Source organism: Pseudobutyrivibrio sp. MD2005 (assembly GCF_000621865.1).
Classification (GTDB): domain Bacteria; phylum Bacillota; class Clostridia; order Lachnospirales; family Lachnospiraceae; genus Pseudobutyrivibrio.
Map to the genome: position 1 here is coordinate 154,592 of NZ_KK211359.1, position 115,343 is coordinate 269,934.

Consider the following 115,343-nt stretch of genomic DNA (forward strand, 5'->3'; position numbering starts at 1 on the left):
AAAAACATTTTTCAAAATGGTTCATTCCGCAACAAGACACATGCGCGATGCATAAATTTGGCCCATAAGAAAAACTGCAATATTCGCAAAATCACGCCATGTGTATACTGGAGGCCACAGCAGGGTTGAGGGCGTCATATACGTATGCAACTGTGAATGGTAGCGATTTTTTTATATTGTTTATTTACGTCATATACGTTTATTTGGTAAAATAGCCGTAGTTTTGGTTTTGAAATGATAAACATAAATTGAAAGTGAGGCTATTTTTGTGATTAGTAGAAAAAGCTTATATAAAATGCTGGTTTTTATGCTACTTATTATATTCGTTGGAGGAATGTACATGCTCTTTTCGGGATTTATTTCCTGCAAAGCTTACGACAGCGACTATGGAGTGTACATCGGATCGAATCCAGAGGATATCGACCCGGAGTTTTTGCCTCAGACTATTGTGATAGATGCTCAATACTTTTCTGCTGATGAGATTCACAGTTTGAAAGAAGAAGGACATACCGTATATACGTATATAAATCTTGGGTCTATTGAGACTTTCAGAGACTATTACAAGCAATATGAATCATTAACACTTGGAACCTATGAAAACTGGGAAGATGAAAAGTGGGTAGATGTTTCAGATAAGAATTGGCAGAAGTTTTTCTCTGTTAAAGCAGATGAGTTATTGGCAAAAGGGGTTGATGGATTCTTTGTAGATAATTGCGATGTTTACTACAATTATCAGACTGAAGAAATCTATAATGGCGTCAGTGAGATGCTCAAAGACCTAAAAAGCAAGGATACTTATGTGCTAATAAATGGTGGAGACACATTTGTGCTTGAATACCTGGATAGAAATGGAAGCCTGGATGATGTGCTAGATGGTGTAAATCAAGAAAGTGTTTACACTTCTATAAATTGGGATGATGAGAGCTTTGGCGTTAATGATGCTGAAGAAAGAGAATATTTCACCAACTATTTAAATAGAGTCATGGCAGATGGAAAAGATGCTTATGCACTTGAATATGCTACAGATAGAAAAATAGCCGATAAAGCACTAGAATATGCCAAAGAAAAAGGCTATGGTGTGTACGTGTCAGATTCACTGGAGCTAAATTAGACTTTTCGTTGCAAAAAGCGAGAGGTTTTATTATAATTTTTGTTTAGTTAGATAAAGCGCGAGGTATAAGAATAATGAAGCACAATTTCAAAGCAATTGAGAAAAAATGGCAAGCAGCCTGGGAAAAAGATGATATCTTTAAGGCTGTTGATGGTTCAGATAAGCCTAAATTCTACGGTCTTGTAGAATTCCCATATCCATCAGGTGCTGGTATGCACGTTGGTCATATCAAGGCTTATTCTTCTGTAGAAGTAGTTTCTAGAAAGCGTAGAATGCAGGGATACAATGTATTATTCCCAATCGGATTTGATGCATTTGGTCTTCCAACAGAAAACTATGCAGTTAAGACAAATACACATCCTAGAAAAATTACTGATGACAATATCAAGAAGTTCACAACACAGCTTAAGAGTGTAGGTTTTTCTTTTGATTACAGTCGTACAATCGACACAACTCAGGAGGATTACTACAAGTGGACTCAGTGGATTTTCCTTAAGATGTTTGAGAAGGGCCTTGTTTTCAGAGATAAGACTCTTGTAAATTACTGCCCACATTGTAAGGTAGTTCTTTCAAACGAGGATTCACAGGGTGGTAAGTGTGATATCTGCGATACAGATGTTATTCAGAAGGAGAAGGACGTTTGGTACCTTCGTATCACAGAATATGCTGATAAGCTTCTTCAGGGACTTGAAGGTCTTGATTTCCCAGAGAATATCAAGCAGCAGCAGGTCAACTGGATTGGTAAGTCAAAGGGTGCTTTCGTTAACTTTACATTAGATGGAATCGAGGACAAGCTCGAGATTTATACAACTCGTCCAGATACGCTTTGTGGTGTTACATTTATGGTAATTGCTCCTGAGCATCCATATATTGATAAGTATGCAGATAAGATTTCTAACATGGACGCTATCATGGCTTACAGAGCTGAGTGCCAGAAGAAGTCTGAGTTTGAGCGTACACAGCTTGTTTCAAAAGATAAGACTGGTGTTAGGGTAGAAGGTTTTGATGCTATTAACCCAATCACAGGAAAGAAGATTCCTGTATTTATTTCAGATTACGTAATGATGGGCTATGGTACTGGCGCTATTATGGCGGTTCCTGCTCATGATCAGCGTGACTGGGACTTCGCTACAAAGTTTGGCATCGACATCATTCCTGTAATTGAGGGTGGAGATGTTACAAAAGAAGCTTACACAGGCGAAGGAAATATGATTAATTCTGAGTTCCTTAATGGTCTTAACAACAAGAAGGACTCAATCGATAGAATGATTCAGGAATTAGAGAAGCTTGGTTGTGGTAAGGCTGGTGTTCAGTTCAAGATGAAGGACTGGGCATTCAACAGACAGCGTTACTGGGGCGAGCCTATTCCAATTGTTCACTGTCCATCATGTGGTGATGTAGCAGTTCCATTTGAAGAGCTTCCACTTAAGCTTCCTGTAATGGAGAAGTTTGAGCCAGGTACAGACGGAGAGTCTCCACTTGCTAGAGTAGAAAGCTTTGTAAATTGCAAGTGCCCTAAGTGCGGCGGCGATGCAAAGCGTGAGACAGATACTATGCCTCAGTGGGCTGGTTCATCTTGGTATTTCCTTCGTTACATCGATCCACACAACGATAACGAATTTGCTGCAATGGATAAGCTCAACTACTGGATGCCAGTTGATTGGTACAACGGTGGTATGGAGCACGTTACACGTCACTTGATTTACTCACGTTTCTGGCATCACTTCCTTTATGACATTGGTGTTGTTAACACTCCAGAGCCATACAAGAAGAGAAGTGCTCAGGGTATGATCCTTGGCGAAGATGGTCAGAAGATGTCTAAGTCTCGTGGTAATGTTATTGATCCACTTGATATTGTAGATGCATATGGTGCAGATACACTTCGTACATACGTATTATTCATGGGTGACTACGGCGCAGCTGCTCCTTGGTCAGATGCTTCAGTTCGTGGATGTAAGAGATTCCTTGAGAGATTTGCAGGTCTGACTGATATTGTTTCAGAAGAAGCTAATAGCGAATCTATCGAGACTGGTATCCACAAGACAATCAAGAAGGTTACAGAAGATATCGAAGCTATGAAGTTCAACACAGCGATTGCTGCAATGATGGGACTTCTTAACGATATTATCTCAGAAGGACATATTACAAAGGATAATCTTGTTATTCTTGTTAAGCTTCTTAGCCCATTTGCTCCACATCTTACAGAAGAGATGTATGCTGAGCTTGGTGGTGAAGGATATTGTTCACTTGCCGCTTGGCCAGAATTTGACCCAGCTAAGATTGTAGAATCTACAATCGAAATTGCTGTTCAGGTAAATGGAAAGCTTAAGGCTACAATCAAGATTCCTAACGGCTGCGAGAAGGATGAAGCTCTCGCAACAGCTAAGGCTGACGAAGCTGTTATCAAGGCTCTTGATGGCAAGAACCTCGTAAAAGAAATTTACGTACCAAACAAGATTGTTAACTTGGTTGTAAAATAAAGAAAAGGTTTATTAAGCCTGCCTGTTTGGCAGGCTTATTCTATAGGATTTAAAAAGAAAAGGAGAATAAGATGAGCAAAATTCAAATGACAACACCACTTGTAGAGATGGACGGAGATGAGATGACTCGTATCCTCTGGCAGATGATAAAGGATGAGCTTTTGCTTCCATTTATCGATTTGAAGACAGAGTATTACGATCTTGGTCTTGAGCACAGAAACGAAACAGATGACAAAGTTACTGTTGAATCTGCTGAGGCTACAAAGAAGTATGGTGTAGCTGTAAAGTGCGCAACAATCACACCAAATGCTGCTCGTATGACTGAGTACAACCTTAAGGAAATGTGGAAGAGCCCAAATGGTACAATCAGAGCTATTCTTGACGGTACAGTGTTCCGTGCGCCTATCGTTGTAAAGGGGATTGAGCCAAATGTTAAATCTTGGAAGAAGCCTATTACAATTGCACGTCATGCATATGGTGATGTATATAAGAATTCTGAAATGAGAATTCCTGGCGCAGGTAAGGTTGAGCTTGTATACACAGCAGAAGATGGCACAGAAGAGCGTGCTCTTGTTCATACATTTAATGGCCCTGGCGTTGTTCAGGGACAGCACAACATCGATGCTTCTATTGAGAGTTTTGCTCATAGCTGCTTTAAGTTTGCTTTAGATACAAAGCAGGATTTATGGTTCGCTACAAAGGATACAATCTCAAAGAAGTATGATCATAGATTCAAAGATATCTTCCAGGAAATCTTTGATAAGGAATACAAGGATGCTTTTGATAAAGCAGGTATCGAATATTTCTACACACTCATTGATGATGCTGTGGCTCGTGTTATGAAGTCAGAAGGCGGATTTATCTGGGCATGCAAGAATTATGATGGTGATGTTATGTCTGATATGATTTCATCAGCTTTTGGTTCACTTGCAATGATGACATCTGTACTTGTTAGCCCTGCTGGCTACTATGAGTACGAAGCAGCTCACGGAACAGTTCAGCGTCATTATTACAAACACTTAAATGGTGAAGAGACATCTACAAACTCTGTAGCTACAATCTTTGCTTGGACTGGAGCGCTTAGAAAGCGTGGCGAGTTAGATAACATTCCTGAGCTTTCAACTTTCGCAGACAAGCTTGAGCAGGCTTGTATCAAGACAATCGAAGATGGAAAAATGACAAAGGATTTAGCACTTATCACATCTATTGAAAATCCTACAGTCCTTAATTCTCGTGATTTCATCATCGAAATCCGTAAGACTCTCGAGTCTTTATAGAATTGTCAGACAACTATATCTAGTGGTCAAGTGTATTGACATACACTATATAGTCTTTTATAATAGTCTCATGCGTAGTCGTATGAGACTATTTTTATGTACGTAGAAGATTAAATTTAGATACAAGTATCTAATATTTTATATGAGCCTGTAGGTAACAAGCTATTTGTACTCTCAAGCGAGGCGTGTTGCCGAGCGGAGAGTATGAATGCTTGTTACCGTAACAGGCGGATTAAAAGGGAGAGAAAAACTTGGAGATGAATGTTAAGCTTCAGGCGTTTGAGGGTCCTCTGGATTTGCTTCTTCACCTGATAGACAAAAATAAAGTTGATATTTACGATATTCCTATTGTTGAGATTACAGATCAGTATATGGAATATGTTAGGGCTATGGATAATAGCGACTTGGATGTTATGTCTGAGTTTTTATTGATGGCTACTACACTTCTAGATATCAAGAGCCGCATGCTTCTTCCAAGAGAGGAAAAGGAAGAGGAAGGTGAGGATGAGGAAGATCCACGTGCAGAACTTGTTCAGCAGTTGCTGGAATACAAGATGTACAAGACTATTTCTTATCAGCTTAGAGATAGACAGATGGATGCAAGCCTTGTATTCTATAAGGAGCCTTCCATTCCAGATGAAGTTTTGAAGTATGAGCAGCCTGTAGATTTAGAGGAGCTTATGAGCGATTTAACACTTAATAAGCTTAACGATATTTTTAATCAGGTGCTTAAGAGACAGGATAATAGAAGGGATCCAATTCGTTCTACTTTTGGCAAGATTAAAAAAGAAGAAGTTTCCCTTGAGCAAAAGATGGAATGGACTATCGCATTTGCGAAGTTACATAATACATTTAGTTTTAGAACACTGCTTGAAGCAGCACATTCAAAGACAGAGGTTATCGTTACTTTCCTTTGTATTTTAGAGATGATGAAGGCTGGACAAATCAATATCACACAGGAAGATACATTCACTGATATTATTATTGAATCAAAGATTGCAGCCTAAAATAAGAGGACGTTATGAAACAAAAAGAGATAAAGACTATAGTTGAGGGCATACTTTTTGCTATGGGTGGAACTGTCGAGCCATCTAAGATTGCAAAGGCCCTTGAAATTGATGATAAAGAAGTTGTTGAAGCAATCGTATCCTTGAAAGAGGATTATGAAAAACAAAAAAGAGGTATTACAATTACTGAGCTTGAGGGCTCATATCAGATGTGCACTAGCCCTGATATTTACGAATACCTTATCAGAATTGCAAAGCAGCCTAAGAAGTATGTACTTACAGATGTTCTTCTTGAGACATTGTCTATTATTGCTTACAAGCAGCCAATCACTAAATCTGAAATAGAAAAGATTCGTGGGGTTTCTAGTGATTTTGCTGTTTCAAAGCTTGTTGAATATGGTCTTTGCACAGAACTTGGTCGTCTTGATGCGCCAGGTCGTCCAATGCTTTTTGGTACCACAGAAGAGTTCTTACGTTCATTTGGCGTAAGCTCTATTGAGGAGCTTCCAGAACTATCTCAAACTCAAATCGAAGAGTTTAAAATGGAGGCAGAAAACGAAGCAAATAATGTGGAAGTTACTGTTTAATTTAATAAGGATTTCAATAGCCAATTCGTGATACGAATTGGCTATTTTTGCAAGTAAAATACTAACCAATGTTTGTCTCAGAAAATTGTGATAATTTTTTAACATAATCACATTGAAATGGGGTGTCAAAATGTTTATCATTATACTTGCGAGAAATTTTGAAACAATTTATATAAATGGAGGTATAAGATGGGTAATGATTTAAATCAGGCTCAGGCTAGAATTAATGCATTGCTTGACGAGAATAGCTTTGTAGAGCTACAGTCTTTAGTCACAAGTAGAAGCACTGATTTTAACCTTGACGCAAAGAAAGAACCATCCGACGGAGTAATTATTGGACATGGTCTCGTAGACGGAACTTTGGTTTTTGTGTTCAGCCAGAATGCTGATGTTTTGGGTGGAACAATCGGCGAAATGCACGCTAAGAAAATCCTTTCAGTTTACGACATGGCTCTTAAGGTTGGAGCTCCAGTCATTGGATTTATTGATTGTGGTGGTGTTAGACTTCAGGAGTCTTTTGATGCGCTCGAGGCACTTGGCTCAGTTATCGAAAGAGCTGCAGATGTTAAAGGGGTTATTCCACAGCTTATGTGTGTTGCAGGACAGTGCGGCGGCGGACTTTCAGTTCTCCCAGCTCTTGCAGATTTCACATTTATGGTTGATGGAGCTTCATTGTTTATTAATTCACCTGATGCTATTACTGGCAATAGCGCAGATAAGTGCGATACATCATCAGCTGAGTTCCAGTTTAATGAGGCAGGAACAGTTGATGTTCATGGTTCATTAGATGAAGTTGTATCATCTATGAGACAGGTTATCTCTATGATTCCAAATGATATCGTAGAGGCTTCTGATGATCTTAACAGAGCAGCAGAAGGATTAGAGGACAAGCTTTCTGATGCGGCTGCAGTTGCTACAGAGCTTGCAGACAACAGACAGTTCATCGAGCTTAAGGCTGGTTTTGCTAAGGAAATGGTTACAGGTCTTATGAAGCTTGATGGTGTTACAATTGGTGTTGTTGGTAACAGAGAGGTAGATGGAGAAGCAATTCTTTCAGCTGCTGGATGTGAGAAGGCTGCAGATTTTGTTGACCTTTGTGATATGTATGAGATTCCAGTGCTTTCTATTACAAACGTTGCGGCATTCAAGACATGCACATGCCAGGAAAGACGTCTTCCTAGAGCTCTTTCTCAGATGGCACAGAGATTCGTTGATGCTAGCGTACCAAAGCTTAATCTTATTACAAAGCAGGGCTATGGCACGCCATACGTTCTTATGAATTCTAAGTCACTTGGTGCTGATTTAGTATATGCATTTGATTCTACAGCAGTTGGCGCTATGGAAGCTTCTAAGGCAGCTAAGATTTTAGCTGATAATGGAACAGATGCTGCTTCAATCGAGAAGAGCTATGCTGAGCTTCAGGACAGCGCTCTTACAGCAGCAGCACATGGTCATATCGATAGAATCGTTTCTATGGCTGATGCTAGAAAATATATTATTGCAGGATTTGAAATGTTCTTTTAGAGCAGGAAGGTGACAATATGAAGAAAAAATTATCATTACTTTTATGCACCTTAGTACTTGCTCTTGGTGTTACATCTTGCGGTAAGGTTTCAGATGATGATGAAATCGCAGGACGTACAGTTAAAGAATACCGTGCCGAAATCACAAGCTACATGGAAGCGTACGGCGATGTATTAGCTGGTGATAGTACTGAGCTTAAGACACAGTTGTCTGCAGAGCTTGCTGCATATTATCAAACAACTTTAGATGAATATGCAAAAGCTCAGGGAATGACAACAGATCAGCTTGTGGCTATGTTTGCAGATCAGTATTTAGCTAATGCTGGAACAATTGTGTTCCCTGAAGATAGCACAGTACTTTCTGATTTTACAGAAGAGTTCAAAAGTGTAGTTGATGAGGCTGGTGAGTATAAAGGTGTAGGAGAATGTAAGGTTGAAAAGTCTGGTAAGACAGTTACTTCAACACTTATAGGAGATTTCTCAAAGAGAGATCTTAAGATGACATTTGTTTATTCAACACTTGATACATCAGTGCCTACAGCAATGAATATTGAGCCTGTTTACACATTAGGCGAGACAATGCAGAAGGCAGCACTTAATACAGTAATGGGAATACTTATTGTATTCTGTATGTTGATTATTATGTCCGGCGTTATTAAGTGCTTTGAGATTATTCCTAAGCTTCAGAATAAAGCTAAGGATAAGGCTGAGAAGGCTGAGGCTGCATCTGTTGCAACAGTAGCTCCTCAGGTAACAGCTACAAAAGAAACAGATGATTTACAGTTAGTTGCAGTTATAGCTGCTGCAATTGCTGCAAGTACGGGGGCTTCTACAGATTCGTTTGTAGTTCGTTCTATCAAGAAAAGACATTAATTTTTAGGAGGAATACCATGAAAAACTATACAATTACTGTTAACGGAACAGTTTATGATGTTACTGTAGAAGATAAAGGAGGTTCTGGCGTATCTCCAGTTACTCCAGCAGCTGCTCCTAAGGCAGCAGCTCCAGCACCAGCAGCAACAGGTTCTGCAGGTGGCGTTAAGATCGAAGCAGGTGCTGCAGGAAAGGTTGTAAAGATTGCAGCAAGTGCAGGCACAGCAGTTAAGAAGGGTGATCCAGTAGTAGTACTTGAGGTTATGAAGATGGAAACACCTGTTGTTGCACCACAGGATGGTACTGTTGCATCTATCAACTGCAACGAAGGTCAGCAGGTTGATGCTGGCGCATTACTTGCAACTATGAACTAATAGGAGGAATTCACATGAGTTACGTTGGAGAGACATTGTTGAACCTCGCTCATCAGACTGCATTTTTCAATCTGACTTGGGGTAACTATGTCATGATAGCGGTTGCCTGTGTTTTCCTTTTCCTTGCAATTAAAAAGGGATACGAGCCATTACTTCTTTTGCCTATCGCATTTGGTATGTTGCTTGTTAACATTTATCCTGACATTATTGCATCGCCTGAGGAAACATCTAACGGTGTAGGCGGCTTGCTTTATTATTTCTACACTCTTGATGAGTGGTCAATTCTTCCTTCGCTTATTTTCATGGGCGTTGGAGCAATGACAGATTTCGGTCCACTTATTGCTAATCCAATAAGCTTTTGGCTTGGTGCGGCAGCACAGATTGGTATCTTTACAGCTTACCTTCTTGCAATCCTTTTAGGATTCTCAGATCAGGCAGCTGCTGCAGTATCAATTATCGGTGGTGCAGATGGACCTACATCTATTTTCTTAGCTGGTAAGTTAGGACAGTCGGCACTTATGGGACCAATTGCCGTTGCGGCATACTCATATATGTCACTTGTACCTATCATTCAGCCACCTATCATGAAGGCTCTTACTACAAAGGAAGAGCGTGCGATTAAGATGGCACAGCTTAGACCTGTATCAAAGCTTGAGAAGATTCTCTTCCCAATCGTTGTTACAATTATCGTTTGTTTGATTTTACCTACAACAGCTCCACTTGTTGGTATGCTTATGCTTGGTAACCTCTTTAAGGAGTCAGGCGTTGTTAATCAGCTTACAGAGACTGCATCAAATGCACTTATGTATATCGTAGTTATTTTACTTGGTACATCAGTTGGTGCATCTACATCTGCTGAAGCATTCCTTAACGCAGCAACACTTAAGATTGTAGTTCTTGGTCTTGTTGCATTCGTATTTGGTACAGCTGCAGGCGTTCTTTTCGGTAAAATTCTTTGCCATGCTACACACGGCAAGATTAATCCACTTATTGGTTCGGCTGGTGTATCTGCCGTTCCTATGGCTGCTCGTGTATCTCAGAAGGTTGGTGCAGAAGAAGACCCTACAAACTTCTTACTTATGCACGCTATGGGACCAAACGTTGCAGGTGTTATTGGTACAGCTGTAGCGGCCGGCGTATTTATGGCTATTTTTGGAGTCTAAGATACGTTTAAACTTTAATTATTAGGAGGAAAATATAATGGCAGATATTAGTCCAAAGCCAGTTAAGATTACAGAGACCGTGCTCCGTGATGCACATCAGTCTCTTATAGCAACACGTATGCCAACCTCTATGATGCTTCCTATCATCGATAAGATGGATCAGGTTGGATATAACGCAGTAGAATGCTGGGGCGGTGCTACATTCGATGCTTGCCTTAGATTCTTAAAGGAAGATCCATGGGAAAGACTTCGTAAGCTTCGTGATGGCTTCAAGAACACAAAGCTTCAGATGCTTTTCAGAGGTCAGAACATCTTAGGATACAGCCAGTATCCAGATGATGTTGTTGAATATTTCGTACAGAAGTCAATTGCAAATGGTATCGATATCATTCGTATTTTTGACTGTCTTAACGATATCAGAAACCTTGAGACTGCTGTTAAGGCTACTAACAAGGAAAACGGTCACGCACAGGTTGCGCTTTCATACACACTTGGCGAGGCTTACACACTTGATTATTGGAAGGATATTGCAAAGCGTATCGAAGATATGGGTGCTAACTCAATCTGTATCAAAGATATGGCTGGTTTGCTTGTTCCAGCTAAGGCTTACGAGCTTGTTTCAGCATTAAAGGAATCTACATCACTTCCTATCGAAATGCATACACACTACACATCAGGTGTAGCTTCAATGACATATATGAAGGCTGTTGAGGCTGGCGCAGATATCATCGACTGTGCTATGTCACCATTCGCACTTGGAACATCACAGCCTGCAACAGAAGTTATGGCAGCTGCATTTGATGGCACACCATATGCAACAGGATTTGATCAGGAGCTTCTTTCTGAAATCGCTGATTACTTCCGTCCATACAGAGAAGAGTGCATCGAGAGTGGACTTATGTCTACAAAGGTTCTTGGTGTTAACATCAATACTCTTCGTTATCAGGTACCAGGCGGTATGCTTTCTAACCTTATCAGCCAGTTAAAGGAGCAGGGTAAGGAAGATAAGCTTCGTGAGGTTCTTGAGGAAGTACCTCGTGTTCGTAAGGACCTTGGTGAGCCACCACTTGTTACACCTTCATCACAGATTGTTGGTACACAGGCTGTATTTAACGTACTTATGGGTGAGAGATACAAGGTTGCTACAGAGCAGACAAAAGATATCTTACTTGGTAAGTATGGTCAGACAGTTAAGCCTTTCAATCCAGAGGTTGTAGATAAGGTTCTTGGTGCTGATAAGGATAAGGCTATTACATGCCGTCCAGCAGACTTAATCGAGCCAGGACTTCAGAAGTTCGAGGAAGAGTGTGCTAGATGGAAGCAGCAGGATGAGGATGTGTTATCATACGCATTATTCCCAAAGGTTGCTACAGAGTTCTTCGAGTATCGTGAGGCTCAGCAGACAAAGGTTGATCCTGCAAAAGCTGATAAGGAAAACAAGGCTTATCCAGTATAATTAACGCAAATTTTAAAGGCGATGCAAGATTTCTTGCATTGCCTTTTTTTATATAATATAATTAAATCCCTATTAATTTTTTATGAGGTATTTTATGGCTACAACCACAGATTTAATTTCAAAGATAAATGAGAAATACGGCAAGATGTCTAAAGGACAAAAGCTTTTGGCAAATTACATCATAGATAATTATGATAAAGCGGTTTTCTTAACTGCTGCTAAGCTTGGAGATATTCTTGGTGTGTCCGAATCTACAGTTGTTAGATTTGCTTCTTTTATCGGATATAAGGGATATCCTGAGTTTCAGCAGGCTCTTGAGGAGATGGTAAGAACAAAGCTTAACACTTCTGATAGAATCGAAATCACAAATGGTGGTATCGAGCAAAATGGTGTGCTTCGTACCGTATTGTCTTCTGATGCTCTCAAAATCAAAAACACAATGGAAACTATCGATGAGGCTGCATTTGAAAATGCCGTTGAAGCTATCGATAGTGCAAGAAGAATATATATAGTAGGAATTCGTACATGTTCGCCACTTGCGTCATTTTTATCATTCTATCTTAATATGATATATGACAATGTGGTCAATCTGCAGACCAGCTCAACTTCAGAGCTATTTGAGCAGATGATTCATATTAATGAGCAAGATTGCATTATTGGAATATCTTTCCCAAGATATTCTATGCGTACCCTCAAGGCACTTGAGTTTGCCAATAATCGAAGGGCCAATGTTATTACAATCACAGACTCAATTCATTCACCTATGAATCTATATAGCTCATGCAATCTTATTGCTGAAAGCGATATGCATTCTGTTGTAGATTCACTGGTTGCGCCTTTGTCTGTTATTAATGCTCTTATTGTGGAGCTTTGTAATAGAAATCAATCTACAGTTGCTAACAACCTTGAGATGGTTGAAAATGTTTGGAATAATTATCAGTTCTATGAGAACGACGAAATAGATTTGGTGGATGATTCTATTAAAATGAATTATTCAGGAGATATGTAATATGAGTAAGGTTATAGTAGTTGGCGGCGGTGCTGCTGGAATGATGGCGGCATATGGTGCTGGCTTATGTGGACATTCAGTCACACTGTTAGAAAAAAATGAAAAGCTTGGAAAGAAGATATATATTACCGGAAAGGGCAGATGTAATTTTACAAATGCTTGCTCGGAAGAAGATTTTCTTAAGAATGTTGTAAGCAACCCAAAGTTTTTGTTTAGCGCAATTTATACTTTCAATTCTGATGCGATGATTGATTTTATTGAGGCCCATGGCACAGAAACAAAGGTAGAAAGAGGCAACCGCGCATTCCCTGCATCGGATCATGCTTCGGATATCACTAAGGCTCTGAAAAAAGCTCTTGATGAAGTAAATGTTGATGTTCGTCTTAACACTGAAGTGAAATGTGTTTTATTTGCTGATGATCAAGCTGTTGGAGTAGAAATCGAAGGTGGCAAAGAGCTTAATTCAGATCATGTAATAATATGTACAGGCGGCTTATCTTATGCGACCACTGGCTCCACAGGAGATGGATTGAAGTGGGCTAAACAGATGGGACTTAATGTTACAAAGACTCGCCCAGCATTGGTGCCACTTAATGTAAAGGAAGCATATGTTCCAAAGATGCAGGGGCTTGCTCTAAAAAATGTTAAGCTTAGTATCAATTATGGCGGCAAAAAACTTTATGATGAGTTTGGTGAGATGCTGTTCACTCATTTTGGGGTCTCAGGGCCTCTTGTATTGTCTGCAAGCTCAATAATAGGAAGCTTTTTGGAAAAGACTGGTACGCTTGATGCTACAATCGATTTAAAACCAGCCTTATCTTACGACGAATTAGATGCTCGCATTCTTAGAGATTTCAATGACAATATGAACAAACGCTTAAGTTCTGTACTGCGCGGACTTTTACCATCATCAATGGTACCTGTATTTATAGAGATTATGGATTTTGATGATGATAGACAGATAAATTCAGTTACAAAAGAAGAAAGAGCTGAGCTTATTAAGCTTTTAAAAGCCTTCCCGTTCACGATTTCAGGTCTTCGTGAGTATAAGGAGGCAATCGTTACGCAAGGTGGAGTTTCTGTGAAAAATATTGACCCATCTACAATGAAATGTAAAAATATAAATGGATTATCTTTTGCTGGTGAGGTTCTTGATTTGGATGCCTTCACTGGAGGATTTAATTTGCAAATCGCCTGGGCTACAGGTTACCTAGCCGGGTTATCAATATAAGATTTTGGAGGATATATTATTATGGCAATGAATGTTGCAATCGACGGACCTGCAGGTGCAGGAAAATCTACAATAGCAAAGGCTGTTGCAGCAAAGAAAGGATATGTATATGTAGATACAGGTGCTATGTATAGAGCTATGGCCCTTTATTTTATTAGAGCAGGCATTTCTTCAGATGATGAGAAGAGTATTTCAGATTCTGTTGATGATATCGTAGTATCTATTAAATATGAGAATGGTGCTCAGCATGTAATCCTTAATGATGAAGATGTTACTGGTCTTATCAGAACAGAGGAAGTAGGCAACATGGCAAGTGCCACATCTGTATATTCTGCAGTTCGTACAAAGCTTGTTGCATTACAGCAGGAGCTTGCAAAGACAACAGATGTCATTATGGATGGCAGAGATATCGGTACAGTGGTTCTCCCTAATGCTGATGTAAAGGTATTCCTTACAGCATCTGTAGAATGTCGTGCCAAGAGACGTTTTGACGAGCTCAAGGCAAAGGGTGAAAATCCTGATTTTGACAAGATTGCAAAAGATATCGAAGAGAGAGATTATAGAGATTCTCATAGAGAAATCAGCCCACTTAAGCAGGCTGAGGATGCAACTTTGGTAGACAGTTCAGATATGACAATCGATGAAGTTGTTAATGCAATTATTAGTTTATGTGATAAATAAAGGGTGGTTGTATGGAAGTTATCTTAGCTGAATCAGCAGGTTTTTGCTTTGGAGTGCAAAGAGCGGTTGATGTTGTAAACAAACAAATTGAAGAGGGCGACGGTTTTCTTTATACATACGGGCCTATCATTCACAATGAAGAAGTTGTTAAGGGTTTTGAAAGCCATGGCGTTCAGGTTATGGATGAAAATCGTATAGACGAATATGCACCAGGTACTGTAATCATTAGGTCACATGGAATTACTAAGGCTGTTGAGGATAAGCTTAACGCTCTAGGGCATAATGTGATTGATGCCACCTGTCCATTTGTAAAGAAAATCCATAGAGCTGTGGATGAACATTCTAAAAATGGAGAGTACATAGTAATAATAGGAAATCCTAATCATCCTGAGGTTCGCGGTATTGTTGGCTGGATTAATGGAGATAATTACCAGGTAATTTCAGACGAGGAGAATGCCAAGGATTTCTCAGTAAACTCAGATACGACAATTTGTATTGTGTCACAAACTACTTTTAACCATAATAAATTTCAAGAATTAGTTGAAATTATAAAGCAAAAAGGTTATCATATTATTGTTTTGAATACAATATGCGATGCGACTAATAAAAGACAGGTAGAGGCAGCGGAAATTGCCTCAAAAGTCGATGCAATGTTAGTAATTGGAAGTAAAAATTCTTCTAATACGCAGAAGTTGTATGAAATATGCAAAACAAAATGCAACAATACTTACTATATACAGACGGCTGATGACTGTAAGCCATCTGACCTTAGTTCCATTGAAAGTGTAGGTATTACCGCAGGGGCATCCACCCCAAACAATATTATTGAGGAGGTTCAAAAGAAATGTCAGAAATGAGTTTTGAACAAATGTTGGAGGAATCATTTAAAACTATACACAATGGAGAGGTAGTAGACGGTACTGTTATTAGCGTTAAGCCAGATGAAATCGTTTTAAATATCGGTTACAAGTCAGATGGTATCATTACACGTTCAGAGTACACAAATGAATCTAACATAGATCTTACTACTGTTGTTAAAGTCGGCGATCCTCTTTCAGCTATCGTAATTAAGGTTAATGATGGCGAGGGTCAGGTTCTTCTTTCTTACAAGAGACTTGCTCAGGAAAAGGGCAATGAAAGACTTGCAGAAGCTTTTGAGAACGGTGAAGTTCTTACAGCTACTGTTGATAAGGTACTTAAGGGTGGCCTTACAGTAGTTGTTGATGAGGCTAGAGTATTTATTCCAGCTTCATTCGTATCAGATGTATACGAAAAGGATCTTGGTAAGTACCAGGGTCAGGAAATCAGCTTTGTTATCACTGAGTTTGATCCAAAGCGTCGCAGAATTATTGGTAACAGAAAGACACTTCTTGTTGCTGATAGAGCAAAGGCTCAGGAAGAGCTTATGGCTAAGATTGCTGTTGGCCAGGAGTTTGAAGGAACAGTTAAGAATGTTAAGGATTTCGGTGCATTCATCGATTTAGGTGGTGCTGATGGACTTCTTCACATCTCTGAAATGAGCTGGGGCCGTGTTGAGAATCCTACAAAGACTCTTAACGTTGGTGACAAGATTAAGGTATTCGTTAAGGAAATTAAGGATGGCAAGATTGCACTTTCATGCAAGTTTGATGATGCTAATCCTTGGAATGGTGCAGCTGATAAGTATGCAGTTGGTACAGTAGTTACAGGTAAGGTAGTTCGTATGAAAGACTTCGGTGCTTTCGTAGAGCTTGCTCCTGGTATCGATGCACTTCTTCACGTTTCACAGATCTCTAAGGATCGTATCGAGAAGCCTTCAGATGTTCTTACAATTGGTCAGGACGTTGAGGCTAAGGTTGTTGAGTTCAACGATGCAGATAAGAAGATTAGCCTTTCAATTAAGGCACTTCTTGAGCCAGAGACATCTGATGATGCTGATGTAGCTGATGTAAACATCGAAGAAGTAGCAGCTGAACAGGAATAGTTCCATAAGATTTTTCATAGCCCATGGCATTTGCTGTGGGCTTTTTCTTTTTAATTCTTAGATTAGTAACAATAAATACACATTTGATTAGTATAATGTAGCCATTCAGAGAAACTGTGGATTATTTTCTAAGGATAGGAGTAGAGTATATGGACAATTACGATGCTTTTAAGAAAGAAGTTTATGATTTAACGAAAATTGATTTGAGTTCTTATAAAGAAAAACAGATGCGCAGAAGAATCGATTCTTTGGTTACAAAGCATAAATGCAAAGAGTATCATGAGTACGTTATGCTTTTAAAGCAGGATAAAGAAGTATTTGAAGAATTTGTAAACTTCCTTACTATCAATGTGTCTGAGTTCTATCGTAATCCAGAACAGTGGGATTTGATGACCAAAGAGTTTATTCCTGAGCTTATGAAGCACTCTGGTCAGAATCTTAAGATTTGGAGCGCTGCGTGCTCTACAGGAGATGAGCCATATTCACTTGTAATGGCACTTTCTCAGCATCTTCCTATGAATAAGATAAAGATTTATGCTACTGATATAGATAAGCAGGTTATAGCTACAGCTAAAGTGGGTCTTTACAATGCAAAGAGTATTGCAAACGTGCCTGCTGACCTTAAGAAGAAATTCTTTACTCCTGTTGGTAATTCATTCCAAATCAGTGAAGAAGTAAAAAGATGTGTAGAATTTAAAGAACACAATCTTTTGAGAGATCCATATCCTTCAAACTATGACATGATTGTATGTAGAAATGTGCTTATCTACTTTACTGATGAAGCTAAGGATGAGGTGTATGCTAAGTTTAACAAGTCCTTGAGGACTGGAGGTGTGCTCTTTATAGGATCTACAGAGCAGGTCATCAACTACAAAGACTTAGGATACAAGCGCCGCTACTCATTCTACTACGAGAAAGTATAGTGGCTAGCCTAAGATAACGAGCTATCTAGCTACATTCACAAGCCTTCAGATACTCCGCTCAGCAACACGCTTCGCTTGAGTATCCAAAGAGCTTGTGAATTGCTAGATAGCATTTTTGTTGTGAGGGGCCAATAATAGTGCATAGATAGCGGCTAGCATCCATACGCTTGAGAGAATTAAGAGCTTGATACTTGCTAGATAGCATTTAGTGCTTCAGCATGTATCGACATACTTTGACGAGTAGTGTAGGGGTGAGGTCGGCGATATCTACGTAGGCTTCTTTGGAGTCGTAGGATGGCTTGAAGAGGCGTGTAGATGTGCCTATATCGATTTTTTCTGGAAGGGCAAGGAATTGTCCTTCTTTTTTTACTTTGCAGTCGGCGCGCTTGGCTGGGCGACGACTGTTTTTGTCCATGCTTTCGCCTAATGATTTTGGAATTATAATGTCTTCGTTTATGAGATAGTAATAGTTCTTGTAATCTGGCAGGAAAGTATAAAGTGGGCCTTCAAACAGATTCAGAGTAACGTATATACGGTTCTGCTTTATAATATATAATCCGTATTCACGTTGTTTGCTAATCTGGTTTGGCAAGTCTATATCAATTTCAATTTCAAATCGAAGCTTATCGCCTGATATTTCGTGACTTACATATCGTAAATCCGTAGTGAGAAGCTCTGGGTAAGATAGGATATCAGTGATATAAATCATTCCTTTGACGTCTTCATAGTTGTGAAGTAGGATAAGTTCTTTGGCACTATTATCGTCTGTTAAGGAATAATGTTGATATACCGGGATAAGCTCGCCGCCGTTGTATTTGTCGTCTCTATGAAGACCTAAGAATTCTTCGATTGTCTTTTGTTTATAGTTAGGCAAATCAAGAAGACATCTAGCCTTGGTAGTTCTAAGGTACATGTCTGTATGGCATTTTGATTTGATTGCAGTGTTAAACTTGTATTTTCGACATCTTTCAACAATAAAAGACTCATCAAAGCGTGTAGAATTAAAGCCTAAAAGCTTATTGAAGTTTGACATTACTTTTTCAAATTCTTCAATGATTTCCAATTCTTCTGATTCGTTTTTTGCTAAAAGTTGAGTTATTGTAACAGTATTTCCTTTTCTTGTTGCATATCCAATAAGATATATAAAGGATTTTCTAGGCGAAAGACCTGTGCACTCTATATCGAAAAATAGTGTGGTCTCATCAAAATAAATATCGTAAACACGATTTACTTTTTCTAATTGATAACTGTTATTTATAATTTCCATAATTCTTTTCTCTCTATATAAACCTATTGTTAAATTATACACAAACTTTGCTGATTTGGTACTAAAAAATGTACAAAATAAATGATAAATTTTATCTCTTGCTTGATGCAAAATGATACAATATTAATATAAAAACAAACGTAGCCAAAGTATATGGGCGTAGAAAGAGGGGTAGAGCTAATGAGCCTAAGAACATTTAAAGGTGGCGTTCATCCTTATGATGGCAAAGAGCTTTCTAAAGAAAAGCCAACAAAAGAGTTGAAGCCACAGGGCGAAATGGTCTTTCCTTTATCTCAACACATCGGTGCACCAGCACAGGCTTGTGTTGCAGTAGGAGACACGGTGCTCAGAGGACAGAAGATTGCGGATGCAGGTGGATTTGTTTCTGCACCTATTTTTTCTAGTGTTTCGGGTACAGTTAAGGCTATTGAACCTAGACGCGTAGCTACTGGCGACATGGTAAACTCTATCATTATTACAAATGATGGCAGCTTTATCGAAACAGGCTTTGAAAAATGTGATGATTACACTAGTCTTTCAAATGAGGAAATCATCAAAAAAATTCAGGATGCGGGAGTAGTTGGTATGGGAGGTGCCGGTTTCCCTACTCATGTTAAGCTTTCTCCAAAGAATCCTGAAAATATCGAATTCATCATCGCTAACTGTGCAGAGTGTGAGCCATATCTTACATCTGATTATCGCAGCATGGTAGAAGAGCCAGAAAAGCTTATTACTGGTATGAAAATTATCTTACAGCTTTTTCCAAAGGCAAAAGGTCTTCTCGGAATCGAAGATAATAAGAGCGATGTTATCGTTTCACTTCAGAAATTGGTTGAAAAAGAACCTAGAATCGAAGTAGTTCCACTTCTTACAAAGTATCCACAGGGTGGTGAGCGACAGCTTATCAAGGCATGCACAGACAGGGAAATCAATTCTAAGATGCTTCCTGCTGATGCCGGCTGTATCGTAGATAATGTTGCCACTATCAATGCAATCTATACAGCTGTTGTTGAGGGTAAGCCTGTTATGGATCGAATCTTTACTCTCACTGGTGATGCTGTTATGGAACCACGCAATTATCGTATATGCATAGGTACAAGCTGCAAGGAGATTCTTGAAGCGGCAGGTGGATTTATCAAAGAGCCAGCTAAGATTATTTCAGGTGGTCCAATGATGGGATTTGCAGTTATGGATGTTGATATTCCTACTACAAAGACATCGGGAGCACTCCTTTGCTTGACAGAGGATGAAGTTTCAAAATATGAAACAACAGCCTGCATTAATTGCGGACGTTGCGTAGATGCTTGTCCAGAAAATCTTATACCTTCTAGACTTTCTAAATTCTCAGATCATGGAGATAAAGAACAGTTCGAAAAATGGTATGGTCTTGAGTGTATTGAGTGCGGTAGCTGCAGCTTTGCATGCCCAGCTAGAAAGCCTCTGGCACAGTCTATCAAGACTATGAAAAAACAAGTACTTGCAGACAAGAGAAAAAAGTAGAAAGGATGGGGTAGAAAGTGAGTAATTTATTAAATGTTTCTTCATCTCCACATGTTAGAGGGAAGGACGATACAAGCCGAATCATGCTTTACGTCATTCTTGCTCTTATGCCAACAACCATCTTTGGTATTTTTAATTTTGGGCTGAGAGCATTACTGCTTGTGGCTGTATGTATTATCGCTTGTGTTTTATCTGAATTTTTATTCGAAAAAGCAGTTGGCAAGAAGAGCACAATCGGAGATTTTAGTGCTGTTGTAACAGGTCTTTTGTTGGCATTAAATCTTCCTCATACATTACCTGTATGGCAGGCAGTGCTTGGTTCTATCTTTGCTATAGTTGTTGTAAAGATGCTGTTTGGAGGTCTAGGCCAGAACTTCATGAATCCAGCTCTTGGCGGTAGAGTTTTTCTTATTATATCTTTTGCCGCTACAATGACTAATTTTGAGTTTGATGGGGTTGCTGGTGCTACACCACTTGCCCTTCTTAAAAATGGTGAGACAGTAAATACACTTGATATGCTTATTGGTAGATGTGGAGGTACAATCGGTGAGACTAGTGCACTTTGCATTTTACTAGGTGCTATCATTCTAATTTTACTTGGTGTTATTGATTTACTAATCCCAGGTGTTTACATTGTTTCGTTCTCAGCGTTCATCCTTTTGTTTGGTGGACATGGATTTGATACTACTTATCTTGTTGCACACCTTTGTGGTGGTGGATTAATGCTTGGAGCATTCTTCATGGCAACAGATTATGTAACATCACCAATCACTCCTGCCGGAAAGGTAGTGTTTGGTATTTGCCTTGGTGTTCTTACCGGTGTATTTCGTATTTTCGGTAACAGCGCAGAAGGCGTTAGCTATGCAATTATCTTTAGTAATCTTTTGGTACCTCTCATTGAGAAGGTCACTGTTCCAAGAGCATTTGGAGTAGTTAGAGAGAAAAAGGTTAAGGAGGTGAAGGCTAATGAATAAATTAGTTAAAGACGCACTTATCCTTACTTGTATTACGGTTATTGCAGGTTTCGCCCTTGGCCTTGTTTATGAAATCACAAAGGCTCCTATCGCAAAAGCAGAGGATGAAGCATTACAGAAGGCATATCAGACAGTATTTGCAGATGCCAAATCATTTGCAGATATAGATGGTTTTGATTCTGCAGCTGCAACAGCTGTTGTGCAGGAGGCTGGCTACAAGGATGATACAATCGATAATTGTGTTCAGGCTCTTGATGCATCTGGTAATCCTTTGGGATATGTAATCACAGTTACAACATCTGCAGGTTATGGCGGCAATATTACATTTTCACTTGGTATCACAAATGAAGGTGTAATCAATGGATATTCAATCACTAGCATTTCTGAGACAGCTGGTCTTGGTATGAAAGCTAGAGATACTGGAGATGGAACTTTTTCATCACAGTTTTTGAATAGAACAGCAGAAATCTTTACAGTCACAAAGACTGGCGCAAAGAATTCATCTGAAGTAGATGCAATTTCAGCTGCTACTATCACTTCAAAGGCTGTTACAGGAGGCGTAAATGCAGGCGTCACCTACTTTAATTCTTTAGTAGGAGGTGCACAAAATGAATAAGAACTTAGAGAGAGTATATAACGGACTTTGGAAAGAAAATCCTACCTTTGTATTGATGCTTGGTATGTGTCCTACACTTGCTGTTACTACATCAGCCATCAATGGTATTGGTATGGGACTTTCAACTACAGTGGTTCTGGTGTTATCTAACATGATGATTTCAGCCCTTAGAAATCTTATTCCTGATAGAGTTCGAATGCCAGCTTTCATTGTTGTTGTTGCATCATTCGTTACAATAGTACAGTTTTTGATGCAGGGCTTTTTGCCATCACTTTATGAATCACTTGGAATCTATATTCCACTTATCGTAGTTAACTGTATTATCTTAGGACGTGCAGAAAGCTACGCATCTAAGAATCCTGTTATACCATCTATGTTTGATGGTATTGGTATGGGACTTGGATTTACAGTAGGCCTTACTCTTATTGGTATTGTTCGTGAAATCCTTGGCAATGGTTCAGTGTTTGACGTAGCAATTACACCACTTAATAATTATCACATTACATTATTTGGACTTGCTCCTGGTGCGTTCTTTGTACTTGGCTGTCTCGTTGCAGTGATGAATGTGGTACGTCGCAAGATGGAAGAGAAGGGCAAGCCACTTCCAGCTGTTCAGGGTTGCTTAGGTGGCGATTGCTCAGGATGTACTTTATCATCTGCTTGTACTGGTAAGTCTATGGTTCATCAGGTAGAGGAAATCCCTCCTGTAGATCCAAAAGATGTTGCAAAGCCAGGGCTTGCTGCATCGGAAGTTAGACATACTGCAAATGCAAAAAATACAGAGGATGTTGAAAAATCTGGTTCAGATTCATCTTACGCAGATGACAACATAGCAGGAAAGGAGGAGAAATAATGAGTTACGTTACAGGTCTTATACTTTTATTAGTAGCATCAGCAATCGTAAATAACGTTGTTCTTTCTCAGTTCCTTGGACTATGTCCTTTCCTTGGAGTTTCTAAAAGAGTAGAGACTGCTGCCGGAATGGGTGGTGCTGTTATCTTCGTAATTACGATAGCATCTTTTGTTACATCTATTATTTATAAGTTCATACTTGCTCCTACAGGATTTGAATATATGCAGACAATCGTGTTTATTCTCGTTATTGCTGCACTTGTTCAATTTGTAGAAATGTTCCTTAAGAAGAGCGTACCATCGTTGTATCAGTCGTTAGGTGTTTACCTTCCACTTATTACTACAAACTGTGCGGTTCTTGGAACAGCAATTAATAATGTTACTAACAATTATGATATCTTGGAATCTGTTATCAATGGTTTTGGCGTTGCAGTTGGTTTTACAATTGCTATCGTTATTATGGCTGGTATCAGAGAGAAGATTGAGTACAATGATATCCCTGAGACATTCAAGGGCTCAGCTATCGTCCTTATTACAGCAGGACTTATGGCTATGGCATTCTTAGGATTCTCAGGTGTAATTTAAGGAGGTGCGCGAATGAGTATAACAGGAATTTTACTGGCAGCTGTTATCGTTGGCGCTACCGGTTGTATCATCGGATTTTTCCTTTGCTTTTCAGCAGAGAAATTTAAAGTAGAGGTTGATCCAAAAGAAGAGGCTGTACTTGGAGTTTTACCTGGTAATAACTGTGGTGGCTGCGGCTACGCAGGATGTTCTGGTCTTGCTGCTGCAATTGCAAAGGGCGAGGCGCCTGTAAATCAGTGTCCAGTTGGTGGTGCACCTGTTGCAGCCAAGATTTCCGAAATTATGGGAGTTGAGGCAGAAGCTGGTGTTCGCAAAGTTGCATTTGTTATGTGTCATGGTACATGTGAAAATGCTAAGCAGCTATATGACTACACAGGCGTAGAAGATTGTACTGCAATGGCATTTGTGCCAGGCGGTGGCCCTAAGGCTTGCTCATATGGATGTATGGGATTTGGCTCTTGCGTAAAGGCGTGTCCTTTCGATGCTATTCATATTGTAGATGGAGTAGCAGTAGTAGATAAGGAGGCTTGTAAAGCCTGTGGCAAATGTGTAGCTACTTGTCCAAATCATCTTATCGAACTTATTCCTTATGACTTCGGTCATGCAGTTCGTTGCCACAACAATGATAAAGGTAAAGATGTTATGTCGGTATGTAAGGTGGGCTGTATTGGATGTCACAAATGCGAAAAGGTTTGTGAAAGTGATGCTATCCATGTGGACGGATTCTTTGCTCACATTGATCAAGAGAAGTGTACAAGCTGCGGTAAATGCGCTGAGGCTTGCCCTCGTCATATCATTTTGTAATTATTTTTCAGAAATCTGAAAAAATTTTAAAAATACCCTTGACTTTGAAAGGGAACCATAGTATTATAATTTTCGTCGCAAGCGACAGAAAAGAATATGGTTCCTTGGTCAAGCGGTTAAGACGTCGCCCTCTCACGGCGAAAACAGCGGTTCGATTCCGCTAGGAACTGCTAAAAGCACTCGATTATCGGGTGCTTTTTTATTGCATAATATCAAAAATCCAGAGCGAAATGCTCTGGATTTTTTTAAAGATTAGCGAGATTAAATTTTCTTGTGTATTCATTTGGATATAGCTGATTAGTTTTAGATGTAAGGATTGCATTATAAATATTACTTGAAAAAATATCCTGTTTATCGATGATTTCTGTAGGCTTGGTAATAAGAGGAACTGATGATTTCTCTTTAATTTCACCAAGTAATCTGGCGCCGTTTTTACTAAAACCTAACATTCGTATATACGATATATAATCTACAGCTTTTGCTTTTTCAAAATCTTCGGTGGTTATATCTAAAAGGATGTGAGATAGCACTCGGCTAACCCGTGATCTATTAATGTTTTTTGTTTTGATTAGATCACAAAAGCTATTAAAGTCTACATATTCACTCAAGTTATTTCTGATTCTATCTGCAAGGTCAGCACTACAGTCTAAATACCTTTCATAATCATTAATTGAAAGTAGCTTATAATGGAGCATTTGAGACACATCATCTGCATCAATATATGTTGCGTTTGAATATACGGGGGCTGCATCGGTTGGAATTGAAGATATTTTTTCTCCCTTTCTTAGAGCTGCCCTTATAGCTGTAGCAGAGCTAATTTCACCAGTTAGATTCTCATCATTATAATCATTTCCCTGTCTTTTTATTATTGCAATATCTAATGGGAGATTATTCTCATAGATATAACGACAGTATTCAAGCCCTAAGATATTGTTAGGATTGCTAATAATATCTGATGGGATGTGCTTTGAAAGTGCGTCAGCCCGGGCTTCTGCAAAGGAGATGCCATTTGACTTAGCTTCATTAATTTCGGAATCTAGTTCACCTGATTTTTCCAGTTCCACTAGCTTTTTGGCTGAGGATTTAAATAGCTTAGCATCATCGGTTTCAGCACCAAATAGTATCGTATTTACGATACCTGTACTGGCTAAAAGCTGTACACCGGCTGATGCAAATTCTCTGGCTGAAGAAGTTGCAAAAATAGTAGGGATTTCAAGTATGATATCAGCACCACATCTTAGAGCTGCTTCAGCCCTGGTATATTTATCAAAACAGGCGATTTCACCTCGTTGAGTAAAGCTTCCGGACATAGCGACTACGACAGCATCAGCTCCAAGAACATCTTTTGCATAATCTATTTGTAGCTTATGTCCATTATGAAAAGGATTGTATTCTGCAACAATTCCAACAATCATCTTAATTCTCCTAAAGTATGTTTGCGCTTATAAGATTTTTCCGATAAGACTAACAATATAATACACGTATTTTTAGATTTGCTCAAATTAAATTGTGAAAAAGTCTAAATATTCTTGAAATAGTGTGACAACTTAAATTATAATGAGCATAATGGGGAGGATGCAAGAATGAAGAGGTAGCAAATGATATATTTGATATGTTTTTGTATTGCATTGCTTTTGCTTTTAGTTGTATTGGGAAATGGGAAAATTAATAACAATAATATTATTCTAATGTGTATTATTGTTGCTGTAAGTAATGGTGGCTATTTTGCCCTTGCAATTTCTAGTAATTTGCAGGAAGCCATATTAGCTAATACTATTAGCTATGTTCTTGGAATTTTTTCGCCAATTATAATACTATTTACGATATGTGATGTTTGTCGAGTACAAGTATCATCTTATTTGAATGCATTTCTTTTATTTCTACAATCTGTTTTGTACCTCAGCATTTGTACTGTTGGTCACAATGATTTCTTCTATAAAACAGTTGAGTTTCACACAACAGATAAATTTTCATATCTAACCAAGACTTATGGTATAGGGCATACTTTATACTTGATTTCTCTTTTGATTTATACATTGGCAGGAATGGCTGTTGCAATCGTATCACTTAGTAGAAAAACAATTGTCAGTAGAATTAATGTAGATATCATCCTGTTTGTTTATGTACTATCGGTTGGTGTATATCTTGTGGAGAGGTTTTTGAAACTAAGGATAGAGTTAATGCCTATCTTTTCTACGGCTACTATTGGAATCATGCTGATTCCTTTGATTAAAGTCTATTCATATTCTGTGTACAACAATCAGGTTTTCTTTGAGTCTGAGATGAAGAGCAAGGCTTGCTTTATTATTAAGAAAAATCTCAAATATATGGGATGTAACGAGCATGCTGTTTATCTGTTTCCGGAGCTTAAAAATTGGGAGCTTGAGAAAAAGATTCCAAGCAATGGAGGTCGATTTAATACATTTTTAAGGCAGCCATTGAATAATTATATTAAGGCTGAGGATTATGCTTCTCCTGTTATATCTACCTACAATTATAAAGGAGAAAAGTTTCAGTATGAGATTGGTCCGTTGTTACACAGGAATAATACGCTAAAGGGGTTTTATATTCAGGTGCAAAAAATATCAGATGTAAGTGTTGAGCTAAAATAGAAAAGGTGTTTTTATGAAGGGGAAAGTCGCATCTATTTTGATGTACACAATTGAAAATATAGTTAGAATAGCTGTGGTTTTTGTGCTGGCTCTGACACTTGTAATTATGATGATTGCAATTTTTGATGATAGTACTGAGTCAGAGGCAAATATTGGCAGGTTTAATACCTATACACTTGATAAGGGGTGGACTCTGCAAACAAATGGGGATAGTAAAGTTGTTGATTTGCCTTTAACAATTGATGGTGTAGATGAAACGCTTATAACTAACACTTTACCAGATGATTTAACAAATGGTATGAGTTTGATGTTTAGGGCCTCTTTTGAAGGTGTAAAGATTTATATTGATGGGAAACTAAGAGAGGAATACACATCAGAATCTTTAGATGGCATTGGCTATAATATTCCCAGCGCTTATATCGTAGTTGATATGGATAAGGCTGACGCGGGTAAGGAAATAGCTATTGATATTGAATTTAAAGAATCCAACAGTATTAGCGAAGTAAAGCTTAGCTATGGAAATAATGTCTGGTTCGATATTATTAAAGATGATATTATTGTTAACTTTTCAGCGGTATTTACCTTAGTTCTTGGTGTGGCTTTGTATTTTGCTGCTGTAACAATTTCTTTAATTATTTCGGATGGTTCTTTTAAAGCTGATGCTCCAAGACTTCTGGGATTATTGATGGTGGATATTGCCCTTTGGATAATATCAGAATCGAAGCTTAGACAGTTTGTATTTAAAAGAGCTTCCATGTCGATTATGTTTTCGTATATTTTGGTGGAGTTGATTTGTGTTCTTTCATGCATGTATTTTGATGAGGTTCAGCATCGCATTCACCATAAATCCTATCTAGTGCTTGAATCTGTGTCACTTGCTCAATTGTTTGCCTGCATAATAATGCACACCACAGGTGGACCTGAATTCCGTGACACACTTGTTTTTGCGCTGATTGTAAGTGGCATCTGTGCGTTAGTAACTGTGATAAATATTATTATCGATATTAAAAATGGGGCATTTGTAAAATATTCGATTATTATGGCGGGAATGATTTTCTTTATTGTTCTTGCTGTTTGTGAGCTTATTGGATTTATCACGAATCAATTTCATGTTTTCGGAGTTGAGATGGGCGTTGCATTACTAATTCTTACGGCCTGCACTGTTATCCAGAATATTCATGATGAAGTTTCTAATTTTAAGCAGCGTGAAGAAAACAACACAGCTATGACTATCAATACAATCCTCACCATTGCAAGTACTATTGATGCAAAGGATGGATATACTGGTGGTCATTCACAAAGAGTTGGACAATATGCTGAGCGATTAGCCAGAGAAATGGCTGCGGATTACGATTTTACAGAAGAAGATATTCGAAGAATTCGTTATATCGGCCTTGTGCATGATATTGGAAAAATTGGTGTGCCAGATAATGTTTTAAATAAAGCTGGCAAGCTTACTGATGAAGAATTTGATGCTATGAAACAACATACTGTCATCGGCTACGAAATAATGAAATCTATGGGAAATAGCATCGAAGGATTGTTAGGAGGAATAAGGCATCATCATGAACGATTTGACGGAAGCGGTTATCCTGACCATTTGGCAGATGCTGAAATACCTCTTGAGGCAAGGATTATTGCAATTGCTGATTCTTACGATGCTATGACTACCAACCGAGTTTACCGTCGAAGGCTTACTGATGAGCAGGTTAAAGAGGAGCTAATAAAAGGAGCTGGCACACAATTTGACCCTGCGTTAGTTGAAATTTTTATTGGACTGTTGGATGAGAAGATTTTTGAGCCTCCTGTACCTTCAGAAATACCAGAAATGTCCCATTAGATGGTGGTATCTTTTTAAAATTGTGATATACTTTAAAAGTTGAATAATGATTTAAAGAAAGAAATATAAATTTAGGAGGAAATTACAAATATGAAGATTTTAGTTATCAACTGTGGTAGCTCATCACTTAAGTATCAGGTTATTGATTCTGAGAGTGAGCAGGTACTCTGCAAAGGTCTTTGCGAGAGAATTGGTATTGATGGTCGTATCGTATATCAGAAGGCTGGCCTTGATAAGGAAATCACTGATATTGCAATGCCTACACACAAAGAGGCTGTTGCTGCTGTAATCAATGCTATTACAAATGACAAGACAGGCGCTATCGCATCCCTTGATGAAATCGATGCTGTAGGTCACAGAGTCGTACACGGTGGTGAGAAGTTTGCTGCTTCAGCACTTATCACAGATGAGATGATTAAGGTAGTTGAGGAGTGTAACGATCTTGCACCTCTTCACAACCCAGCTAATATCATTGGTATTAATGCTTGTCGTGAGCTTATGCCAGGTAAGCCTCAGGTTGGTGTTTTTGATACAGCTTTCCATCAGACAATGCCTAAGGAAGCTTACATGTATGCAGTTCCTTACAAGTACTATGAGCAGTACGGCGTTCGTCGTTATGGTTTCCACGGAACAAGCCACAGCTATGTATCAAAGCGTGTTGCTGAGATGGATGGATGTGATCTTAAGAATTCAAAGATTATCGTTTGCCACATCGGTAACGGAGCTAGCTGCTGTGCAGTTTTAAATGGTGAGTCTGTTGATACTTCAATGGGTCTTTCTCCACTTGAAGGTCTTGTTATGGGTACACGTTCAGGTGATATCGATCCTTCTGCTGTTGAGTTCATGGCTAAGAAGGAAGGTCTTGATTTCGCAGGCGTTATGAATGTACTTAACAAGGAGTCTGGAGCACTTGGTATTTCAGGTATTTCTTCAGATTTCCGTGACCTTATTGCAGCTTCAGCAGAAGGCAATGAGAGAGCAAAGCTTGCTATGGATATGATTGCTTACCGTATCGCTAAGTATGTTGGCGCTTACGCAGCTGCTATGAACGGTGTAGATATCATCTGCTTCACAGCTGGACTTGGAGAGAACAATGCAGGTCTTAGAAAGGCTGTTTGTGATCACCTTGGATTCATGGGCGTTGAGCTTGATGATGCTAGAAACGATGTAGCAGGAGAGGAAAGACTTGTTTCTTCTGACTCTTCAAAGGTTAAGGTATATGTTGTACCTACAAACGAAGAAGTTATGATTGCTAGAGATACAGCTGAAATCGTAGCTGGCAAATAATTTAAAATATAGTGTTAAAAATTAAAGAAAATGTTTGACAACTATATTTATGCTATGTATAATTGACAAAGTGTGGATAGGAGATATTTATGAAGATTTCTATTAAGGATGTTACTTCATTAGCTGATCAAAATAAGAAGTTCGCAGGTTCATGCGATATTAAAGATTTTTCTTATCTTGGCAGTGAGTTTTCTATCAATCACATAGAGCCATTTGAAGTAGTTTTATCTATGATTGGAAATGGCAAGCTTCATATCACATTCAACACTGAATGTACAATCTCAGGTGCTTGTGATAGATGCTTGACAGAAGTTACTTTCAAGGTTCCTGTTTCTGTTGATGAAACCATTCAGGTTTCTGATGGAGAAGTGGTTCCTGATGAGGAACTTGGTCCTTACTCATTTATTGATGGCGAGGACATTATTGTAGATGAGCTAATTTTAAACGAGATCTTAGTGAATTTCCCGGCAAAGATATTGTGCCAGGATGACTGCAAGGGCATTTGCCCAGTTTGCGGAAAGAATCGTAACATTGAAGCTTGCGGCTGCGATGATACAGTTTTAGATCCTAGAATGGCACAATTTTTAGATGTCTTTAATAGCTTTAAGGAGGTGAAATAGCATGTCTATTTGTCCAAAGAACAAATCTTCTAAGGGAAGAAGAGATAAAAGAAGAGCAAATTGGAAGATGAGCAACCCTACTCTTGTTAAGTGCAGCAAGTGCGGCGAGCTTATGGTTCCACACAGAGTTTGCAAGAACTGTGGTTCATACAACAAAAAAGAAATCATTACAGTTGACTAATTAGTTTGATTTCTAAATCCTCTCGTTTGTAAAAGCGGGAGGATTTTTTATTTGTATTTTTTTTGTAATTAAAGTATACTTTTTAGGGTATATGTATGAAAGGAATTGTTATGAGTGATAATATAATTGTTGCTTTAGATGCAATGGGCGGAGACAACGCGCCTACTGAAATGGTTAAGGGCGCAGTTGATGCAGTTAGTGCAAATAAAAATATTAAGGTAATCCTTGTAGGTAAGGAAGATGTCATCAAAGATGAGCTTAAGGCTTATCCATCTTACCCACAGGAACAGATTTCAATAAAGAATGCTACAGAGGTTATCGAGACAGCGGAGCATCCAGTTGCAGCCATTAAAAAGAAAAAGGATTCTTCTATGGTTGTTGGTCTTCATCTTGTTAAGGATGATGAGGCAGATGCATTTGTTTCAGCTGGTAATTCAGGAGCGCTTCTTACAGGTGGTCTTGGTATTGTAGGTCGTATCAGAGGTATCGAGCGTGCACCATTTGGTACACTTTTTCCAGTTAAGACTGGCGTTTCAATCCTTGTAGATACAGGAGCTAATGTAGATTGCAGAGCTAGCCATTTAGTTCAGTTCGCAAAAATGGGAAGCATCTACATGGAAAAGGTTGTAGGAATTAAGAATCCTCGTGTCGCTTTAGTTAATGTTGGCGCTGAAGAGGAAAAGGGTAATGCTTTAGTTAAAGAGACAATGCCTCTTCTTAAGGAATGCAAAGATATCAATTTTATCGGAAGTATCGAAGCTAGAAACATTCCTAACGGTGATGCGGATGTTATTGTCTGCGATGGTTTTGTTGGAAATGTAATCATAAAATTATACGAAGGTTTGGCAGGCACTCTTATTTCTGTAATTAAGGGTGGCTTAATGAGTACTCTTCGTTCAAAGATTGGTGCTGCTTTAGCACTTCCTGCTTTAAAGAGTACACTTAAGACATTTGACGCTACTCAGTACGGCGGAGCTCCTCTTTTAGGTTTAAAGGGGCTTGTTGTTAAGACTCACGGTAGCGCAAAAGCTGTCGAAGTTAAGAACACTATCTTCCAGTGTGTAACTTTCAAAGAGCAGCAGATTAACGAGCTTATTCGAGATAATATTGTAATAGAGAAGAAAAAGGAGGACTAAAAATGGAATTCGATTTATTAAAAGAAATCATTGCAGAGGTACTTAATGTAGACGCTGCAGAAATTACTACTGAGACAACATTTGTTGATGATTTAGGTGCAGATTCTCTTGATGTATTCCAGATTATCATGGGTGTTGAGGAAAAGCTTAACATCGAAGTTGATACAGAAGCAGCAGAGAAGCTTTCAACTGTTGGTGATGCTGTAGAGCTTATCAAAAAGACAGTTGCAAATAACTAATTGCATACTTGAAAGCATCCAGCTTTTACTGGGTGCTTTCTTAAACTTTAGAAGGATGTAACTCATTCTTAATGAAATGGAGAGATACTATTGAACAACGATTTAAAAGAGTTTCAAAAGATTATCGGTTATGAGTTTAGAGACGAAAGCTTACTAAAGCAGGCACTTACACATAGTTCATATGCTAATGAACATCACATGCCTAAGCTTAGTGACAATGAGAGGCTAGAATTTTTAGGTGATGCTGTGCTTGAAATTGTTTCTAGTGAGTTTTTGTATCTAAATTATTCTGATTTAAATGAAGGAAAGCTATCTAGGCTTAGAGCTAGTATTGTATGCGAGCCTACACTTGCTTTTATCTGTAAAGAAATTAATCTAGGAGATTTTGTGCTGCTTTCAAAAGGAGAAGATATGACTGGTGGACGCGAAAGAAAGTCCATTCTTTCAGATGCTTTCGAGGCAACAATCGGAGCTATTTTCCTTGATGGTGGCATGGAACCTGCCTCAAAATACATTCATCGCTTTGTATTAAATGATATTGAACACAAGCAGTTGTTCCATGATAGCAAGACTAGGCTTCAAGAAGTGGTTCAGGCTAATTATAAGGAGCCTCTTACCTACAATCTTATTTCTGAGTCAGGACCAGATCATGCTAAGGAATTTAAAGTAGAAGCTGTAGTTGGTGAAAGAGTCTTAGGAACTGGTGTAGGACGCACTAAAAAGGCAGCTGAGCAGGAAGCTGCCTACGAAGGTCTCATGCGTCTCCACAAGGAAGATTCGATAAAAATAATTTAGGGAGAAATAGATGTATCTTAAGAGTATTGAGTTATATGGATTTAAGTCATTTGCTCATAAAATGAAGTTTGAATTTCATAACGGAATTACAGGTATCGTAGGTCCAAATGGTTCCGGAAAGAGTAATGTAGCTGACGCTGTACGTTGGGTACTTGGAGAACAGTCTGCAAAGCAACTCCGTGGAGCTTCAATGCAGGATGTAATCTTCGCAGGTACAGAGGCAAGAAAGCCACTTTCATATGCTTATGTAGCACTTACAATGGATAATTCCGATCATGTGCTTCCAGTTGATTACGAGGAAGTAACAATAGCCAGACGTGTTTATCGTTCAGGCGAGAGCGAATATCTTTTAAATGGTACACCTTGCCGTTTGAAAGATGTATCAGAGCTTTTCTATGATACTGGTGTCGGTAAGGAAGGGTATTCTATTATCGGACAGGGTCAGATTGAAAAGATTTTGTCTGGTAAGCCAGAAGATAGACGTGAGCTTTTTGATGAAGCTGTTGGTATTGTTAAGTTTAAAAAGAGAAAAGCTGCATCTGTTAAGAAACTTGAAAGTGAAAGAGAGAATCTCGTTCGTGTAAATGATATTTTGTCTGAGCAGGAACGTCGTATCGGACCACTTGAAAAGCAGTCTGAAGACGCAAAACAATATTTAAAATATAAAGAAGAGCTTAAAAGAATAGATGTCAACTCATTTATGCTTGAAGTTGATAGACTTCAGGGCAATTTAGATGAGGTCGAAAAGAACTCTAACATTGCTAAATCTCAATTAGAAGAAAGCAAGCATTCTCAGGAAGAAATTAGAGAAAAATATGACTCTTTGGAGCAGGAGATTTCTGCTCTTGATGAGCAAATCGAGACTTTGAAGAAGAATCAGTCTGATTCAACTCTTTTAAAAGGAAAGCTTGAAAATGAAATTGCTCTTTTAGAAGAGCAGATACGTTCTGCGAATGCAACAGATGAAAGCTTGTCATCTCGTATTGCAGAAATCGAGGCTGATAAAGCTGATAAGGAAAAACAGCTTGCTGATTTCACAAAAGAGAAAGAAAACCTTGATAAGACATTAGAGGAGGCTGTAGAACGCCTTACATCTGTTAAGGATAATTATTCAGAGCTTCAATCATTAATTAATACAAATAACGAAAAGATTGAACAGGATAATAAGGCTATTATGGAATTGCTCAACAACAGAGCTTCCATAAAGTCTAAGGAGCAGCGTCTTGAGACAATGCTTGAGCAGACTAATATTCGTAAGGCAAAGCTTACACAGCGTCTTCTTGAGAGAAAGACTCGTGAGGAAGATTTAGATGTAGCTGTTACAAAGGCTGAAGAAGAATTTAAAGCTGCCCAGGGACTTCTCTTAGAGCTGCAGGATAAGGACAAAGAGTTCTCTGAAAAGGCTGTTGAATGGAAGAATAAGGCAAAGGAAAATTCTACAAGCTTACAGGCTAAAAAGGATGAATTTGCCCGTGTTCAGACACGTTTAGAGTCTATCAAAAATATTGCAGAGCGCTATGAGGGTTACGGAAATTCTACCCGTAAAATCATGGAGCAAAAAGGCAAAATCGAAGGTATCGAAGGTGTTGTTTCTGATATCATCCATGTTGAGAAAAAATATGAGATGGCTATCGAGACAGCTCTTGGCGGAAATATCCAAAATATCGTTACAAAGGATGAAGCCAGTGCTAAAAAGCTTATCAGCTACTTAAAGGAAAATAAGCTTGGACGTGCCACATTCCTTCCACTTACATCTGTAGATGGCCGTGGTAATTTCAAAAAGACAGAAGTTCTTAATGAAAAAGGTGTACTTGGTCTTGCGTCAGAGCTTATTACTTGTGATAGCAAGTTTGATGGTGTTGTAGCTTACTTGCTTGGTCGAGTAGTTGTTACTGATCATATCGATTCGGCTATAGCTCTTGCAAAGAAAAATAATTACAGCATTCACATCGTTACAATTGATGGTGAGTATTTGGCTCCCGGTGGTTCTATGGCCGGTGGTCATTTCAAGAATAAATCAAATCTTCTTGGAAGAAATAGAGAAATCGAAGAGCTTGAGTCAAAGCTTGATGTTATCTCGAAGGAGATGGATGAGCTAAATGCTAGAGCTACTGAAATAGAAACTGCTACAGCACTTCTTGAATCAGATAGAGAAGATAATACAAACAAGTTAAATGAAGCGGCAATCGCTCTTAACACTGCAAAGCTTGGTCTTGATAGAGCTAATGAGCAGAAAAAAGAAAGTCTTACTGCTTACGAAGGTCTTTCTAAAGAGAGCGAAGAATTAGAGGCTCAGCTTTCTGAAATTGCTTCTGGAAGAAAAGAAATTGAGTTTGAAAAGCAGGAATCTGAAAATAGAGAGGCGGAACTCAAGGCCGAGATTAAAAAGCTTTCTGATGAAGTGGACGAAAAGACATACATGGAGACATCTGTTAACAGAACTATGTCTGAGGTTCAGATTGAAGAAGCTAATGCAAGACAGAAGGTTGAATTCGTTCAACAAAACTTAGACCGTGTTATTTCTGAAATTGAAAAATGCGATAATGATATTGCATCAATAAAAGAAAATGCAAAGTCTACAAAAGAAGAAACAGAGATTAAGAAAAAGCGTATCGAAGAAATCAAGGAGACAATATCTGCTTCTGATGAATCTTTCGGTCAGCTTGAATCAGAAATAAAAGAAGCTGTTGCTAAGAGAGAAGAGATGAATAATTCTCACAAGAATTTCTTCGAGCAACGTCAGGAAATTTCTGATAGAATTTCTGAACTTGATAAGGAAATCTATCGTTTGGATTCACAGAAGGAAAAGATTTCTGATGCAATTTCAAGTCAGAATAACTACATGTGGAATGAGTACGAGTTGACTTACCACAGCGCTGAAGAGCTCAAGGATCCTGAGTACAATGATTTAGATCAGATGAAGAAGGATGCCAGCAAAATCAAGAATGCTATCCGTGCAATGGGTAACGTTAATGTTAACGCTATTGAGGAATATAAGGAACTTTCTGAAAGATACAACTTCCTTAAGGGGCAGCATGATGATTTGGTTGAGGCAGAGGCTTCACTTGTTAGAATTATTGATGAGCTTGATGAAGGTATGCGTAAGCAGTTCGCAGAAGGCTTTAAGGATATTCAATCTCAGTTTGATAAATCATTTAAGGAGCTGTTCGGTGGTGGTCATGGTACTTTAGAGCTTGTTAATGAGGAAGACTTGCTTGAGACAGGTATTATTATCAATGCTCAGCCACCAGGAAAGAAGCTTATCAATATGATGCAAATGTCCGGTGGAGAGAAGTCACTTACAGCTATTGCATTGCTCTTTGCAATTCAAAACCTTAAGCCATCTCCATTCTGTCTTCTTGACGAGATTGAGGCGGCCCTTGATGATGCAAACGTAGATAGATTTGCTAACTACTTACATAAGCTTACAAAGAATACGCAGTTTATTGTTATCACACACCGTCGTGGTACTATGAATGCTGCAGATAGATTATTTGGTATTACTATGCAGGAGAAGGGTGTATCAGCTCTTGTTTCTGTAAATCTTATTGAATCGCAATTGGATGATTAACGTATGGCAGAGAAAATTCCATTTTGGCAGCGCCTTATTAAGGGCCTGACCAAGACAAGAGACAATTTCATTAAATCCATGGATTACATATTCAATGGATTTTCCAACATCGATGATGATTTTTATGAGGAGCTTGAAGAAGTTCTTATCATGGGCGATATTGGAGTGCGCACTACTGAGACAATTCTTGATGATCTTAGAGATGCGGTTAAAAAAGAGCACATAAAAGAGCCTGCTGAATGCAAAGAGTTTCTTATCAACGAAATCAAGGAGCAGATGTCCTTAGGGCCTGCTGCCTTTGATTTTGAAAATAAGACATCTGTAGTGCTGGTAATTGGTGTTAATGGCGTTGGAAAGACCACTACTATAGGAAAGCTTGCTGGAAAGCTTAAAGCAAATGGTAAGAAGGTCATGGTGGCCGGTGCCGATACTTTTAGAGCTGCTGCATCTGATCAGCTTAAAGAATGGGCAGATAGAGCAAAGGTTGATTTTGTTGGAGGTCCAGAGGGTTCTGATCCTGCATCTGTTGTGTACGATGCTGTGCATGCAGCGAAAGCAAGAGGCGTTGATGTACTTTTAGTTGATACAGCTGGCCGCTTGCACAATAAAAAGAATCTTATGAATGAGTTGTCTAAGATTAATAACACCATCTCGAAGGAATTTCCAGAGGCTTACAGGGAAACACTTATTGTTCTTGATGGAACAACAGGTCAAAATGCCCTTGTTCAAGCTAAAGAATTTTCTGATGTTACAGATATTTCTGGTATAGTTTTAACAAAATTAGATGGAACTGCAAAAGGAGGTATTGCAATTGCAATACAATCTGAGTTAAAATTGCCAGTAAAATACATAGGTGTTGGTGAAACAATAGACGACTTAGAGAAATTCAACGCAGATGAGTTTGTAGATGCTTTATTCTACGCTGAAGCCTAAGCCTGAGCCAGAAGAGGGAGACTAATTATGCTTACATTAGACAAATTTGAAGAGGCTTCAAAGATCGTCACAGAGGTGACACACGAGACAAAACTTGTTTACAGCGATTACTTCAGCGAGAAGTGCCACAACATGGTATATCTTAAGCCTGAAAACATGCAGCTTACAGGTGCATACAAGCTTAGAGGAGCTTATTACAAAATCAGCACACTTTCTGATGAAGAAAGAGCTAAAGGGCTTATTACAGCATCAGCTGGTAATCATGCACAGGGCGTTGCTTACGCTGCAAGCAAATACGGTGTTAAGGCTACAATCGTTATGCCTACCACAACACCACTTATCAAAGTAAATCGCACAAAGAGCTATGGCGCAGAAGTTGTACTTTACGGAGATGTATATGATGAGGCATGCGAGTATGCATATAAATTAGCAGATGAGCATGGATATACATTTATTCATCCTTTCGATGATTTAGCTGTTGCTACAGGTCAAGGTACAATTGCAATGGAAATCATTAAAGAGCTTCCACTTGTAGAATATATTCTTGTCCCAATCGGAGGAGGTGGACTTGCAACTGGTGTATCTACACTTGCAAAGCTTCTCAATCCAAAGATTAAAGTAATTGGTGTTGAGCCTAGTGGAGCAGCTTCACTTCAGGCATCATTTAATAAGGGCGAGGTTACAACACTTCCTAGTGTTAATACTATTGCTGATGGTACTGCTGTTAAGACACCAGGTTCAAATATCTTCCCTTATTTACAAGAAAATATCGATGAGATTATTACAGTAGATGACGATGAGCTTATTGTAGCCTTCCTTGATATGGTTGAGAATCATAAGATGGTTGTTGAAAATTCAGGCCTTCTTACAGTTGCAGCTCTTAACCATCTTGGATTTAAGGATAAGCGAGTAGTATCAGTTCTTTCTGGTGGTAACATGGATGTTATAACAATGTCTTCAGTAGTTCAGCAGGGACTTATCTTCAGAGATAGAATCTTTACAGTTTCTGTTCTTCTGCCAGATAAGCCAGGAATGCTTGCTAAGGTTTCGCAGCTTATCGCTGATCAGCAGGGTAACGTTGTTAAGCTTGAGCACAACCAGTTTGTTACAACAAATCGTTCAGCAGCTGTTGAGCTTCGTATTACACTTGAAGCATTTGGAACAGAACATAAAGAACAAATCTTCAAGGCTTTAGATGAAGGCGGCTATAGACCAAAAATCGTTAGAACAAGCTTATAAATATAATAAAAGAGGTGTAAAGTAAAAATGCTTGACACCTCTTTTTTATTATAGTATATTATATGAGGTCGATAGAGGAGAGCAATGGAAGATAAGATTAAATCGGGATATTTATACGACTTCTATGGTGAGTTGTTAACTGAACATCAGCGTAGCGTTTACGAAATGAGTATCAATGAGGATTTATCCTTATCAGAGATTGCGGATTCACTTTCTATCTCTAGACAGGCAGTACACGATATATTAAAGAGATGCGATAAGCTTTTATCTGATTATGAAAATAGATTGCATCTCGTTGATAAGTTTATGAATATTAAAGAGGATGTACTTCGTATTAACGAATTAACTGCTGGTGATTCATCAGATGATACCTTGGCAGAAATATCCCGCATATCACAATTGATTTTAGAGGAATTATAATATATGGCATTTGATTCTCTTTCAGAGAAGCTTCAAGGAGTATTTAAGAATCTCCGTAGCAAGGGTAGACTTACCGAGGCAGATGTTAAGGCTGCTTTAAAGGAAGTTAAGATGGCCCTTCTTGAGGCTGATGTTAATTTTAAGGTTGTAAAACAGTTTACAAACACTGTTACAGAGCGCGCCATTGGTTCAGATGTAATGAATGGTCTTAACCCTGGACAGATGGTTATCAAGATTGTTAACGAAGAGCTTGTTAATCTTATGGGCTCAGATGTTACAGATATTACTTACGGTACTGGCGGAGCCATCACCACTATCATGATGGTTGGTCTTCAGGGTGCTGGTAAGACAACTACCACAGCAAAGCTTGCTGGAAAGGTTAAGCAGCGTGGTAAGAAACCACTTTTGGTTGCCTGCGATATTTATCGTCCAGCCGCTATTGAGCAGTTGCAGATAAATGGTAAAAAGCAGCAGGTTGAGGTTTTCTCCTTAGGTGATAAGGAAAAGCCAGTGAAGATTGCTAAGGAAGCAATGGACTATGCTAAGAAGAACGGCTTTGATGTGGTCATATTCGATACAGCTGGTCGTCTTCATATAGATGAGGATATGATGGATGAGCTTGCCTCTATCAAGAAAAATATCGATATCCTCAATACTATCTTAGTTGTTGATGCCATGACAGGTCAGGATGCAGTTAATGTTTCGCAGACATTTGATGAAAAAATCGGCATTGACGGAGTTATCATCACAAAGCTTGATGGTGACACAAGAGGTGGTGCAGCACTTTCAATTAAGGCTGTTACCGGTAAGCCTATTTTATTCGCTGGTATGGGAGAAAAGCTTTCAGATTTAGAGCAGTTCCATCCAGACAGAATGGCAAGCCGAATCCTTGGAATGGGTGATGTACTTTCACTTATTGAAAAGGCCGAGGCAGAAATCGATAAGGATGCAGCCATTGCACTTTCTAAGAAAGTAAAAAAGGCTTCTTTCGATTTCAACGATTACCTTACTTCTATGGCACAGATGAAAAAGCTTGGCGGATTAACATCAATCCTTGGAATGATGCCAGGTATCAATGCCAGCCAGATGGCACAGATAGAAGGAGCAGTCGATGATAAAAAGCTTGCGCATACTGAAGCAATCATCCTTTCGATGACACCTGCTGAGCGCGAGAATCCAAAATTACTAAATCCTAGCAGAAAGCACAGAATTGCGGCTGGAGCTGGTTTAGATATAGCAGAGGTTAATCGCTTCATCAAACAGTTTGAGCAATCAAAGAAAATGATGAAGCAGATGCCAAATATGATGGGCAAGGGCAGACGCGGAATGCGTTTCCCATTTTAGCCAAAGACCATTTAGTTTTATTTATTATTTAGGAGGAATTTAAAATGGCAGTAAAGATTAGATTAAAGAGAATGGGTCAGAAGAAGAGACCAATCTACAGAATCGTAGTAGCAGATGCAAGAGCACCTCGTGATGGAAGAAACATCGATGAGATCGGAACATACGATCCTAACCAGGAGCCAGCTGAGGTAACAGTAGATGCTGAGGCAGCTAAGAAGTGGATTGCTAACGGTGCAAAGCCAACTGAGACAGTTGCAAGACTTTTCAAGCAGGCAGGTGTTCAGTAATCTAACTCGAAAGGAAAAGGATAGTGATGAAAGAATTAGTTGAAGTAATTGCTAAGTCACTTGTAGACAATCCTGATGAGGTTGTAGTTTCTGAGAGAGAAGACGCAAAATCAATCGTTGTTGAGCTTCGCGTAGCTCCTTCAGATATGGGTAAGGTTATCGGCAAACAGGGCAGAATCGCTAAGGCAATTCGTGCCGTTGTTAAGGCCGCAGCCTCAAAGATTGACAAGAAGGTTATAGTTGACATTATTGACGTTGATTAATAATTAAGGAGTCTGTTTAACAGGCTCCTTTTTTTACTTTATAGGAAATTACTCTGTAAGTGATAGAAAAAAAATCCTTTCAATGATAAAATAAGTCTTACTGAAAATTAACAAAGGTAATTATAAGGAGTTTAAATTTGGAAGATTTATATCAAGTAGGTGCAATTACACAGACTCATGGAATTAAGGGTGAAGTTAAAGTATTTCCTTTAACTGATGATATCTCTCGTTTTAAGAACATGAAGAATCTACTTTTAGACGCAGGCAAGGAAGGTTACATTAATCTTGAGGTAGAAAATGCTCGCCCTCAGAAGAATCTTGTTATACTTAAGTTTAAGGGTATTGATAATATTAACGATATTGAAAAATACAAGGGACACGGTCTTTATGTTACAAAAGAAAATCGTGTAGAGCTTAAAGAGGATGAGTATTTCATAGCTGATTTAATTGGAGTATCAGTCTATTTAGATAATGATGAGAACTCTGTTTTCGGAGAGATTACAGATGTGCTTCAGACTGGAGCTAATGATGTATACGAAATCACTCTTTTAGATGGCAGAAGTGTTCTTGTTCCTGCTATCAAAGACTGCGTAAAGTCAGTTGATATGGAAAATAATAAAATGATTATTCATCTTCTTGATGGATTATTAGGAGAGTAGCTATGAAATTTTATATACTTACTCTATTTCCGGAGATGATTGAAGGAGTTCTCAATACAAGTATTTTAGGGCGCGCTAAGAATGCGGGATGCATTTCTTTTGAGGCTATTAATATCCGCGATTACACACTTGATAAACACAAGAAAGTTGATGATTATCCATATGGTGGTGGCGCTGGCATGGTTATGCAGGCTCAGCCTATATATGACGCATATCAGGCTGTATGTGAAAAAGCGGGACATCACGTAAAGTGTATTTATCTAACTCCACAGGGGCAGCTATTTACTCAGCCGGCGGCAAAATCCCTTGCCTTAGAAGAAGATATTTGCTTGTTGTGCGGTCATTATGAGGGTATTGATGAGAGAGTTCTTGAAGAAATCGTAGATGAATATTATTCAATAGGCGATTATGTGCTTACAGGTGGTGAATTGCCATCTCTTGTAATGATTGATGCAATTTCCCGTATGGTTCCTGGAGTACTTACCAATTCTGAATCTGGAGAGGATGAATCATTGGAAAACAACTTACTGGAATATCCTCAGTACTCAAGGCCAGAGACATGGAATGGCAAGCAGGTTCCAACGATTCTTTTATCGGGAAATCACAAAAAAGTAGATGAATGGCGCCATGAAAAATCAATTGAGCGAACTAAAGAACGCAGACCAGATTTATATGCTAAATTTCTTGAAAATGAATGTTGAAATTAGAATATAATCATGATATTATTAATGAGTTGCTAAAGAAGAGATGGTCCTCTGTTATTCAATAGGGAATATCAAGAACGTCGCAGGTTTAGGAGGAATTAAAATGAACGCAAACGAGATTATTAGAAACATTGAAGCTGCAGAGCTTAAGTCAGAAGTTGCTGAGTTTCAGGTAGGTGACACAGTTAAGGTTTACGGCCGTATCGTTGAGGGTAACCGTACACGTACTCAGGTATTTGAGGGTACAGTTATTAAGAGACAGGGCGGCAGCAACCGTGAGACATTCACAGTTCGTAAGTCATCAAACGGTGTTGGCGTAGAAAAGACATGGCCACTTCACAGCCCTAACGTTGAGAAGATCGAAGTTGTTAGAAAGGGTAAAGTTCGTAGAGCTAAACTCTTCTACCTCAGAGAGCTCACAGGTAAGAAGGCTAAGGTTAAAGAGAGAATCTAATCTCGAAAGTTCGAACACTCGCTTTGCTGCGAGTGTTCTTTATTTTTATGGCAAAGTGCGGTATATTTATACTAAAGATTAAAGGGAATAATTATGTTTAATTCAATAAATAGATTTTTTAGTAGATTATTTCGCAAGAGAAATGATGGACTCAATTTTAATAGACGTCGTAAGAAGGTAGATTTCGGTAAGATTAGATATATTTTGGTGTTTGTGCTAGAGCTTATGGCTGTTATTGCATTGGCATACGGAGTGGTAATCGCCTTTGGAAAACAGGTAGAATGTTCCAATTCATCTATGGAGCCAACCTATAAAACATCCGATAAATTACTTGTAAACACTATTACATATAAGCTGTCCAGCCCTGAGAATGGTGATATTATAGCTTTCAAGCCTAAATCTAATGTAAATGCAAGCTATAGTGTAAAGCGCGTTATCGCTGTTCCAGGAGACACAATCTATATTAATAATGGGCGTATTTATCTTAATGATGAGCTATACAAGGAAAATCTTGATGTTGAGCGTATTGAAAATGCGGGAATAGCTGCTACGCCAATTACTTTACTTGACGATCAATATTTTGTTTTAGGAGATAATCGTAATTCATCCGAGGATTCCAGATTCGAGAGTGTTGGTTTTGTTTCAAGCGAAGATATTTTAGGAAAAATATGGATGAAATATCCGTTTTAGATATTTGAGAGGTGATTATGGAGTTTCAATGGTATCCAGGGCATATGACGAAAGCAAAGCGTCAGATGCAGGAGGACATAAAACTTATTGATTTAGTAATAGAGGTTATTGATGCTAGATGTCCTATTTCTAGCAGAAATCCTGATATTAATGGACTTGCCAATGGCAAGCTTAGACTTGTTCTTCTTAATAAGTCTGATTTAGCTGATAAGGCAACTAATAAAAAATGGATTGAGTATTTTAAGAGCCAAGGATTTTATTGCGTAGAGCTTGATTCTAGAGATAGAAAGAACATGAAGGGGGTTCAAAGTACCCTTGATGAGGTTTGCGCAGCAAAGTTCGAAAAAGATAGAAAGCGTGGAATTAAGAATCGTCCTGTTAGAGCGATGGTTGTAGGTATTCCTAATGTTGGCAAATCTACATTTATTAATTCATTTGCTGGACGTGCTGTAGCAAAGACTGGTAACAAGCCAGGTGTTACAAAGGGCAAACAATGGATTAAACTTAACAAATCTGTAGAACTTCTTGATACACCAGGTATTCTCTGGCCTAAGTTTGAAGACAACACAGTTGGTTTACACCTTGCATTTATAGGTTCAATAAATGATGCAATTATCGAAACAAGGGAGCTTGCTTTAGAGCTTGTTGATTTCCTTAAGGATAATTACAGTGGAGTACTAAACAGCAGATATGAAGTAAGTGAGGATTCTGTTAATCACGAGATTATCACTGAAATTGCTGTTAAGAGAAACTTTGTTAAAAAAGGTTCAGAGCCTGATTTCGACAAAGCTTGTAATGTTTTGATAGATGAGTTTAGAAGCGGAAGTCTTGGAAATATTTCACTTGAAAGGCCATAGGACATGAAGGTAATAGACTTTAACGAAGAGGAAAAAATTAAAAGAGATATCGAAAGAGCAAGCCGAAACATGAATAATGTTGAAGATTTGTCTAATTTCGATTCAAAAACAAAAAAGAAAGCCAAGATGGTTGAAGAGGATGATAATCCTGAAAAAGAATCTCTTGGCAAAGAAGTAATAAGCGTAATAATCAATGTTATAATATGTTTTTTTATTGTATTTTTGATTACTCATTTTATAGGACAGAGAACTGTTGTTAGTGGTTCTTCAATGGAAGATACACTTTCAGATGGAGACAATCTTATCGTTGATAAAATCAGCTATAGATTTCACGACCCAGAACGTTTTGATGTAGTTGTATTTCCTTATAAATACGAGGAAGACACTTATTATATCAAGCGTATCATAGGGCTTCCAGGGGAAGTTGTTAAGATAGACAGCGCAGGTACCATCTACATTAATGGAGAGATTTTGCCTGAAAACTACGGCACAGAGGAAATACTTAATGCAGGTCTTGCCAATAGCGAGATTTTACTTGGAGCTGGTGAATATTTTGTTTTAGGTGACAACCGAAATAATAGTACTGATTCAAGATTCGAATCAGTGGGAAATATAAAAGGCGAAGATATTGTTGGTAAAGCCTGGCTTAGAATCTATCCATTTAATGAATTTGAACTTGTAGATAACATTGAATAATATGAGCGAGAAAAAGATTTCAGAAATCCAAAAAGAATATAAAGAGACTGATATTTTAGAGCTGCCTGATTTTATTGAAGAGTACATGAATGATGGCAGACCAGGCGTTTCAAAGATTATAGGCGTAGCTCAAAAACGTATGGAAAAATTACGTGTTGAGCAGGCTAGAATTGAAAAGCTTAAAGAATTCGAGAATAAATATTGGGATGAATATCAATACATTGGTGGTATTGATGAGGTGGGCAGAGGCCCTCTTGCAGGACCTGTTGTTACAGCTTGTGTTGTCCTTCCTAAGGATTGCAGCATTCTTTATATTAATGATTCTAAAAAGCTTTCAGCTGCTAAAAGAGATGAGCTTTATGAGATAATCATGAAGGAAGCTGTATCTGTAGGAATAGGTGTAGTTTCTGAGGCTAGAATTGACGAGATTAACATCTTACAGGCTACCTATGAAGCTATGAGACAGGCTATTAAAGAATCTTCAGTAGAGCCTCAGCTGCTTTTAAATGATGCAGTTACTATTCCAGAGGTTAAAATACCTCAGGTTCCTATTATTAAAGGTGATGCAAAATCCATCAGCATTGGTGCAGCAAGCATCATTGCAAAGGTTACTAGGGATAGAATGATGGTTGAATATGACAGTATTTATCCAGAATACCATTTTGCATCCAATAAGGGCTATGGCAGTGCAGAGCATATTGAGGCTTTGAAAAAATATGGTCCATGTCCAATACATAGAAGATCTTTCATTGGCAACTTTGTGTGATTGGTTAAATAGGTGAACTATGAACATTAACACAGGATTGAATTCTTATAATACTAATTTTGTTAATAATACTGTAAACAGTGCCAAAATGAGTCAGAGTCAATCCCTTACTGGGTCTGTCACCGATTCATTAAAAGAGGGCGAAGTATTTGAAGGCTCTGTAAATTCTATTGAGAATGGCAAAGTGACTATCGGTCTTGCTAATGGGCAGACTATGACTGCCAGATTAGATGCGGGAGTTAGTATTACACCTGGTCAATCCATTTTCTTTGAGGTAAAGAGTAATGATGGCAATCTTGTTCAGATTAGGCCTGTTTCCCTTAATGCGTTAGATGCTAATCCAACTTTGCTTAAAGCTCTTGATATGGCTAATCTTGCGGCTACAGAGCGTACAATCAACATGGTTAATTCGATGATGCAAAATTCAATGAGCGTTAGCCCTGAGAATCTTGCTGCTATGAATCGCGCAATGATTAATAATCCGGATGTTGATATTCAGACACTTGTTACAATGACAAAGCATGGTATGGAACTGACACCTGACAATGTGAATATGTTTCAAAACTATGCTAGCGATAAAGCTATTCTTACTGATAATTTCGATACTATTTCTGAAATGCTGCCTGAACTTATGGCATCAGACGAGCTTTCCTCAACAGATGTAATCAGCATAAACAACGCTATAAAAGAGATTTTTGTGTCAGGACAACCTGCCACTATGGAAGGTGTGCCTGTAGAAGGCGCAAATACTGCTGCACAGCAGGCTGTAACTGAAACAGTGGAGGAAAACTTTAATGTAGCGCCTCAAGCTGCTGTAGAGGCAAATGAACCGTCTGCGCAGGCGCAGAGAATAGGCCAAGAAGCACCTATATTAGAAGGTGAAGCTTTAATTGTTAAAGATGGTGATGCTACAGCTGTACCAAAGGAAAATTTGACACAGCTTGACGGCTTAGCAGAAAATATAAGTATGCCTTCGGCAGCTTCTACACAAGTAACGCCAGAAACTACGGGGCCTCAGAATATTGCACCATCTGCAGAGGCTACAGGGGCTGATGTAGCATTATTAGAAGTTGTGGATTCTGAAAATGGTGCCCATTTAATAAACAGCCTTAGTACAGAAAAGCAGATTGATTCGTTTAATGTGGTATTAAACAATCTTCCGGATTTTCCAAAGGACAATCTGGAAATCTTTTCAGAGGATGGAAGCCTCAGGGCTGATGCTGATGTGAAGCAGGTATTTAGAGAAATTACAGAATACTTAAATAATCATCCTGATATTCCAAAGGAGACGCTGAATGATATTGTACGGGAGCCACTGTACAAAAACCTTTTGAAGAATATAATAACAAGCAGCTTTGCAATGGAGCCTAAGGATGTGACAAAGCCGGGAGAAATTTCAAAGCTTTATGAGCGTGTGCTAAAGCAGACAGAGGCATTAGAAAGACTGGTTTCAAGTTTTAACAATAAGGCAGCTGATGCTATTAAGAATCAGACAAATGAGATTAAGCAGAATGTTAATTTTATGAATTCTGCTAATGAGATGTATAATTTTGTTCAGATTCCCCTTAAGATGTATAATCAGAATACAGACAGTATGCTTTACGTAAAGCAGAATAAGAAAAGCTCTTATGAAGCCGGTGAAGAAATTACTGCTTTTTTGCATTTTGATATGGAATATCTTGGTTCTACAGATGTATTTATCAGCCTTAAGGAGGCAAATGTTGCCTGTAAATGGAATCTTGCAAGCGAAGAATCCATGAAGCTAATAGAAAATAATTTGGATATTCTTACAGAAAGGCTTGCGGCAAAGGGATTTTCAATGTCGGCATCTGTCACTTGTAACGAGCCAAGAGCCAGCTTTGTTGAGGATTTCCTTGGGGAACCTCCAGTTTCTGCTGATAAGCCTACTGACGGTATGGTACACAGATATAGCTTTGATATGAGGGCGTAAATATGGCTGAAGAAAAGGTTGTTGACAAAAACAAAACTGCCGTGGCACTATCTTATGAGGCGGGGGATTCTGCGCCTAGGATTCTTGCTTCTGGTAAAGGGTATGTTGCCGAACAGATTATACAAGAAGCCAAGAAAGCTGATGTTCCTTTTTATCAGGATAACGAGCTTGCCCAGACACTTAGCAAGCTAAACATTGGGGACGCAATTCCTCCAGAGCTATACGAGGTTGTTGCGGAGATTTTGGTTTTTGTTAACGATATGGAAAAGATAAAATCAAAGCTAGGATAGGTTGATGAATAACAGAAGACAAGGAAATGATTTTGAAAAGCTTGCAGCTGATTATTTAGTCAGGGAAGGCATGACAATAATTAAGCTTAATTTCTACTGTAAGATGGGCGAGGTAGACATCATTGCAAAAGATGGAGATTACTTAGTTTTTGTTGAAGTTAAATATAGAAAATCAGCTTCAAAAGGTAGTGGATTTGAAGCGGTTAATTATAATAAAATGAGAAAGATTTCCAGGGTGGCCGATTATTATATGTACAGCCACCATTTTAATGGAGATACAAATGTTAGGTTTGATGTTGTTGCAATAGAGGAAGGACATTTAAAGCATCTAAAAAATGCTTTTGAGTATATACCAGTATGTTAAATTCAAGTCATAAAATCGCACAGGTAATGGAGGGAAGCCCTGCAGATAGGGCGCATCTTATTCCTGGAGATATAATTACCAAAATAAATAATGCAGAGCTTGTAGATATTTTTGACTATCATTATTATTCTGATGATGCTGATATTACAGTTGAGCTTCTGCATGAGGATGGCACCACAGAATCGGTCTTTGTTGAAAAGGAAGAGGGCGAGGATTTAGGAGTAATATTCTGCAATGGTCTAATGGATGACTATAAATCCTGCTCTAATAAATGCGCATTCTGTTTTATTGATCAGATGCCGCCTGGCATGCGTGATACTTTGTATTTTAAAGATGATGATACAAGACTTTCGTTCTTACAGGGCAATTATGTTACCCTTACCAATATGAAGATGGCCGATTTGGATCGTATCATTGCATACAAGCTTGGGCCAATCAATATATCTGTACATGCAACAAATCCAGAGCTTAGAAAGAAGCTTTTGCATAATAGATTTGCGGGCGATATCTTAGAAAAGATTAAAAAGCTTTATGATGCAGAAATTCCTATGAATGCGCAGGTTGTATCCTGTCCTGGGCTTAATGATGGGCCTGAGCTTGATCGTACAATTTCTGATTTGCTTTCATTTGCTCCAGTAATGAGCTCTATGTCGGTGGTTCCTGTTGGAATTACCAAATTTAGAGATGGACTTTTCCCACTTCGCACATATACAGCCGAAGAGGCAGGAAAGGTTATAGATCAGATTGAACACTGGCAGGAAATTGCCATGGAGCGAATAGGAAATCATTTTGTGCAAGCTTCAGATGAGTGGTATATTCTGGCAGGACGTCCTCTTCCTGAGGCAGACAGGTATGACGGATTTATTCAGCTTGAAAACGGAGTAGGAATGCTAAGGCTTCTACATGAAGAGGTTTTAGATGCACTCGAAGATATAAAGAAGCCGCTATTTATGAGAAAGCGCCATGTTACAATAGCTACAGGAAAGTTGGCGGCTCCATTCATGAGAGAATTAGCGGATATTATCACAGAAAAGTTCAATCGCGTCACTGTAGATGTTGTAGAGATTCGAAACGAATTTTTCGGTGAAGAAATAACAGTTTCAGGTCTGATAACAGGTCAGGATTTAATTAAACAGCTTAGTGGACGAAATCTGGGAGACAATCTTTTGTTATCCTGCACGATGCTTAGAAGTGGCGAAGAGGTATTCCTGGATGACATTACGCTTTCAGAGCTTGAGTCTACTTTACAAGTTAAAACACGTATAGTACAATCAGACGGTCGCGATTTCGTATACGCGATAATAGGACGATAAAATTTACGCTGTGTTCAAAATCTTACGTTAACAATGATTCCGAATTCTTACGTCGACTGATGTCTCCTTCAGAATTGAAATACATTGTTAACTAGATTTTGTTCTACAGTTTATAGATGAGTAATCAGTAGTTCACAAGCTATTATGATTCTCAAGAGAAGCGTGCTGCTGAACGGAGAATTATAATGCTTGTGAACGTAACTGATTACGGACTAGGAAAGAAAGAGGTAATATATGGCAAGACCAGTGGTGGCGATAGTTGGTCGCCCTAATGTTGGAAAATCAACACTTTTTAATGCCCTTGCAGGAGAACGTATCTCCATTGTTAAGGATACACCAGGTGTTACAAGAGATAGAATATATGCAGATATTTCATGGCTTAATTACGATTTTACCATGATTGATACGGGTGGTATTGAGCCAGATACAAAGGATATTATTTTATCCCAGATGCGCGAGCAGGCTCAGATTGCTATCGACACAGCAGATGTAATAATTTTCCTTGTGGATGTTAAGCAGGGATTACAGGATAGCGATTCAAAGGTTGCTGATATGCTTAGACGTAGTCACAAGCCGGTTGTTCTTGTGGTTAATAAAGTAGATAGCTTCGAGCGCGATATGGCAGATGTTTATGAGTTTTACAATTTAGGAATTGGAGATCCAATTGCTATTTCTGCATCATCACGTCTTGGTTTTGGTGATATGCTTGATGTTGTTGTAAGCTACTTCCCAGAGCCTACAGGAGAGGCTGAGGAGGATGATACTCCAAAGATAGCAGTTATCGGTAAGCCAAATGTTGGAAAATCTTCACTTATCAATAAGCTTTGCGGTGAGGAGCGTGTTATTGTATCTGATATCGCAGGTACTACTCGTGATGCTGTTGATACTAAAGTAAGATACAATCACAAGGATTATATCTTTATTGATACAGCTGGTCTTCGTAGAAAGAGCAAAATTAAAGAAGATTTAGAGCGTTATTCTATAGTTAGAGCGGTTGCATCTGTAGAAAAATCTGATGTTGTAATAATTATGATTGATGCCACTGAAGGCGTTACTGAGCAGGATGCAAAGATTGCAGGTATTGCTCATGAACGTGGAAAGGGTATAATTATATGTGTTAATAAATGGGATGCCATTGAGAAAAATGACAAGACAATGAAAGAGCACGAGACAAAGATTCGTCAGATTCTTTCATTTATGCCTTATGCATCAATTCTCTTTATTTCTGTTAAAAGCGGACAGCGTCTCGGCAAGATTTACGAGACAATCGATGCAGTTATTGAGAACAATTCAATGCGTATTGCTACAGGCGTATTAAATGAGATTGTTTCTGAGGCAGTTGCGCTTCAGCAGCCACCTACAGATAAGGGTAAGCGACTTAAGATTTTCTACACTACACAGGTTGCAGTAAAGCCACCTACCTTTGTCATCTTTGTTAATGAAAAATATTTAATGCATTTTTCTTATGTGCGTTATCTTGAAAATAGAATTAGAGATGCCTTCGGATTTGAAGGAACATCTTTAAAATTTATCATTAGAGAGAGAAAGGAAAACGAATAATGATAGTAGTGGGGAGAATAATAGCTTTACTAATCGGTTATTGTTTCGGAATGGTTTTGATGGGATATCTCATCGGTAAGTCAAAAAATATTGATTTGACAAAAGTTGGCAGCGGAAATGTTGGCTCAACTAACACAATGCGTAATTTAGGTGTTCCAGCAGGTCTTATTACACTGACTTGGGACTGCTTAAAGTGTGTTGTTGCTTGTTTCTTTGTTAAATTAGTTTTTGGTTTCTTTGTAGAGAGTCCTAGTATCTATATGGTTTATGCTGGACTTGGTTGCGTACTTGGCCATGATTTTCCATGTTATATGCACTTTAAAGGCGGTAAGGGAGTTGCATCTACATTAGGTTTTATCATTGCATTATTCCCAATTGGACTTCCTATCCCGGCAGTTGTGTTTATTTCACTTGTTGCTTTGACACGTTATGTCTCATTAGGTTCAATTGTTGCAGAGTTATCCTTTGCAATTGAAATAATTGTTGCTGCTTGTCTTGGCGTATTTGCCGAAAAGTATCCAGGTAATGAAATCAAAGAAGTAGTTATTATTTGTTGCTTTGTTTCAGCTCTTTCAATCATACTTCACCATGCAAATATAAAGCGACTTCTCAAGGGAAACGAAAACAAATTCTCGTTCCACCCAGAGACAAGAGCGTAATTTTTATAAAGACTAGAGGTATTATATGGCTAGAATTAGTGTACTTGGAGCAGGCAGCTGGGGCATCGCTTTAGCTGTTATGCTCAATAAAAATGGTCATGAGGTAAAGGTCTGGTCCCATAGACAGTCTCAGGTGGATCAGATGAATGATACTCATACCAGCGATAAGATTAAGGGCGTGAAGCTCCCTGAATCTATGATTTTTACTGCTGATATTGAGGATGCCTGTCACACTGCGGATGTTGTTTTGATGGCGGTTCCATCTAAGGCGACTAGAGAGACAGCAGAAAAGATTAAGGATTATGTAAATAACAATCAGATATTTATTACAGTAACAAAGGGTATAGAAGAAGATACACTTTTTACTCAGACAGAGATTTTAGAGGATGTATTAGGAGATGATAAGCGCATTTGTGTTCTTTCTGGTCCTAGCCATGCTGAAGAAGTAGTTGTATTTAAACCTACTTTAGTAGTTGCTGGATCTACAGACAGGCAGACAGCTTTGTTTGTTCAGAATCTATTTATGAATAAATACTTTAGAGTATATTCTTCACCTGATGTGAAGGGCATCGAGGTCGGAGCTGCACTAAAGAATGTTATAGCTCTTGCTGCTGGTATGTCAGATGGACTTGGCTTTGGAGACAATGCTAAGGCTGCACTTATTACTCGTGGTATCAAGGAGATTTCATCTCTTGCAGTAGCTATGGGAGGTCAGGCAGAGACTCTGGCAGGCCTTACAGGCGTAGGCGATCTTATTGTTACTTGCTCATCAATGCACTCTAGAAATAGAATGGCAGGCTTTTACATTGGACAGGGAATGAGCAAGGATGAGGCCATGGAAAAGGTTGCGATGGTTGTAGAAGGTGTGTATTCTGCCAAAGCAGCCAAGAAGCTTGCAGAAAAATACAATATAGAAATGCCAATTGTTAATATTGTAAATGCAGTATTATTTGAAAATCTAGCAGCTAAGGATGCTGTTTATGACCTTATGACTCGTTCAAAGAAGGATGAGACATCAGATTTAGATTGGTAATAGGACTAAGGGAGAATTAGAGTTCTCTTAAATGATGACGGCTAGCCAATATAGGCTAGCCGTTTTTTAGAATATATTTGTAATTATTGTAATAATGACGTATGGCACAAATATAAAACTAAGTAATAAAGTTTTCATTCTGATAACTTTGATTCCATAAGCCTTGCAAATAGCATCTGCATTTTTCATGCAATCAAATCCCATTTGAATGATTACTAGTAAACCTACTGCTGTAGCAGCTGTGCTAACGGCGCCACCCACTGAATTTGCGGTAGAGTTTCCAGAACGTTTAAGCATTCGTCCGCCGATGGCTGCTGCAGATACACCTGTCATAACATCTTTATCAAGTGTTGGATCGGCAGGAACCTCATAGGCTCCGTCGGCTAAATCTTGGAATTTAGGATTAGTGTATGCAACCTTTATACATATTAATGCGATGATTCCTATGACACCTTCTGCAATCATAATACCGAAGCCTGTAACATCTACAATGCTTCTTAAAGTGTCATTAGTGTAATCAGAGCCGATGGCCACAATCATATCAAACAGAATAGCTGCAAATCCAGATGTAAGCATTGATACAAGACCAGCTATTAATAGTTTTGGATATAAAGAACATCTTTTTAAAAATTTGATTTCTTTTATTTCTAACACATTAAACCTCCTAAATTATTTAATTGAGTGAAATATACTGTATGATTCCTCTAGCTTGCCAGTGCTATAAGCCATGGAATTTCTATTCATTAATCCGCAATTTTCAAGTGTAATCTTAAATTCATCTGCTCTGTTATCGGCAGTAGCAGCCTTGATAAAATCGTCATTTAGCTGATAGCGACTTAATATTAATTCATCTGTGATAATGCCTTCGTTGCTGGAATCTAAGACTGCTTCATGAAGTGTGTTGAAATAATCATTAGCATTTTTTAGATTCTCTTCTTCAGATAAATCATTATTTAATGTGTATTCATATTTTATAGATGAAAGCTCACCATCACTTGTAAAAGCGAAGCTTACAAAGGAATGAAATAAATCATCTTCTGTCAAAGATAGGTAGACATTATAGCTAGTGCCTGGATAATCTGGATAGTAAGTATCGGTGTAGGCAAGATTGTGCTTCTTAGCGATAGATTCTAGCTTTTCAGCTGGCTCTAAATTTGTAACAGCAGGTTGATCAAGGCCGGAACTAAATGAAATATTAATTAAATCATATTCAGCAGCACCTCTAACACTAAATGAGATAACCACAAGAAGGAGAAATACAAAAAGGGTCTTAAAGATGATTAAATTAGGCAATTTCAAATCTTTATCATAAGCATAATCCTGAATCTCTGGGATTGAATATGAATCGAAATTCATTCCATACATTTCAAGCTCTAACTGGTTTTTGGCAGATGAAAAACCAATGAAGCAAATAAGGATAAGGCTTATACATAGAAAAATCATAATTAAAACAGGCTCTGTAACTTTATTAATTTCTAATTTGAATGGTGCGACACCTATTTTTGCCTGAACAGATATAGTGCTAAATAGAACAATAGAAGCGACTATAAGATATATAAAACTGATTTGAATAAGTTTACGGCATAAATAAATATGCTTAATTAGACTATGTTCTTGTGACATCATAACATTCTCCTAAAAATTAACAGTAACGTTTGGATATTAATACCTATAGATGTGTTTGTCAATAAACAAACAAAAGATATTGACTATAAAAAGCAAAAGTATTAAAATACTACCTAGAGTTTATAAGGAAATAAGGAGAATGTATGAGAAGAAGTGTTAAAAATGTTAAAATAGAAGGGAAGATGATTATATGAAAAGAAAAGTATTAATTTGCATAATTTTAGCATTAAGCTTAGTAGGATGTGGTAACTTTGGCGAAGATGACAACAGGGGCGAAACTGTAATAGTGTCTAAGGAAAATGATTCTGATGAAAAAGATGAAGATGTAGATGCAGTTGATAAGAAAGAAGATAAAGCTGAATCATCTGATGAGAAAGAAAGCGATGACAGCATTCAGGCTGAGCTTGCTTCTGTTGAAGAGAAATATCAAAAGCTCTATGACAATACAGATTCCGGTTCAATGTCACAATGTGAAATGAATGAAGCTGCTTTTAACTTATACGATGTGTGGGATAAGGAACTTAATTCTCTCTGGGAGAGATTGACAGAAGAACTGGATGAGAGCGAGAAAAAGGAGCTTGTTGCTGAACAGAAGGCTTGGATTGCACAAAAAGAGGCTAATTCAACTGCTGCAGGAATGAGTTGGAGTGGCGGTTCAGGACAGCCTTGTATCACCTTAGGCGAAGAAGAGGACATGACTCACAAGAGATGCTACGAACTTGCTGAGAGGCTTGCAGAAGTTCGTGGTGAAGATTTTGAAATCCCTTCAAAGGTAGAAAAGAAAATCGAAGAAGAAAATCCTACATTAGATGAAGTATTCGAAAAGTTCGAAGGACAATGGTGCTTTGATACTGATAGAGGAGCTGTAATCGGAATTGATAGAACTGCAAATGATCCAGATATGGCTCCAGAAGGCAGTACATGGTATGTATGGGAAACAGGCGGAGACATAATTTCTGATTTGGATGTTTATGGTTATAGTGATTCAGATATTATCTTTAAAAGATATAATGAATTTCTTGAAAAAGATTCTTATTATTGGATGAGCTATTGTGGAGATCGTGTGGAATTTAAATATGCACATTCGTTAGAAGAGTTGGCTGATTGGAATGTTGAGACAACTGTTGGTTATTAATCTAAATATTAGTAAGTGAACAAATTGTTATTTATTTGTGAAACTTCATTTTGTGGTATCTAACCCTATTGACTACTAGATAGTGTGGTGGTAGTATAAACCTATCAACACAACATCTAGTAGTTTTTTATTTGTCTTTACTAGATATTGACTGAATTGTATTTACAAATGTTTTTGGTATAGATAAACCCGGAGGTTAATATGGAGAGATTTGTTGTTAAGAAAGATGGTGCTCTAGAGCCATTTAATGTACAGAAAGTTGTTGAAGCAGTTGGCAAATCAGCAACTCGAGTACTTGTAAAATTTACACCTGAGCAGGAAAAGTTTATATGTCAATTTGTTGAAGAAAGAGTGGAGGAACTTGGACTTGAAAAAATTGAGATTGCACAGATGCACAACATTGTTGAAGGAGCTTTGGAACGAGTTAATCCAATGGTTGCTAAATCTTATAGAGATTATCGCAACTATAAGCAGGATTTTGTACAGATGCTCGATGATGTTTATAAGAAGTCTCAGAATATCATGTACATCGGCGATAAGGAGAACTCTAATACAGATTCGGCTCTCGTATCGACAAAGCGTTCGTTAATCTTTAACGAGCTTAACCGTGAGCTTTACAAGAAATTCTTCCTTACAACAGAGGAAATTCAAGCTATCAGAGACGGTTACATCTACATTCACGATATGAATGCAAGACGCGACACAATGAACTGTTGTCTGTTTGATGTTAAGTCAGTACTCGAAGGTGGCTTTGAGATGGGTAATATTTTCTACAATGAGCCTAAGAGTCTTGATGTAGCATTTGATGTTATCGGTGATATTGTTCTTTCTGCTGCAAGCCAGCAGTACGGTGGTTTCACTATTCCACAGGCAGATCAAATCCTTGAGAAATATGCTCAAAAGTCTTATGACAAATATATGGAAAAGTATTTATCTCTTGGTATTGATAAAGAAAAGGCTGAGGAAGTATCTATGGCTGAGGTTCAGCGCGAGATGGAGCAGGGCTTCCAGGGATGGGAGTACAAGTTCAACACTGTTGCTTCAAGCCGTGGTGATTATCCATTTATCACTGTTACAATCGGTCTTGGTACATCTACTTTTGCAAAGATGGCATCAAAAGCATGCCTTAAGGTTCGTTCAATCGGCCAGGGTAAGCCAGGATTTAAAAAGCCTGTTCTTTTCCCTAAGGTTGTATTCCTTTATGATGAAAATCTTCATGGACCAGGTAAAGAGCTTGAGGATGTTTTCGAAGCTGGTATTGATTGCTCACGCAAGACTATGTACCCTGATTGGCTTTCGCTTACAGGCGAAGGATATATCGCAAGTATGTATAAAAAATACGGCAAAGTTATTTCGCCAATGGGATGTCGTGCATTCCTTTCACCTTGGTATGAAAGAGGTGGAATGAAGCCTGCAGATGATAAGGATGAGCCTGTATTTATTGGCCGTTTTAATATCGGTGCAGTTTCACTTCATCTTCCAATGATTTTAGCTAAGGCTCGTCAGGAATCAAAGGACTTCTACGAAGTACTTGATTATTATCTTGAGATGATCAGAAAGCTTCACATTCGTACATATGCTTATCTTGGAGAGATGCGCGCATCTACAAATCCTCTTGCATATTGCGAGGGCGGATTCTATGGTGGACATCTTGGATTCCACGATAAGATTAAGCCTTTACTTAAGGCTGCTACAGCATCATTCGGAATTACAGCTTTCAATGAGCTTCAGGAGCTTTACAATGGCAAGTCACTTGTAGAGGATGGAGATTTTGCTATTGAAGTGCTTAAACACATTAACGAAAAGGTGAATCAGTTTAAGGAAGAGGATGGCAATCTTTATGCTATCTACGGTACTCCAGCTGAAAACCTTTGCGGTTTACAGGTAAAGCAGTTTAGAAATAAGTATGGCATTATTGAGAATGTTTCAGATAGAACTTACGTATCTAACTCATTCCACTGCCATGTTACTGAAGATATTACACCTATTCAAAAGCAGGATTTGGAAGGCAGATTCTGGGAGCTTTCAAACGGAGGAAAGATTCAGTACGTGCGTTATCCAATCAACTACAACCGCGAAGCTGTTAAGACTTTGGTTCGCAGAGCTATGGCTAAGGGATTTTATGAAGGTGTAAATCTATCACTTTCATACTGTGATGACTGCGGTCATGAGGAGCTTGAAATGGATGTTTGCCCAGTATGTGGAAGCAAGAACCTCACAAAAATCGACCGTATGAATGGATACTTATCTTACTCTCGTGTTAAGGGCGATACACGTCTTAACGAGGCAAAGATGGCAGAAATCGCCGATCGTAAATCCATGTAAATAAATTGCGGACTAGGGAGAATAGACATAATGAATTACCATAATATTACTAAGGATGACATGCTTAATGGTGATGGATTGCGCGCAGTGCTTTGGCTTGCAGGATGCGATCATCATTGTAAAGAATGTCAAAACCCAATCACTTGGGATCCTGACGGAGGCCTTAAATTTGACGAGGCTGCAAAAGAAGAATTATACGAGATTCTTTCTCGCGACTATATATCAGGCATTACATTTAGTGGTGGGGACCCACTTTTTCCAGCCAACAGGCAGGAAGTCACGGATCTTGCCCGGGAGATTAGGGAGAGATTTCCCGGGAAGACCGTCTGGCTCTATACAGGGTTCACATTTGAGCAGATCAAAGATTTGGAAATTATGAAATATTTGGATGTTCTGGTTGACGGAGAATTTGAAATTGATAAGATAGATTTGCAGGCAAAATGGAGAGGAAGCATCAATCAGCGTGTTATTGATGTGCCTCAAACATTAAAGTTAGGCCAGATTGTCCTTGCTTGCGACTAGAATATAGGGAGAATTTTATACATGGAAATTAATATTTTGCGTTTGACTGATTCTGCAAAGCTTCCAGACAGAGGCTCAGCATTTGCAGCTGGTTATGATTTGTTTGCGGATGTAGCAGAGGATGTTACTATATTGCCACACGAGACCAAGATGATTGGCACAGGTCTTGCAATGGAGATTCCGGAAGGTTATTTCGGTGGGATTTTTGCAAGAAGTGGTCTTTCTGCTAAGGAAGGTCTCAGACCTGCCAACTGTGTTGGTGTTGTGGATTCGGATTACAGGGGAGAGATAAAGGTTGCTCTTCATAACGATGGAGAGGTTCCTAGAGTTGTGACTAGTGCAGAGAAAATTGCACAGCTTGTGGTTGTTCCATTTTTATCAGTTGACTTCAATGAGGTTTCAGAGTTATCTGATACTGTTCGTGGAGCTGGTGGATTTGGTTCCACAGGAAAACATTAAGATTCGTTTATTTGGCGCCTGGTTTTACCAGACGCCTTTGACGCGTTTTAAGTGTCTTAAGATTTATTATTTTGAAAGAGAGTAAATTTATGGCAAAAAAGGTTACTTATGATGCAAGTAGCATATCGGTTCTAGAAGGATTGGAGGCTGTTAGAAAGCGTCCTGGAATGTATATTGGTTCTACTTCTAGAAAAGGTTTGAATCATCTGATATACGAAATCGTTGATAACTCAGTTGATGAGCATCTTGCTGGAGAGTGTGACACAATTTATGTAACACTTGAAAAAGATGGAAGCTGTACTGTAGAGGATAACGGTCGAGGTATCCCTGTTGGTATGCATGCAAAAGGCGTTCCAGCAGCAAGACTTGTATTTTCTACACTTCACGCAGGTGGAAAGTTTGACGACAGCGTTTACAAAACATCTGGTGGTCTTCATGGTGTTGGTTCTTCAGTTGTTAATGCTTTGAGTGAATACATGACTGTAGATATTTCACGTGAGGGATACGTTCATCACGATCGCTACGAGAGAGGTGTGCCTACTGAAAAGCTTGTGGATGGCATGCTTCCAAAAATCGCTAAAACTACAAAACATGGTACTAAAATCAATTTCTTACCAGATGCCGAGATTTTCGAGAAGACTTATTTCAAGGAGGATGATATAAAGAGTCGTCTTCATGAGACTGCTTATCTTAATCCAGGTCTTACAATCAATTATGCTGATTTGCGCGGCGAGGAGCCAGAATATGAGACGTTCCATGAGCCTGAGGGTATAAAGGGATTTGTTAAAGAAATCAACAAGACAGCAGAAGCTCTTCATGACGTTATTTACTTTAAGGGCGCAGCAGAAGGCATCGAGCTTGAGGTTGCCTTCCAGTATTGCAATGAATTTAAAGAAAACATTCTTGGATTCTGTAACAATATTTACAACTCTGAGGGTGGTACACATATCACTGGATTTAAGACTGTACTTACTACAGTTATCAATAACTATGCAAGAGAGCTTGGAATTCTTAAGGATAAGGATGCCAATTTTACAGGCGCTGATGTAAGAAACGGTATCACAGCTATCGTTTCTATCAAGCATCCTGATCCTCGTTTCGAAGGACAGACAAAGACTAAGCTTGATAATCCAGATGCATCAAAGGCTACTCAGAAGGTTTGTCAGGATGAGTTCGTTCTCTATTTCGACAGAAATTTAGAGACTCTTAAAGCTATTATTTCCTGTGCGGAAAAGAGTGCCAAGATTCGTAAATCAGAAGAGAAAGCGAAGACAAATCTTCTTACAAAGCAAAAGTTCTCTTTTGATCAAAATGGTAAGCTTGCAAACTGTGAATCACGTGATGCTGAAAAGTGCGAAATTTTTATCGTCGAGGGAGATTCCGCTGGTGGTTCAGCAAAGAAGGCTCGAAACAGAATGTATCAGGCTATTATGCCTATCAGAGGTAAGATTCTTAACGTTGAAAAGGCTTCAATGGACAAGGTTCTTGCTAATGCAGAAATTAAAACACTTATCAATGCATTTGGTTGTGGTTTTTCCGAAGGATATGGTAATGATTTTGATATTTCAAAGCTCCGCTATGACAAAATCGTAATCATGGCCGATGCCGATGTGGATGGTGCTCATATCAGCACACTTCTTTTGACATTTTTCTATAGATTTATGCCAGAGCTTATTAGAGAAGGACACGTTTATATTGCTATGCCTCCTCTTTACAAGGCTATTCCTTCAAAGGGAGAGGAAGAATATCTTTACGATGATGTTGCTCTTGAAAAGTACCGCAAGAAGATGAATGGAAAGACATTTACACTTCAGCGATACAAAGGTCTTGGCGAAATGGATGCAGAGCAGTTATGGGAGACAACACTTGATCCTGAAAGACGTAAGCTTAAGCTTGTAGAAATCGAGGATGCCCTTATGGCATCTGAAGTTACAGAGCTTCTTATGGGTAGCGATGTTGCACCACGTAAAGAATTTATTTACAAGCATGCAAAGGAGGCTGAAATAGATGCCTAGTGAAATTATAAGAACTGAATATTCTGAGATAATGCAGAAATCCTTCATAGATTACTCTATGTCAGTTATCCTTGCACGTGCAGTACCTGATGTTAGAGATGGTCTTAAGCCTGTACAGCGTCGTACACTTTACGACATGTACGAGTTGAAGGTTGATTATAACAAGCCATACAAAAAGAGTGCCCGTATAGTTGGTGATACAATGGGTAAATATCACCCTCATGGCGACAGCTCCATCTATGAAGCCCTAGTTGTTATGAGTCAGGACTTCAAAAAGAGTCTTCCTCTTGTTGATGGTCATGGTAACTTTGGTTCCATTGAAGGAGACGGTGCCGCTGCAATGCGTTACACTGAGGCACGTCTTGCCAAGGTTGCTCAGGAGGTTTACCTTGGTGATCTTGATAAAAATGTTGTAGATTTTGTACCAAACTATGATGAGACAGAAAAAGAGCCGGAGGTTCTACCTGTTCGTGTTCCAAATATCCTTATAAATGGATCTGACGGTATCGCTGTAGGTATGGTTACATCTATTCCTCAACACAATCTAGGAGAGGTTGTTGAGGGCGTTATTGCCTACATGAAAAATCCTGATATCAGCACAAAAGAAATGATGCAAATCATTCCTGGACCTGATTTTCCTACAGGTGGAATTGTTACAAACAAGGATGATTTGCTTGAAATTTACTCAACAGGTGTTGGTAAAATCAAGATTCGTGGTAAAGCTGAAATCGAAAAGGTTAAGGGCGGCAAGGAGCAGATTGTCATTACAGAAATCCCTTATCCTATGATTGGTGCAAATATTGGAAAATTCTTAAATGATATTTTCAATCTTGTAGAGACAAAGAAGACAAACGATATCGCAGATATCTCAAACCAGTCTAAAGGTGAGCAGATGCGAATTGTTGTTGAGCTTAGAAAAGGTGCAGACGCGCAAAATGTCCTTAATCTTCTTTACAAGAAGACACGTCTTGAGGACACTTTTGGTGTCAACATGCTTGCAGTTGCAGATGGCAAGCCGGAAACACTTGGCATTGTTCCAATTATCAAACATCATGTTAATTTCCAGTACGAGCTTTGTACTAGAAAATACACTCATCTTTTAGGCAAGGAGCAGGAGAAAAAGGAAATCCAGGAAGGTTTGATAAAGGCTTGTGATGTTATCGATCTTATCATCGAAATTCTTCGTGGTTCAAAGGATGTTAAGCAGGCTAAGGCTTGTCTTGTTGATGGAATCACAGCTGGTATCAATTTCAAGTCAGCTCAGTCTAAGCGTGATGCGGAACAGCTTCGTTTTACAGAGCGTCAGGCTCAGGCTATTTTAGATATGCGTTTACATCGTCTCATTGGCTTAGAAATTGAAGCTCTTCGTAAGGATTACGATGAGACAATGGACAAAATCGCTCGTTACACCAAAATCCTTTCAAGCCGAGGCGAAATGGCAAAGGTTATTATCAAGGATTTACAGGCTGTAAAAAAGGAATATGCAAGAGAGCGCCGTACAGTAATTGATAATGTTGAGGAGGCTGTAGTAGAAGAAAAGCCTATTGAAGTTATTGATGTTGCCGTACTAATAGATAGATTTGCTTATGCCCGTGTTGTAGACATGCCTACTTACGAGCGTAACAAAGATGCAGCTGAAGCAGAATCCAAGAAGATTGTTTTATGTAAGAACACCGATAAAATCTGCCTGTTTACAGGAAGTGGTGAGATGCATGCAATCAAGGTGCTTAGCTTACCATTTGGTAAATTTAGAGATAAAGGTCAGCCAATCGATACTGCAGAACGTGGTTCTAAGCTTGACCTTACAAAAGAGAATTTGATTTTTGCTGATTCTATGGAAAATATCATCAAAAAGAAGCTTCTCTTTGGTACAAAGACTGCCATGATTAAGGTTGTTGATGGTAGCGAATTTGATGTTACAAGAAAGGCAATTGCTGCTACAAAGCTTGCCGATGATGATAAAGTGATATGTGTAAAGGTTCTTGAACCTTCAAGCACAGTTGTTATGCAATCTGCAAAGGATATGTTCCTCAGAATCGAAGGTGACACTATTCCTGAAAAGAAAAAGACTGCAGTAGGTGTTAGAGGAATGAAGCTTGGTAAAGGTGATGAGCTTACAGACATCTACGTCCTTTCCGAAGGTGAAAATATAGACGTTAAGATTAAAGATAAGACAGTATCCATCGGTAGACTTCATGTGGCATCTCGTGATACAAAGGGCGTTAAGAAATGATAAAGAATGTATATTTTGATTTAGATGGTACACTGGTTGATTCTGCACCAGGTATAATCGATTGTCTTAAGATTGCAATGGAAAAGTATGGTTATGATATTCCAGATTATGCCACACTTCGTAAATGCGTTGGACCTCCCTTTACCTATTCTTTTCCTAATATTTTGCATATCAAGGATGAACATTTTCATGATATGGTGGCCACCTATCGTGAATACTATGATGCAAAAGATGGTATGTATAATGCAAAGGTGTATGCAGGCATAGAAGGTCTTTTATCTGATCTTGTAAAGAGAGGATATTGTTTATTTGTCTGCACATCTAAGCCTGAACCTACAGCTAAAAAGCTTTTGAAGAAGCTTGGAATCGATCACTATTTTACAGAAATCTGCGGAGCTACATTCGACGCCAAAATTGATACAAAAGATCAGGTGATTGACCTATGCTTTAGCAGAGCTCCTTGGCACAAAAAAGAGGAGACTGTTCTGGTTGGAGACACAAAGTTTGATGCTGCAGGCGCTGTTAAGATGGGAATCGATTGCATCGGAATAACATGGGGCTTTGGCTCACGATGGGATTTAGAGGATGCAGGAGCAGCTGTAATACTAGACTATCCAGGCGAGGTACTTGATTATATTGAAGCAAATTAAGATAAATAGAATACTACAAATTTTATATCCGTTTATAGTTTATTTCTTTGTATATCAGTTTGGAGTTGCCTTTTTAATTGGCATGATAGGACAAAAAGTAGGCAAGCTTACCTGTCTTTTAATTGCAGGTCTTGTTTGCTTGGTTCCTATGTATCTGATTTACAGGACAATTCCCAAATTGATTCCAGAGAAAATAACTGAGAAAAAACAGATTTATAGCTATGTGCTATGGGTTATTTGTGTTGTGGCCCTTGGATTATTACTTAATGTCATTTTAACTCACAGTGGGTTGATTGATATATCGAAAGGCTTTTCTAGGGCAGAGAGTACTCTAACAGATGGCAGCCTTGTAATAAAGCTGTTATGTAATTGTTTGGTGATTCCAATTCTAGAAGAATTGCTTCTCAGAGGAATTGTTACCGGGCAGCTTTATCTATGGTACGGTTCGATTATATCAGTATTATTTTCATCAATTTGTTTTGGTATTCTACACAATAATATAGTACAATTCATATATGCAGTTGTTGTTGGCATAGCGCTGGGGCTTATGTACATCAAAACAAAGCGTTTGTCGTTGTGTATTGTGGCGCACTGCTTAATTAATTTCATTGTCATTATTTTTAGTTGATCTTACAGGAGGGACTTATGGCACATACAAATGAAGTAATTAAAGAATCAAAGGCAGGTCTAGCTGCTCATATTATAGGAGCGTTGGCATTCCTTGCTGTTGGCATTTGCCTCTTGGTATTAGATGCATCTTTCATCGAAAAATTAGTTTATTCTTTTTCAGTTTTAGGAATAGGGATTCTTTTTATTATCTTCGGTGTATACTACATGATTAAATATTTCTTTAATCATGAGTTTGTAAGAGTTTCAAATTATGGATTTACCATGGGTGTTATTCTCATGATTATCGGTTCTGTTATTATTTTCAAGGCAGACCATATCTCATCATTTATTGATGCACTTGTTTGCTTGATTGGCTTTATATTTGGTGCAATTATGCTTCAGCAGTCATTTGCACTATTTCATATGCAGAGATTTACATGGTTTATAAGTCTTGTACTTGGCGCTGCAACAATAGCAAGTAGCGTATATCTTCTTATGGAAAATGCTAAGTTTTTCACAGGTGAGTTCATTAGTGCAGTATATCTTGTTGCAGTTGGTGGCGTTTCACTTTTTTCTTTAATTCTTATGGCACTTGGACTTAATGGACATAAGAAGGACTCTAACAAAATTTACAAACGCAACGTTGAGGATTCTCCACTTGGCTCCCAGGTAGATGATTCTATCTTTGAAGAAGAAAACGATGGTCCTTATGTTGAAAAGGTAACAATCGAGCCAGATGAAGGTAGCGACGCTCTTTTTGAGGAATAATTAAAGTGGCAAACATTATTGATTATTTACAATGGCGTGGGGATGTCCCATTTGATATTGATCCGTTTAATGAGGTGGATGCATTAGTTCTTTGTGAGCTGGTGTATGCACCTTTTGATGGTTTAGTGCCAGGTCCTGGCCTAAAAGAAAAGATTACAATTGAAGAATTGTGCGATAAGTTTTTCGCAAAATATACCAGGGAGGAGCTTGTAGCTAAAAATACTTTTACCAAGTTCGCTCCTTTTCTGATTCCTGAATTAATTAATTCCAAGCGTTTTGGTGGAACCAAATTATGTGGCTTTGTAAATGAGCTTGACCATGAAAATGTAAGTCAGTTTTCGGCTTGCACATTTTATTTGAATGATGGCACGATTTTTGTGGCATTTAGAGGTACCGATGACAATCTGGTAGGTTGGAAAGAAGATTACAACATGTGCTATTCAGAAGGTACAGGCGGTCAGATTAAAGCGGTGCAATATTTAAATAAGAATTTTGCAAGAACTATGAAAGATATCAGGATAGGAGGTCATTCAAAGGGCGGTAATTTTGCGGTTTTTGGAAGTGCTTTTTGTAAGCTACATATTAAGGATAGCATTATAGATGTATACAATTTTGATGGTCCGGGATGTATTTCTGATATTCTTAAAAAGCCAGATTATAAAATGATTATTGGAAGGGTTCATAAATTTGTCCCTAACGAATCAATCATTGGAATGCTTATGTATACTAATGCTAAGACACTTGTTGTATCTACCAATGCAAAAGGCATCTTACAGCACGATCCAATGACGTGGAATGTGACCAGAAATCGCTTTAACTTGGAGCCAGATGTATGTGAATCTTCTAAGGTGATTGATGCCACACTTAAGAAATGGTCACAAGAGGTGGATTATCAATCTAGAGCAATGTTTGGTGATATTTTCTTTTCATGCCTTGCTTCTAACGGAGCTACTAAGCTTTCACATGTTACATCCAACAAGGCAAAATCACTTGCTTCAATCACTAAAGAGCTTCAAGCATTGGATAGCGAACATCAAGCTGTAGTGATGGATGTACTTGGCACTTTAGTTGCCATAGGAGGCGATACTATCAAGAATTCTCTGCTTTCTAAGGTGTCCAAAAGTGTAACAGTAAGAAAAAGAGAGAAAAAATGAGATATTAAGAGCTATTAATAGGATTCATCAGGAAATAGAGCGAGTTTTTTGCTTGCAACTATTCTGATAGAATCCTATTATACTTTTTGTAGTTAGCACTCGGATTAAATGAGTGCTAACAAATAAATTCGATTATCAATTTAGGAGGTAATATAAAATGAAATTAGTTCCATTAACAGATCGTGTTGTTTTAAAACAGTGCGAGGCAGAAGAGACAACAAAGTCAGGAATTATTCTTGCATCAGCAGCTCAGGAGAAGCCACAGGAGGCTATCGTAATCGCTGTTGGTCCAGGCGGGGTTGTAGACGGTAAGGAAATCACAATGCAGGTTAAAGAAGGCCAGAAGGTTATCTATTCAAAATATGCTGGTACAGATGTTAAGCTTGAGGGCGAAGAGTACATCATCGTTCGTCAGAATGATATTCTTGCAGTAGTAGAATAATTTTATTGGGAAAGAGGTAGATTAAAATGGCAAAAGAGATTAAGTACGGCGCTGAAGCTAGACAGGCTTTAGAAGCAGGCGTAGATAAGTTAGCAAACACAGTTAGAGTTACAATCGGACCTAAGGGACGTAATGTAGTTCTTGCAAAGTCATACGGTGCACCACTTATCACTAATGATGGTGTAACAATCGCAAAGGATATTGAGCTTGATGACGCATTCGAAAACATGGGTGCTCAACTCGTAAAGGAAGTTGCTACTAAGACAAACGATGTAGCAGGTGATGGTACAACAACAGCTACAGTTCTTGCACAAGCAATGGTTAAGGAAGGTATGAAGAACCTTGCTGCAGGTGCTAACCCAATCGTTCTTAGAAAGGGTATGAAGAAGGCTGTAGATTGCGCTACAGAAGCAATCGTTGGTATGTCAAAGGCTGTAGACGGCAAGGAGCAGATTGCTCGTGTTGCTGCTATTTCAGCTGGTGATGATGAAGTAGGTCAGATGGTAGCTGACGCTATGGAAAAGGTTTCTAACGATGGTGTTATCACAATCGAAGAATCAAAGACAATGCAGACAGAGCTTGACCTTGTAGAAGGTATGCAGTTCGACAGAGGTTACATTTCAGCTTACATGTGCACAGATATGGACAAGATGGAAGCAAACCTTGATGATCCATACATCCTTATCACAGACAAGAAGATTTCTAACATCCAGGAACTTCTTCCAGTACTTGAGCAGATTGTTCAGTCTGGCGCTAGACTTCTTATCATTGCTGAGGATATCGAAGGCGAGGCTCTTACAACACTTATCCTTAACAAGCTTCGTGGTACATTCAATGTAGTTGCTGTTAAGGCTCCAGGCTATGGCGACAGACGTAAGGAAATGCTTCAGGATATCGCAATCCTTACAGGTGGTCAGGTAATCTCTGAGGAAGTAGGTCTTGAGCTTAAGGATACTACACTTGAGCAGCTTGGACGTGCTAAGTCAGTTAAGGTAAACAAAGAAAACACTGTTATCGTTGATGGATGTGGCGACAAGGCTGAAATCGAGTCACGTGTTGCACAGATTCGTGCACAAATTGACGAGACAACATCAGAGTTCGACAAGGAAAAGCTTCAGGAAAGACTTGCTAAGCTCGCTGGTGGTGTTGCAGTTATCCGTGTTGGTGCTGCTACAGAGACAGAAATGAAGGAAGCTAAGCTTCGTATGGAAGATGCTCTTAACGCTACACGTGCTGCTGTTGAGGAAGGTATCATCGCAGGTGGCGGTTCTGCATACATCCACGTTCAGAAGAAGGTTGCAGAGCTTGCTGATACACTTTCAGGCGACGAGAAGACAGGTGCTAACGTAATCGTTAAGGCTCTTGAAGCTCCATTATTCTACATCGCTGCAAACGCAGGTCTTGAAGGCTCAGTAATCATCAACAAGGTTCGCGAGTCTGATGACAAAGTAGGTTTCGACGCATACAACGAAGAATACGTTGAAATGGTTAAGTCTGGTATCGTAGATCCAGTTAAGGTTACACGTACAGCATTACAGAACGCTGCATCTGTTGCATCTACACTTCTTACAACAGAGTCAGTTGTTGCTGATATCAAAGACCCTGCTGCTGACGCCGCAGCTGCTGCAGCCGCTGGTGCAGGAATGGGTGGCATGTACTAAAATCTAATACACGCATTTTAAGCCTTCGACCACTTTGGCCGAAGGCTTTTTTATATGGCAGGCCACAGGCCACCGCCATTTTATCCCAAGGCCCTGCCTGCCTTTTATACTTGAGTTGCCCCGGCCCTTATATTCAGACATGTACCACAGTTGACTTGCAAACATTGCAAGAATATTTTGTTTTTCTAATGGGCAATTTAGACAAGCTTATTTTCATGTGTTTTTTGTAGGCCTGTACAGTTAGAAAAAATGTTTTTCTTTGGCGGACACAATTTATAAAGCTAATTGTACTTCTTAGACTAGAGGGGGCTTGGTTGATTTTGGAGCGCGCTTAGTAACATAAAAGCAGGTTTTGCAATATATAGGTATTCGCCGCCACGGACGGCGGCGAAAGTGCGTAAGCGACAGGACGTCGCATGGAGCACGGTACCTAGATATGCAAAACCTGCTTTGTCATGTTACTTAGCAAGCGTAATATGAAACCAAGCCCCCTTAGTCTAAGAAGTACACTAAAAAACTTTCGTGTCCGCCAATTTAAAAACATTTTTTCGAACAGTTCATTCCTCAAAAAACACATGAGCTATGTCTAAATTTGTCCCATTGAAAAACTAAAAATATTCGCAAAATTGTTTGCCAGCCAACTGTGGTACATGTCAATACAAGGGCCGGGGCTTTGTAACATGGGCGGGCAGGGCCTCAGAAGCTTCGGGGAGGCGGTGGCATGTGGCCTGGGTGGAGAGGGAGCCTTCGGGGGAGTGGGCGAAGGATTTTGAAAACTTTTATTTTAGATTTTAGTTTAATTTAACGGCTGATTATGGTAGAATAATCGTCGGTGTTTAAATAATTAAGAGGTGATATATGAGCAAAGTTGCAATACTTACAGATAGTAATAGTGGAATTACTCAGGCGCAGTCGAAGGAGCTCGGAATTTTCGTAGTTCCTATGCCTTTTTATATTGATGGTGAGCTTTACTACGAGGATATAGATTTAACTCAGGAGCAGTTTTTTGAAAAGCTGACACAGGGCGGAGAGATTACAACTTCGATGCCTATTACTGGTAATCTTATGGATTTGTGGGAGAGCATACTTAAGGACTATGACGAATTAGTTTATATTCCTATGTCTTCTGGATTATCTTCATCTTGTGCTACTGCAAAGATGCTTTCAGAGGATTACAATGGTAGAGTTGTAGTTGTTGATAATCAGCGTATTTCTGTTACACAGAAGCTTTCAGCTATGGAAGCTAAGAAGCTTGCAGATATGGGCAAGAGCGCTCAGGAAATTTGCGATGCATTAATGGAGATTAAGGATAAGTCTACAATCTACATTACAGTAGATACTTTGGAATACCTTAAGAAGGGTGGCAGACTTACTCCAGCGGTTGCTGCAATCGGTTCTCTTCTTAAGATTAAGCCAGTTCTTTCAATTTATGGAGAAAAGCTTGATAAGTTTGCTACAGCCCGCACTGTTAAGCAGGCTAAGCAGATTATGATAGATGCGCTGAAGAAGGATATGAAAAATGTCATTAAGACTGATAATCTTGATGATGTTATCATTTCTATAGCACATACACAAAATCAGGAAGCAGCGGAAAAGTTTAGAGAAGAACTTTTACAGGAATTCCCAGGTAAAGAAATCTGGATTGATCCGTTATCACTTTCAGTTTCATGTCATATTGGACCAGGCGCTTTGGCTTGTACAGTGACAAAGAAATTGATTGATATAAATTAAATATAGTTTTAGGAGGATTGTTATGGTTAAAGCAGTTGTAGGCGCTAATTGGGGCGACGAAGGTAAGGGCAAAATCACTGACATGATGGCAGCAGATGCGGACATTATTGTACGTTTTCAGGGTGGAGCTAATGCAGGACATACCATAGTAAACAACTATGGCAAATTTGCATTACACACATTACCTTCAGGCGTTTTTTATAATCATACTACAAGTATTATTGGAAATGGTGTAGCTCTTAATATCCCAGTTCTTATCAAGGAGATTAAATCTATCGAGGAGAAAGGGGTGCCAGCACCACATATTCTTGTATCTGATAGAGCGCAGATTGTTATGCCATATCATATCCTTTTCGATCAATATGAGGAGGAACGCCTTGGTAAAGCTTCATTCGGCTCTACAAAAAGTGGCATTGCTCCTTTTTATTCTGATAAGTATGCTAAGATTGGTTATCAGGTTCAGGAGTTATTTGACGAAGATTTGTTAAAAGAAAAGGTTCTTCGCACATGCGATCAGAAGAATGTTCTTTTAGAGCATTTGTATCATAAGCCTCTTCTTACTCCAGAGGAGTTACTTAACACACTTCACGAATATCGTGATATGATTGCTCCTTATGTATGTGATACTTCTGCATACTTATGGAATGCAATCAAAGAAAACAAGACAATCCTTTTAGAAGGCCAGCTTGGTACTCTTAAAGATCCAGATCACGGAATTTATCCTATGGTTACATCATCGTCTACACTTGCTCCTTATGGATGTATCGGTGCTGGTATTCCAGCTCAGGAGCTTAAGCAGGTTGTTACTGTATGTAAGGCTTATTCGTCAGCTGTAGGTGCTGGAGCATTCGTTTCAGAAATCTTTGGCGATGAAGCAGATGAGCTTAGACGTCGCGGTGGCGATGGTGGTGAGTTCGGTGCTACAACAGGTCGCCCTCGTCGTATGGGTTGGTTTGACTGCGTTGCATCTAAATACGGTTGCAGAATGCAGGGTACAACAGATGTAGCATTTACTGTAGTTGATGTACTTGGATATCTTGATGAGATTCCAGTTTGTGTTGGCTATGAAATTGATGGTGAGGTCACAACAGATTTCCCTGTTACATCTAAGCTTGAGAAGGCTAAGCCAGTACTTAAAACACTTCCTGGTTGGAAGACAGATATTCGTGGTATCAAGAAATACGAAGATCTTCCTGAAAACTGCCGCAATTATATCGAATTCATTGAGAAGGAAATTGGATTCCCTATCACAATGGTTTCAAATGGTCCTGGAAGAGACGACATTATCTATAGATAATCAAAATAAAATGCTTTACAATATTTTTATATTGTAAAGCATTTTTTATTCTAAATTTTGGGGGTGGGAAGCTATGAAAAATCTTTTACAAAATAAAGTTATTCTTATTATTTCTGGGCTGGTGATAGTTTTACTAATTGGCCTTCTTGTTTTCTCTATTTTTCCAAAGAATAAATCTATAGATAATAATAGTGACGCAGTTGTTGAGGAATCTAAAGAGGATGCTCACGCTAAGGCTCTTGACGAAGAAAGTGAAATTGAAGATGAGGGCGAATGCGTCTTTTTGATAGATAAAGATGATGTCAGCAAGTTTTCTCTTACAGATGCAAATGGTATTTTGCTGGATTTTGAAAAGGATGGGGATGAATGGATTTGTATTGGAAACGAAGAGTTGGATTTAGATGAAGAAAGAGTAGATAAGATTTTAAATTATATTTGCGATATCAGATTTATAGAAATGACTACATGTGAGGATGGAGCTGAATATGGCCTGACTCCAGATTCTAAAATTTTTATCGTAGAAGATGCTGGCGGAAGTGATGTAATAGTCAGCCTGGGAAACGTTGAAGATGATGGAAGTATTTATTTTGCATTGAATTATGACTTTACAAAGGTCTTTAAAAACAGCGGAAAACTTAAGAATGTATGCGAGTATGCAATTCAAGAATTACTATAGACATACTTAAAAATTCTTGAAAATATTGTGAAACATTTTTGATATTTAGGTTATTAATTGACAGATAATATATAATTAAAAATAATTCAGATAAATCGGAACTATTTTTGGAGGCGCTAATGAATAAACGCAAGAGATTATGTGCTTTGTTTTTAGTATTCTCATTTATATTATTCCTAATTATTAATTCACCTGTTTATGCTGATGAGAATTCATATGTTCACGCAAGACCTTCGACTAATGGTCAATTACATGTCGAAGGAACTCAGCTTGTAGATAAAAATGGACGTCCTGTTCAACTTAAGGGCGTTAGTACTCATGGCCTCACATGGTTTCCTGATATCATTGATTCGAATATTTTCAATCAGCTATCTAATGAGTGGGATTGTAATCTCATTAGACTGCCTATGTATTCTGTTATCTATTGTGAAAATCCCGAAGAAAGTCTCGAATTAATGAAAAAGGGCGTAGAATATGCAATCGCCTCTGATATGTACGTAATCGTTGACTGGCATGTTCTTGAAGATAAAGATCCTAATATCCATAAGGATGAGGCAATAGCGTTTTTTGATGCCTTTACAAAAGAATATGCAGATGTTCCAAATATCATTTACGAAATATGTAATGAGCCTAACGGTCAGACCTTCTGGAATGATATTTATGAATATGCAAATGAAGTGATTCCTGTTATCAGAAACAATAGTCAGGATTCTGTGATTCTGGTAGGTACACCATATTTTGATGCTTATCTTGAGGCCTCAATTAGAAAGCCACTTGAATTTGATGACCTGATGTATGTACTACATTTTTACGCAGGAACTCATTATGATGATATTCAAGCTGAAGTGACAGAGGCAATGGAGCGAGGACTTCCTGTTTTCGTTTCAGAGTGCGGTATTACTCTTGCTTCAGGTGATGAAGGATATGATTTTGACAATGCAGTATCTTGGTTTAACATGCTTGATGATTACGGCATAAGTTATGCGGTATGGAGCTTGTCTAATAAAAATGAGCTTTCGGCCATGCTTAAGCCTGAATATAAACCAGGGGAACCTATAACTGACAAAGATTTGACACCGTGTGGCTTATGGGTACGAGATTTAGTAAAGGGGATAGCCCCAGCAGATATAAAGGTGCCAGAGATTTCTAACAAAAAATCCCTTATGCCGCTGTGGCTTAAAGAATCTTTAAATGATAGAGATATTGTCATTTTCCATAGATGGCCGATTATCGCACTAAAGGTATTTGTAACATTAATAGTTCTTTTAATGCTTGTTTTCTTGATTAGAAAAATTACAACTAAGAAGGGAACCAATTACGGAAGTCTATACGAAAACGCAATTAAAGAGACATTTAAAGAAAAACTTATTGATAAGCTAAGATTTACTGTATTAGTCTTAACTGTATTTTTCGCTTTAATGTACTTGTACTGGCGCATAGTGTACTCAATTCCATTTAAAGCAGGTTGGGTTGCAGTATTCTTTAACATTTTACTTTTATGCGTCGAGGTTTTTGGATTCTTTGAATCTATTTCGCTGTATTTGAACTTAATGGCAAAGAAAGATTTTCCTTTGCCTGAAATTGAAGAGGATGAATATCCTGACGTAGATATATTTATTGCAACTTACAATGAACTGAACGATTTGCTTCGAAGAACAATTAATGGATGCAAACACCTTCAGTATCCTGATAAGAGCAAAATTCATATATGGGTTTGCGATGATAACAGGCGTAGTCAGGTGCGAGCTTTGGCAGAATCAATGGGCGTAGGATATTTTGACAGGCCTGATAACGAAGGAGCGAAAGCTGGAAATCTTAACCATGCAATGGGACTTACAACTTCACCGTATGTTGTAACCCTTGATGCGGATATGATTGTTAAGAGTGATTTCTTGATGAAGACAATTCCGTATTTTATCGATGCGAAAAAGAAAGGTCTTTCCCTAGGTTTTGTTCAGACACCGCAATGCTTCTATGAACCGGATGTTTTCCAGCATGCTTTGTATTCCGAAAAGAATGCGCCAAATGAGCAGGATTTCTTCTATAGAACAATTGAGGTAGCGAAAACCTCAACGAACAGTGTAATTTACGGTGGTTCAAATACTGTGATTGCAAGACAGGCTATAGAAGATATTGGCGGATTTTATACTGAATCTATCACCGAAGATTTTGCAACCGGTGTATTGATTGAATCGAGCGGATATGTAAGTCTTGCCATTCCAGAGCCATTGGCAAGTGGTAAAACACCTGATATATTCAGGGATCATATTACTCAGCGTATTCGTTGGGGCCGAGGTGTAATCAGCACAGCAAAGCAGCTTCATCTGTTCACTCGCAAGGGACTAAGCTTTGCGCAGAAGTTTAGCTATTGGAGCTCGGTAGTTTATTGGTATTCATCCATTAAAAGCTTGATTTATTTTATATCACCGCTTTTATTTGCGATATTTGCCATACCGGTGTTTATATGTACATGGGTTGACTTACTGTTATTCTGGTTCCCTATGTATGTGATGCAGGATATATGCTTAAGATTCTACAGTCGCAACACAGTTTCACTGAAATGGAGCGGCATTTATGAAACATGTGTAATGCCTCATTTAATTATTCCGGTAATTAAAGAGCTGTTTGGTATTACAACCAAGAAGTTTGAGGTTACAGACAAAGCAAAGAAGACTGTAGTAAGACAACCGGATATTAGGGGCATGTCTCCATATTTGATTATGCTGGGACTCTCTATTATTGGAATTGCAAGAATCTGCACCTGTGTAGATGGGCTTCAGTCTTTAGGTCTGGTTGTTTTAGTATTCTGGATTGTCAGAAATATGTATTATCTTATCATGGCGCTGTTCCTTGTTGATGGCAGAGAAAGTGATACTGAAAATGTAAGAGTTGCGGATGCAGAATTCGTGGTTCTTAAAAGGAGCGATGGCTCTGAATTTGAAGGTATAACTACATACATGACAGAGCACAGTATCAATATTTATATTGATGATAAGACGGATATTAAGATTGGCGACAGAATTCAAATTCAAATCGAAACACATTCAGCGAAGGTTGATATGGATGGCGTTATTATAGCGGTTATCCCGTCAAAACGAAGGAATGTGGTTGTATATAGTATGGAAATTCTTGATTATAGAGATTCCGAATACGAATACTTCCAGGTTTTGTATGATAGAGTTCCGACATTGCCACAATCACTAACTAAAGATTTTGGTATGTTTACACATCTATTTAGAAATATTGCCCACAGAATCCTAAGATAGATAATTATTAAAATCTGGTAATAATCAGACAATACAAATAAAATGTATGTGAATTCTGTGAATAGAAGGCAAATAGTATTGCAAATGGTATTTTGCAATTATATAATCAAATTGTTAAACAACGCATAAAATGAAAGGCAGGGGGTCATATGAGTTTACGCGAATTTAAGGCTAAAGAGGTTATTTTTAAAGAAGGCGAACATGGGGAAAGTTTATTTGTTATTTCAGAAGGTACAGTAGAAATTTATGTCAGATATGGGGAACCTGACCAGCAGAAGATTAAAACTCTTTCTAAGAACCAGATCTTCGGAGAAATGGCTGTAATTGAGTATTACCCTCGTAGCGCAACTGCAGTAGCAGCAAGTGATGTTAAGCTAATCGAGGTTAAGTGTGGCGAGATAAGCGACTTTTTCAAATCTAATCCTGATAAAATCATCCAGATTATGCAGCAATTAAGTTTGAGAATTCGTGAGCTTACAGATGACTACAATGTTGTTGTAGATCTTGTTGATCAACTTAAAGAAGCAGCTGGAGAAGGTAAGAAAAAGAATGCTTCATTAGTTGAAAAAATTAAGAAATTCGTGCTTTACGGAAACAAGCAGCCTGAAGTTAAGAGTGTTGAGTCAATCCGCAAAATCGGTGAGGTTAGCCACTCTGACGGATATACATTAAAGGTTGAGTCATTCCCTAAGGGTACAGTAATCTTTAAGGAAGGTGAACCTGGAAAGTGCATGTACGATATTCACTCTGGACAGATTGGAATCTATAAGCACTATGGAACCCCAGAAGAGATTCTTTTAACAAAGCTTTCAGAAAATCAATTCTTTGGTGAGATGGCAATGCTTGATGATGATAAACGTAGCGCAACAGCAGTTGTTGTTTCAAATGAAGCTACAATTGAAAGCATCTCAAGCGGCGATTTACAGGAGCTTTTTGAGAACAATCCATTAAAGGTAGAAATGATTATAGCTCATATGTCATCACGCCTTAGAAGACTTACTAACGAATACATTAAGTCTTGCGAGCTATTTAATGAATTCTACAATACAGATATTTGGGATGAATATTTAGCTAAAAAGGCAGCAGATTTTTCGGTTAGATATTATGAGTAATATAAGTGTTGATAAAAATAACAATCAAGCTCTATTGCAAATTCAACCTTTTTATGAAAATAGACATGAATTTGCTGAAATTGCAAAAGCTGAGGGGCTAGCCTATGAGGTTATAGAATTATCAATGCCGCCCGCTCTCAATGAGAGCGGGCTTTTTGCTAGAGCCTTAGAATGGTATAAGGCCAGCCAAAGGGTGGAATCTTATCATGGTGTTTTTGTTGATATAAATCCAGCCAGTGGAGATAATAATATCAGCACAATTTCAAGAAAACTGATGAAAGCAAGCTGTGATACGGCTGTAGAATTAGGGGCTAAAAATATTGTATTTCACGGTAGTTGCTTCCCGTTTTTAAGGGGAGGTTATCTTGATAATTGGGCTAAAGTTTTTGGAGATTTTTGCCTAGAGCTTGTAGATGATTATGATTTAAATATATTTATTGAAAACAGTTTTGACATTGACACAATGCCTTTAAAGAAACTAATGACTAATGTTGGCTCAGATAGGATTTGTGTTTGTCTTGATTACGGTCATGCCAATTTTAGTAGAGATCCAATGGAAAAATGGTTCGATGACTTAGGCGAACATATTGGATATCTGCATATTTCTGATAATGACGGTTTGTTTGATGACCATCTGCCTCTTTTATCAGGAACTGTAAACTGGAATTTGGCTAGTGATTTATGGAAAAAGCTAAATAAGAAAGTGCCAATTACCTTAGAAATCAAAACTGTTGAAGAAATAAAAAAGGCTATTGATTATTTTAAGAAAAATCAGTTGTTTGGGTTGTAGATAGTTGAGGGGTGCCATGGAACAATTACATTCTTTATTTCTTGAAAATATTCTAAAAAATATGTCGGAAGGCATTATGGTTATCGGATTTGATGGTGTTATCCAATTCGTTAACAAATCAGCTTTTTCGATTCTAGGCCTACAGGAAGAGGCAACAATAGGCAAAAAGTTTGCCAGTTTATTTTTTGAAAATGAATTAAATGATGATTTTTCGCAAGCTGTCCTTGACTCAATCTACGACAGAAACAAAGAACATCAGGCTATTCTTAAATATTATATTGACGACAAGCCTATTCATTTAAGAGTTATCACATCATTTTTGACAGAGAATGATGAAAAGATTGGTGTAATTATTGTTTTCAGTGATTTGAGTGAGCTAGTCGAATTGCAGGATGCTGTAAAATCGATGGAAAAGATTAAGGCTCTTAACAATCAGCTTGAAATCAGGAACAAACTTATCAGCGACACATTTGGTAGATTCTTATCTGATGATATCGTAAAGCATCTTCTTGATTCTCCTGAGGGCCTTCGCCTTGGAGGCGAGAAGCATGAGCTTACCATACTTATGAGCGACTTGAGAGGCTTTACCGCAATGAGCGAGAGAATGGACGCTGGAGCATTAATTGATATGCTTAATCATTATCTTGGAGAGATGACAGATGCCATTCAAAATCATCATGGTTCTATAATAGAGTTTATTGGTGATGGAATCTTTGCAATTTTTGGTGCACCGTTATCTTCTGAGATTCATGCTTCTGAGGCAGTGGCAGCTGCTCTTGAAATGCAAAGTAAAATGGAAGCGATAAATGAGTGGAATAAAGAGCAAGGATATCCTGCTTTAGAGATGGGAATCGGTATTAATACTGGCGAAGTAATCCTTGGAAATATTGGCTCAGAAAAGCGAACAAAATATGGTGTTGTTGGAAAGCATGTAAATTTGGCTGGTAGAATTGAAAGCTATACTGTTGGCGGTCAGATACTTATTTCACCAACCACTAAAGCTCAGATTAAAGAGGAGCTTGAAATCGCTAAAACAATGACTGTTTATCCTAAGGGCGCAAATGGAGAACTAGAGCTCAGCCTTATTACCGGAATCGGTGCACCTTATGATATTCATGTTAGCTTTGCAGACAGTGTTCTTACTCAACTCGAGCATCCAATCGCAGTTTGCTTTAATAAAATTGATGGCAAGCATGAAGATTCTAAAGCTTTATATGGCGGACTTACTGCCGTTGCAAGAGATGGCGCAGTATTAGAGACTGGAACGGAATTGGATATTTACGACAACATTCTTATAAATGCAGGAGGCAAACTGTTTTGTAAGGTTGTTGATAAACAAAATAATGGATATGTGTTACAATACACCTCGATACCTACAGGTTACTCAGCTTGGCTAAAGAGTACCAAATTGTAGAAATTGTATGAAACTGCAATTAGTTTATTTACAAGAAATATAGACTGTGTTATCATATTTCAGGTATTTATTTTACTGTAACTCAGGTTTTGGACACTCCGACCTTTACCTTAGTTACGGCATATTTAAAATTTTAGGAGGTAGTAACATGATTACAAAAGAAAAGAAGCAGTCAATTATCAATGAGTACGCTAGAACAGCTGGTGACACAGGTTCTCCAGAGGTTCAGATCGCAGTTCTTACAGCTCGTATCGCTGAGCTTACAGAGCACCTTAAGGCTAACCCAGGTGATCATCATTCACGTCGTGGTATGATGAAGATGGTTGGTAAGAGAAGAAACCTTCTTGCATACCTTAAGAACACAGATATCGAGAGATATCGTTCAATCATTGAGCGTCTTGGCTTAAGAAAGTAATCTATAAGAGCGGAGTATATTATTACTCCGCTCATTTTTCTTGTTATTTTTGATTTCAAGCAAAATCCGAAGCCACTGAATTAGGAGCGAAACCAGTTAGAATCGCTTCGCTTTCAGTAGTTTCGGGTTGATGCTTAAATAATATATATTTAAAGGAGAAAGCCATGAAGACTTTTACAATGGAATTAGCTGGTAGAACACTTCGTGTTGATATCGGCAGAGTTGCAGCACAGGCTAACGGAGCAGCTTTTATCCAGTATGGTGAGACAACTGTTCTTTCAACTGCTACAGCTTCAGATAAACCAAGAGATGGCATCGATTTCTTCCCACTTTCAGTTGAGTTCGAAGAAAAGACATATGCTGTTGGAAAAATCCCTGGAGGATTTAATAAGAGAGAGGGTAAGGCTTCTGAAAATTCAGTTCTTACATCTCGTGTTATCGATAGACCAATGCGTCCACTTTTTCCAAAGGACTATCGTAATGATGTAACACTTAACAACATGGTTATGGCAGTAGATCCACAGTGCCGTCCTGAGCTTGTTGGTATGCTCGGTGCTGCTATTGCTACATGTATTTCAGATATCCCATTTGATGGCCCTTGCGCTATGACACAGATGGGTATGGTTGATGGTGAGTTTATTGTTAACCCATCACAGGAGCAGTGGGATAAGGGTGACCTTAAGCTTACTGTTGCATCTACTCGTGAAAAGGTTATCATGATCGAAGCTGGCGCTAACATCATCCCTGAGGATAAGATGATTGAAGCTATCTACAAGTGCCACGATGTTAACCAGAAGGTTATCGCATTCATCGATGAGATGGTTAAGGAATGTGGTAAGCCAAAGCATGAGTACACATCATGCGCTATCCCTGAGGAGCTTTTCGCTAAGATGAAAGAAATCGTTACTCCTGAGGAGATGGAAGGTGCTGTATTCACTGATGAGAAGCAGGTTCGTGAGGAGAATATCCGTCAGATCACAGCTCGTCTTGAGGAAGCATTTGCTGATAATGAGGAATGGCTTGCTGTTCTTGGCGAAGCTATTTACCAGTACGAGAAAAAGACAGTTCGTAAGATGATTCTTAAGGATCACAAGCGTCCAGATGGTCGTGAGATTACACAGATTCGTCCACTTGCTGCAGAAGTAGATATTATCCCACGTGTTCATGGTTCATCTATGTTCACTCGTGGTCAAACACAGATTTGTGATGTTGTAACACTTGCACCTCTTTCAGAGGCTCAGAAGATTGATGGATTAGATGCATTCGTTACAGAAAAGAGATACATGCACCATTATAACTTCCCTGCATATTCTGTAGGTGAGACAAAGCCTTCACGTGGACCAGGACGTCGTGAGATTGGTCACGGAGCTTTAGCAGAGCGTGCACTTCTTCCTGTACTTCCAAGTGCAGAGGAGTTCCCATACGCAATCCGTGCTGTATCTGAGACATTTGAGTCAAATGGTTCTACATCAATGGCTTCTACATGTGCATCATGTATGTCACTTATGGCTGCTGGTGTTCCAATTAAGGCTATGGTAGCTGGTATTTCTTGTGGTCTTGTTACAGGCGACACAGATGATGATTTCGTACTTCTTACAGATATCCAGGGTCTTGAAGATTTCTTCGGAGATATGGACTTCAAGGTTACAGGTACTAAGGAAGGTATTACAGCAATCCAGATGGATATTAAGATTCACGGTCTTACTCGTCCAATTGTTGAGGGTGCAATCGCTCGTTGCCGCGAGGCTAGATTCTTTATCATGGACAACTGCATGAGCAAGGCAATTGCTGAGCCACGTCCACAGGTTGGTGAGTATGCTCCAAAGATTATTCAGCTTTCTATCGATCCTGAGAAGATTGGTGATGTTGTTGGACAGCGTGGTAAGACAATCAATGAAATCATTGCTAGATGTGATGTTAAGATTGATATCACAGACGAAGGTAACGTTTCTATCTGCGGTACAGATGCTGCAAAGATGGACGAAGCTAAGCGCATGATTGAAATCATCACAACTGATTTCGAGCAGGGTCAGATTCTTACAGGTAAGGTTGTAAGCATCAAAGAATTCGGCGCATTTATCGAGTTCGCACCTGGCAAAGAGGGAATGGTTCACATTTCTAAGATTGCTAAAGAAAGAATTGATAGAGTAGAGGATGTTCTTACTCTTGGTGATACTGTTAAGGTTGTATGCCTTGGCAAGGACAAGATGGGACGTATCAGCTTCTCTATTAAGGATGTACAGTAATAATAGATTTTATTTTGCGCCTGGCAAAAGTCAGGCGCATTTTTTAGGTATAAAATATGCTTCTTAATGTTTCACATATATACAAATCATTTGGCGAAGAAAATATCATTAGAGATGCCACATTTACAGTAGACGAGGGCTCGAAAGTCGCTATCGTTGGTAATAATGGTACTGGAAAGTCCACATTGCTTAAAATAATCACAGGAGAGCTTCCAGCTGACGAGGGTGAGGTTACTCTGAAAAAGGATGCTACATTTGGTTATTTGGCTCAGTATCAGGAGGAGCTTTACGGCACAAACATTCTGGATACTGTTTTAAATGCAAGGGAAGATCTTCTTTCCATGGAAAAGCGTCTTACAGAAATGGAAGAGATGATGAGCTCAGTTGAGCAATCTCAGATGGCAGCTTTTATGGAAAACTATCACAAGCTTCAGCATCAGTTTGATTTAGCCGGCGGTTATACATTCCGTTCAGAGGCTATAGGTATCCTAAAAGGACTGGGGTTTGAAGGTGACGATTTAAATAAGAGCATGAATGAGCTTTCAGGAGGCCAGAAAACAAGAGTAAGTCTTGGACGACTTCTTGCCTCTTCTCCGGATTTATTGCTTTTGGATGAGCCTATCAACCACTTAGATTTAAATTCAATAATGTGGTTGGAAGGATATTTGGCTGGTTATAAAGGCTCTGTTATTATCGTTGCTCACGATAGATATTTCCTAGATAAGATTGCTGATCATGTGGTGGATTTATCTTACGGAAGAACCTCTGTATACACTGGAAATTATTCTTCATTTGTTGAGCAGAAGGAGCTTTATATGCTCACCTATGAGCGAAGCTATGAAAAGCAGCAAAAGGAAATAGAACATCAGAAGGCTGTTATCGAAAAGCTTCAGTCTTTTAATCGCGAGAAATCAATTAAGCGTGCAGAGAGCCGTAAAAAGCTTTTAGATAAGATGGATGTGATGGATGCTCCAGATAAAGAGCAGGCTAAAATGCGTCTCACCCTGGAAATCGAAAAGGAAAGTGGCAAGGATGTTTTGGAATTTTCTCATGTAACGAAAAGCTATGAGGATAAAAATATCTTTTCTGATTTATCATTTGAAGTACATAAAGGGGATAGAATTGCCATTCTTGGAGATAATGGAACAGGCAAAACTACCATCCTAAAATGTATAAATGGCCTTACTGATTTTGAAACTGGTGAGATTAAATTTGGTGCAAATGTTACAGTTGGATACTATGACCAGGAACAGCAAGGGCTTACAGAATCTAATACGATTTTCAGTGAGCTTCATGATGCTTATCCATTTTTGACCGAAACAAAAGTAAGAAACACCTTGGCAGCATTTATGTTTACTGAGGATGATGTTTTTAAGCGTATCAGTGATTTGTCCGGTGGAGAGAGAGGTCGTGTATCTCTTGCAAAGCTAATGCTTTCTAAATCAAATCTTCTTATCCTTGATGAGCCTACCAACCATTTGGATATGGACTCAAAAGAGCGTTTGGAAGATGCGTTAAATGAATACGATGGAACGCTTCTTTATGTAAGCCATGATAGATATTTTGTTAATCGTACAGCAAACATTATTTTGGAACTTTCCGACGGAAAGCTTACCAAATATCTTGGCAATTATGATGATTACATCGCTAAAAAAGAGCAGCTTTCTAGCACAAGCTTTGACGCAATTGAGGTTCAGTCTACAACAGAGACAGCTGCGAAGCTTGATTACAAAGAACAGAAAAGAATAGAGGCTGAAAAAAGAAAGCTTCAAAACAAGATTTCAAAAATTGAAGAAGAAATTGAGAAGCTTGAAAGTGATAAGGCAAAGATTGACGAAGAGTTTTTGAAACCTGAAAACATGACTAACTCTGCGAAGCTAAACGAGTTAACTGCAAAGCAAAAAGAAATCGATGAAAAGCTAGAAATTCTTTATTCAGATTGGGAAGAACTTAGCTCTTTAGATTAAGACTAATTGTTTGTTAAAATCTTGACAGGATTTTATTTGAATTTTATAATTATATTAGTTTTGGCTAACAAGTAGGAGGCGTAAATTTGGATAAACAGATTTCTCAAGCCGTAATTAGAAGGCTTCCACGATACTATAGATATTTAGGTGAGCTTCTTGACGAAGGCGTAGAAAGAATTTCTTCGAACGATCTAAGCAAGACGATGCATGTTACAGCATCCCAAATTAGACAGGATTTAAATAATTTTGGCGGTTTTGGTCAGCAGGGATATGGTTACAATGTAGCGTATCTTCATGAAGAAATTGGTAATATTTTAGGTGTTAATGACACACATAACGTTATCGTTATAGGTGCTGGTAACTTAGGTCAGGCAATCGCAGGTTATGTAAAATTCGAACGTGTAGGATTCAAAATTATTGGATTGTTCGATGTAAATCCTGAGCTTAAGGGCAAGATGGTTAGAGATATGCCTGTACAGATGCTGGATGAATTACCTGAGTTTTTAAAGAATAATGAAGTGGAAATAGCAGCGCTCACATTGCCTAAGCAGAACGCTAAGGCTACTGCGCTAAAGCTTGTATCTCTTGGTGTACATGCTATTTGGAATTTCGCACATGTAGATTTGGACGATATTCCTGATGTTGTAATTGAAAATGTTCATTTGTCAGATAGTCTTATGCAACTATCTTACAACATTACACAGCACAAAAAGTAGGAGATAAGTATGGCTGATAGGGATTTTTCTACTGCAATTTCTAAAATAAAAGTACCAATGCTTATTTTGGACCAAAAGTGGCACAGGTTGTTTGCACTTGGTGGCAAGCCAGAAGAAGTAAAAGAGCTTGAGGCAAAGGAAAATGAGCTGATAAAGCGTGAAGCCGAGCTTAAAAAGGAGCAAAAGGATTTAAAGAAGGTTAAAGAAAACCTTATGGCTTCTGTTATGTCCAATATGGAAGGTACATCTGACTTAGTTTCAAAGAAGCTTGACGAAGACAAGCGTTTGCTGGAGGAATGCAATGCCAGAATTGAGGCTAATGATGATGAGCTTTTGGATTTACCGCACCAGACTGATGAGGTAAATAGAGAGCTTATGCTTCGTACTATGGATTATTGCTACGATAAGCTTAGAACCAACTCTAATGAAGCCGAAGAAATCACTAATTGGATTAAGGATGTTAGAGTTAAGCTTAAGAAAAATGTTATCAGAAAACACAATCGTGAAATAAACAACAAAGAGATTTATTCATATATGCATGATGTTTTTGGCATGGAGGTACTAAATCTTTTTGATATGCAAAATGGTGATTTTTATATTGGAATCGCCGATGATAAAGCTAGTGATGATGCCGGTAAAGGAAAATCTTCTAATGAAGATGCTAATAATTTATCAAATGTTGAGTTAGAGGACGTTGATCTTGATGCTGTGGCAAAAGAAACAAAAGAATCTAGCGAAGAAACAGTTGAAGAATCTGTAGAAAATGAAGAAACACCTAGCGAAGAATAATTAGTGTTCACTAAATTTTTAAAGACTAAACGCCATAATGTTTAGTCTTTTTTCTTTATGTATGATATGATTAAATAGTAAAATTAAAGGGTTTAGGAAAGGAGTATATATGGACGACGGGTCGTATCCCTATTTAATTATTTTACTGGCAATTGTTGGTATAATTGAGTTTATTATTGTGCCAATAATTTATTACAAGCGTTCTAAACAGGAAAATATTACTGAAGAAGATGTTATTTCTTTGGTAAACGAAGGTCATGAAGATGGCAACATTTTAGCCTCTGAGGCTGCTATGATTCAAAATATCTTTGAGTTTTCAGATACTGATGCCAAGGATATTATGACTCACAGGAAAAATATTGTTGCTATCAATGGTGAGTCCACCCTTCGTGAAGCAATCGATTTTATTAATAATAACAATATGAGCCGATATCCGGTTTACATTGAGGAACTAGATAATATCATTGGTATTTTGCATATCAAAGATATTTTGATGTATGTAAACGAGGATATAGACAGCCTAAGGGTTAAGGATTTACATGAGCTTTTATCGGTGGCAGAATTTGTTCCAGAGACTCATGGAATCAACACCTTATTTGCTAAAATGCAATCTAAAAAGCGCCATATGGTCATTGTGGTTGATGAATATGGGCAGGTTTCTGGTTTATTATCTCTTGAGGATATTCTTGAAGAAATCGTTGGCGACATAGAAGATGAGCATGACGATGAAGAAGCTTCAATTGAGGTTAAAACTGAAGATTCGTTTATGATGGATGGCGGTACCACCCTAGAAGAAGTTGAAGAAATTCTAGGTACAAAGCTTTCAGAAGACTATGAAACACTAAATGGATATTTAATTTCTCTTTATGGAAAGATTCCCGAAGATGGCAAATCTTTCACTTTAGAGGATGATAATTATATCTTCTATGTTAAAAATGTTACAGGCAAAGTTATCGGCGGAGTATACGTCAGAAGAAAAAGGCACGTTGAATAAGAGAGCGTGATTTGATATAATTTTTTAGATTATGATGAATAGAAAAGAGGTATTTTAATTTATGTCAGGACATTCAAAATTCGCTAACATTAAACACAAGAAGGAAAAGAATGATGCTGCAAAGGGAAAGATCTTTACTATAATTGGTCGTGAAATCGCTGTCGCAGTTAAAGAGGGCGGTCCAGACCCTAATAACAATTCTAAGCTTCGTGATGTTATTGCTAAGGCAAAATCTAATAACGTTCCAAATGCTACAATTGAAAACGGTATTAAGAAGGCTGCAGGTAACATTGATGCAGTTAATTACGAGACAGTTACATACGAAGGATATGGCCCTAACGGTACAGCCATTATCGTAGACTGCCTTACAGATAACAGAAACCGTACAGCAGCTAATGTACGTAACGCATTTACAAAGGGTGGCGGAAGCATCGGTACACCTGGTTGCGTTTCATTTATGTTTGATAATAAGGGTCAAATCATTATTTCTAAAGAGGATTGCGACATGGATGCTGACGATCTTATGATGATCGCACTTGATGCAGGCGCAGAAGATTTCTCTGAAGAGGATGATTGCTTTGAAGTATATACAACACCAGAGGATTTCTCTGCTGTAAGAGAGGCTCTTGAGGCTGAGAATATCACTATGGCAGATGCTGAGGTTACAATGATTCCTCAGACATATGTCGAGCTTTCAGACGAGCAGGATTTATACAAAATTAATAAGATTTTAGATCTTCTTGATGAAGATGATGATGTGCAAAACGTATATCACAACTGGTCAGAATAATATTACTAAACGATAAGAGGGGTTAATGAATTATGAATAAGATTTTATTTGCAGCAAGCGAATGTGTACCATTTGTAAAGACTGGCGGTTTGGCCGATGTTTGTGGTGCGTTACCAAAGGAGTTTTCTAAAGAATACTTTGATGTAAGAGTTGTTTTACCTTACTACACATTTATTCCAGAGCAGTATAAAAAAGATTTCAAATATCTTACAAGTTTCCAGATGAATATGGGACCACTTGTAGGACCTAAATATGTAGGTGTATTTCAGTATGAGTTAGATGGAGTTACTTATTACTTCATTGATAATCACGAGTATTTTGATTGCTTTTATCCTTATTCTGAGGATAGATGGGATTTGGAGAAATTCATTTTCTTCGACAAGGCAGTTCTTTCGATGCTTCCTTTAATTGGATTCCAGCCAAATCTTATTCACTGTCATGATTGGCAGGCAGGCTTTATCCCTGTATTTCTTAAGAATGATTTCCAGGGAGATCAATTCTTCTGGGGAATGAAGTCGGTTATGACTATTCACAATCTTAAGTTCCAGGGTATGTGGGACATTAAGACTGTAGCAGGTATTTCTGGTTTATCTATGAATCTTTTCACTCAGGATAAGCTTGAATACAAGAAGTGTGGCAATATGCTCAAGGGCGGACTTGTTTACGCAGATTACATCACAACAGTATCTGCTAAGTATTGTGATGAAATCCAGATGCCATACTACGGCGAGGGATTGGATGGTCTTCTTAGATCTCGTCACTATGACATGCAGGGTATTGTTAACGGTATCGATAATAACGTATACAATCCAGCTACAGATGAGAAGATTTACAAGAACTTTGACATAAGTAATTTCCGTAAATATAAAAAGATAAATAAGACAAAGCTTCAGGCTGATTTAGGTCTTGAGGTAGATCCTAAGAAGTATATGATTGGTTTGATTTCACGTCTTACTGATCAAAAGGGGCTTGATCTTATCAATTACTGTATCGAGGGAATCGTTGATGATTTCACACAGCTTGTTGTAATCGGTACAGGCGAGTCTAAATACGAGAATATGTTTAGACACTATGCATGGAAGTATCCTGAGAAGATTTCAGCGAACATTTGCTATGATGACAATTTGGCACACAAGCTTTATGCGGCAGCGGATGCATTCTTGATGCCATCTAGATTCGAGCCATGTGGTCTTACTCAGCTTATTTCATTCAGATATGGAACAGTACCTATCGTACGTGAGACTGGCGGTCTTTCTGATACTGTCGAGGCATTCAATGAATATATGAAGACTGGTGATGGATTCTCATTTGCTAATTATAATGGAGATGAGCTTCTTAACACTGTCAACTATAGTAAATTTGTATTCTTCGATAAGAAGACTCAGTGGAATAAGATGGTTGAAAGAGGCATGAGCAAAAACTACTCATGGGCTGTTCAAAAAGAAAAATATGAGAATATTTATAACTACTTGATTGGTTAATAAATAGTAATTTACAAAAGAGAATAGTTTAACTATTCTCTTTTGAATGTAAGAGGTTAAAATTTGGCAACAAAAAGGGCGAATAATTCTAAAAAAAATTCAAATAGTAGATCAAAGAATAATTCGGCGAAAAAATCAACTAGCAAAAGAAGTACAAGAAAAAATACAGTAGAAGAAATCGAGTTCGACGATCCATTTTTCGAGGATTCCACAAGGGAGATTGTCCTTTGGGGTTCTATAATTATGTGTATTTTACTGTGTATCAGTAATTTTGGCTTAGGTGGAGTGGTAGGAAATGCTGTTTCTAACTTCCTTTTTGGAGTGTTTGGCATTATCCAGTTCGTTCTTCCATTTATGGTGGCTTTTTCAGCCTTCTTTATTATTTCTAATTATGGCAATAAAGTGGCAGTGGCAAAGGTAATTGCAGGCTCAGTATTGCTTATTTTTATCACTGTTTTTGTAGAGCTCATTTTACATGGGCAGGATATTTTAGGGCCAATTGCGGCATTTTTATCATCGAGAGAAACTCATACTGGCGGCGGTTTAATTGGTGGAGCAATCGTTTTTGGTATTTTTGATAGTTTTGGATTACTTGGAGCATACTTAATTGATATTATTGTCATGATTGTATGTGTTATCATCATCATAGAGCGTTTCGCTTTCGATAAAGTACAGCAGTCATCTAGATATCACGCTGATAGAGCTGCTGCCAGACGACGTGCCAGACGTGAACGTCAGATGCTTGAAAGAGAAGCGAATCAAGTCAGATATAATAGTGGAAGACAAGCTATTCGCGACAAGATTAACGAAGAGCGGGCCATGGAGCTTGAGCAGATGAATCAGACTGATGGCAATCGTCGTGATAGAAAATATACAGGTGTTACAAGCAACACAACACTAGTTCCTGACTATAGTGATATCACATCCACTGAAGATGTTAACGAGATTAGGTTCAATCTTGCTACAGGTGAGCCTGATGTAGAAGTTACAAATACCAGCAGACATAGATTAAAATCTGGCAATAAAAAATCTAGAAGTCTTCATTCATTTGGAAAGGTTGAAGAGCCTTCTATGGAGATGCCACCTGTTGTTGAAGAACCAGTGGTAAAAGCTCCGGTAGTAAGTGCTCCTATTGTTAATGCTCCTGTTAATGAGCCGGTGAACATGAAAATCAACTCACCAGTTATAAATACTCCAGCACCAGTTGTAGAGGAACCTACTCCTGTTGTAGAAGAAGTTAAGGAGCCTGTCAGAAATCGCAAGGCGTCTGCATCCTCACAGGAAGAGATTGAAAAATCATCTGAATCTCTTAGAAAATCTATTGAGGAAGATAATAAAAAAGTTAAAAAAGCTTATAAGTATCCACCACTTACTTTACTTAAAGATGGCCCTAAAAACGGTGGAGATTCAAAAGAATATTTACAGGAAATGGCTGGCAAATTGCAAAGAACACTTAGCAATTTTGGTGTTTCAGCCAATGTAACAGAGGTGACACTTGGTCCTTCTGTTACCAGATACGAGCTTGAAATTGCCGAAGGCACAAGAGTTTCAAAGGTTCTTAGCCTTACAGATGATATTAAGCTTAGTATGGCAGTTACAGATGTTCGTATCGAAGCTCCAATCCCTGGCAAATCAGCTATCGGTATTGAGGTACCTAACAAAGTTAAATCCATGGTAGCTTTCAAGGATTTGGTTGCATCTAAAGAATTCAAGACAGCTAAATCTAAAATATCATTCTGTGTTGGAAAGGATATTTCAGGTTCAGTTATTGTTGGAAATATTGAAAAGATGCCTCATTTGCTTATTGCAGGTGCTACAGGCTCTGGTAAATCAGTATGTATTAACACAATGATTATGAGTATTTTATATCATGCTTCGCCAGAAGAGGTTAAGCTTATCATGGTAGACCCTAAGATGGTAGAGCTTTCTGTATATAATGGTATTCCTCATTTGTTATTACCGGTTATTACAGATGCGAAAAAGGCTGCAGGAGCTTTACATTGGGCTGTTAAAGAGATGATGGACAGATATGAGCTATTTGCTCAGGCAGGTGTTCGTAATCTTGAAGGCTTCAATGAAAAAGCTAATAGTGAAGCATTGCCAGAATCAATTCCAGAAGATAAACGAGTTAAGATGTCTCAGCTTGTTATCATTCTTGATGAGGTGGCTGATCTTATGATGGTTGCGGCAGCTGATGTTGAAGAGTCAATTGTTAGACTTGCTCAGCTTGCACGTGCAGCTGGAATTCACTTGATTATTGCAACTCAAAAGCCTACAGTTAATGTTATTACAGGTTTGATTAAGGCTAATGTGCCTTCTCGAATTGCCTTTTCTGTTTCATCAGGTAATGATTCTCGAGTTATTCTTGATATGAATGGCGCAGAAGACTTACTTGGTAACGGTGATATGTTATACGCTCCACAGAATCTATCAAAACCGATTCGTGTACAAGGAGCTTTTGTAAGTGACGAAGAAGTTAGTGCTGTTGTTGATTTCCTTAAGGACAACAACGATTCTGCAGAATATAATTCTGACATAGAAGAACAAATTCAAAACTCTGATAGCGGTTCTAATTCGGTATCGATTTCTGGAGAGCCTGACAACTCCAGGGATCAGCTATTTAACGAAGCGGGACGGCTTGTAATAGAAAACCAAAAAGGTTCAATTGGTTATCTCCAAAGGAACTTTAGAATCGGATTTAACAGGGCGGCCAGAATCATGGATCAGCTTGCGGAAGCAGGTGTAGTAGGCCCTGAAATGGGCACTAAGCCTAGAGAAATTCGTATGTCTATTTCAGAGTTTGAGGAACTTATAAATGCACAGTAAAAGGGAGTCGTTTAAATGAAGACAGACATTCAAATTGCGCAGGAAGCAAAAATGATTAATATCAAGGAGGTGGCAGCTTCTTTAGATATTAAGGAGGATGATTTAGAGTTCTACGGAAAGTACAAAGCTAAATTATCTAATGAGTTATTAGCTAGCTTGGATTCTAAGCCAAACGGTAAATTAGTACTTGTTACAGCTATTAACCCTACACCTGCTGGCGAAGGTAAAACAACTACTTCAGTTGGATTGGGACAAGCTATGGGAGTTCTTGGCAAGAAGGCTTGCCTTGCTCTTAGAGAGCCATCTTTAGGACCATGCTTTGGTATAAAGGGTGGAGCTGCAGGTGGTGGCTATGCTCAGGTTGTTCCTATGGAGGATTTAAATCTCCATTTCACAGGTGATTTTCACGCAATTACATCAGCAAACAACCTGCTTGCTGCAATGCTAGATAATCATATTCAGCAGGGTAATCAGCTTGGTATTGACCCTAGACAGGTAGTTTGGAAGAGATGTCTCGATATGAACGACAGAGCTCTTAGAAATATTGTAGTTGGTCTTGGTGCAAAGGCTGACGGTATGGTAAGAGAGGATCACTTCGTAATCACAGTAGCATCTGAGATTATGGCAATCCTTTGCCTTGCTGATAATATGCACGATTTAAAGGAAAGATTAGGCCGAATCATTGTTGCTTACAATTTCGAAGGCAAGCCGGTTACTGCTAACGATTTACAGGCAACAGGTGCTATGGCTGCACTTCTTAAGGATGCATTAAAGCCAAATCTTATCCAGACACTTGAACATACACCAGCAATCGTTCACGGTGGCCCATTTGCTAATATTGCACATGGTTGCAATTCTGTTCGAGCAACAAAGGCTGCAATGAAGCTTGCTGACATTACAATCACTGAGGCAGGGTTCGGTGCTGATCTTGGTGCCGAGAAATTCTTTGATATCAAGTGTCGTATGGCAGGCCTTAAGCCTGATGCTGTTGTTTTGGTTGCTACAATCAGAGCACTTAAATACAACGGCGGCGTTCCAAAGGCTGAATTAACAAACGAGAATCTTGAAGCTTTAAAGAAGGGTATCGTAAACCTTGAAAAGCATATCGAGAATCTTCAGAAATACAAGGTACCAGTAGTAGTTACACTTAACTCATTTATTACTGATACTGAAGCTGAAACAAACTTCGTAAAGGAATTCTGCCAGTCTCGCGGATGCGAGTTCGCCCTTTCTGAGGTTTGGGAAAAAGGCGGCGAAGGCGGAGTTGAGCTTGCAAAGAAAGTGCTTGATGTACTTGAAAATAAAGAGAGCAACTTTGAGCCTTTATATCCTTCAAATCTTTCTATCAAAGAGAAGATTTATAAGGTTGCTACAGAAATATACGGCGCAGCCGATGTTTCTTACTCACCAGCAGCTGAGCGTGAGTTAAAGAAGATTGCAGATCTTGGAATGAATGATTTCCCAGTTTGCATGGCAAAGACACAGTATTCTTTATCAGACGATGCTTCTTTACTTGGTCGCCCAGAAGGCTTTACTCTAAACGTAAGAGAAGTATATGCTTCTGCTGGAGCTGGATTTATCGTAGCGGTTACAGGCAGCATTATGACTATGCCTGGACTTCCTAAGACACCAGCTGCTAATAATATAGACGTTACTGATGATGGAGTTATTACAGGACTTTTCTAAATCATGATTTGTAAAAAATGTGGTGAAGAAATTGAAAATGGATTGATGTACTGCCCGAAATGTGGGGAGTCTATTCAGCTTGTTCCCGATTACGACGAGCTTGAAGAAGAGCTTCTTTCAAAGGTGGTTGAGGATAAGGATAAGTCTAAAGATGATAAATTTGCAACTGGAGTTTATCACGAGACATCCTCATCCACGGCTACTTCAAAATCTTCGGAAGTACCATCTAAGCCGGCTGTTAAAGAGCCTTTAGTCTTCACAAAGAAGATAAAGACTATTATTTTTGTATCAGTCATTGGCATTGCGATTCTTGGCTGTCTTATGATTATCCCTTATATGGGAACTCATACTTACGACAAGATTATGAACAATGCTGTAGATGCTGAAAACCAGTCTCAATACGCTAAGGCTCTTGGCTTGTACGAAGAAGCTTACGCACTTGATAGCACGTCCTTTGAAGCAATTTATGGTTTAGGCAGAATGTATTATCGTGTCAAAGACTATGAAAATGCTATCAAAATGTTAGATGAAGCCCTTAAGACTGATCCTACGAACAAAAAGATATACACTTATCTTATCAGCTCCTATGATGCCATCGGGGATATGGACAGTATTTATGCTTTAGTTGAAGATGCTCCAAACGAGGAAATTCAGGAGCTTATCAGCGCATATATTATGCTTCCGCCTACCTTTAGTGTGGAGCCAGGCAACTATGATTCTGATGTAAATGTTCAGCTTACATGTACCGGCGACTATCAAATTTTCTACACTACAAATGGCAAGAGCCCGATTACTTCAGGCAAGCTATATTCTAAGCCGATTGCTTTAAAAGAGGGCAGCACCACAATAAAGGCTGTAACACAAAATAGCTCAGGCGAGTATTCTAGCATCGTCATAGGAGAATACAACATCACTTATCCTGAGCTTACTATGCCCGTGGTTTCGCCTACAGACGGCATATATACCGAACCTGTCATGATTAGCATTGATGTACCTGATGGCTGTCAGGCTTATTACACATGGGATGGTACTGATCCATCTAAAAACGGAATTCTATACACTGAGCCATTTCAGATTCTATCTGGCTCAAGCGTATTATCCGTTGTCATCATAGACGAAAACGGAAATGTTAGTCCAATGTATCGAGGAGATTATATTTACCAAAACTAAATTTCATAGTTTTTTCACATTTAAGTCTTTATTTAAACATAAATTAGCTGTATGATAATATCATCTCATTAAGAGATACATTTTTCATAACATTATTCTCCCTTTGAAAGACACGTCACCGCAGGCGTGTCTTTTATTTTGCCCAAAACTTAGAAACTGTTCCATGTTACCATTCACAGTTACTACAAAGGTGGAAGCTCCTCACCCATGTAGGTCGCTGCCTTGCGCACACAGCGTGATTTTGCGAATATTACTGTTTTTTCTTATGGGCCAAATTTATGCATCACACATGTGTCTTGTTGCGGAATGAACCATTTTGAAAAATGTTTTTTAGGTGGCGGACACTTAAGTTCTTTATGTACTTCTCAGACTGAGGGGACTTGGTTTCATATTCCGCTTGCTAAGTAACATGACAAAGCAGGTTTTGCATATCTAGGTACCGCGGCACATTCAACATCGTGTTTTAAGTGACCGCTTGCGCTGCCGTCCATGGCAGCGCATACCTATATATTGCAAAACCTGCTTTTATGTTACTAAGCGCGCTCCAAAATCAACCAAGTCCCCTTCAGTCTAAGAAGTACAATTTATACTATGCTGTGTGTCCGCCAACAAAAAACTTTTTTCAAAATTGTACAGGCCTGCAAAAGACACATGTAAATAAAAGATGCAGAAATGGCCCATTAGAAAAAACGTAATATTCTTGCAATGCGCTGTGTACGCAAGGCAGCGGCCTACATGGGTGAGGAGCTTCAAGATAAGTCTTACTGTGAATGGTAAACTATTCCTTTGTTAATCTTATTGTTTTAATGGCATAAATGGTCTAAAATAGATGTCATGAATGTTAAGATTCTGTGCGTAGGCAAAATTAAGGAAAAGTTTTATAAAGACGCAATATCGGAGTATTCAAAAAGGTTATCAAAGTACTGTTCTTTGGATATTGTTGAGGTGCCAGATGAAAAGACATCTGAGAATGCTTCTGATAACGAGATTAACATCGTCAAGGATAAAGAGGGAGAACGAATTTTAAAGCATCTCAAAGACAGAGATTACGTTGTTTCTTTGGCTATTGAAGGTGCTCAAAAAGATTCTGTTAGTTTCTCTAAACATATTGAAAATCTTGGTATTTCTGGGAAGAGCAGTATTGTCTTTATTATCGGAGGATCTCTGGGATTATCCAATGAAGTGTTAAAACGAAGCGATGAATTGCTTTCTTTTTCTAAGATGACTTTTCCACATCAATTAATGCGTGTTGTGTTGCTAGAACAGATTTACAGAGCAATGCGTATCATGAATAATGAGCCTTACCACAAATAAAGTTTTATATAAGGGGTTTTGTTACTATGAGAATGTACGATTTAATTGAAAAAAAGAAATTAGGTGAAGAGCTCACCACAGAGGAGATTTACCATATCGTAAATGGTTATACTCGTGATGAGATTCCAGATTATCAGATTTCTGCGCTTTTAATGGCTATATATTTCAAGGGAATGAACGTTAGAGAGCGTTACGACCTTACTATGGCTATGCGTGATTCTGGTGATATTCTTGATCTTTCTTCAATAGATGGAGTTAAAATTGATAAGCATTCTACTGGTGGTGTAGGAGATAAAGTTACTCTAGTGCTCGGGCCAATTATTGCATCTATTGGTGTGCCTGTAGCAAAGATGAGTGGAAGAGGCTTAGGTCATACAGGTGGAACAATTGATAAGCTTGAAGCATTTCCAGGCTTTAATGGAGCGCTTTCTGAAAAGGCTTTCATCAAGCAGGTTAATGCAATTAAGATTGCCGTTACAGGTCAGTCAAAGAATCTTGCTCCAGCAGATAAAAAGCTTTATGCTCTTAGAGACGTTACAGCTACAGTAGATGAGATTTCTCTTATTACGGGTTCTATTATGTCTAAGAAGCTTGCTGCAGGAACTGACGCAATCGTTCTCGATGTTACAGTTGGTGACGGAGCGTTCATGAAAACAAAAGAAGATGCTCTTAACCTTGCTAAATCAATGGTTGATATTGGTAAGCGTGCAGACAAAAAGATTGCTGCTTATCTTACAAATATGGATGAACCTTTAGGTTATGCTGTAGGTAATAATCTTGAGGTTATTGAAGCGATCAACGCTTTAAATGGCAATGGTCCTAAGGATTTAATGGAAGTTGTTTATGCCCTTGGCTCACAGATGATTGTTTTTTCTGGCATCGAGACAGATAAAGCAAAAGCTAGAAAGCTTATGGAAGAAGCTGTTGCAAGTGGCAAGGCTTTTGAAAAGTTTGTTCAGTTTATCGAGATGCAGGGCGGCGATGCTTCTTACGCAAAAGATATCAGCAAATTTGAGCCAGCTAAGTATGTCATTCCAGTAGAAGCTTGCTGCGATGGATACGTTCACGCTATGAAGGCAGAGGCGTTTGGTCTTGCTTCTATGTCGCTTGGCGGCGGTAGAGAGACATTTGATGATGAAATCGATATGTCTGTCGGTATTGTTCTTGCAAAGAAAGTTGGCGACCAAGTAAAGAAGGGCGAAGCTCTTTGCTATGTTCATGCAAATGATGAGACTAAGGCTAAAAAGGCTATCGAAATGATAAACGAAGCTACAATCATCAAGGCAGAAAAATGTGATGAAAATAAACTAATCATAGATGTTGTAGAATAATATGAGCGATTTTTCTTTAACTATAAATATTCCTTCAGAACATATTGATAACATATTCGGTCAGTTTGATAAGAATATCAAAACAATCGAAAAGGGAATGGAAATTTCATTTATTCCCAGAGATGATTCAATAAAGGTTGTGGGTGAGAAAAGCCACGTTGAACACGGAATAGTTGTTGTAGACGAGCTTTTATCACTTTCTAAAAAGGGAAATATTATAACTACTCAGGATGTAAACTATATAATGTCAATCGAACAAGAAAAAATAATTAGTCATGATGTGTCAGAGGCTAGAGGCGAAATCATTTGCCATACCACAACTGGTAAGCCTGTTGCACCTAAGACTTTGGGACAGAAGAAATATGTAGACGCCATCTCCGATAATATGATTGTTTTCGGAGTTGGTCCTGCAGGTACAGGAAAAACATATCTTGCAATGGCTAAGGCCATTACAGCCTTTAAAAACGAAGAAGTTTCTAGGATTATCCTCACTAGACCTGCAATTGAAGCAGGGGAAAAACTTGGATTTTTACCAGGAGATTTACAAAGTAAGGTAGATCCATATCTTCGCCCATTATATGATGCTCTTTATCAAATTATGGGTGCTGAATCATTTCAGCGTAATATGGAAAAAGGTCTTATTGAGGTTGCACCTCTTGCATACATGCGAGGCCGCACCTTGGACAATGCTTTCATCATTCTTGATGAGGCCCAGAACACAACACCTGCACAGATGAAGATGTTCCTTACTAGAATTGGTTTTGGTTCAAAGGCAGTCATCACAGGAGATAAGACTCAGAAGGATTTACCTAGCGGCGTAAAATCAGGTCTTGATGATGCCATGAGTGTTCTTAAAAACATTGATGATATCAAAATCTGCAATCTTGATGCAAAAGATGTTGTAAGACATCCACTTGTTCAGAAGATTGTTAACGCCTACGAGGTTCACGACAAAAAGCTTGAAAGCAGAAATAAAAGGACAAAATAAATGATTCACACAAATAGATTTTCTACAATGAGGATTATTTACTCAATAGCTATAGCATTTATTTTTATCCTTGCAAACACTTTAATGTGTTCCTTGGCTTCTGTTTTGATTGATAGATATATTTGCATTATTGCTATTAATATTTGTTTCTTTTGCTTGTTTTTATTGCTTATTATTAGAAACCGATTAGAAGGGCGATTGCCGGAGTTTAATTATATTTCTTATGGCAAAATAGCGGTTGTTGTATTGATTGACTGGGCAATCACAATAATATGCGGTGCTGCAGTGCCAAATTTTTTTGCGCCGCTTATTGTTCTTCCGGTGATAGCAAGTGCAGTTTTTGACGAAGGATTAACCAACACTTTTGGTTTGTATTTAGTGCTGATATTATCATTATGTTATGACTATGACGTTAATCTGGTTTTATGCTATACCACAATGATTCTATTTGGCGCAGCTATTGCTCATTTTTTCAAGAGCAAAGAAACAATCAAGAGCCTGTATGCGCTTTTGATTATGCTTGCGATTACCACAATGGTTTCCAGCATATTTTATTATTTTGATTTTACAGAGCTTACTCTTTCTGTATTTATATTTGGCATGATTAGCGGATTGGTTGCATGCGGCATTACGGTGGTAGTATTACCTATACTAAATCATTTTGTGCAACAATCTCAAGAAATTGTATATGAACGCTTTTTAGAAGAGGACTTTATATTGTATAATGAGGTTCGACAGTTTTCTATGATTGAGTTCAAACATGCTTCAAGACTTGCTCGTCTTGCTAGAAAGTGCGCAGAGGCAATCAATGCTAATTACAGGCTTGCGGAGTGTGGCGGTTTTTACTACAGGCTTGGCAAAATCGAAGGTGAGCCTATCATTGATAATGCCATTAAGCTTGCTAACAATTATTGTTTGCCAAATGATGTTATTCAGCTTTTATCTGAATACGGTGGCATCGTATCGCTGCCTAGTTCCAGAGAGTCAGCCATTGTTCATATGGTAGATTCAGTGTTAACCAAGGTTGAGCTTTTTGATCAAGATTCAATGACAAGTACATGGAATCAAAATATGGTAATCTATCAAACTATTAACGAGCTTTCACAAAAAGGCTTTTATGATAATTCAGGGCTTACCATGAATCAGTTTTTGACAATACGTGAAATTCTGGCAAATGAGGATATTTTAAATGACAGTTTATATTGAAAATGAATGTGAAGTAAACTTTGATTTTGATTATGAGAAAATTGCAAAGGATGTTATAAACACCGCAATTGACTTCGTTAAGTTTCCATTTGAATCTGAGGTAAGTATTACAATTACTAACGATTCAGGCATTCAAGTTATTAATAAAGAATTTAGAGAAATCGATGCTCCAACTGATGTTTTATCTTTTCCAATGATAGAATACCCAGAAGCTGCTGATTTTTCTGAAATAGAAGAGAACGATGATTTGTTCAATCCAGAGTCTGGTGAAGTAATCTTAGGGGATATTGTTTTAAATATCGATAGAATCTACAAACAGGCAGAAGATTTTGGACATTCTGTTCTTAGAGAATACGCTTTTCTTATAGCGCATAGTATGTTACATTTATTTGGGTTTGACCATATGACTGATGCAGAGGCAGAAGTTATGGAAAATAAACAAAGAGAAATCCTTGATATTCTTGGAATTTCTCGAGACTAATGAAAAGGAGAAACTAATCAATGAAAAAACAATTAGTATCCGCTTTGCTTGTCCTTTCAATGGCAACATCTTTAATCGCATGTGGAAAAAAAGAGGAGGAAGAAATTGTTGACAGTGCTAACGCTACTGCTACAGAGGAGCAGGTAGAGCCTGTTGATGATTCAGCTGCATTTTGGGATCAGGTTTCTGAAGACGGAAAGGTACGTAGCTATTTAACTGGAGATTGGGTTGATGCAGAATATGGTAGACAGCGTCCAGTTGCAGTTATGATTGAAAATACTAAGGCTTGCTTACCACAGTATGGTATCGCAAATGCAGGTGTTATTTACGAGTGCGTTGTTGAAGGTGGCATCACACGTATGATGGCTATTTTTGATGATTACTCAGGATTAGACAGAATCGGTAACATCCGTAGTTCACGTCCTTACTTCGTATATTTCGCAAGTGAGTATGATGCAATTTATATGCATGCAGGTGGTAACCCAGCAGCTTTCGAGCTTATCGATGATAAGAATCTTGTAGACAACCTCAACGCTCTTACATTAGAGGGCAAGAAGGGAAGCAGCGCTGCATTCAGAACAGGTACATCAGAGCATACACTTTACACTAACTCAGATGGTATCGATATCGGTATTGAAAAGATGAAGTATAGCACAGAGCTTCCTTCTAATTACGAGCCACACTTCAAGTTTGCTGAAAATGGCAACACTCTTGAAAATGGTGAAGATTGCGAAGCAGTTCAGCTTTACTATTACACAAATAAGCCTTATTGGATTTACAATGAGGATGATGGACTTTACTACAGATATGAGTTCAACCAGAAGCAGGTTGATGCTATCACAGGCGAGCAGTTAACAGCTAAGAACATCATCATTCAGGATGTAGCTTGGTTCACATACACTGGTTCTCAGTATCTTGGATACCTTCTTTCATTCAACACAGGTACAGGTAAGTACATCACAAATGGCAAGATGGTAGATATCGTTTGGTCTAAGGATGCTGATACAGAAGTTACACATTACTACTACAAGGATAGCGGCGAAGAAATCCAGTTAAATGTTGGTCAGACATGGATTCAGGCTTGCCAGGGTAGCGGTGAAGGTGATTTCACAGATGACAACGAGTATTACGCAGATAAATCAAAATTTAGTAAGGCAAAATAATTAGTTTATGAGAGGAAGAAACAGGAAGAGCGATGCCAGTTTCTTAATGCAGGGAAGTATCCTTGCTATGGCCTCAATCATTAGCCGTATTGTGGGACTCATTTATAGAATCCCACTTACGGCTACTATTGGGGATACAGGAAATGATTATTACGGTACCGCTTATGAAATTTACAATATAATATTACTTATATCCTCGTACAGTATACCGCTTGCAGTTTCAAAGCTTGTTTCTGCAAGAATAGCCAAAGGGCACGTTAGAGACGCAAACAAAGTTTTGCACGGAGCCCTTCTTTTTGCGTTTATAAGTGGAGGTGTTGCCTCCCTCATAGTATATTTTGGTGCAGAGTTTTTTACGGGAACATTACTTAAGACACCTTTATCAGCAATTGCTCTTAAGGTACTTGCTCCAACACTTTTAGTTGTTGCGCTTTTAGGTGTTTTTAGAGGTTTTTTCCAAGGATTAGGAACTATGATTCCTAGCGCAATTTCGCAGATTGGAGAGCAGATTGTAAATGCTATCGTATCCGTAGTTGCTGCTAAGATACTTTTTGATTATGGTAAAAAGGTTGGTGGCGTATTAGGAAACGTCCACAGATATTCTGCAGCATATGGTGCGGCTGGTGGTACTCTTGGTACATCTACAGGTGCAGCCTTTGCATTATTATTTATCCTGTTTATATACTTTGCTTTTAGAAAAGTATTTAACAAAATGCTAAAAAGGGATAGACATAAGCATTTTGAAAGTTATGTTGATGTCTTACCAGTATTAATTATGACTATTATACCTGTACTATTAAGTACTACGGTTTATAATATAAGCTCAATTATTGATCAGGGATTTTTCAAGAATATTGCAACAATTCAGGGGTATGATGTAGACACAATCAGTAAGTACTGGGGTGTCTTTGCAGGTAAGTACAAGGTACTAATTAATGTACCACTTGCAATAGCATCATCTATGGCAGCTTCCACTGTACCTAGTCTTACAGCTGCATTTCACTCTAATGATATGGAGCTTGTGAAAAAGCAGATCAATATGGCTAACAGATTTGTTATGGTAATAGCATTCCCATGCTCTGTGGGACTTATGGTATTGGCTTCGCCAATTATGCAGCTCTTGTTTAATGATAGCGAAAAGACTACAGCTATGATGCTTGTAGTTGGTGGCTGTTCAGTTGTATTTTATTCATTATCAACTCTATCAAATGGTATCTTGCAGGGTATCGATAGAATGACAACTCCAGTAAAAAATGCTGTTATTGCATTAGTTGCGCATATTGTATTGCTATTTGTTTTGATGGAATTATTCCATCTTCATATTTACGCAGTAATTATTGCAAATGCATTTTACGCATTACTTATGTGTTATCTTAATCAATCTGCAGTTCTTAGATATTCAGGTGCAACACTGGATGTTAAAAAGGTGGTACTAGCACCTCTTGAAGCATCTGTTATTATGGGTGTTGTTGTTTATTTGGTTTATCATATGTTAGATGCTGTATTTGCGTTGTTTATGTCAGCTAGAGCAAGCAATTTCTTTGGCTGTGTATTTTCAATAACTCTTGGTATCATCGTTTATTTTATCGCGTTATTGTTATTTAGAGGGCTTGATGAAGAAACGATTCTTAGATTCCCTGGAGGAAATAAACTTTGCAATATAGCATATTCATTACATTTATTGAGGTAGTTCTATGAATACAGATGAAAAGCTTTATGACGTTTGTATAGTTGGAGCTGGATTTTCAGGACTTGTTCTCGCAATCAAACTTGCGAGGGCAGGTCTTTTGGTATGTCTAGTGGATTTAAATAGAGTGGTAGGTCGAAAGATTCTTTCAACAGGTAATGGTAGATGTAATTTTACTAACAGTAGAATGAATAGCGAATACTTCTATAGCAATGGAAGCTTAGATTTCATCACTGATAATCATGAGGAAATTAGGGCATTTTTTAGAGAACTTGGTGTTTTTGATAAGGATTTAGATGGATATTATTATCCTGTTACTAATCAGGCTAAAACAATCAGAGAGGCTCTTGAAAATGAAATTGATAGTCTTTCTATAGATGTGTATCTCGACAACAGAGTTACAGATATTGCATCCACCGATACTTTTAAAGTTACAACTACACGAAACATTATTAATTCAAAGAAGGTTGTAATTGCATCTGGTGGTCTTAGTGCAGCCACTTTAGGTTCTTCTAAAATAGGCTATAAAATGGCTACAAAATTTGGAATGAAAGTAACAAAGCTTGCTCCATCTTTAGTTGGTGCAACATCAAATGAAATCTGCTTAAAGGATTTAGCTGGAGTTAGGGCTTATGGAAAAGTCAATTATAGAGGCCATGAATGCGAAGGAGAAATCCAGTTCAACAAGGATGGTGTTTCTGGTTATCCTGTAATGTGCGTTAGTAGATTTATCGGTTTTGATGAGTTAAACAAAAATCTTTCAGATATTTCTATAGATTTCATACCATATTTATCAAAGGAAGAGCTTCAAGAAGAGCTTAAGAAGCGTTTTGCCACAAAGGGTGAAAGATCAGTGCTCGCTTCGCTTGTTGGCTTATGTAATGAAAAAGCCATTGATGTTGTAGTTAGTTATGCAAGAATCTACGGAGATACTGCAGTGAAAAAATTGGATGAGGAAGATATTGAAAATCTAACTCATTATTTCAAAAATTTCCCTATCAGAATTACTGGTACAAAGGGCTTTGATCATTCTCAGGTTACAGCCGGAGGTGTTGATTTAAATGACATCGATTTAAGCTCCATGGAATCAAAGAAACAAAAGGGCCTGTATTTCATAGGTGAAGTATTAGATGTTGATGGTATATGTGGCGGATATAATCTTTCCTTTGCATATACATCGGCAACAATAGCAGCGAATCATATTAAAGGTGAATAGATGATAAAAATCGATCAAATTAAGCTTAGTATAGATGAAGATGAAAGCAAGATTAACAGTCTTGTGGCTAAGAAATTAAGGGTTAAAGAAAACGACATTAAGAGTATTAAGATATTGAAAAAATCAATTGATGCCAGGAAAAAGCCTGATATTTACTTTGTATTTTCGATAATTGCTGAGCTTCAAAAGGATATGGAGGCAAAGGTTTTAGATAAGGCAAAAAAGGATAATAATATCAATCATTACAATCCTAAAAACTATGAAATGCCTGCTATAGATAGCAAAAATCTTCCTAAGAATCCTCCAATTATTATAGGCGCAGGACCAGCAGGACTGTTTTGCGCATATATTTTATCACTTAACCATCTCAACCCTATTGTTTTTGAACGAGGCAAAATGGTTGATGATAGGACAAGTGATATTTTAAAGTTCTGGGAAACAGGCGTACTTAACACATCATCCAATGTACAATTTGGTGAAGGCGGCGCTGGAACATTTTCTGATGGCAAGTTAAACACTCTTGTTAATGACAAATTAGGACGCAATAAATTTGTTTTAGAGACATTTGTTAAATTTGGTGCTCCATCGAATATCCTTTATGATTACAAGCCTCATATCGGGACTGATATTTTAAAGCAGGTTGTTTCGAATATGCGTAAAGAAATTATTTCACTTGGTGGAGAATTTCATTTTGAAACTCAGGTTGATGAGCTTGTTATAGAGGATGGAAAAGTTAAAGGTGTCAAAGCTAATGGTAAGACATATTTAAGTGACTCAATTGTGCTTGCTATTGGTCACAGTGCAAGAGACACCTTCAAGATGCTATATGATACCGGAATTCATATGGAGGCAAAGGATTTTGCGGTAGGCTTTAGAATAGAACATCCTCAGGAAATGATTTCACGTACAATGTATGATGCGGCATTTTCAAAGCTTCCTCCAGCACCATACAAATTAGCAACAAATCTTTCTAATCAGAGGGGTGTTTATTCCTTCTGTATGTGTCCTGGTGGCTTTGTAGTCAATTCTTCATCAGAAGAGAATCATTTGGTTGTAAATGGAATGAGCTATTCAAAGCGTGATAGTAAAAACGCAAACAGCGCAATTGTGGTATCTGTAGGTGCTAGAGAGTTTGATAAAAGCAATCCATTAGCAGGAATTGAATATCAAAGAACAATCGAACATAAAGCATTTACATTATGTGAAGGCAAAATACCTCAGCAGCTCTATGGAGATTTTAAAGCTAAGAAGCTGTCTAGTTCATATGGTGGTTTTTCTTCCGAAACTAAAGGAAATGTGGCCTTCGGAATGCTTTCTGATATATTTTCTCAAGACATTTACCAGTCTTTTATTGACGGCATGGGTATGTTTGGGGCTAAAATAAAAGGGTTCGATAGAGACGATGCAATCCTTTCAGGTGTTGAAAGCCGAACATCATCTCCAGTTCGAATCAATCGAAATGAATCATTTCAAGCAAATGTAGCTGGATTATTCCCTTGCGGTGAGGGAGCTGGCTACGCAGGTGGCATTACATCAGCAGCAATGGATGGAATCAAGGTTGCTGAGGCAGTAGTGTCTCATATAAGTTTATAGAATAGGTGGGAATATCTGTGGCAGAATACACTCCAATGATGCAGGAGTATCTTAAGACAAAAGCTGAATATGAAGATTGTATCTTATTTTATCGCCTTGGCGATTTCTATGAGATGTTTTTTGAGGATGCCAAGGAGGCATCTAGGGTATTAGAGCTCACTCTTACTGGTAAATCCTGCGGTGCTGAAGAAAAGGCTCCTATGTGTGGCGTTCCTTTTCATTCGGCAGATACATACATTAATCGTCTGGTTGCAAGAGGCTATAAGGTGGCTATTTGCGAGCAGGTAGAAGATCCAAAAGAGGCAAAGGGCCTTGTAAAACGTGAAGTTATAAGAGTTGTCACACCTGGTACCAATATCGATCAGCTTGCATTAGATGAAGGCAGTAACAATTACATCATGTCCTTGATCTACAATAAAGGGATCTTTGGTATTGCTTCTTGTGATGTTTCAACAGCTGACTTTTTCCTTACAGAGGTCGACAGTACACGTAAGCTTATTGACGAGCTATATAGATTTAACCCTGCGGAGATTATTTACAACAAATCTCTATATGAATCAGGAATAGATATAACTGATGTAGCTGAAAAGCTTACTTGTTCTCTTACACAGTTGGATGAGTCATATTTTGACGATGCACTTACAACTCGAGAGATTTTGACGCATTATAAAGCTCATTCTCTCGAAGGACTTGGCTTAATTGATTTTTCAGTTGGAAAGACCAGTGCTGGTGCACTCTTAATCTATTTAAAGGAGACCCAAAAGTCTGAGCTTTCTCATTTGACGCACATCACTCCATATACAGATGGTAAGTTTATGCTTATTGACAGCTCTACAAGACGAAACTTAGAGCTAACTGAAACAATGCGAGATAAGCAAAAGAGAGGTTCACTTCTTTGGGTTCTTGATAAGACAAAGACAGCCATGGGTGCCAGACAGCTCAAATCTTTCATCGAACAGCCATTGCTATCAGTAGATGAAATTATTAAGCGTCAGGATGCAATTGAAGAAATCAATGGGGCATTAATTGATAGAGAAGAGCTTAGAGAGTACCTTACATCGGTTTACGATTTAGAGAGACTTATCACTAAAATTACATATCAATCAGCAAATCCAAGAGATTTAATCGCCTTTAAACAATCTATAGGAATGCTTTCTCCTATAAAATCATTGCTTAATGGTTTCCATTGTCATTTGTTTAATGAGTTAAATAACAACATCGATGACTTAAAGGATCTATATACTCTTATTGATGCTGCTATTATAGATGAGCCTCCAATTTCTTCTCGCGACGGAGATATAATTAAATCTACATATAATGATGAGGTAGCCCGACTTCGAAGCGCAAAGGTTGACGGCAAGAAATGGCTAGCTGATTTAGTAGAGAAAGAAAAAGAAAAGACCGGAATCAGTAATCTTAAAGTTAAATTTAATAAAGTCTTCGGATTCTATTTAGAAGTAACAAACTCATATAAAGATATGGTGCCAGACTACTATATACGTAAGCAGACACTTGTTAATGCTGAACGCTATTATACTCCTGAGCTAAAAGAGCTGGAGGACAGCATATTAGGTGCAGAAGATAGACTTAACACAATCGAGTATGAGTTCTTCAAAACAGTACGAGATACTATCGCTGCAGAGGTTGATAGAATTCAGATTAGCGCCAAAGCAATTGCTGTATTAGATGCAATTATCTCTATGGCTGTTGTTTCTGAAAAGAATCATTATATTAAACCTATAATTAATAACCGTGGTGTTATTGATATTAAGGATGGTCGCCATCCTGTTGTAGAGCAGATGATAAATGCAGACCAGTTTATATCAAATGATTGTTATTTGGATCTCGATAATAACACAATTGCTATTATTACTGGTCCAAATATGGCAGGTAAATCTACTTACATGAGACAGATAGCTCTCATTGTACTTATGGCTCAGATAGGCTGTTATGTTCCAGCGGGCAGTGCCACAATTGGTGTAGTAGATAGAATTTTTACTCGTGTAGGAGCTTCAGACGATTTATCTACTGGACAGTCTACTTTCATGGTAGAGATGAATGAAGTGGCGAATATCTTGCATAACGCTACCAATAAATCTCTTTTGATTCTTGATGAAATAGGAAGAGGAACATCTACTTACGATGGTCTTTCTATTGCATGGGCAGTTGTGGAGCATGTTGCTTATAACATTGGAGCCAAGACATTATTTGCTACTCATTACCACGAGCTTACTGAATTGGAAGGACAGCTCAAGGGCGTTCATAATTATTGCATCGCAGTTCAGGAGCTTGGAGAGGATATTATTTTCTTAAGAAAAATCATTTCTGGAGGGGCCGATCAAAGTTATGGTATTCAGGTAGCAAGACTTGCAGGTCTTCCAGAGGAAGTGCTATCAAGAGCAAGAACTATCGTTAATTCTTTAAATGATAATGATATTGCCGCTGTGTCTGATAGAATTGCACTTCAGGAATCGCTTGAAGAAAGACTTAAAAGTGTAGAAGGTACATCAGTTTCAGAAAAAGACTTAAGCATTATTTCAGAACTAAAATCTCTGGATGTGACTAAAATCACACCTTTAGAGGCAATGAATATTTTGTTTGATTTTCATAACAGGGTTGGAGAATAATGGGAAAAATAAACATATTAAGCCAAGAAACTATAGATAAGATAGCTGCTGGCGAGGTTGTTGAAAGACCTGCCAGTGTTGCAAAGGAGCTTATTGAAAACAGTATTGATGCTGGAGCCACTGCGATTTCTGTTGAAATCAAAGGTGGTGGAATAGAGTATCTTAGAATCACTGACAATGGAAGCGGCATTGAAAAAGACCAAATCAAGGTAGCATTTTTGAGACACTCCACAAGCAAAATCGAATCTGCTGAAGATTTGGCTAATGTCAGATCCTTGGGCTTCAGAGGTGAAGCTTTATCAAGTATATCAGCGGTTGCTAAAGTAGAGCTTATCACCAAAACAAAAGATTCTCTATTAGGCGCCAGTTACATAATCGAAGGGGCAAAAGAGATTGGGCTTAATGACATAGGAGCACCTGATGGAACTACATTTATTGTGCGTCAGCTTTTCTACAACACACCGGCCAGAAAGAAGTTTCTTAAATCAGAAAGTACCGAGGGGAGCTATGTTTTTGATGTCGTCGAGCATCTTGCATTGTCTCACCCTGAGATTTCTTTTAAGTTTTTACTTAATGGCAAGGAAAAGCTTATTACATCAGGTAATGGTTCCCTTTCGGATACAATTTATCAGCTTTTTGGTAGACAGATAGCATCAAACATTCTTGATATCGAATATGTTGGTGAAGATTTCAAAATCAATGGTTTTATCGGACAATCTGTTATAGCCCGTGGCAATCGTGCTTTTGAACACTTCTTTGTTAATAATCGATATATCAAGAGCAATAATTTATCAAGAGCATGCGAGGAAGGTTATTACGGCTTTTTAATGGGTCATCAATATCCATTTTTTGTCATAAATATCAATTTTGATGATGCTGCCGTAGATGTAAATGTTCATCCTACAAAGCAGGAAGTTCGTTTCGAAAATGAAGCGGTCATCCTTGAAGCTCTGACAAAAACAATAAATAATCGTCTTAGACGCAGAGAAGATGTGCTTGAAGCTCATGTGGAAGAGCCTAAAGCTGAGGTAAAGCCTATTGTTGAAGTTGCAACAGAAGTAGTAACTACTCCTGTTGTTGAAGAAGATACAGAAGAAAAAGCTGTCAGTGATAAAAAAGATTACACTGATGTAACTGAAGCTGTAACTTATGAATCTAAAAAAGCTGCTCCAGAGCCAGAGGTAATTCCTCCGTCAAAAATCAAAATGCCAGAACCTTTCGAAAGAGATAGACTGGAGCAAATAAAAGCAAAGGTTACACAGCAGATTCGTCAGGATACACCTTATGAGAAAAAATTTGCTGAGAAAAACAGAGGTGGAGCCCAATATGAGCAAATCAGCTTTCTTCAGAAGGAAGCCGTTAAAGAGCACAAGATTATAGGGCAGGTTTTTGATACATATTGGATAATTGAATACGATAAAAAAATGTATATTATTGATCAGCATGCAGCGCATGAAAAGGTGCTCTTCGAGAAGTTTATGGCTGAACTGAAAAATAATGATATGACCTCTCAGATGATTAGCCCACCTGTTATTGTATCCCTTACACCACAGGATATACTTTTATTTGAAAACTATCAGGAAGCCTTTGAAAAGATTGGATTTAGGGTTGAATCTTTTGGAGGTAATGAATTAGCTATAAACGGTGTCCCAGGAAATATGCTAAATCTAGATCCTAAAGCTTTATTTATGGAAATTCTTTCTGATTGCAATAGCTTTAAGGCATCTGATTCCTTTGACATGATTGTGGAAAGGGTTGCATCTATTTCTTGTAAGGCTGCCGTAAAAGGAAACAATCGTCTTTCTCTACCTGAGATTAAGACGTTAATCGATGATTTATTAGATCTTGAAAACCCATATCATTGTCCTCATGGTCGTCCAACCATGATTTCATTTTCAGAATATGAGTTAGGAAAGAAATTTAAAAGGATTGTTTAATGAAAAACTTAGTTGTATTAACAGGTCCTACAGCTGTTGGAAAAACATCACTTTCAATTAATCTCGCCAAGCAACTTAATGGCGAGATTATTTCTGCTGATTCCATGCAGGTGTATAAAGGAATGGATATTGGAACTGCAAAAATCACTAAGGCTGAAATGGATGGCGTAACACATCATCTCATAGATATTATTGAGCCTACTGAGGATTTTCATGTCGCAAGATTTAAAGAGCTTGTGGAAGAGGCTATAGATAAAATCTACGCAAAAGGGAAGCTTCCTATCATTTGTGGTGGCACTGGATTTTATATACAAGCTATTCTTTACGATATTGATTTTTCGGGCAACGAAATTGATAAAACTTACAGAGAAAAGCTTGAGTGTTTTGCTGATGCACACGGTAACGAAGCATTACATCAAAAGCTTTTGGAAGTAGATGAAGAATCAGCTCTTAAAATTCCAGCAGCCAATAGAAAAAGAGTGATTAGAGCTTTAGAGTACTTTCATCAGACCGGTGAAAAGTTTTCTGAGTATAATGCCACACAGCGTGAGAAAAAAAGTCCTTACAATTTCGCATATTTTGTACTAAATGATGATAGAGATTTGTTGTATAATCGCATAGATAAACGAGTAGATATCATGATGGAGCAAGGGCTTTTAGAAGAAGTTAAAGGCCTTATAGATGCAGGTCTCAAAAGAGGCATGACTGCTATGGATGGCATCGGTTATAAAGAGATATTAGATTATTATGAGGGTAATCTTTCGTTAGAAGAGGCTGTAGAGCTTATAAAAAAGAAATCTCGAAATTATGCAAAGCGTCAGCTTACATGGTTTAGAAGAGAGAAAGATGTAGTGTGGGTAGATAAAACAATTTATAAATCTACCGAAGATCAGCTGGAATTTATAAAAGAAACCCTAAAGAAGAAAGGAATTATAGAAAGTGTTTGAGATTTACAAGAATTTTGATATTTCAAAAGAGGTCTATGACTATGGCGAAAACATCTTAAATGACCTTAAAGAACGTTTTAATGAAATAGATAAAGTTGCCGAATACAATCAGCTTAAGGTTTTAAAAGCTATGCAGGAGCATAAGGTTGCTGCAGAATGCTTTAATACCTCTACTGGTTATGGCTATGATGATGTTGGAAGAGATACACTTGAAAAAGTTTACGCATCAGTCTTCAAAACAGAAGATGCACTTGTCAGACCACAAATCACTTGTGGTACTCATGCACTTGCACTTGCTCTCATGAGCAACCTTCGTCCTGGTGATGAATTACTTTCACCAGTAGGCAAGCCATACGATACACTTGAAGAAGTAATCGGTATTCGCCCATCAAATGGCTCTCTTGCTGAATATGGAATTACTTATACTCAGGTAGATTTGCTTGAGGATGGTGGTTTTGATTTTGATGGTATCAAAGCTGCAATCAATGAGAAGACAAAGCTTGTAACAATTCAGCGTTCAAAGGGCTACGCCAACAGACCAACACTTTCAGTCGAAAGAATTGGTGAGCTTATTTCATTTATAAAGGGCATTAAGCCAGATGTTATCTGTATGGTAGATAATTGTTACGGCGAGTTTGTTGAGACAATCGAGCCTACTGAAGTGGGGGCCGATATGTGTGTTGGTTCTCTTATTAAAAATCCAGGTGGCGGACTTGCACCAATCGGTGGCTATATCGTTGGAACAAAGGCTTGTGTCGAAAACGCAGCTCATCGCTTGACTTCCCCAGGACTTGGAAAAGAAGTTGGAGCTTCACTTGGCATCATGCAGTCTTTCTATCAGGGATTCTTCCTTGCTCCAACAGTAGTAGCTGGAGCTTTAAAGGGTGCAATCTTTGCAGCAAATGTATATGAAAAGCTAGGCTTCTTATGCATTCCAAATTCAACAGAACCAAGATTTGATATTATTCAGGCTGTTTCGTTCCTTAAGCCAGAAGGCTTAATCGCATTTTGCGAAGGAATTCAGGCTGCAGCTCCTGTAGATTCTTACGTAACACCTGAACCATGGGATATGCCAGGCTATGACAGTCAGGTTATTATGGCTGCAGGAGCTTTTGTTCAGGGTTCTTCTATAGAGTTGTCTGCGGATGGACCACTTAGACCTCCATATACAGCATTTTTCCAGGGCGGTTTAACATGGAATCATGCAAAGCTTGGAATTCTTAAGTCATTACAAAAACTAGTTGATGCTTGCCTTGTGAACAAATCACAACTGTGTTAAAATTTTGCTGTTGAATATTTTTAAGTTGGAGGAGAATTATGGCCAATTCATTTGGTATTGATATTGGAACTCAGAATCTCAAAGTTTTCAGTGGTTCAAATAATCAAATTACTAATATAAAAAATGCAATCGCAATCGTAAATAAAAATCAAATGTATGCTTACGGAGATAGCGCATATTCAATGCATGAGAAGGCACCTGAGTCTATTCAGGTTTCTTTCCCAATCGTTTCCGGAGTTATCGCAGATTTTGATAATATGCAAACAATGCTTTTTGAGGTATTGGAGCACGATTTAAAAGGCAAGATAAAGGGCAGTGATATTGTTGTTGCTGTTCCTACAGATATTACAGAGGTAGAGAAAAAGGCATTTGCAGATTTATTCAGCAAATCTAAGAATAAGCCTCATTCAGTTCGTATATGCGAAAAGCCAATTGCTAGTGCAATCGGTATGGGCATCGATGTATCTGAGCCTACAGGTGTTATGGTTGTAGATTTAGGTGCTGACACAACAGAAATCTCTGTCATTTCTCTTGGTGGTCTTGTTTTATCAGAGCTTCTTCCATTTGGTGGCAATCAGATTGATGAGTCTATCGTTACATATCTCAAGAGAAACTATAATCTTGTAATCGGACAGAAAACTGCAAAGCAGCTTAAGGAAGAAATCGGTTCTGCAATAGAGGGCAGAGGAGAGAAGCTTACAGTTGTTGGTCGTGACGTCGTTAGTGGTTTACCAATAGAAATGGAAATCGAAAGCGATGTTATTTACAATGCAATCCGCAGCGATCTTGAAAGCTTCTGTACAAATGTTAAGCTTATCCTTGAAAAGGTTCCACCAGAGCTAGCAAAGGATATTGTACATGCAGGTATCTATCTTACAGGTGGTACATCAAAGCTTTACCAGCTCACTGAGTTATTTTCACAGGTTACAAACATCAAGGTTAACGCTTTTGATGAGCCTCAGGAATCATGTGTTCGCGGTCTTGGTCAGGTTCTTTCTGATGCCAAGTTCAAGACATATGGTTATAGTATGAAAACAAGAATTTTTAAATAATTGAGGGCTTATGAGACAAAGAAAAGCAGGTGGAGGAGTTCCAAGTAAATATTTGCTCATGATTCTTTCCATTATTTGCATAATGCTCTTATTCTTCAGCTATTCTACCGGTTTTACTGGTGGACCACTTTTGACTATTTCCAACCACATCTTTATTCCTATGCAAAAGGGTATAGATTTCATTGGAAGTACAATTGCTATTTCATCAGCAGATACCAAAACAAAAGAGGAATTAGTTAAAGAAAACGAAGAGCTTCAGAAGCAAGTGGAAGATTTAAATGCTTCTATTAGCAACTATGAGCTTAAGCTCAAGGAGCTTGATGAACTTCAAGAATTATATGAGCTAGATCAGACTTATTTCGATTACGAAACAACTGGAGCTCGTATAATCGGAAGAGGAACTTCTAATTGGTTTAACACTTTTACAATAGATAAAGGTTCTAAGGATGGAATCGAAATCAATATGAATGTTATTGCTGATGGCGGTTTAGTAGGAATCGTTACTTCTGTAGGTGATTCTTACGCCACAGTTAGAGCAATCGTTGACGATACATCCAATGTCAGTGCAACTATCTCATCAACAGAGGATAATTGTATTGTATCTGGTTCATTGCAGAGTATGACTTCAGACAATGTAATTCTATTTTCTAACTTAGATGACGATGATGATCAGGTTGCTATTGGTGATGTTGTCACTACATCAAATATTTCTGATAAGTATTTGCCAGGTCTTATGATTGGCTATATTTCTTCAGTTTCTTTAGATGAAAATGAATTAACAAAATCTGGAACTATTACTCCAGTTGTAGATTTTAAGCACTTATCAGACGTTCTCGTAATTTTGCAGACGAAGGAGTCATATAAAGGTGACTGATTATAAACAATATTTAAGAAGAATATTGATAATAGCAGCTGTTATTTATGTATGCTTTTTACTTCAAACAAGCATATTTAGCCATTTTCAGCTTGCTAGTGTCACGCCTAATATTCTAGTATGCGTAGTTTCCACCTATGGTTTCATGAAGGGGCGGAAGTACGGTATTATCATTGGATTTTGTACAGGACTTTTACTGGATGTATTTTCCGGAAATCTTTTTGGAATGTACGCCTTGATTTATATGTACATAGGTCTTCTTAACGGTATGTTTCGAAAACAATTCTATGGAGATGATTTACGTCTTCCTATGATACTGATAGGCACAAGTGATTTAATCTATGGAATTGTAACATACCTAATTTTATTTGCTATCAGATCTCAGTATGATTTTTCTTATTATTTAATAAATATCATTTTACCTGAGGTTGTTTATACTTTACTTGTATCCATTTTTGTTTATTATTTAATACTTCATTTAAACAATTGGGTAGATAAACTCGAAAAGAAAGGTTCTGATAGAATTGGAAATTATTAAGGACTTTTTAAAAAATGCATTTTCTTCTCGAATTCGTGTAGTATCAGTGGCAATGATTTTCTTTGCTACTGTTCTTGTTTCACGTCTTTTTTATTTACAAATTATCAGTGGTAGTCAGTATCAGGATAATTATAATCTCAAGCTTGAAAAAACAGAAACTATACCAGCCATAAGAGGTAACATTTACGATAGAAATGGCAATCTTTTAGCTTATAATGAGTTGGTTTATGCTGTCACAATTCAAGATACTGGAACATATTCCAACAAAAAAGAGCGTAGTCAATCTTTAAATAAAGAAATTGCTGAAATCATTACAAAGCTGGAGAAAAATGGAGATAAAATCGATAACAATTTCGGTATCTACATTGATTCTTCTGGAGAATTTCAGTTCATCAATTCTGGAAATGCTCTTCAGCGCTTTAGAGCAGATGTTTTCGGAAAGAACAGTATTGATGACCTTGAATACAACGAAAAACTAGGCTTTGATGAAGCAACTGCTACACCAGATGAAATCATTAATTATCTTGAAGGAGAAAATGTATATAACATTTCTTCCGATTACTCTAAGAAACTTCGCTATGAGGTAATGATTGTCCGTTACAACATGGGCCAAAACTCATACCAGAAGTATATTTCTACTGTAATCGCATCAGATATCTCTGATGAATCTGTTGCCTACATAAAGGAAAATATTAATGAGCTCACAGGTGTTGATGTAGAGCAAAAATCACTTCGTAGATACGTAGACAGCGAATATTTTGCTCACATTATCGGCTACACAGGTCAGATTTCTACATCCGAATACAAAGAACTTTCAAAGGAAGATGATTCTATCGAGACCTCAGATGTAGTAGGTAAATCAGGCATCGAAAAATACATGAATGATTACCTTACTGGTACAAAGGGCTACGAGACTTTATACGTAGACAGTGTAGGTAACACTATTGCAGAGGGTGATTACAAAGCCGCAGAATCTGGTAATGATGTTTACCTTTCTATTGATATGGATTTGCAGAAGGCCGCTTATATTCTTCTTGAGCAGGAGATTGCAGGTATTTTGTATTCAAAGATTCAAAACATAAAAGAATCAAGCAATAATTCATCATCAGACGTAGTTGTACCAATT

The 115,343-nt window shown here is 38.2% G+C and carries 102 protein-coding genes and 1 tRNA gene (1 of these 103 cut by a window edge); 99 read left to right on the forward strand and 4 right to left on the reverse strand.

Translation table 11 applies throughout. The features are described 5' to 3' along the window. The first annotated feature begins 268 nt into the window (after positions 1 to 268). From T498_RS0112010 to T498_RS0112085, 16 genes are all read left to right on the forward strand, one after another. On the forward strand, positions 269 to 1,111 hold the full coding sequence (locus T498_RS0112010; protein WP_081779761.1) for an endo alpha-1,4 polygalactosaminidase: 843 nt from the start codon (positions 269 to 271) through the stop codon (positions 1,109 to 1,111). A gap of 74 nt (positions 1,112 to 1,185) precedes the next feature. Beyond that, complete coding sequence (gene leuS / locus T498_RS0112015) at positions 1,186 to 3,591, forward strand: leucine--tRNA ligase (protein ID WP_028236124.1); 2,406 nt, start codon at positions 1,186 to 1,188, stop codon at positions 3,589 to 3,591. Between the two features lie 71 nt (positions 3,592 to 3,662). Further along, positions 3,663 to 4,868: an NADP-dependent isocitrate dehydrogenase gene (locus T498_RS0112020; protein WP_028236125.1), complete on the forward strand. Its 1,206-nt coding sequence runs from the start codon at positions 3,663 to 3,665 to the stop codon at positions 4,866 to 4,868. A 251-nt stretch (positions 4,869 to 5,119) separates the two neighbouring features. Continuing rightward, entirely contained in the window at positions 5,120 to 5,875 is a 756-nt protein-coding gene (locus tag T498_RS0112025) for a segregation and condensation protein A (RefSeq protein ID WP_028236126.1), read from the forward strand. Positions 5,876 to 5,889: 14 nt separating this feature from the next. Then, complete coding sequence (scpB, locus tag T498_RS0112030) at positions 5,890 to 6,462, forward strand: SMC-Scp complex subunit ScpB (protein ID WP_028236127.1); 573 nt, start codon at positions 5,890 to 5,892, stop codon at positions 6,460 to 6,462. A gap of 189 nt (positions 6,463 to 6,651) precedes the next feature. Continuing rightward, a complete protein-coding gene (locus tag T498_RS0112035; RefSeq protein ID WP_028236128.1) occupies positions 6,652 to 7,986 on the forward strand; it encodes a carboxyl transferase domain-containing protein in 1,335 nt (444 codons plus the stop codon). A gap of 17 nt (positions 7,987 to 8,003) precedes the next feature. Then, a complete protein-coding gene (locus T498_RS16360; protein WP_051524757.1) occupies positions 8,004 to 8,858 on the forward strand; it encodes an OadG family protein in 855 nt (284 codons plus the stop codon). 17 nt (positions 8,859 to 8,875) lie between these two features. Then, the gene (locus T498_RS0112045; RefSeq protein WP_028236129.1) at positions 8,876 to 9,232 is read left to right on the forward strand and encodes a biotin/lipoyl-containing protein; all 357 of its coding nucleotides are present in this window, start codon (positions 8,876 to 8,878) and stop codon (positions 9,230 to 9,232) included. Between the two features lie 14 nt (positions 9,233 to 9,246). After that, positions 9,247 to 10,395: a sodium ion-translocating decarboxylase subunit beta gene (locus T498_RS0112050; RefSeq protein ID WP_028236130.1), complete on the forward strand. Its 1,149-nt coding sequence runs from the start codon at positions 9,247 to 9,249 to the stop codon at positions 10,393 to 10,395. Positions 10,396 to 10,432: 37 nt separating this feature from the next. Then, positions 10,433 to 11,851 (forward strand): oxaloacetate decarboxylase subunit alpha, encoded by a 1,419-nt coding sequence (locus T498_RS0112055; RefSeq protein WP_028236131.1) that lies wholly within the window; start codon positions 10,433 to 10,435, stop codon positions 11,849 to 11,851. A 94-nt stretch (positions 11,852 to 11,945) separates the two neighbouring features. Continuing rightward, positions 11,946 to 12,860: a MurR/RpiR family transcriptional regulator gene (locus T498_RS0112060; protein ID WP_028236132.1), complete on the forward strand. Its 915-nt coding sequence runs from the start codon at positions 11,946 to 11,948 to the stop codon at positions 12,858 to 12,860. A 1-nt stretch (position 12,861) separates the two neighbouring features. Then, a complete protein-coding gene (locus T498_RS0112065) occupies positions 12,862 to 14,091 on the forward strand; it encodes an NAD(P)/FAD-dependent oxidoreductase (RefSeq protein ID WP_028236133.1) in 1,230 nt (409 codons plus the stop codon). A 21-nt stretch (positions 14,092 to 14,112) separates the two neighbouring features. Continuing rightward, the gene (cmk, locus tag T498_RS0112070; protein ID WP_028236134.1) at positions 14,113 to 14,772 is read left to right on the forward strand and encodes a (d)CMP kinase; all 660 of its coding nucleotides are present in this window, start codon (positions 14,113 to 14,115) and stop codon (positions 14,770 to 14,772) included. Between the two features lie 11 nt (positions 14,773 to 14,783). Further along, positions 14,784 to 15,629: a 4-hydroxy-3-methylbut-2-enyl diphosphate reductase gene (gene ispH, locus T498_RS0112075; protein ID WP_028236135.1), complete on the forward strand. Its 846-nt coding sequence runs from the start codon at positions 14,784 to 14,786 to the stop codon at positions 15,627 to 15,629. Beyond that, a complete protein-coding gene (gene rpsA, locus T498_RS0112080; protein ID WP_028236136.1) occupies positions 15,617 to 16,735 on the forward strand; it encodes a 30S ribosomal protein S1 in 1,119 nt (372 codons plus the stop codon). The genes ispH and rpsA overlap by 13 nt, the downstream gene beginning before the upstream one ends. Before the next feature lie 149 nt (positions 16,736 to 16,884). Then, positions 16,885 to 17,658, forward strand: coding sequence for a CheR family methyltransferase (locus T498_RS0112085; RefSeq protein ID WP_028236137.1), 774 nt, complete (start codon positions 16,885 to 16,887; stop codon positions 17,656 to 17,658). A gap of 205 nt (positions 17,659 to 17,863) precedes the next feature. Here the strand turns inward: T498_RS0112085 and T498_RS0112090 are convergent, their stop codons facing one another. Then, entirely contained in the window at positions 17,864 to 18,925 is a 1,062-nt protein-coding gene (locus tag T498_RS0112090; RefSeq protein WP_028236138.1) for a ribonuclease H-like domain-containing protein, read from the reverse strand. A gap of 180 nt (positions 18,926 to 19,105) precedes the next feature. Here T498_RS0112090 and rsxC point away from each other — a divergent pair, with 180 nt between their 5' ends. The 7 genes from rsxC to T498_RS0112125 all read left to right on the forward strand — a co-directional run bounded on the left by rsxC (position 19,106) and on the right by T498_RS0112125 (position 24,426). Further along, positions 19,106 to 20,425, forward strand: a complete 1,320-nt coding sequence (gene rsxC, locus T498_RS0112095) for an electron transport complex subunit RsxC (RefSeq protein ID WP_028236139.1) — start codon at positions 19,106 to 19,108, stop codon at positions 20,423 to 20,425. 17 nt (positions 20,426 to 20,442) lie between these two features. Continuing rightward, positions 20,443 to 21,399, forward strand: a complete 957-nt coding sequence (locus T498_RS0112100; RefSeq protein ID WP_028236140.1) for an RnfABCDGE type electron transport complex subunit D — start codon at positions 20,443 to 20,445, stop codon at positions 21,397 to 21,399. Then, positions 21,392 to 22,015, forward strand: a complete 624-nt coding sequence (locus T498_RS0112105; protein ID WP_028236141.1) for an RnfABCDGE type electron transport complex subunit G — start codon at positions 21,392 to 21,394, stop codon at positions 22,013 to 22,015. The genes T498_RS0112100 and T498_RS0112105 overlap by 8 nt, the downstream gene beginning before the upstream one ends. Then, a complete protein-coding gene (gene rsxE / locus T498_RS0112110; RefSeq protein WP_028236142.1) occupies positions 22,008 to 22,868 on the forward strand; it encodes an electron transport complex subunit RsxE in 861 nt (286 codons plus the stop codon). The genes T498_RS0112105 and rsxE overlap by 8 nt, the downstream gene beginning before the upstream one ends. Then, entirely contained in the window at positions 22,868 to 23,452 is a 585-nt protein-coding gene (gene rsxA / locus T498_RS0112115; protein WP_028236143.1) for an electron transport complex subunit RsxA, read from the forward strand. The genes rsxE and rsxA overlap by 1 nt, the downstream gene beginning before the upstream one ends. Before the next feature lie 12 nt (positions 23,453 to 23,464). Further along, positions 23,465 to 24,256 (forward strand): RnfABCDGE type electron transport complex subunit B, encoded by a 792-nt coding sequence (locus tag T498_RS0112120; protein WP_028236144.1) that lies wholly within the window; start codon positions 23,465 to 23,467, stop codon positions 24,254 to 24,256. A 98-nt stretch (positions 24,257 to 24,354) separates the two neighbouring features. Further along, a tRNA-Glu gene (locus tag T498_RS0112125) sits at positions 24,355 to 24,426 on the forward strand. 75 nt (positions 24,427 to 24,501) lie between these two features. On the opposite strand, the gene T498_RS15760 is transcribed toward T498_RS0112125, so the two are convergent. Then, the gene (locus T498_RS15760; RefSeq protein ID WP_051524759.1) at positions 24,502 to 25,671 is read right to left on the reverse strand and encodes a tRNA(Met) cytidine acetate ligase; all 1,170 of its coding nucleotides are present in this window, start codon (positions 25,669 to 25,671) and stop codon (positions 24,502 to 24,504) included. A 183-nt stretch (positions 25,672 to 25,854) separates the two neighbouring features. Between T498_RS15760 and T498_RS0112135 the strand changes: the two genes are divergently transcribed. The 29 genes from T498_RS0112135 (at position 25,855) to T498_RS0112275 (ending at position 53,019) form a co-directional block, all read left to right on the forward strand. Next, complete coding sequence (locus tag T498_RS0112135; protein ID WP_028236145.1) at positions 25,855 to 26,868, forward strand: histidine kinase N-terminal 7TM domain-containing protein; 1,014 nt, start codon at positions 25,855 to 25,857, stop codon at positions 26,866 to 26,868. Between the two features lie 13 nt (positions 26,869 to 26,881). Further along, on the forward strand, positions 26,882 to 28,708 hold the full coding sequence (locus T498_RS16365; protein WP_081779762.1) for an HD-GYP domain-containing protein: 1,827 nt from the start codon (positions 26,882 to 26,884) through the stop codon (positions 28,706 to 28,708). Between the two features lie 90 nt (positions 28,709 to 28,798). Continuing rightward, positions 28,799 to 29,995: an acetate/propionate family kinase gene (locus T498_RS0112145; protein ID WP_028236146.1), complete on the forward strand. Its 1,197-nt coding sequence runs from the start codon at positions 28,799 to 28,801 to the stop codon at positions 29,993 to 29,995. Between the two features lie 89 nt (positions 29,996 to 30,084). Continuing rightward, positions 30,085 to 30,615 carry a YceD family protein gene (locus T498_RS0112150; RefSeq protein ID WP_028236147.1) on the forward strand — a complete coding sequence of 177 codons (531 nt, stop codon included), beginning with the start codon at positions 30,085 to 30,087 and terminating at the stop codon, positions 30,613 to 30,615. Between the two features lies 1 nt (position 30,616). After that, positions 30,617 to 30,796 (forward strand): 50S ribosomal protein L32, encoded by a 180-nt coding sequence (rpmF, locus tag T498_RS0112155; protein WP_028236148.1) that lies wholly within the window; start codon positions 30,617 to 30,619, stop codon positions 30,794 to 30,796. A 110-nt stretch (positions 30,797 to 30,906) separates the two neighbouring features. Further along, the gene (gene plsX, locus T498_RS0112160; RefSeq protein WP_028236149.1) at positions 30,907 to 31,932 is read left to right on the forward strand and encodes a phosphate acyltransferase PlsX; all 1,026 of its coding nucleotides are present in this window, start codon (positions 30,907 to 30,909) and stop codon (positions 31,930 to 31,932) included. Between the two features lie 2 nt (positions 31,933 to 31,934). Next, the gene (acpP, locus tag T498_RS0112165) at positions 31,935 to 32,171 is read left to right on the forward strand and encodes an acyl carrier protein (protein ID WP_028236150.1); all 237 of its coding nucleotides are present in this window, start codon (positions 31,935 to 31,937) and stop codon (positions 32,169 to 32,171) included. 90 nt (positions 32,172 to 32,261) lie between these two features. Beyond that, positions 32,262 to 32,966 carry a ribonuclease III gene (gene rnc / locus T498_RS0112170; protein WP_028236151.1) on the forward strand — a complete coding sequence of 235 codons (705 nt, stop codon included), beginning with the start codon at positions 32,262 to 32,264 and terminating at the stop codon, positions 32,964 to 32,966. Between the two features lie 10 nt (positions 32,967 to 32,976). Continuing rightward, a complete protein-coding gene (smc, locus tag T498_RS0112175) occupies positions 32,977 to 36,537 on the forward strand; it encodes a chromosome segregation protein SMC (protein WP_028236152.1) in 3,561 nt (1,186 codons plus the stop codon). A gap of 3 nt (positions 36,538 to 36,540) precedes the next feature. Continuing rightward, positions 36,541 to 37,470 (forward strand): signal recognition particle-docking protein FtsY, encoded by a 930-nt coding sequence (gene ftsY / locus T498_RS0112180; RefSeq protein ID WP_028236153.1) that lies wholly within the window; start codon positions 36,541 to 36,543, stop codon positions 37,468 to 37,470. A gap of 27 nt (positions 37,471 to 37,497) precedes the next feature. Beyond that, complete coding sequence (ilvA, locus tag T498_RS0112185) at positions 37,498 to 38,709, forward strand: threonine ammonia-lyase (RefSeq protein WP_028236154.1); 1,212 nt, start codon at positions 37,498 to 37,500, stop codon at positions 38,707 to 38,709. 84 nt (positions 38,710 to 38,793) lie between these two features. Then, complete coding sequence (gene ylxM, locus T498_RS0112190) at positions 38,794 to 39,129, forward strand: YlxM family DNA-binding protein (protein WP_028236155.1); 336 nt, start codon at positions 38,794 to 38,796, stop codon at positions 39,127 to 39,129. Positions 39,130 to 39,132: 3 nt separating this feature from the next. Continuing rightward, entirely contained in the window at positions 39,133 to 40,473 is a 1,341-nt protein-coding gene (gene ffh, locus T498_RS0112195) for a signal recognition particle protein (RefSeq protein WP_028236156.1), read from the forward strand. Positions 40,474 to 40,517: 44 nt separating this feature from the next. Beyond that, positions 40,518 to 40,760, forward strand: coding sequence for a 30S ribosomal protein S16 (gene rpsP, locus T498_RS0112200; protein ID WP_015549838.1), 243 nt, complete (start codon positions 40,518 to 40,520; stop codon positions 40,758 to 40,760). A gap of 26 nt (positions 40,761 to 40,786) precedes the next feature. Then, a complete protein-coding gene (locus T498_RS0112205; protein WP_028236157.1) occupies positions 40,787 to 41,023 on the forward strand; it encodes a KH domain-containing protein in 237 nt (78 codons plus the stop codon). 137 nt (positions 41,024 to 41,160) lie between these two features. Continuing rightward, a complete protein-coding gene (gene rimM, locus T498_RS0112210) occupies positions 41,161 to 41,682 on the forward strand; it encodes a ribosome maturation factor RimM (protein WP_028236158.1) in 522 nt (173 codons plus the stop codon). A 2-nt stretch (positions 41,683 to 41,684) separates the two neighbouring features. After that, positions 41,685 to 42,383, forward strand: a complete 699-nt coding sequence (trmD, locus tag T498_RS0112215) for a tRNA (guanosine(37)-N1)-methyltransferase TrmD (protein ID WP_028236159.1) — start codon at positions 41,685 to 41,687, stop codon at positions 42,381 to 42,383. A gap of 106 nt (positions 42,384 to 42,489) precedes the next feature. Beyond that, positions 42,490 to 42,840 (forward strand): 50S ribosomal protein L19, encoded by a 351-nt coding sequence (gene rplS, locus T498_RS0112220; RefSeq protein WP_028236160.1) that lies wholly within the window; start codon positions 42,490 to 42,492, stop codon positions 42,838 to 42,840. 93 nt (positions 42,841 to 42,933) lie between these two features. Further along, the gene (gene lepB, locus T498_RS0112225) at positions 42,934 to 43,530 is read left to right on the forward strand and encodes a signal peptidase I (protein ID WP_051524766.1); all 597 of its coding nucleotides are present in this window, start codon (positions 42,934 to 42,936) and stop codon (positions 43,528 to 43,530) included. 17 nt (positions 43,531 to 43,547) lie between these two features. Then, a complete protein-coding gene (gene ylqF, locus T498_RS0112230) occupies positions 43,548 to 44,387 on the forward strand; it encodes a ribosome biogenesis GTPase YlqF (RefSeq protein ID WP_028236162.1) in 840 nt (279 codons plus the stop codon). A 126-nt stretch (positions 44,388 to 44,513) separates the two neighbouring features. Beyond that, positions 44,514 to 45,083, forward strand: coding sequence for a signal peptidase I (gene lepB, locus T498_RS0112235; RefSeq protein ID WP_028236163.1), 570 nt, complete (start codon positions 44,514 to 44,516; stop codon positions 45,081 to 45,083). A gap of 1 nt (position 45,084) precedes the next feature. Further along, positions 45,085 to 45,849, forward strand: coding sequence for a ribonuclease HII (locus tag T498_RS0112240; RefSeq protein WP_028236164.1), 765 nt, complete (start codon positions 45,085 to 45,087; stop codon positions 45,847 to 45,849). Between the two features lie 19 nt (positions 45,850 to 45,868). Beyond that, on the forward strand, positions 45,869 to 47,800 hold the full coding sequence (locus T498_RS0112245; RefSeq protein ID WP_028236165.1) for a flagellar hook-length control protein FliK: 1,932 nt from the start codon (positions 45,869 to 45,871) through the stop codon (positions 47,798 to 47,800). A gap of 2 nt (positions 47,801 to 47,802) precedes the next feature. Then, positions 47,803 to 48,090, forward strand: a complete 288-nt coding sequence (locus tag T498_RS0112250; RefSeq protein ID WP_028236166.1) for an EscU/YscU/HrcU family type III secretion system export apparatus switch protein — start codon at positions 47,803 to 47,805, stop codon at positions 48,088 to 48,090. A 4-nt stretch (positions 48,091 to 48,094) separates the two neighbouring features. Continuing rightward, on the forward strand, positions 48,095 to 48,454 hold the full coding sequence (locus T498_RS0112255) for a YraN family protein (protein WP_036978513.1): 360 nt from the start codon (positions 48,095 to 48,097) through the stop codon (positions 48,452 to 48,454). Then, a complete protein-coding gene (locus T498_RS0112260) occupies positions 48,448 to 49,767 on the forward strand; it encodes a DUF512 domain-containing protein (RefSeq protein ID WP_028236168.1) in 1,320 nt (439 codons plus the stop codon). The genes T498_RS0112255 and T498_RS0112260 overlap by 7 nt, the downstream gene beginning before the upstream one ends. Positions 49,768 to 50,001: 234 nt before the next feature. Next, entirely contained in the window at positions 50,002 to 51,327 is a 1,326-nt protein-coding gene (gene der / locus T498_RS0112265; RefSeq protein WP_028236169.1) for a ribosome biogenesis GTPase Der, read from the forward strand. After that, entirely contained in the window at positions 51,327 to 51,986 is a 660-nt protein-coding gene (gene plsY / locus T498_RS0112270) for a glycerol-3-phosphate 1-O-acyltransferase PlsY (protein WP_051524768.1), read from the forward strand. The genes der and plsY overlap by 1 nt, the downstream gene beginning before the upstream one ends. A 25-nt stretch (positions 51,987 to 52,011) precedes the next feature. Beyond that, positions 52,012 to 53,019, forward strand: a complete 1,008-nt coding sequence (locus T498_RS0112275) for an NAD(P)H-dependent glycerol-3-phosphate dehydrogenase (RefSeq protein WP_028236171.1) — start codon at positions 52,012 to 52,014, stop codon at positions 53,017 to 53,019. Positions 53,020 to 53,085: 66 nt separating this feature from the next. Here the strand turns inward: T498_RS0112275 and T498_RS0112280 are convergent, their stop codons facing one another. Together T498_RS0112280 and T498_RS0112285 are read right to left on the reverse strand one after the other, a co-directional pair. Continuing rightward, the gene (locus tag T498_RS0112280) at positions 53,086 to 53,673 is read right to left on the reverse strand and encodes a hypothetical protein (protein ID WP_028236172.1); all 588 of its coding nucleotides are present in this window, start codon (positions 53,671 to 53,673) and stop codon (positions 53,086 to 53,088) included. 15 nt (positions 53,674 to 53,688) lie between these two features. After that, the gene (locus tag T498_RS0112285; RefSeq protein ID WP_028236173.1) at positions 53,689 to 54,645 is read right to left on the reverse strand and encodes a hypothetical protein; all 957 of its coding nucleotides are present in this window, start codon (positions 54,643 to 54,645) and stop codon (positions 53,689 to 53,691) included. 190 nt (positions 54,646 to 54,835) lie between these two features. Here T498_RS0112285 and T498_RS0112290 point away from each other — a divergent pair, with 190 nt between their 5' ends. The 47 genes from T498_RS0112290 to T498_RS0112525 all read left to right on the forward strand — a co-directional run. Next, the gene (locus T498_RS0112290) at positions 54,836 to 55,780 is read left to right on the forward strand and encodes a lysozyme inhibitor LprI family protein (RefSeq protein WP_028236174.1); all 945 of its coding nucleotides are present in this window, start codon (positions 54,836 to 54,838) and stop codon (positions 55,778 to 55,780) included. A 201-nt stretch (positions 55,781 to 55,981) separates the two neighbouring features. Beyond that, a complete protein-coding gene (gene nrdD / locus T498_RS0112295; RefSeq protein ID WP_028236175.1) occupies positions 55,982 to 58,105 on the forward strand; it encodes an anaerobic ribonucleoside-triphosphate reductase in 2,124 nt (707 codons plus the stop codon). 30 nt (positions 58,106 to 58,135) lie between these two features. Beyond that, positions 58,136 to 58,627, forward strand: coding sequence for an anaerobic ribonucleoside-triphosphate reductase activating protein (gene nrdG, locus T498_RS0112300; RefSeq protein WP_028236176.1), 492 nt, complete (start codon positions 58,136 to 58,138; stop codon positions 58,625 to 58,627). Positions 58,628 to 58,648: 21 nt separating this feature from the next. Beyond that, positions 58,649 to 59,086 carry a dUTP diphosphatase gene (dut, locus tag T498_RS0112305; protein WP_028236177.1) on the forward strand — a complete coding sequence of 146 codons (438 nt, stop codon included), beginning with the start codon at positions 58,649 to 58,651 and terminating at the stop codon, positions 59,084 to 59,086. A gap of 89 nt (positions 59,087 to 59,175) precedes the next feature. Further along, positions 59,176 to 61,101 (forward strand): DNA gyrase/topoisomerase IV subunit B, encoded by a 1,926-nt coding sequence (locus T498_RS0112310; protein WP_028236178.1) that lies wholly within the window; start codon positions 59,176 to 59,178, stop codon positions 61,099 to 61,101. Further along, complete coding sequence (locus T498_RS0112315) at positions 61,094 to 63,334, forward strand: DNA gyrase/topoisomerase IV subunit A (protein WP_028236179.1); 2,241 nt, start codon at positions 61,094 to 61,096, stop codon at positions 63,332 to 63,334. The genes T498_RS0112310 and T498_RS0112315 overlap by 8 nt, the downstream gene beginning before the upstream one ends. Then, positions 63,331 to 63,984, forward strand: a complete 654-nt coding sequence (locus T498_RS15770; protein WP_051524770.1) for an HAD hydrolase-like protein — start codon at positions 63,331 to 63,333, stop codon at positions 63,982 to 63,984. The genes T498_RS0112315 and T498_RS15770 overlap by 4 nt, the downstream gene beginning before the upstream one ends. Next, complete coding sequence (locus tag T498_RS0112325; RefSeq protein WP_155951069.1) at positions 63,971 to 64,612, forward strand: CPBP family intramembrane glutamic endopeptidase; 642 nt, start codon at positions 63,971 to 63,973, stop codon at positions 64,610 to 64,612. The genes T498_RS15770 and T498_RS0112325 overlap by 14 nt, the downstream gene beginning before the upstream one ends. A 17-nt stretch (positions 64,613 to 64,629) precedes the next feature. Then, positions 64,630 to 65,361, forward strand: coding sequence for a DUF308 domain-containing protein (locus T498_RS0112330; protein WP_028236181.1), 732 nt, complete (start codon positions 64,630 to 64,632; stop codon positions 65,359 to 65,361). A 5-nt stretch (positions 65,362 to 65,366) separates the two neighbouring features. After that, positions 65,367 to 66,515, forward strand: a complete 1,149-nt coding sequence (locus tag T498_RS15775; RefSeq protein ID WP_051524772.1) for an Mbeg1-like protein — start codon at positions 65,367 to 65,369, stop codon at positions 66,513 to 66,515. A gap of 157 nt (positions 66,516 to 66,672) precedes the next feature. Beyond that, positions 66,673 to 66,957, forward strand: coding sequence for a co-chaperone GroES (locus T498_RS0112340; protein WP_028236182.1), 285 nt, complete (start codon positions 66,673 to 66,675; stop codon positions 66,955 to 66,957). Between the two features lie 26 nt (positions 66,958 to 66,983). Then, positions 66,984 to 68,618 (forward strand): chaperonin GroEL, encoded by a 1,635-nt coding sequence (groL, locus tag T498_RS0112345; RefSeq protein ID WP_028236183.1) that lies wholly within the window; start codon positions 66,984 to 66,986, stop codon positions 68,616 to 68,618. Positions 68,619 to 69,476: 858 nt separating this feature from the next. Further along, complete coding sequence (locus T498_RS0112355) at positions 69,477 to 70,349, forward strand: DegV family protein (RefSeq protein ID WP_028236184.1); 873 nt, start codon at positions 69,477 to 69,479, stop codon at positions 70,347 to 70,349. A gap of 22 nt (positions 70,350 to 70,371) precedes the next feature. Further along, complete coding sequence (locus T498_RS0112360) at positions 70,372 to 71,646, forward strand: adenylosuccinate synthase (protein WP_028236185.1); 1,275 nt, start codon at positions 70,372 to 70,374, stop codon at positions 71,644 to 71,646. 73 nt (positions 71,647 to 71,719) lie between these two features. Continuing rightward, the gene (locus tag T498_RS0112365; protein WP_028236186.1) at positions 71,720 to 72,322 is read left to right on the forward strand and encodes a hypothetical protein; all 603 of its coding nucleotides are present in this window, start codon (positions 71,720 to 71,722) and stop codon (positions 72,320 to 72,322) included. Between the two features lie 119 nt (positions 72,323 to 72,441). Continuing rightward, complete coding sequence (locus T498_RS0112370) at positions 72,442 to 75,588, forward strand: cellulase family glycosylhydrolase (protein ID WP_028236187.1); 3,147 nt, start codon at positions 72,442 to 72,444, stop codon at positions 75,586 to 75,588. A 149-nt stretch (positions 75,589 to 75,737) separates the two neighbouring features. Further along, entirely contained in the window at positions 75,738 to 76,700 is a 963-nt protein-coding gene (locus T498_RS0112375; RefSeq protein WP_028236188.1) for a cyclic nucleotide-binding domain-containing protein, read from the forward strand. Continuing rightward, the gene (locus T498_RS0112380) at positions 76,693 to 77,490 is read left to right on the forward strand and encodes a sugar phosphate isomerase/epimerase family protein (protein WP_028236189.1); all 798 of its coding nucleotides are present in this window, start codon (positions 76,693 to 76,695) and stop codon (positions 77,488 to 77,490) included. Before T498_RS0112375 ends, T498_RS0112380 begins: the two co-directional genes overlap by 8 nt. Before the next feature lie 16 nt (positions 77,491 to 77,506). After that, positions 77,507 to 78,904 carry an adenylate/guanylate cyclase domain-containing protein gene (locus tag T498_RS16370; RefSeq protein WP_051524775.1) on the forward strand — a complete coding sequence of 466 codons (1,398 nt, stop codon included), beginning with the start codon at positions 77,507 to 77,509 and terminating at the stop codon, positions 78,902 to 78,904. Between the two features lie 148 nt (positions 78,905 to 79,052). Further along, positions 79,053 to 79,319, forward strand: coding sequence for a 30S ribosomal protein S15 (rpsO, locus tag T498_RS0112390; protein ID WP_028236190.1), 267 nt, complete (start codon positions 79,053 to 79,055; stop codon positions 79,317 to 79,319). Between the two features lie 164 nt (positions 79,320 to 79,483). Continuing rightward, positions 79,484 to 81,565 carry a polyribonucleotide nucleotidyltransferase gene (locus tag T498_RS0112395; RefSeq protein ID WP_028236191.1) on the forward strand — a complete coding sequence of 694 codons (2,082 nt, stop codon included), beginning with the start codon at positions 79,484 to 79,486 and terminating at the stop codon, positions 81,563 to 81,565. Positions 81,566 to 81,621: 56 nt separating this feature from the next. Beyond that, complete coding sequence (locus tag T498_RS0112400) at positions 81,622 to 83,532, forward strand: ABC-F family ATP-binding cassette domain-containing protein (RefSeq protein WP_028236192.1); 1,911 nt, start codon at positions 81,622 to 81,624, stop codon at positions 83,530 to 83,532. An 86-nt stretch (positions 83,533 to 83,618) separates the two neighbouring features. Further along, positions 83,619 to 84,248 (forward strand): redox-sensing transcriptional repressor Rex, encoded by a 630-nt coding sequence (locus T498_RS0112405; RefSeq protein ID WP_028236193.1) that lies wholly within the window; start codon positions 83,619 to 83,621, stop codon positions 84,246 to 84,248. 9 nt (positions 84,249 to 84,257) lie between these two features. Further along, the gene (locus T498_RS15785) at positions 84,258 to 85,037 is read left to right on the forward strand and encodes a hypothetical protein (protein WP_051524776.1); all 780 of its coding nucleotides are present in this window, start codon (positions 84,258 to 84,260) and stop codon (positions 85,035 to 85,037) included. Positions 85,038 to 85,146: 109 nt separating this feature from the next. Continuing rightward, entirely contained in the window at positions 85,147 to 86,031 is an 885-nt protein-coding gene (locus T498_RS0112415; protein ID WP_028236194.1) for a hemolysin family protein, read from the forward strand. 61 nt (positions 86,032 to 86,092) lie between these two features. Further along, complete coding sequence (locus T498_RS0112420; protein ID WP_028236195.1) at positions 86,093 to 86,821, forward strand: YebC/PmpR family DNA-binding transcriptional regulator; 729 nt, start codon at positions 86,093 to 86,095, stop codon at positions 86,819 to 86,821. Between the two features lie 32 nt (positions 86,822 to 86,853). Next, positions 86,854 to 88,302, forward strand: a complete 1,449-nt coding sequence (locus T498_RS0112425) for a glycogen synthase (protein WP_028236196.1) — start codon at positions 86,854 to 86,856, stop codon at positions 88,300 to 88,302. Positions 88,303 to 88,365: 63 nt separating this feature from the next. Next, complete coding sequence (locus tag T498_RS0112430; RefSeq protein WP_028236197.1) at positions 88,366 to 91,128, forward strand: DNA translocase FtsK; 2,763 nt, start codon at positions 88,366 to 88,368, stop codon at positions 91,126 to 91,128. Between the two features lie 15 nt (positions 91,129 to 91,143). After that, on the forward strand, positions 91,144 to 92,814 hold the full coding sequence (locus tag T498_RS0112435) for a formate--tetrahydrofolate ligase (protein ID WP_028236198.1): 1,671 nt from the start codon (positions 91,144 to 91,146) through the stop codon (positions 92,812 to 92,814). Between the two features lie 3 nt (positions 92,815 to 92,817). Then, entirely contained in the window at positions 92,818 to 93,984 is a 1,167-nt protein-coding gene (locus T498_RS15790) for a chitobiase/beta-hexosaminidase C-terminal domain-containing protein (protein WP_036978517.1), read from the forward strand. Between the two features lie 834 nt (positions 93,985 to 94,818). Then, complete coding sequence (rlmH, locus tag T498_RS0112445; protein WP_028236199.1) at positions 94,819 to 95,298, forward strand: 23S rRNA (pseudouridine(1915)-N(3))-methyltransferase RlmH; 480 nt, start codon at positions 94,819 to 94,821, stop codon at positions 95,296 to 95,298. A gap of 26 nt (positions 95,299 to 95,324) precedes the next feature. Then, positions 95,325 to 96,629: a pyrimidine-nucleoside phosphorylase gene (locus T498_RS0112450; RefSeq protein WP_028236200.1), complete on the forward strand. Its 1,305-nt coding sequence runs from the start codon at positions 95,325 to 95,327 to the stop codon at positions 96,627 to 96,629. A gap of 1 nt (position 96,630) precedes the next feature. Next, positions 96,631 to 97,617, forward strand: a complete 987-nt coding sequence (locus T498_RS0112455) for a PhoH family protein (RefSeq protein ID WP_028236201.1) — start codon at positions 96,631 to 96,633, stop codon at positions 97,615 to 97,617. After that, positions 97,618 to 98,823: a hypothetical protein gene (locus T498_RS0112460; RefSeq protein ID WP_028236202.1), complete on the forward strand. Its 1,206-nt coding sequence runs from the start codon at positions 97,618 to 97,620 to the stop codon at positions 98,821 to 98,823. Beyond that, entirely contained in the window at positions 98,807 to 99,304 is a 498-nt protein-coding gene (ybeY, locus tag T498_RS0112465; RefSeq protein ID WP_028236203.1) for an rRNA maturation RNase YbeY, read from the forward strand. Before T498_RS0112460 ends, ybeY begins: the two co-directional genes overlap by 17 nt. Positions 99,305 to 99,324: 20 nt before the next feature. Beyond that, entirely contained in the window at positions 99,325 to 100,467 is a 1,143-nt protein-coding gene (locus T498_RS0112470; protein ID WP_028236204.1) for a DUF3048 domain-containing protein, read from the forward strand. A 7-nt stretch (positions 100,468 to 100,474) separates the two neighbouring features. Then, entirely contained in the window at positions 100,475 to 102,157 is a 1,683-nt protein-coding gene (locus T498_RS0112475) for a putative polysaccharide biosynthesis protein (RefSeq protein ID WP_028236205.1), read from the forward strand. Between the two features lie 4 nt (positions 102,158 to 102,161). Further along, positions 102,162 to 103,370, forward strand: coding sequence for an aminoacetone oxidase family FAD-binding enzyme (locus T498_RS0112480; protein ID WP_028236206.1), 1,209 nt, complete (start codon positions 102,162 to 102,164; stop codon positions 103,368 to 103,370). Then, a complete protein-coding gene (locus T498_RS0112485; protein ID WP_028236207.1) occupies positions 103,371 to 104,963 on the forward strand; it encodes an NAD(P)/FAD-dependent oxidoreductase in 1,593 nt (530 codons plus the stop codon). Between the two features lie 35 nt (positions 104,964 to 104,998). Beyond that, the gene (mutS, locus tag T498_RS0112490; RefSeq protein WP_081779766.1) at positions 104,999 to 107,590 is read left to right on the forward strand and encodes a DNA mismatch repair protein MutS; all 2,592 of its coding nucleotides are present in this window, start codon (positions 104,999 to 105,001) and stop codon (positions 107,588 to 107,590) included. Next, entirely contained in the window at positions 107,590 to 109,527 is a 1,938-nt protein-coding gene (gene mutL, locus T498_RS0112495) for a DNA mismatch repair endonuclease MutL (RefSeq protein WP_028236209.1), read from the forward strand. The genes mutS and mutL overlap by 1 nt, the downstream gene beginning before the upstream one ends. Next, entirely contained in the window at positions 109,527 to 110,474 is a 948-nt protein-coding gene (miaA, locus tag T498_RS0112500; protein WP_028236210.1) for a tRNA (adenosine(37)-N6)-dimethylallyltransferase MiaA, read from the forward strand. Before mutL ends, miaA begins: the two co-directional genes overlap by 1 nt. Continuing rightward, positions 110,467 to 111,753: a methionine gamma-lyase family protein gene (locus T498_RS0112505; RefSeq protein WP_028236211.1), complete on the forward strand. Its 1,287-nt coding sequence runs from the start codon at positions 110,467 to 110,469 to the stop codon at positions 111,751 to 111,753. Before miaA ends, T498_RS0112505 begins: the two co-directional genes overlap by 8 nt. A 38-nt stretch (positions 111,754 to 111,791) precedes the next feature. Beyond that, a complete protein-coding gene (gene mreB, locus T498_RS0112510) occupies positions 111,792 to 112,805 on the forward strand; it encodes a rod shape-determining protein (RefSeq protein ID WP_028236212.1) in 1,014 nt (337 codons plus the stop codon). Between the two features lie 10 nt (positions 112,806 to 112,815). After that, entirely contained in the window at positions 112,816 to 113,679 is an 864-nt protein-coding gene (gene mreC / locus T498_RS0112515; RefSeq protein ID WP_028236213.1) for a rod shape-determining protein MreC, read from the forward strand. Next, a complete protein-coding gene (gene mreD, locus T498_RS0112520) occupies positions 113,672 to 114,217 on the forward strand; it encodes a rod shape-determining protein MreD (RefSeq protein ID WP_036978521.1) in 546 nt (181 codons plus the stop codon). Before mreC ends, mreD begins: the two co-directional genes overlap by 8 nt. Beyond that, positions 114,204 to 115,343, forward strand: the 5' portion of a protein-coding gene (locus T498_RS0112525) for a penicillin-binding transpeptidase domain-containing protein (protein ID WP_051524779.1). It continues 1,701 nt past the right edge of the window; only the first 1,140 of its 2,841 coding nucleotides appear in the window; the start codon lies at positions 114,204 to 114,206; the stop codon falls past the right edge of the window. Before mreD ends, T498_RS0112525 begins: the two co-directional genes overlap by 14 nt.

Excerpts from the sequence above, each read along its gene's own strand:
- leuS (WP_028236124.1), top strand. The coding sequence starts at position 1,186 with ATGAAGCACAATTTCAAAGCAATTGAGAAAAAATGGCAAGCAGCCTGG.
- T498_RS0112020 (WP_028236125.1), top strand. The coding sequence starts at position 3,663 with ATGAGCAAAATTCAAATGACAACACCACTTGTAGAGATGGACGGAGAT.
- scpB (WP_028236127.1), top strand. The coding sequence starts at position 5,890 with ATGAAACAAAAAGAGATAAAGACTATAGTTGAGGGCATACTTTTTGCT.
- T498_RS0112035 (WP_028236128.1), top strand. The coding sequence starts at position 6,652 with ATGGGTAATGATTTAAATCAGGCTCAGGCTAGAATTAATGCATTGCTT.
- T498_RS16360 (WP_051524757.1), top strand. The coding sequence starts at position 8,004 with ATGAAGAAAAAATTATCATTACTTTTATGCACCTTAGTACTTGCTCTT.
- T498_RS0112045 (WP_028236129.1), top strand. The coding sequence starts at position 8,876 with ATGAAAAACTATACAATTACTGTTAACGGAACAGTTTATGATGTTACT.
- T498_RS0112050 (WP_028236130.1), top strand. The coding sequence starts at position 9,247 with ATGAGTTACGTTGGAGAGACATTGTTGAACCTCGCTCATCAGACTGCA.
- T498_RS0112055 (WP_028236131.1), top strand. The coding sequence starts at position 10,433 with ATGGCAGATATTAGTCCAAAGCCAGTTAAGATTACAGAGACCGTGCTC.
- T498_RS0112060 (WP_028236132.1), top strand. The coding sequence starts at position 11,946 with ATGGCTACAACCACAGATTTAATTTCAAAGATAAATGAGAAATACGGC.
- T498_RS0112065 (WP_028236133.1), top strand. The coding sequence starts at position 12,862 with ATGAGTAAGGTTATAGTAGTTGGCGGCGGTGCTGCTGGAATGATGGCG.
- cmk (WP_028236134.1), top strand. The coding sequence starts at position 14,113 with ATGGCAATGAATGTTGCAATCGACGGACCTGCAGGTGCAGGAAAATCT.
- ispH (WP_028236135.1), top strand. The coding sequence starts at position 14,784 with ATGGAAGTTATCTTAGCTGAATCAGCAGGTTTTTGCTTTGGAGTGCAA.
- rpsA (WP_028236136.1), top strand. The coding sequence starts at position 15,617 with ATGTCAGAAATGAGTTTTGAACAAATGTTGGAGGAATCATTTAAAACT.
- T498_RS0112085 (WP_028236137.1), top strand. The coding sequence starts at position 16,885 with ATGGACAATTACGATGCTTTTAAGAAAGAAGTTTATGATTTAACGAAA.
- T498_RS0112090 (WP_028236138.1), bottom strand. The coding sequence starts at position 18,925 with ATGGAAATTATAAATAACAGTTATCAATTAGAAAAAGTAAATCGTGTT.
- rsxC (WP_028236139.1), top strand. The coding sequence starts at position 19,106 with ATGAGCCTAAGAACATTTAAAGGTGGCGTTCATCCTTATGATGGCAAA.
- T498_RS0112105 (WP_028236141.1), top strand. The coding sequence starts at position 21,392 with ATGAATAAATTAGTTAAAGACGCACTTATCCTTACTTGTATTACGGTT.
- rsxE (WP_028236142.1), top strand. The coding sequence starts at position 22,008 with ATGAATAAGAACTTAGAGAGAGTATATAACGGACTTTGGAAAGAAAAT.
- rsxA (WP_028236143.1), top strand. The coding sequence starts at position 22,868 with ATGAGTTACGTTACAGGTCTTATACTTTTATTAGTAGCATCAGCAATC.
- T498_RS0112120 (WP_028236144.1), top strand. The coding sequence starts at position 23,465 with ATGAGTATAACAGGAATTTTACTGGCAGCTGTTATCGTTGGCGCTACC.
- T498_RS15760 (WP_051524759.1), bottom strand. The coding sequence starts at position 25,671 with ATGATTGTTGGAATTGTTGCAGAATACAATCCTTTTCATAATGGACAT.
- T498_RS0112135 (WP_028236145.1), top strand. The coding sequence starts at position 25,855 with ATGATATATTTGATATGTTTTTGTATTGCATTGCTTTTGCTTTTAGTT.
- T498_RS16365 (WP_081779762.1), top strand. The coding sequence starts at position 26,882 with ATGAAGGGGAAAGTCGCATCTATTTTGATGTACACAATTGAAAATATA.
- T498_RS0112145 (WP_028236146.1), top strand. The coding sequence starts at position 28,799 with ATGAAGATTTTAGTTATCAACTGTGGTAGCTCATCACTTAAGTATCAG.
- T498_RS0112150 (WP_028236147.1), top strand. The coding sequence starts at position 30,085 with ATGAAGATTTCTATTAAGGATGTTACTTCATTAGCTGATCAAAATAAG.
- rpmF (WP_028236148.1), top strand. The coding sequence starts at position 30,617 with ATGTCTATTTGTCCAAAGAACAAATCTTCTAAGGGAAGAAGAGATAAA.
- plsX (WP_028236149.1), top strand. The coding sequence starts at position 30,907 with ATGAGTGATAATATAATTGTTGCTTTAGATGCAATGGGCGGAGACAAC.
- acpP (WP_028236150.1), top strand. The coding sequence starts at position 31,935 with ATGGAATTCGATTTATTAAAAGAAATCATTGCAGAGGTACTTAATGTA.
- smc (WP_028236152.1), top strand. The coding sequence starts at position 32,977 with ATGTATCTTAAGAGTATTGAGTTATATGGATTTAAGTCATTTGCTCAT.
- ftsY (WP_028236153.1), top strand. The coding sequence starts at position 36,541 with ATGGCAGAGAAAATTCCATTTTGGCAGCGCCTTATTAAGGGCCTGACC.
- ilvA (WP_028236154.1), top strand. The coding sequence starts at position 37,498 with ATGCTTACATTAGACAAATTTGAAGAGGCTTCAAAGATCGTCACAGAG.
- ylxM (WP_028236155.1), top strand. The coding sequence starts at position 38,794 with ATGGAAGATAAGATTAAATCGGGATATTTATACGACTTCTATGGTGAG.
- ffh (WP_028236156.1), top strand. The coding sequence starts at position 39,133 with ATGGCATTTGATTCTCTTTCAGAGAAGCTTCAAGGAGTATTTAAGAAT.
- rpsP (WP_015549838.1), top strand. The coding sequence starts at position 40,518 with ATGGCAGTAAAGATTAGATTAAAGAGAATGGGTCAGAAGAAGAGACCA.
- T498_RS0112205 (WP_028236157.1), top strand. The coding sequence starts at position 40,787 with ATGAAAGAATTAGTTGAAGTAATTGCTAAGTCACTTGTAGACAATCCT.
- trmD (WP_028236159.1), top strand. The coding sequence starts at position 41,685 with ATGAAATTTTATATACTTACTCTATTTCCGGAGATGATTGAAGGAGTT.
- rplS (WP_028236160.1), top strand. The coding sequence starts at position 42,490 with ATGAACGCAAACGAGATTATTAGAAACATTGAAGCTGCAGAGCTTAAG.
- lepB (WP_051524766.1), top strand. The coding sequence starts at position 42,934 with ATGTTTAATTCAATAAATAGATTTTTTAGTAGATTATTTCGCAAGAGA.
- ylqF (WP_028236162.1), top strand. The coding sequence starts at position 43,548 with ATGGAGTTTCAATGGTATCCAGGGCATATGACGAAAGCAAAGCGTCAG.
- lepB (WP_028236163.1), top strand. The coding sequence starts at position 44,514 with ATGGTTGAAGAGGATGATAATCCTGAAAAAGAATCTCTTGGCAAAGAA.
- T498_RS0112240 (WP_028236164.1), top strand. The coding sequence starts at position 45,085 with ATGAGCGAGAAAAAGATTTCAGAAATCCAAAAAGAATATAAAGAGACT.
- T498_RS0112245 (WP_028236165.1), top strand. The coding sequence starts at position 45,869 with ATGAACATTAACACAGGATTGAATTCTTATAATACTAATTTTGTTAAT.
- T498_RS0112250 (WP_028236166.1), top strand. The coding sequence starts at position 47,803 with ATGGCTGAAGAAAAGGTTGTTGACAAAAACAAAACTGCCGTGGCACTA.
- T498_RS0112255 (WP_036978513.1), top strand. The coding sequence starts at position 48,095 with ATGAATAACAGAAGACAAGGAAATGATTTTGAAAAGCTTGCAGCTGAT.
- T498_RS0112260 (WP_028236168.1), top strand. The coding sequence starts at position 48,448 with ATGTTAAATTCAAGTCATAAAATCGCACAGGTAATGGAGGGAAGCCCT.
- der (WP_028236169.1), top strand. The coding sequence starts at position 50,002 with ATGGCAAGACCAGTGGTGGCGATAGTTGGTCGCCCTAATGTTGGAAAA.
- plsY (WP_051524768.1), top strand. The coding sequence starts at position 51,327 with ATGATAGTAGTGGGGAGAATAATAGCTTTACTAATCGGTTATTGTTTC.
- T498_RS0112275 (WP_028236171.1), top strand. The coding sequence starts at position 52,012 with ATGGCTAGAATTAGTGTACTTGGAGCAGGCAGCTGGGGCATCGCTTTA.
- T498_RS0112285 (WP_028236173.1), bottom strand. The coding sequence starts at position 54,645 with ATGATGTCACAAGAACATAGTCTAATTAAGCATATTTATTTATGCCGT.
- T498_RS0112290 (WP_028236174.1), top strand. The coding sequence starts at position 54,836 with ATGAAAAGAAAAGTATTAATTTGCATAATTTTAGCATTAAGCTTAGTA.
- nrdD (WP_028236175.1), top strand. The coding sequence starts at position 55,982 with ATGGAGAGATTTGTTGTTAAGAAAGATGGTGCTCTAGAGCCATTTAAT.
- nrdG (WP_028236176.1), top strand. The coding sequence starts at position 58,136 with ATGAATTACCATAATATTACTAAGGATGACATGCTTAATGGTGATGGA.
- dut (WP_028236177.1), top strand. The coding sequence starts at position 58,649 with ATGGAAATTAATATTTTGCGTTTGACTGATTCTGCAAAGCTTCCAGAC.
- T498_RS0112310 (WP_028236178.1), top strand. The coding sequence starts at position 59,176 with ATGGCAAAAAAGGTTACTTATGATGCAAGTAGCATATCGGTTCTAGAA.
- T498_RS0112315 (WP_028236179.1), top strand. The coding sequence starts at position 61,094 with ATGCCTAGTGAAATTATAAGAACTGAATATTCTGAGATAATGCAGAAA.
- T498_RS15770 (WP_051524770.1), top strand. The coding sequence starts at position 63,331 with ATGATAAAGAATGTATATTTTGATTTAGATGGTACACTGGTTGATTCT.
- T498_RS0112330 (WP_028236181.1), top strand. The coding sequence starts at position 64,630 with ATGGCACATACAAATGAAGTAATTAAAGAATCAAAGGCAGGTCTAGCT.
- T498_RS0112340 (WP_028236182.1), top strand. The coding sequence starts at position 66,673 with ATGAAATTAGTTCCATTAACAGATCGTGTTGTTTTAAAACAGTGCGAG.
- groL (WP_028236183.1), top strand. The coding sequence starts at position 66,984 with ATGGCAAAAGAGATTAAGTACGGCGCTGAAGCTAGACAGGCTTTAGAA.
- T498_RS0112355 (WP_028236184.1), top strand. The coding sequence starts at position 69,477 with ATGAGCAAAGTTGCAATACTTACAGATAGTAATAGTGGAATTACTCAG.
- T498_RS0112360 (WP_028236185.1), top strand. The coding sequence starts at position 70,372 with ATGGTTAAAGCAGTTGTAGGCGCTAATTGGGGCGACGAAGGTAAGGGC.
- T498_RS0112365 (WP_028236186.1), top strand. The coding sequence starts at position 71,720 with ATGAAAAATCTTTTACAAAATAAAGTTATTCTTATTATTTCTGGGCTG.
- T498_RS0112370 (WP_028236187.1), top strand. The coding sequence starts at position 72,442 with ATGAATAAACGCAAGAGATTATGTGCTTTGTTTTTAGTATTCTCATTT.
- T498_RS0112375 (WP_028236188.1), top strand. The coding sequence starts at position 75,738 with ATGAGTTTACGCGAATTTAAGGCTAAAGAGGTTATTTTTAAAGAAGGC.
- T498_RS0112380 (WP_028236189.1), top strand. The coding sequence starts at position 76,693 with ATGAGTAATATAAGTGTTGATAAAAATAACAATCAAGCTCTATTGCAA.
- T498_RS16370 (WP_051524775.1), top strand. The coding sequence starts at position 77,507 with ATGGAACAATTACATTCTTTATTTCTTGAAAATATTCTAAAAAATATG.
- rpsO (WP_028236190.1), top strand. The coding sequence starts at position 79,053 with ATGATTACAAAAGAAAAGAAGCAGTCAATTATCAATGAGTACGCTAGA.
- T498_RS0112395 (WP_028236191.1), top strand. The coding sequence starts at position 79,484 with ATGAAGACTTTTACAATGGAATTAGCTGGTAGAACACTTCGTGTTGAT.
- T498_RS0112400 (WP_028236192.1), top strand. The coding sequence starts at position 81,622 with ATGCTTCTTAATGTTTCACATATATACAAATCATTTGGCGAAGAAAAT.
- T498_RS15785 (WP_051524776.1), top strand. The coding sequence starts at position 84,258 with ATGGCTGATAGGGATTTTTCTACTGCAATTTCTAAAATAAAAGTACCA.
- T498_RS0112415 (WP_028236194.1), top strand. The coding sequence starts at position 85,147 with ATGGACGACGGGTCGTATCCCTATTTAATTATTTTACTGGCAATTGTT.
- T498_RS0112420 (WP_028236195.1), top strand. The coding sequence starts at position 86,093 with ATGTCAGGACATTCAAAATTCGCTAACATTAAACACAAGAAGGAAAAG.
- T498_RS0112425 (WP_028236196.1), top strand. The coding sequence starts at position 86,854 with ATGAATAAGATTTTATTTGCAGCAAGCGAATGTGTACCATTTGTAAAG.
- T498_RS0112435 (WP_028236198.1), top strand. The coding sequence starts at position 91,144 with ATGAAGACAGACATTCAAATTGCGCAGGAAGCAAAAATGATTAATATC.
- T498_RS15790 (WP_036978517.1), top strand. The coding sequence starts at position 92,818 with ATGATTTGTAAAAAATGTGGTGAAGAAATTGAAAATGGATTGATGTAC.
- rlmH (WP_028236199.1), top strand. The coding sequence starts at position 94,819 with ATGAATGTTAAGATTCTGTGCGTAGGCAAAATTAAGGAAAAGTTTTAT.
- T498_RS0112450 (WP_028236200.1), top strand. The coding sequence starts at position 95,325 with ATGAGAATGTACGATTTAATTGAAAAAAAGAAATTAGGTGAAGAGCTC.
- T498_RS0112455 (WP_028236201.1), top strand. The coding sequence starts at position 96,631 with ATGAGCGATTTTTCTTTAACTATAAATATTCCTTCAGAACATATTGAT.
- T498_RS0112460 (WP_028236202.1), top strand. The coding sequence starts at position 97,618 with ATGATTCACACAAATAGATTTTCTACAATGAGGATTATTTACTCAATA.
- ybeY (WP_028236203.1), top strand. The coding sequence starts at position 98,807 with ATGACAGTTTATATTGAAAATGAATGTGAAGTAAACTTTGATTTTGAT.
- T498_RS0112470 (WP_028236204.1), top strand. The coding sequence starts at position 99,325 with ATGAAAAAACAATTAGTATCCGCTTTGCTTGTCCTTTCAATGGCAACA.
- T498_RS0112475 (WP_028236205.1), top strand. The coding sequence starts at position 100,475 with ATGAGAGGAAGAAACAGGAAGAGCGATGCCAGTTTCTTAATGCAGGGA.
- T498_RS0112480 (WP_028236206.1), top strand. The coding sequence starts at position 102,162 with ATGAATACAGATGAAAAGCTTTATGACGTTTGTATAGTTGGAGCTGGA.
- T498_RS0112485 (WP_028236207.1), top strand. The coding sequence starts at position 103,371 with ATGATAAAAATCGATCAAATTAAGCTTAGTATAGATGAAGATGAAAGC.
- mutS (WP_081779766.1), top strand. The coding sequence starts at position 104,999 with ATGATGCAGGAGTATCTTAAGACAAAAGCTGAATATGAAGATTGTATC.
- mutL (WP_028236209.1), top strand. The coding sequence starts at position 107,590 with ATGGGAAAAATAAACATATTAAGCCAAGAAACTATAGATAAGATAGCT.
- miaA (WP_028236210.1), top strand. The coding sequence starts at position 109,527 with ATGAAAAACTTAGTTGTATTAACAGGTCCTACAGCTGTTGGAAAAACA.
- mreB (WP_028236212.1), top strand. The coding sequence starts at position 111,792 with ATGGCCAATTCATTTGGTATTGATATTGGAACTCAGAATCTCAAAGTT.
- mreC (WP_028236213.1), top strand. The coding sequence starts at position 112,816 with ATGAGACAAAGAAAAGCAGGTGGAGGAGTTCCAAGTAAATATTTGCTC.